This is a genomic window from Streptomyces sp. NRRL F-5755 (genome assembly GCF_001279365.1).
GTDB lineage: Bacteria > Actinomycetota > Actinomycetes > Streptomycetales > Streptomycetaceae > Streptomyces > Streptomyces rimosus.
In genome coordinates, this window is sequence record NZ_LGCW01000229.1 from 1 (window position 1) to 115,343 (window position 115,343).

At 72.6% G+C, this 115,343-nt stretch carries 88 protein-coding genes and 1 riboswitch (1 of these 89 running past the window's edge); of the genes, 53 read left to right on the top strand and 35 right to left on the bottom strand.

The genetic code is table 11. The features are described 5' to 3' along the window. Positions 1 to 385: 385 nt before the first annotated feature. From ADK86_RS18295 to ADK86_RS18310, 4 genes are all read right to left on the bottom strand, one after another. Positions 386 to 1,951: a maltokinase N-terminal cap-like domain-containing protein gene (locus ADK86_RS18295; RefSeq protein WP_053697538.1), complete on the bottom strand. Its 1,566-nt coding sequence runs from the start codon at positions 1,949 to 1,951 to the stop codon at positions 386 to 388. A gap of 258 nt (positions 1,952 to 2,209) precedes the next feature. Then, the gene (gene treS / locus ADK86_RS18300; RefSeq protein WP_003982225.1) at positions 2,210 to 3,910 is read right to left on the bottom strand and encodes a maltose alpha-D-glucosyltransferase; all 1,701 of its coding nucleotides are present in this window, start codon (positions 3,908 to 3,910) and stop codon (positions 2,210 to 2,212) included. Then, complete coding sequence (locus ADK86_RS18305; protein WP_053697539.1) at positions 3,907 to 5,910, bottom strand: alpha-1,4-glucan--maltose-1-phosphate maltosyltransferase; 2,004 nt, start codon at positions 5,908 to 5,910, stop codon at positions 3,907 to 3,909. Before ADK86_RS18305 ends, treS begins: the two co-directional genes overlap by 4 nt. A 340-nt stretch (positions 5,911 to 6,250) precedes the next feature. Then, positions 6,251 to 7,450 carry a S8 family peptidase gene (locus ADK86_RS18310; RefSeq protein ID WP_053697540.1) on the bottom strand — a complete coding sequence of 400 codons (1,200 nt, stop codon included), beginning with the start codon at positions 7,448 to 7,450 and terminating at the stop codon, positions 6,251 to 6,253. 355 nt (positions 7,451 to 7,805) lie between these two features. Between ADK86_RS18310 and glgP the strand changes: the two genes are divergently transcribed. Then, positions 7,806 to 10,523 (top strand): alpha-glucan family phosphorylase, encoded by a 2,718-nt coding sequence (gene glgP, locus ADK86_RS18315; protein WP_053697541.1) that lies wholly within the window; start codon positions 7,806 to 7,808, stop codon positions 10,521 to 10,523. A gap of 62 nt (positions 10,524 to 10,585) precedes the next feature. On the opposite strand, the gene ADK86_RS18320 is transcribed toward glgP, so the two are convergent. Beyond that, a complete protein-coding gene (locus ADK86_RS18320) occupies positions 10,586 to 10,873 on the bottom strand; it encodes an antibiotic biosynthesis monooxygenase family protein (protein WP_030596287.1) in 288 nt (95 codons plus the stop codon). A gap of 121 nt (positions 10,874 to 10,994) precedes the next feature. Then, positions 10,995 to 11,972, bottom strand: a complete 978-nt coding sequence (locus tag ADK86_RS18325; protein ID WP_053697542.1) for a GlxA family transcriptional regulator — start codon at positions 11,970 to 11,972, stop codon at positions 10,995 to 10,997. Positions 11,973 to 12,057: 85 nt separating this feature from the next. Between ADK86_RS18325 and ADK86_RS18330 the strand changes: the two genes are divergently transcribed. Next, positions 12,058 to 12,990 (top strand): NADP-dependent oxidoreductase, encoded by a 933-nt coding sequence (locus ADK86_RS18330; protein WP_053697543.1) that lies wholly within the window; start codon positions 12,058 to 12,060, stop codon positions 12,988 to 12,990. Positions 12,991 to 13,003: 13 nt separating this feature from the next. Here the strand turns inward: ADK86_RS18330 and ADK86_RS18335 are convergent, their stop codons facing one another. The 4 genes from ADK86_RS18335 to ADK86_RS18350 all read right to left on the bottom strand — a co-directional run bounded on the left by ADK86_RS18335 (position 13,004) and on the right by ADK86_RS18350 (position 19,733). Beyond that, positions 13,004 to 14,620, bottom strand: a complete 1,617-nt coding sequence (locus ADK86_RS18335) for a sensor histidine kinase (RefSeq protein WP_053697544.1) — start codon at positions 14,618 to 14,620, stop codon at positions 13,004 to 13,006. A 71-nt stretch (positions 14,621 to 14,691) separates the two neighbouring features. After that, a complete protein-coding gene (locus ADK86_RS18340) occupies positions 14,692 to 15,384 on the bottom strand; it encodes a response regulator (protein ID WP_053697545.1) in 693 nt (230 codons plus the stop codon). Positions 15,385 to 15,540: 156 nt separating this feature from the next. Continuing rightward, positions 15,541 to 17,187 carry a M4 family metallopeptidase gene (locus ADK86_RS18345; RefSeq protein WP_053697546.1) on the bottom strand — a complete coding sequence of 549 codons (1,647 nt, stop codon included), beginning with the start codon at positions 17,185 to 17,187 and terminating at the stop codon, positions 15,541 to 15,543. 281 nt (positions 17,188 to 17,468) lie between these two features. Then, positions 17,469 to 19,733: a M4 family metallopeptidase gene (locus tag ADK86_RS18350; RefSeq protein WP_053697547.1), complete on the bottom strand. Its 2,265-nt coding sequence runs from the start codon at positions 19,731 to 19,733 to the stop codon at positions 17,469 to 17,471. 623 nt (positions 19,734 to 20,356) lie between these two features. Between ADK86_RS18350 and ADK86_RS18360 the strand changes: the two genes are divergently transcribed. From ADK86_RS18360 to ADK86_RS18375, 4 genes are all read left to right on the top strand, one after another. Then, the gene (locus ADK86_RS18360; protein WP_053697549.1) at positions 20,357 to 20,863 is read left to right on the top strand and encodes a DinB family protein; all 507 of its coding nucleotides are present in this window, start codon (positions 20,357 to 20,359) and stop codon (positions 20,861 to 20,863) included. Between the two features lie 69 nt (positions 20,864 to 20,932). Continuing rightward, entirely contained in the window at positions 20,933 to 21,826 is an 894-nt protein-coding gene (locus ADK86_RS18365) for an RNA polymerase sigma-70 factor (RefSeq protein ID WP_053697550.1), read from the top strand. Positions 21,827 to 21,880: 54 nt separating this feature from the next. After that, a complete protein-coding gene (locus tag ADK86_RS18370) occupies positions 21,881 to 22,984 on the top strand; it encodes an NAD(P)/FAD-dependent oxidoreductase (protein ID WP_053697551.1) in 1,104 nt (367 codons plus the stop codon). A gap of 134 nt (positions 22,985 to 23,118) precedes the next feature. Next, the gene (locus ADK86_RS18375; RefSeq protein ID WP_053697552.1) at positions 23,119 to 24,642 is read left to right on the top strand and encodes a carboxylesterase/lipase family protein; all 1,524 of its coding nucleotides are present in this window, start codon (positions 23,119 to 23,121) and stop codon (positions 24,640 to 24,642) included. A 419-nt stretch (positions 24,643 to 25,061) separates the two neighbouring features. Here the strand turns inward: ADK86_RS18375 and rox are convergent, their stop codons facing one another. The 4 genes from rox to glgX form a co-directional block, all read right to left on the bottom strand. Then, complete coding sequence (gene rox / locus ADK86_RS18380) at positions 25,062 to 26,489, bottom strand: rifampin monooxygenase (RefSeq protein WP_053697615.1); 1,428 nt, start codon at positions 26,487 to 26,489, stop codon at positions 25,062 to 25,064. Positions 26,490 to 26,696: 207 nt separating this feature from the next. Further along, positions 26,697 to 28,727, bottom strand: a complete 2,031-nt coding sequence (locus ADK86_RS18385) for an ABC transporter ATP-binding protein (protein ID WP_053697553.1) — start codon at positions 28,725 to 28,727, stop codon at positions 26,697 to 26,699. Beyond that, on the bottom strand, positions 28,724 to 30,610 hold the full coding sequence (locus tag ADK86_RS18390; RefSeq protein WP_053697616.1) for an ABC transporter ATP-binding protein: 1,887 nt from the start codon (positions 30,608 to 30,610) through the stop codon (positions 28,724 to 28,726). Before ADK86_RS18390 ends, ADK86_RS18385 begins: the two co-directional genes overlap by 4 nt. An 81-nt stretch (positions 30,611 to 30,691) precedes the next feature. Continuing rightward, a complete protein-coding gene (glgX, locus tag ADK86_RS18395; protein ID WP_053697617.1) occupies positions 30,692 to 32,926 on the bottom strand; it encodes a glycogen debranching protein GlgX in 2,235 nt (744 codons plus the stop codon). A gap of 346 nt (positions 32,927 to 33,272) precedes the next feature. Between glgX and ADK86_RS18400 the strand changes: the two genes are divergently transcribed. The 9 genes from ADK86_RS18400 to ADK86_RS18435 all read left to right on the top strand — a co-directional run bounded on the left by ADK86_RS18400 (position 33,273) and on the right by ADK86_RS18435 (position 41,346). Then, complete coding sequence (locus tag ADK86_RS18400) at positions 33,273 to 34,592, top strand: L,D-transpeptidase (RefSeq protein ID WP_234345920.1); 1,320 nt, start codon at positions 33,273 to 33,275, stop codon at positions 34,590 to 34,592. Positions 34,593 to 34,814: 222 nt separating this feature from the next. After that, complete coding sequence (locus ADK86_RS18405) at positions 34,815 to 36,038, top strand: L,D-transpeptidase (RefSeq protein ID WP_234345924.1); 1,224 nt, start codon at positions 34,815 to 34,817, stop codon at positions 36,036 to 36,038. Between the two features lie 81 nt (positions 36,039 to 36,119). Continuing rightward, the gene (locus ADK86_RS18410; protein WP_053697554.1) at positions 36,120 to 36,887 is read left to right on the top strand and encodes an enoyl-CoA hydratase/isomerase family protein; all 768 of its coding nucleotides are present in this window, start codon (positions 36,120 to 36,122) and stop codon (positions 36,885 to 36,887) included. Between the two features lie 275 nt (positions 36,888 to 37,162). Further along, the gene (locus tag ADK86_RS18415) at positions 37,163 to 37,705 is read left to right on the top strand and encodes an ATP-binding protein (RefSeq protein WP_053697555.1); all 543 of its coding nucleotides are present in this window, start codon (positions 37,163 to 37,165) and stop codon (positions 37,703 to 37,705) included. A gap of 515 nt (positions 37,706 to 38,220) precedes the next feature. Further along, the gene (locus ADK86_RS18420; RefSeq protein WP_053697556.1) at positions 38,221 to 38,658 is read left to right on the top strand and encodes a hypothetical protein; all 438 of its coding nucleotides are present in this window, start codon (positions 38,221 to 38,223) and stop codon (positions 38,656 to 38,658) included. 58 nt (positions 38,659 to 38,716) lie between these two features. Continuing rightward, positions 38,717 to 39,520 carry a DsbA family protein gene (locus ADK86_RS18425; protein ID WP_053697557.1) on the top strand — a complete coding sequence of 268 codons (804 nt, stop codon included), beginning with the start codon at positions 38,717 to 38,719 and terminating at the stop codon, positions 39,518 to 39,520. Further along, positions 39,517 to 40,347: a cytochrome c biogenesis CcdA family protein gene (locus tag ADK86_RS18430; RefSeq protein WP_030373041.1), complete on the top strand. Its 831-nt coding sequence runs from the start codon at positions 39,517 to 39,519 to the stop codon at positions 40,345 to 40,347. Before ADK86_RS18425 ends, ADK86_RS18430 begins: the two co-directional genes overlap by 4 nt. A gap of 135 nt (positions 40,348 to 40,482) precedes the next feature. Next, on the top strand, positions 40,483 to 40,647 hold the full coding sequence (locus ADK86_RS43830) for a DUF5993 family protein (RefSeq protein ID WP_165417087.1): 165 nt from the start codon (positions 40,483 to 40,485) through the stop codon (positions 40,645 to 40,647). 57 nt (positions 40,648 to 40,704) lie between these two features. Next, the gene (locus tag ADK86_RS18435; protein WP_053697558.1) at positions 40,705 to 41,346 is read left to right on the top strand and encodes a disulfide bond formation protein B; all 642 of its coding nucleotides are present in this window, start codon (positions 40,705 to 40,707) and stop codon (positions 41,344 to 41,346) included. Positions 41,347 to 41,437: 91 nt separating this feature from the next. Here the strand turns inward: ADK86_RS18435 and ADK86_RS18440 are convergent, their stop codons facing one another. The 3 genes from ADK86_RS18440 to ADK86_RS18450 form a co-directional block, all read right to left on the bottom strand. Continuing rightward, a complete protein-coding gene (locus tag ADK86_RS18440) occupies positions 41,438 to 41,785 on the bottom strand; it encodes a hypothetical protein (RefSeq protein ID WP_032918449.1) in 348 nt (115 codons plus the stop codon). A 267-nt stretch (positions 41,786 to 42,052) separates the two neighbouring features. Continuing rightward, the gene (gene nadE, locus ADK86_RS18445) at positions 42,053 to 42,883 is read right to left on the bottom strand and encodes an ammonia-dependent NAD(+) synthetase (RefSeq protein WP_053697559.1); all 831 of its coding nucleotides are present in this window, start codon (positions 42,881 to 42,883) and stop codon (positions 42,053 to 42,055) included. Positions 42,884 to 42,940: 57 nt separating this feature from the next. Next, the gene (locus ADK86_RS18450) at positions 42,941 to 43,495 is read right to left on the bottom strand and encodes a GH25 family lysozyme (RefSeq protein ID WP_053697560.1); all 555 of its coding nucleotides are present in this window, start codon (positions 43,493 to 43,495) and stop codon (positions 42,941 to 42,943) included. A 369-nt stretch (positions 43,496 to 43,864) separates the two neighbouring features. On the opposite strand from ADK86_RS18450, the gene ADK86_RS18455 reads away from it, so the two are divergent. The 3 genes from ADK86_RS18455 (at position 43,865) to ADK86_RS18465 (ending at position 45,934) form a co-directional block, all read left to right on the top strand. Further along, entirely contained in the window at positions 43,865 to 44,614 is a 750-nt protein-coding gene (locus ADK86_RS18455; protein ID WP_053697561.1) for a phosphatase PAP2 family protein, read from the top strand. 136 nt (positions 44,615 to 44,750) lie between these two features. Next, positions 44,751 to 45,014 (top strand): hypothetical protein, encoded by a 264-nt coding sequence (locus ADK86_RS18460; RefSeq protein ID WP_053697562.1) that lies wholly within the window; start codon positions 44,751 to 44,753, stop codon positions 45,012 to 45,014. Positions 45,015 to 45,409: 395 nt separating this feature from the next. Then, a complete protein-coding gene (locus tag ADK86_RS18465) occupies positions 45,410 to 45,934 on the top strand; it encodes a class I SAM-dependent methyltransferase (RefSeq protein ID WP_078952101.1) in 525 nt (174 codons plus the stop codon). 917 nt (positions 45,935 to 46,851) lie between these two features. Here ADK86_RS18465 and ADK86_RS18470 read toward each other — a convergent pair. From ADK86_RS18470 to gcvT, 5 genes are all read right to left on the bottom strand, one after another. Next, the gene (locus tag ADK86_RS18470; protein WP_030592946.1) at positions 46,852 to 48,234 is read right to left on the bottom strand and encodes an L-serine ammonia-lyase; all 1,383 of its coding nucleotides are present in this window, start codon (positions 48,232 to 48,234) and stop codon (positions 46,852 to 46,854) included. A gap of 122 nt (positions 48,235 to 48,356) precedes the next feature. Then, entirely contained in the window at positions 48,357 to 50,051 is a 1,695-nt protein-coding gene (locus ADK86_RS18475; RefSeq protein WP_053697563.1) for an APC family permease, read from the bottom strand. Positions 50,052 to 50,409: 358 nt separating this feature from the next. Continuing rightward, positions 50,410 to 51,669 carry a serine hydroxymethyltransferase gene (gene glyA / locus ADK86_RS18480; protein ID WP_053697564.1) on the bottom strand — a complete coding sequence of 420 codons (1,260 nt, stop codon included), beginning with the start codon at positions 51,667 to 51,669 and terminating at the stop codon, positions 50,410 to 50,412. Between the two features lie 55 nt (positions 51,670 to 51,724). Continuing rightward, the gene (gene gcvH, locus ADK86_RS18485; RefSeq protein ID WP_003982867.1) at positions 51,725 to 52,099 is read right to left on the bottom strand and encodes a glycine cleavage system protein GcvH; all 375 of its coding nucleotides are present in this window, start codon (positions 52,097 to 52,099) and stop codon (positions 51,725 to 51,727) included. Positions 52,100 to 52,187: 88 nt separating this feature from the next. Continuing rightward, positions 52,188 to 53,315, bottom strand: coding sequence for a glycine cleavage system aminomethyltransferase GcvT (gcvT, locus tag ADK86_RS18490; protein WP_053697565.1), 1,128 nt, complete (start codon positions 53,313 to 53,315; stop codon positions 52,188 to 52,190). 141 nt (positions 53,316 to 53,456) lie between these two features. Continuing rightward, a riboswitch (glycine riboswitch) is annotated at positions 53,457 to 53,552 on the bottom strand. Positions 53,553 to 53,836: 284 nt separating this feature from the next. On the opposite strand from gcvT, the gene ADK86_RS18495 reads away from it, so the two are divergent. After that, complete coding sequence (locus tag ADK86_RS18495) at positions 53,837 to 54,577, top strand: AAA family ATPase (RefSeq protein WP_420718863.1); 741 nt, start codon at positions 53,837 to 53,839, stop codon at positions 54,575 to 54,577. A 163-nt stretch (positions 54,578 to 54,740) separates the two neighbouring features. Here ADK86_RS18495 and ADK86_RS18500 read toward each other — a convergent pair whose 3' ends face one another. Next, the gene (locus tag ADK86_RS18500; protein ID WP_053697567.1) at positions 54,741 to 55,589 is read right to left on the bottom strand and encodes a hypothetical protein; all 849 of its coding nucleotides are present in this window, start codon (positions 55,587 to 55,589) and stop codon (positions 54,741 to 54,743) included. Between the two features lie 194 nt (positions 55,590 to 55,783). On the opposite strand from ADK86_RS18500, the gene ADK86_RS18505 reads away from it, so the two are divergent. From ADK86_RS18505 to ADK86_RS18550, 10 genes are all read left to right on the top strand, one after another. Continuing rightward, positions 55,784 to 56,572, top strand: coding sequence for an enhanced serine sensitivity protein SseB (locus ADK86_RS18505; RefSeq protein WP_053697621.1), 789 nt, complete (start codon positions 55,784 to 55,786; stop codon positions 56,570 to 56,572). Positions 56,573 to 56,752: 180 nt separating this feature from the next. After that, positions 56,753 to 57,553 carry an enhanced serine sensitivity protein SseB C-terminal domain-containing protein gene (locus ADK86_RS18510; protein ID WP_053697568.1) on the top strand — a complete coding sequence of 267 codons (801 nt, stop codon included), beginning with the start codon at positions 56,753 to 56,755 and terminating at the stop codon, positions 57,551 to 57,553. 555 nt (positions 57,554 to 58,108) lie between these two features. Beyond that, positions 58,109 to 59,107: an ABC transporter permease gene (locus ADK86_RS18515; RefSeq protein ID WP_030592921.1), complete on the top strand. Its 999-nt coding sequence runs from the start codon at positions 58,109 to 58,111 to the stop codon at positions 59,105 to 59,107. Between the two features lie 69 nt (positions 59,108 to 59,176). Continuing rightward, positions 59,177 to 60,925 (top strand): ABC transporter substrate-binding protein, encoded by a 1,749-nt coding sequence (locus tag ADK86_RS18520; RefSeq protein ID WP_053697569.1) that lies wholly within the window; start codon positions 59,177 to 59,179, stop codon positions 60,923 to 60,925. Positions 60,926 to 61,002: 77 nt separating this feature from the next. Beyond that, positions 61,003 to 62,013 carry an ABC transporter permease gene (locus ADK86_RS18525; protein ID WP_053697570.1) on the top strand — a complete coding sequence of 337 codons (1,011 nt, stop codon included), beginning with the start codon at positions 61,003 to 61,005 and terminating at the stop codon, positions 62,011 to 62,013. A 92-nt stretch (positions 62,014 to 62,105) separates the two neighbouring features. Beyond that, the gene (locus ADK86_RS18530; protein WP_053697622.1) at positions 62,106 to 63,236 is read left to right on the top strand and encodes an ABC transporter ATP-binding protein; all 1,131 of its coding nucleotides are present in this window, start codon (positions 62,106 to 62,108) and stop codon (positions 63,234 to 63,236) included. Beyond that, positions 63,233 to 64,300: an ABC transporter ATP-binding protein gene (locus ADK86_RS18535; RefSeq protein WP_053697571.1), complete on the top strand. Its 1,068-nt coding sequence runs from the start codon at positions 63,233 to 63,235 to the stop codon at positions 64,298 to 64,300. Before ADK86_RS18530 ends, ADK86_RS18535 begins: the two co-directional genes overlap by 4 nt. A 171-nt stretch (positions 64,301 to 64,471) precedes the next feature. After that, complete coding sequence (locus tag ADK86_RS18540) at positions 64,472 to 65,272, top strand: class I SAM-dependent methyltransferase (protein WP_053697572.1); 801 nt, start codon at positions 64,472 to 64,474, stop codon at positions 65,270 to 65,272. A 121-nt stretch (positions 65,273 to 65,393) separates the two neighbouring features. Continuing rightward, on the top strand, positions 65,394 to 66,797 hold the full coding sequence (locus tag ADK86_RS18545; RefSeq protein ID WP_053697573.1) for a M1 family metallopeptidase: 1,404 nt from the start codon (positions 65,394 to 65,396) through the stop codon (positions 66,795 to 66,797). Between the two features lie 113 nt (positions 66,798 to 66,910). Further along, positions 66,911 to 67,972, top strand: a complete 1,062-nt coding sequence (locus tag ADK86_RS18550; RefSeq protein WP_053697574.1) for an alpha/beta hydrolase — start codon at positions 66,911 to 66,913, stop codon at positions 67,970 to 67,972. Between the two features lie 15 nt (positions 67,973 to 67,987). Here the strand turns inward: ADK86_RS18550 and ADK86_RS18555 are convergent, their stop codons facing one another. Next, positions 67,988 to 68,602, bottom strand: coding sequence for a trimeric intracellular cation channel family protein (locus ADK86_RS18555; RefSeq protein WP_053697575.1), 615 nt, complete (start codon positions 68,600 to 68,602; stop codon positions 67,988 to 67,990). Between the two features lie 140 nt (positions 68,603 to 68,742). Here ADK86_RS18555 and ADK86_RS18560 point away from each other — a divergent pair, with 140 nt between their 5' ends. The 5 genes from ADK86_RS18560 to ADK86_RS18580 all read left to right on the top strand — a co-directional run bounded on the left by ADK86_RS18560 (position 68,743) and on the right by ADK86_RS18580 (position 78,608). Then, on the top strand, positions 68,743 to 69,600 hold the full coding sequence (locus tag ADK86_RS18560; RefSeq protein WP_053697576.1) for a thioesterase family protein: 858 nt from the start codon (positions 68,743 to 68,745) through the stop codon (positions 69,598 to 69,600). A 75-nt stretch (positions 69,601 to 69,675) separates the two neighbouring features. Then, entirely contained in the window at positions 69,676 to 70,098 is a 423-nt protein-coding gene (locus ADK86_RS18565; RefSeq protein WP_053697577.1) for a CU044_2847 family protein, read from the top strand. A 19-nt stretch (positions 70,099 to 70,117) separates the two neighbouring features. Next, positions 70,118 to 72,355: a trypsin-like peptidase domain-containing protein gene (locus tag ADK86_RS18570; protein ID WP_234345921.1), complete on the top strand. Its 2,238-nt coding sequence runs from the start codon at positions 70,118 to 70,120 to the stop codon at positions 72,353 to 72,355. Positions 72,356 to 72,390: 35 nt separating this feature from the next. Continuing rightward, positions 72,391 to 73,410, top strand: coding sequence for an AAA family ATPase (locus tag ADK86_RS18575; RefSeq protein WP_053697579.1), 1,020 nt, complete (start codon positions 72,391 to 72,393; stop codon positions 73,408 to 73,410). Further along, positions 73,407 to 78,608 (top strand): SAV_2336 N-terminal domain-related protein, encoded by a 5,202-nt coding sequence (locus ADK86_RS18580; protein WP_053697580.1) that lies wholly within the window; start codon positions 73,407 to 73,409, stop codon positions 78,606 to 78,608. The genes ADK86_RS18575 and ADK86_RS18580 overlap by 4 nt, the downstream gene beginning before the upstream one ends. A 20-nt stretch (positions 78,609 to 78,628) precedes the next feature. On the opposite strand, the gene ADK86_RS18585 is transcribed toward ADK86_RS18580, so the two are convergent. Then, complete coding sequence (locus ADK86_RS18585; RefSeq protein WP_053697581.1) at positions 78,629 to 79,483, bottom strand: alpha/beta fold hydrolase; 855 nt, start codon at positions 79,481 to 79,483, stop codon at positions 78,629 to 78,631. 164 nt (positions 79,484 to 79,647) lie between these two features. Between ADK86_RS18585 and ADK86_RS18590 the strand changes: the two genes are divergently transcribed. Next, positions 79,648 to 80,817, top strand: a complete 1,170-nt coding sequence (locus tag ADK86_RS18590) for a cysteine desulfurase family protein (protein ID WP_053697582.1) — start codon at positions 79,648 to 79,650, stop codon at positions 80,815 to 80,817. A 13-nt stretch (positions 80,818 to 80,830) separates the two neighbouring features. Here the strand turns inward: ADK86_RS18590 and ADK86_RS43175 are convergent, their stop codons facing one another. Together ADK86_RS43175 and ADK86_RS18600 are read right to left on the bottom strand one after the other, a co-directional pair. After that, entirely contained in the window at positions 80,831 to 81,385 is a 555-nt protein-coding gene (locus ADK86_RS43175; protein ID WP_053697583.1) for a hypothetical protein, read from the bottom strand. Positions 81,386 to 81,433: 48 nt separating this feature from the next. Continuing rightward, complete coding sequence (locus ADK86_RS18600; RefSeq protein WP_053697584.1) at positions 81,434 to 82,132, bottom strand: N-acetylmuramoyl-L-alanine amidase; 699 nt, start codon at positions 82,130 to 82,132, stop codon at positions 81,434 to 81,436. A 54-nt stretch (positions 82,133 to 82,186) separates the two neighbouring features. Here ADK86_RS18600 and mnmA point away from each other — a divergent pair, with 54 nt between their 5' ends. After that, positions 82,187 to 83,308, top strand: coding sequence for a tRNA 2-thiouridine(34) synthase MnmA (gene mnmA / locus ADK86_RS18605; protein ID WP_003984976.1), 1,122 nt, complete (start codon positions 82,187 to 82,189; stop codon positions 83,306 to 83,308). A 22-nt stretch (positions 83,309 to 83,330) separates the two neighbouring features. Here the strand turns inward: mnmA and ADK86_RS18610 are convergent, their stop codons facing one another. Continuing rightward, on the bottom strand, positions 83,331 to 84,389 hold the full coding sequence (locus ADK86_RS18610) for an aldo/keto reductase (protein WP_053697623.1): 1,059 nt from the start codon (positions 84,387 to 84,389) through the stop codon (positions 83,331 to 83,333). Between the two features lie 211 nt (positions 84,390 to 84,600). Here ADK86_RS18610 and ADK86_RS18615 point away from each other — a divergent pair, with 211 nt between their 5' ends. Next, positions 84,601 to 85,407, top strand: coding sequence for a VC0807 family protein (locus ADK86_RS18615; protein WP_053697585.1), 807 nt, complete (start codon positions 84,601 to 84,603; stop codon positions 85,405 to 85,407). Here ADK86_RS18615 and murJ read toward each other — a convergent pair. Next, positions 85,373 to 87,073, bottom strand: a complete 1,701-nt coding sequence (gene murJ, locus ADK86_RS18620; RefSeq protein WP_107088506.1) for a murein biosynthesis integral membrane protein MurJ — start codon at positions 87,071 to 87,073, stop codon at positions 85,373 to 85,375. The two genes, ADK86_RS18615 and murJ, sit on opposite strands and share 35 nt — an antisense overlap. Before the next feature lie 185 nt (positions 87,074 to 87,258). On the opposite strand from murJ, the gene gdhA reads away from it, so the two are divergent. The 10 genes from gdhA (at position 87,259) to gatB (ending at position 99,556) form a co-directional block, all read left to right on the top strand. Next, on the top strand, positions 87,259 to 88,641 hold the full coding sequence (gdhA, locus tag ADK86_RS18625; RefSeq protein WP_053697587.1) for an NADP-specific glutamate dehydrogenase: 1,383 nt from the start codon (positions 87,259 to 87,261) through the stop codon (positions 88,639 to 88,641). Between the two features lie 93 nt (positions 88,642 to 88,734). After that, entirely contained in the window at positions 88,735 to 89,277 is a 543-nt protein-coding gene (locus ADK86_RS18630) for a TIGR00730 family Rossman fold protein (RefSeq protein ID WP_053697588.1), read from the top strand. Positions 89,278 to 89,416: 139 nt separating this feature from the next. Continuing rightward, positions 89,417 to 90,106 (top strand): SDR family oxidoreductase, encoded by a 690-nt coding sequence (locus ADK86_RS18635; RefSeq protein WP_053697589.1) that lies wholly within the window; start codon positions 89,417 to 89,419, stop codon positions 90,104 to 90,106. 134 nt (positions 90,107 to 90,240) lie between these two features. Next, positions 90,241 to 91,269 carry a methionine synthase gene (locus ADK86_RS18640; RefSeq protein ID WP_053697624.1) on the top strand — a complete coding sequence of 343 codons (1,029 nt, stop codon included), beginning with the start codon at positions 90,241 to 90,243 and terminating at the stop codon, positions 91,267 to 91,269. A gap of 31 nt (positions 91,270 to 91,300) precedes the next feature. Beyond that, positions 91,301 to 93,517, top strand: a complete 2,217-nt coding sequence (ligA, locus tag ADK86_RS18645) for an NAD-dependent DNA ligase LigA (protein WP_030592864.1) — start codon at positions 91,301 to 91,303, stop codon at positions 93,515 to 93,517. A 156-nt stretch (positions 93,518 to 93,673) separates the two neighbouring features. Then, on the top strand, positions 93,674 to 95,791 hold the full coding sequence (locus ADK86_RS18650) for a putative bifunctional diguanylate cyclase/phosphodiesterase (RefSeq protein ID WP_033021692.1): 2,118 nt from the start codon (positions 93,674 to 93,676) through the stop codon (positions 95,789 to 95,791). A gap of 199 nt (positions 95,792 to 95,990) precedes the next feature. Then, positions 95,991 to 96,287, top strand: coding sequence for an Asp-tRNA(Asn)/Glu-tRNA(Gln) amidotransferase subunit GatC (gatC, locus tag ADK86_RS18655; protein ID WP_003984986.1), 297 nt, complete (start codon positions 95,991 to 95,993; stop codon positions 96,285 to 96,287). A gap of 5 nt (positions 96,288 to 96,292) precedes the next feature. After that, positions 96,293 to 97,786, top strand: a complete 1,494-nt coding sequence (gene gatA / locus ADK86_RS18660) for an Asp-tRNA(Asn)/Glu-tRNA(Gln) amidotransferase subunit GatA (protein ID WP_053697590.1) — start codon at positions 96,293 to 96,295, stop codon at positions 97,784 to 97,786. After that, entirely contained in the window at positions 97,783 to 98,025 is a 243-nt protein-coding gene (locus ADK86_RS18665; RefSeq protein ID WP_003984988.1) for a hypothetical protein, read from the top strand. The genes gatA and ADK86_RS18665 overlap by 4 nt, the downstream gene beginning before the upstream one ends. Positions 98,026 to 98,047: 22 nt before the next feature. Then, positions 98,048 to 99,556, top strand: a complete 1,509-nt coding sequence (gene gatB, locus ADK86_RS18670) for an Asp-tRNA(Asn)/Glu-tRNA(Gln) amidotransferase subunit GatB (RefSeq protein ID WP_030592855.1) — start codon at positions 98,048 to 98,050, stop codon at positions 99,554 to 99,556. A 57-nt stretch (positions 99,557 to 99,613) separates the two neighbouring features. Here gatB and ADK86_RS18675 read toward each other — a convergent pair whose 3' ends face one another. Then, positions 99,614 to 101,362, bottom strand: a complete 1,749-nt coding sequence (locus tag ADK86_RS18675; protein ID WP_420718862.1) for a chitinase — start codon at positions 101,360 to 101,362, stop codon at positions 99,614 to 99,616. A gap of 343 nt (positions 101,363 to 101,705) precedes the next feature. On the opposite strand from ADK86_RS18675, the gene ADK86_RS18680 reads away from it, so the two are divergent. After that, the gene (locus ADK86_RS18680) at positions 101,706 to 103,316 is read left to right on the top strand and encodes an FAD-binding oxidoreductase (RefSeq protein ID WP_053697591.1); all 1,611 of its coding nucleotides are present in this window, start codon (positions 101,706 to 101,708) and stop codon (positions 103,314 to 103,316) included. Between the two features lie 253 nt (positions 103,317 to 103,569). On the opposite strand, the gene ADK86_RS18685 is transcribed toward ADK86_RS18680, so the two are convergent. From ADK86_RS18685 to ADK86_RS18695, 3 genes are all read right to left on the bottom strand, one after another. Then, positions 103,570 to 103,818, bottom strand: a complete 249-nt coding sequence (locus tag ADK86_RS18685; RefSeq protein ID WP_159393884.1) for a hypothetical protein — start codon at positions 103,816 to 103,818, stop codon at positions 103,570 to 103,572. A gap of 23 nt (positions 103,819 to 103,841) precedes the next feature. Continuing rightward, entirely contained in the window at positions 103,842 to 104,321 is a 480-nt protein-coding gene (locus ADK86_RS18690; RefSeq protein ID WP_053697593.1) for a hypothetical protein, read from the bottom strand. Between the two features lie 106 nt (positions 104,322 to 104,427). After that, the gene (locus tag ADK86_RS18695) at positions 104,428 to 105,597 is read right to left on the bottom strand and encodes a helix-turn-helix domain-containing protein (protein ID WP_053697594.1); all 1,170 of its coding nucleotides are present in this window, start codon (positions 105,595 to 105,597) and stop codon (positions 104,428 to 104,430) included. Between the two features lie 238 nt (positions 105,598 to 105,835). Here ADK86_RS18695 and ADK86_RS18700 point away from each other — a divergent pair, with 238 nt between their 5' ends. The 5 genes from ADK86_RS18700 to ADK86_RS18720 all read left to right on the top strand — a co-directional run bounded on the left by ADK86_RS18700 (position 105,836) and on the right by ADK86_RS18720 (position 114,904). Continuing rightward, entirely contained in the window at positions 105,836 to 107,965 is a 2,130-nt protein-coding gene (locus tag ADK86_RS18700; protein WP_053697595.1) for a phosphocholine-specific phospholipase C, read from the top strand. Between the two features lie 300 nt (positions 107,966 to 108,265). After that, positions 108,266 to 110,548, top strand: coding sequence for an MMPL family transporter (locus ADK86_RS18705; protein ID WP_053697596.1), 2,283 nt, complete (start codon positions 108,266 to 108,268; stop codon positions 110,546 to 110,548). A gap of 131 nt (positions 110,549 to 110,679) precedes the next feature. Then, positions 110,680 to 111,297, top strand: a complete 618-nt coding sequence (locus ADK86_RS18710; protein WP_053697597.1) for a hypothetical protein — start codon at positions 110,680 to 110,682, stop codon at positions 111,295 to 111,297. A gap of 245 nt (positions 111,298 to 111,542) precedes the next feature. Continuing rightward, positions 111,543 to 111,722: a hypothetical protein gene (locus ADK86_RS18715; RefSeq protein WP_053697598.1), complete on the top strand. Its 180-nt coding sequence runs from the start codon at positions 111,543 to 111,545 to the stop codon at positions 111,720 to 111,722. A gap of 113 nt (positions 111,723 to 111,835) precedes the next feature. Next, positions 111,836 to 114,904, top strand: a complete 3,069-nt coding sequence (locus ADK86_RS18720; protein WP_053697599.1) for a helix-turn-helix transcriptional regulator — start codon at positions 111,836 to 111,838, stop codon at positions 114,902 to 114,904. A gap of 40 nt (positions 114,905 to 114,944) precedes the next feature. On the opposite strand, the gene ADK86_RS18725 is transcribed toward ADK86_RS18720, so the two are convergent. Then, the gene (locus ADK86_RS18725) at positions 114,945 to 115,127 is read right to left on the bottom strand and encodes a DUF6191 domain-containing protein (protein ID WP_030592831.1); all 183 of its coding nucleotides are present in this window, start codon (positions 115,125 to 115,127) and stop codon (positions 114,945 to 114,947) included. Positions 115,128 to 115,306: 179 nt separating this feature from the next. After that, on the bottom strand, positions 115,307 to 115,343 hold the final stretch of the coding sequence (locus ADK86_RS18730) for a PQQ-dependent sugar dehydrogenase (protein ID WP_053697600.1). 1,100 nt of this gene lie beyond the right edge of the window; 37 of the gene's 1,137 nt are visible here — the last part of the coding sequence; the start codon falls outside the window, past its right edge; the stop codon is at positions 115,307 to 115,309.

Below are 115,343 nucleotides of genomic sequence, written 5' to 3' on the forward strand. Positions count from 1 at the left end.
GCGGGGTGGTGGCGGGGGCGTGCGCGGCGGGGGAGGAGGCGGCTCCGCCGGACCCGGCAGGGTCGTCACGCACCGGCAGGAAGGTTGCCGGAACACCGGACCGGGCGGCGGTTGCCTCCGGGGCCCCGCCCCGGGCGGCCGGGCCCCGGGCGGGCGCGGTTTCTTGCGATGGGCGGCGGGACGACGAACGGGCGGTCACGAGAGGAGCCTCCTCGGCCAGATTCAGGTGTCGGGGTGTCTGGGATATCTGCGGTGTCCGGGGTGCGGGGGTCTGGCGCACACCGGGGCGCACACCGGGTATGCCGGGCCGGCGGGCGGGGCCGACGGTGCCGCGCCTGCCGGTATTGGTGCTCCGTAGAGCTGCGGGTGGCCCGCTCCCGCCGTTTCATGCGCGTCCATCGGCGCCGTCCAGGTCCGGTCCCGGATCGCCGCCGCCGGGCCCCCGGGACGCCGGCGCTCCGGCGAGCCGCCGCACCGCGGCCATCGGCACGGGCAGCCAGTTCGGCCGGTGGCGGGCCTCGTACAGCACTTCGTACACGGCCTTGTCGGTCTCGTACGCGCGCATCAGCTCGGGCGCCGAGCGCGGATCGAGCCCGCCGGCCTCGGCGTACCCGAGGCAGTAGGCGGCCCGGGTGCGCCGCGCCCACTCCAGCGACCAGGGATCGCCGCCGGAAGGACCGCTGCGCGCCGCGTAGTCGAACGAGCGCAGCATGGCCGCCACGTCGCGCACCGCGGGCTGCGGGCGCCGCCGCTCGGCCAGCGGCCGGGACGGCTCGCCCTCGAAGTCGATCAGCGACCAGCGGCCTTCGTCGGCGGTCCGCAGCGTCTGGCCCAGGTGCAGGTCGCCGTGGATGCGCTGGGCGGGCCAGGCGCGCCCGTCGTGCCCGAGCGCCGCCAGGTCGTCGAAGGCGGTGCGCAGCCGGGCGCAGTACGGCCGCAGCGCGGGCACCACCCGCGCGGTGGCCACCAGCCGTTCGTTCATCTGGGTGGCGATCGCGTCGAGTTGGGGGCGGTACAGCTCGGTGGTGGGCAGCGTCCCGGCGAGCGCGGTGTGCACCTCGGCGGTGGCGTGCCCGAGGGCCCGCGCCGAGCTGGTGAAGTCGGCCTGCACGGCGAGGGCGTTGAGGGCCAGCTGCCAGCCGTCGGCCGAGCCGGCCAGATAGGGCTGGAGCACGCCCAGCGTCACCGGCTCGCCCTCGCCGGGCCCCGGGTCGGTCTCGAACCACGCGGCGGGCGCCGGGACCCGCGCGCACTTGGCGCGCGCCAGCGCCAGCGGCAGTTCCAGGTCCGGGTTGAGGCCGGGCGCGGTGCGCCGGAAGACCTTGAGGATGTACGCGTCGCCGTACACCACCGAGGAGTTGGACTGCTCGACGGCGACCGGGCGGGCGGGCATCCCGGAGGAGATGGTGCTGTCGGGCACCCGGCGGAACCGCAGCCCGCCGAGCCGCCCCGGCACCCGCAGCCGCTCCAGCAGGAGCGCGCACAGCCGCGCGTCCAGCAGGGCGTCGTAGACCGTACGGCCGTGCAGCGGGCCGCTCGCGGGGCGGCCGATTACGGCGGGGGCGAGCTGCGGCGGCAGCGCGCTGTGCACGCCCAGCAGGAGTTGGTAGCAGTCCGCGGTGGCCGCCGGCCCGCCGGACGGCCCCGCGGCCGCCTCGGCGGGGCCCTCCTGCGGCACCGGCTGCGGGGCCCCGGGGGGTGCCGCCGACTGCTGGGCCCGTACGAGCAGGTGCAGCAGCCCCGGTGTGGCGCCACCCGCCGCGCACGGCAGCAGCTCGGTCGCCGACACCAGCTGGAACCCCGAGATCGGCCGTCCTTTGCCGGCGAACCAGCGCTGCCGCGGCAGCCATTCGGTCAGCAGGGGGGCGAGGGAGGTGAGCAGCGCGGGCGCGGTGATCGAGAGGCGGTCGTGCGGACTGCGGATGGCACGGGTCGAGGCGGTCTCCGACATGGCGTCGCGTCCTTTCCCCGGGCACACGACAGATAGGGCAGAGTGTCCCGGAATGCGGCCTTGACTGTGCGGCGGTGCGGGACGTGTCGGGTGAGGATCGTCCGTACGGCAGCGGCGTCCGTGGGGATTACCCCTGACGCCGGGGTTTCGGCGAGGTCTCACCCGGCCCGTGCGGTAGTAGGGAGACTGCCCGTGGGGGCGGCCGGAAAACAGTGCGCGGTGGTTTTCCGCCGCCCCGGCCGGACGCCGGTCGTGACCCTAGACCGCCCCCCTCCGCAGCCGGAACCAATAGAAGCCGTGGCCGGCCAGGGTCAGCAGATAGGGCCATTCCCCGATGGGCGGGAAACGGACGCCGCCGATCAGCTCGACCGGGTGGCGGCCGTTGAATGTCCGCAGGTCCAGTTCGGTGGGCTGCGCGAATCGCGAGAAATTGTGGACGCACAGCACCAGGTCGTCCTGGTATTCGCGCAGGAAGGCCAGCACCGCGGGGTTGGACGAGGGGAGTTCGGTGTAGGTGCCGAGGCCGAAGGCCGGGTTCTGCTTGCGGATCTCGATCATGCGGCGGGTCCAGTGGAGCAGCGACGACGGTGAGGACATCGACGCCTCGACGTTGGTGACCTGATAGCCGTAGACCGGGTCCATGATGGTCGGCAGGAAGAGCCGGCCGGGGTCGCAGGAGGAGAAGCCGGCGTTCCGGTCGGGCGTCCACTGCATCGGCGTGCGGACCGCGTCCCGGTCGCCGAGCCAGATGTTGTCGCCCATGCCGATCTCGTCGCCGTAATAGAGGATCGGCGAGCCGGGCAGCGACAGCAGCAGCGCGGTGAAGAGCTCGATCTGGTTGCGGTCGTTGTCGAGCAGCGGGGCCAGCCGGCGGCGGATGCCGATATTGGCCCGCATGCGCGGGTCCTTGGCATATTCCGCATACATATAGTCACGCTCTTCGTCCGTGACCATTTCCAGCGTCAGCTCGTCGTGGTTGCGCAGGAAGATGCCCCACTGGCAGTTGGCCGGAATCTCCGGGGTCTTCGCCAGGATTTCCGAGACCGGGTAGCGCGATTCCCGCCGGACCGCCATGAAGATGCGCGGCATGACCGGGAAATGGAACGCCATGTGGCATTCGTCCCCGCCCTTGGAGTAGTCACCGAAATAGTCGACGACGTCCTCCGGCCACTGGTTGGCCTCGGCCAGCAGCACCGTGTCGGGGTAGTGGGCGTCGATCTCCGCCCGTACGTGCTTGAGGAAGGCGTGCGAGGCGGGCAGGTTCTCGCAGTTGGTGCCCTCCTCGGCGTACAGGTACGGGACCGCGTCCAGCCGGAACCCGTCGATCCCCAGGTCCAGCCAGAAGCGCAGCGCGGAGAGCATCTCCTCCTGGACGGCCGGGTTCTCGTAGTTCAGGTCCGGCTGGTGGGAGAAGAAGCGGTGCCAGAAGTACTGCTTGCGCACCGGGTCGAAGGTCCAGTTCGACGCCTCGGTGTCGACGAAGATGATCCGCGCGTCCTGATACTGCTTGTCGTCGTCGGCCCAGACGTAGTAATCGCCGTACGGCCCGTCCGGGTCGGTGCGGGACTCCTGGAACCACGGGTGCTGGTCGCTGGTGTGGTTCATGACGAAGTCGATGATCACCCGCATCCCGCGCTGGTGCGCGGCGTCCACGAACTCCACGAAGTCCGCCAGGTCGCCGAATTCCGGCAGGACGGCGGTGTAGTCGGAGACGTCGTAACCGCCGTCGCGCAGCGGCGACTTGAAGAACGGCGGCAGCCACAGGCAGTCCACGCCCAGCCACTGGAGGTAGTCCAGTTTGGCCGTGATGCCCTTGAGGTCGCCGATGCCGTCACCGTTGCTGTCCTGGAAGGAGCGCACCAGGACCTCGTAGAAGACGGCCCGTTTGAACCAGTCGGGATCGCGGTCCTTGGCCGGGGTGTCCTCGAACTTGTCCGGGACGGGCTCGTTGACGATCAATTGGGTGACCCTCCGATCGGTGAGGACGGTCGCAGGGAGAACAGGTGGGCGGGAGCCGGCGAACGGCCCGGCTCCAGGCGCACATAGTTGTCCCTGCCCCAGTGGTAGGTCTCGCCGGTGAGCTCGTCGCGCACCGGGACGGAATCGTGCCAATCGAGGCCGAGTTCCGGCATGTCCAACGACACCGTCGCCTCGTGGGTGTGGTGCGGGTCGAGGTTGACGACCGTGAGCACCGTGTCGGCCCCGGCGCCGCTCCCGGCCCGTTTGGAATAGGCGAGGACGGCGTCGTTGTCGACGGTGTGGAAATGGAGGTCGCGCAGCTGTTGGAGCGCCGGGTGGCGGCGTCGCAAGCGGTTCAGCGTGGTGATGAGAGGAGCGATCGTACGGCCCTGGCGCCCCGCTGTCTCCCAGTCCCGGGGCCTGAGTTGGTACTTCTCGGAATTCAGGTACTCTTCGCTGCCACTTCGTACCGGCGTCGACTCGCACAGCTCGAATCCGGCGTAGACGCCCCACGTCGGGGAGAGGGTCGCGGCCAGCACGGCGCGTACCTCGAACGCGGGCCGCCCGCCGTGCTGGAGATAGGCGTGCAGGATGTCCGGCGTGTTGACGAAGAAATTAGGCCGCATGTACGACGCGGTCTCGCGCGACAGCTCGGTGAGGTACTCGGTGAGTTCGTGCTTGGAGTTGCGCCAGGTGAAGTAGGTGTACGACTGCTGGAAGCCGATCTGCGCCAGCGTGCGCATCATGGCCGGCCGGGTGAACGCCTCGGCCAGGAAGATGACGTCCGGATCGGTGCGGTTGATGTCCGCGATCACCTTCTCCCAGAAGAGGACCGGCTTGGTGTGCGGGTTGTCGACACGGAAGATCCGCACCCCGCGCTCCATCCAGAAGCGCAGCAGCCGCTCGGTCTCCCGCACCAGCCCGCCCAGGTCCGCCTCGAACGCCAGCGGGTAGATGTCCTGGTACTTCTTCGGCGGGTTCTCGGCGTACGCGATGGAGCCGTCCGCACGGTGGTGGAACCACTCGGGGTGCTCGGTGACCCAGGGGTGGTCCGGCGAGCACTGGAGGGCGAAGTCCAGCGCCACCTCCATGCGCAGGTCGCGCGCGGTGCGCACGAAGTGGTCGAAGTCCTCGAAGGTGCCGAGGTCCGGGTGGAGCGCGTCGTGCCCGCCCTCGGCGGAGCCGATCGCCCAGGGTGAGCCGACGTCGTGCGGCCCGGCGGACAGCGCGTTGTCGGGCCCCTTGCGGTAGGACGTGCCGATCGGGTGCACGGGCGGCAGGTACACGACGTCGAAGCCCATGGCGGCGACCGCGGGCAGCCGCTCGGCGGCCGTCCGGAACGTGCCGCTGACCGGCGGCGCGCCTACGCGCAGCACCGCGCCCTCCGACCGCGGGAACAGCTCGTACCACGATCCGAACAGCGCGCGCCGGCGCTCGACCAGCAGCGGCGCGGTGCGCGAGGCGGTGACCAGCTCGCGCAGCGGGTGGCGGTCGAGCGCGGCGGTGACCTCGGGGGTGAGCGCGGCGGCGAGCCGGGTGGCGGCGGGCAGGTGGGTGTCGCGCAGCGCGTCCGCCGCGGCCAGCACCGCTTCCCGGCCGTCTTTCTTGGGCACCCCCTCCGCGGCGCGCTCGTGGAGTATCGCGCCTTCGGCGAGGACCAGTTCGGTGTCGATACCGGCCGGGATCTTGATGCCGGCGTGGTGGCGCCAGGTGCCGACCGGGTCCGACCAGCCCTCGACGCCGTACGTCCACCGGCCCTCCACGTCCGGGGTGACCTCGGCGCCCCAGCGGTCGGTGCCGGGGGCCAGTTCGCGCATCGGGGTCCAGGGTCCTGGGCGGCCCAGCGGATCGCGCAGCACCACGTTGGCGGCGACCGCGTCGTGGCCCTCGCGGAAGACGGTGGCCGAGATCTCGAAGACCTCGCCGACCACCGCTTTCGCCGGGCGGCGGCCGCAGTCGATCAGCGGGTGGAGGTCGAGCACGGGAATGCGGCCGATCATGGGTACACCTGACGGTTGGGATGTACTACCGGATTCTGTCCTTTCTATCGTTTTCGCGACAGTTGGACGGGCTGCGGGCATGGGCTCTCCTGTCCGCTTTCACTCGGCTGGCGGATGGGGCGGTGCGGGGAAGCCATGGGGCGCGTACGCAAGACCGGTACGGCCAAAGCCTTCCCGTGGCGCGTGGTGGGGCAATCGGGCCGTCCGCGCACTACCGGCACGTAACCACGGAACGGAATATGACCCGGTCCTGTCCCGCGGCGGACGGGTGCGCACGTGCCGGCGTGCGCCCGGCCCCGTCCCGCGCACGCCGGGGCGGGGCCGGGGCGCACTGGCGCCGCTAGCGGGGCCTGACCTGCAACAACGCGGTCGGCGAGCCGGGGCCCGCCGCGGTGATCCGGTGCTGGGCCGCGGTGGCGGCCAGCGCGTTCCGCACCTCCTTCGGTCCGGCCCACCGGTGGGACGACAGATAGAGCGCGGCCGCGCCGGCTGCGTGCGGAGCGGCCATGGACGTGCCGGAGAGGGTTCGCTTCGCAGTGTCTCCCGAGTGCCACGCGGACGTGATGTCCACACCCGGTGCGAACAGGTCGAGTTTTGCGCCCCAGTTGGAGAACGCGGCACGCCGGTCCCGTGCGTCGCTCGCGCCCACCGTGATGGCCTCGCTCACCCGCCCGGGCGAGGACGCCTCGGCCCGCCGCCCGCCGTTGCCGGCCGCCACCGTGAAGGTGACACCGGCCGCCACGGCGTTGCGTACCGCCTGGTCGAGCTGCGGGCTGGGCACGCTGCCCAGGCTGAGGTTGGCCACCGCCGGGCGCCGCGCGTGCCGGGCCACCCAGTCGATGCCGGCGATGACCCGCGCGGTGGTGCCCCGGCCGGCACGGTCCAGGACGCGTACGGCCACCACGCGGGCCCGCTTGGCGACGCCGTACCGGGTGCCGGCGGCCGTGGCGGCGACATGGGTGCCGTGTCCGTTGGCGTCGTCCGCGTCCGCGTCGTCGTCCACGAAGTCCCAGCCGCTGCGGGCCCGGCCGCCGAAGTCCCGGTGCGTGGTGCGCACGCCGGTGTCGATCACGTACACCGTCACGCCCCGGCCGCCCGACGGCGGCGCCGCGTAGGACCGGTCGAGCGGCAGGCCCGCGCGGTCCAGCCGGTCCAGGCCCCAGGACGGCGGATTGCGCTGGGTGCGGTCCAGCAGGACCGTGCGGTCGCGGGTCACGGACGCCACGGCCGGGTCCGCGGCCAGCCGTCGTGCCTGGTCCCGGGTCGCGCGTACGGCGAAGCCGTTGACCGCCGTACGGTACGTGTGGCTGATCCGCACCCCGTACCGCGCCGCCAGCGCCCGGCCCGCCGCGGACGCCGCCCGCACCCTGCCGGGCCCGGAGGCCAGGGTGACGATGTAGCCGCCGCGTGCCGTGTCCGCGGTGGCCGGTGCCCTCGTTCCGGCCGGGGTGGCGTGCGCGGGCAGGGCGGTGGCGGTGAGCACGGCCGCGGCGGCGACGGCGGCCGCCGCGCCCCCGCGGCGTGTCCATATGGGTGTCATGCCTCCGGTTCCCCTCCTCAACTCGGCTGGACACCGCCGCAGTTGCGAACGGGGAGTCGGGTACCGTCGCCCGTGCCGGCGGTGCCGCACCGCAGCCTTCCGTCCGGCGCGAGCCCGGACAAGAGTGCACGAGGGTGTGGAACCGGCCATATCGGCCACAAGGGGTGGGTGGGAGTCGGGAGAGGGGGCGTGCGGGCCCGGTCCCGGGTGGCCGGAAAGCGCCTTCCGGGCGTCCGGCTCGGCCGAACGGGTGACGGCCCAAGCCCCGCCCCGATCATGGCAGTTGGCGGCCGGATCCGAGCGGATTACGGGGTACCGGGCGAATCGGGCGGCCCCGCGCCGCTACGGTCGTAGCGTGAAGGCCATTCGTCGGTTCACCGTGCGCCCCGTCCTCCCGGAGCCCCTGCGACCCCTCAGCGACCTGGCGCGCAATCTGCGCTGGTCCTGGCATCCCGAGACCCGCGAGCTCTTCCACGCCATAGCCCCCGCCGGCCGGCGCCGCGCGGGGCTGGACCCCGTACGGCTGCTGAGCACCGTCTCCGCCGAGCGGCTGGCGGAACTGGCCGGCGACCGCCGGTTCCTGCGCCGGCTCGGCGCCGCCGCCGACGACCTCCAGGACTACCTGACCGGGCAGCGCTGGTATCAGAGCGCGCAGCAGAGCGGCCGGGACGGCCGGCTGCCCGAGGCCGTCGCCTACTTCTCGCCCGAGTTCGGCATCACCGCCGCCCTGCCCCAGTACTCCGGCGGCCTCGGCATCCTCGCCGGCGACCACCTCAAGGCGGCCAGCGACCTCGGTGTGCCCCTGATCGGCGTCGGCCTGCTCTACCGGCACGGCTACTTCCGCCAGTCGCTCTCCCGCGAGGGCTGGCAGCAGGAGCACTACCCCGTGCTGGACCCCAACGAGCTGCCGCTCGATCTGCTGCGGGAGGCCGACGGCACGCCCGCGCAGGTGGCCCTCGCGCTGCCCGGCGGGCGGCAGCTGCGCTCGCTGGTCTGGGTGGCCAGAGTCGGGCGCGTACCGCTGCTGCTCCTGGACTCCGACGTCGAGGAGAACGCGCCGGGCGAGCGGGACGTCACCGACCGGCTCTACGGCGGGGGCAGCGAGCACCGACTGCTCCAGGAGATGCTGCTGGGGATCGGCGGGGTGCGGGCCGTACGGACGTACTGCCGGCTGACCGGCCACGCCGCGCCCGAGGTCTTCCACACGAACGAGGGACACGCCGGCTTCCTGGGCCTGGAGCGCATCCGCGAGCTGGCGGACGCCGGCCGCGAGGGCGGCCCGGGCACGGCCGGCGGGCCGGTCGGGCTGGACTTCGACGGTGCGCTGGAGACCGTACGCGCCGGTACGGTCTTCACCACCCACACCCCGGTCCCGGCGGGCATCGACCGCTTCGACCGCGAACTGGTCGCCCGCCACTTCGGCGAAGCCGCCGAGCTGCCCGGCATCGACGTCGAGCGGATTCTCGCGCTCGGCCTGGAGACCTATCCCGGCGGCGAGCCGAACTGTTTCAACATGGCGGTGATGGGCCTGCGGCTGGCCCAGCGCGCCAACGGCGTCTCCACCCTGCACGGCCGCGTCAGCCGGGAGATGTTCGCCGGGCTGTGGCCGGGCTTCGACCCGGAGGACGTGCCGATCGTCTCGGTGACCAACGGCGTGCACGCGCCCACCTGGGTGGCACCCGAGGTCTTCCGGCTCGGCGCGCGGCAGATCGGGCCCGGCCGCACCGAGGACGCGCTGTCGGTCGGCGACTCGCGGCGCTGGTCGGCGGTCGCGGACATCCCGGACGCGGACGTGTGGGACCTGCGGCGGGTGCTGCGCGAACAGCTCGTGGAGGAGGTGCGGCGCCGGCTGCACGTCTCCTGGCGGCAGCGCGGCGCGGGCGCCGCGGAGCTGGGCTGGATCGAGGGCGTCCTCGACCCGGACGTGCTGACCATCGGGTTCGCCCGCCGGGTGCCCTCCTACAAGCGCCTCACCCTGATGCTGCGCGACCGCGACCGCCTGATGGAGCTGCTGCTGCACCCCGAACGGCCCCTCCAGATCGTCGTGGCGGGCAAGGCCCACCCGGCCGACGACGGCGGCAAGCGCCTCGTACAGGAACTGGTCCGCTTCGCCGACGACCCGCGCGTACGGCAGCGGCTGGTCTTCCTGCCCGACTACGGCATGGCCATGGCGCAGAAGCTCTATCCGGGCTGCGACGTCTGGCTCAACAACCCGCTGCGCCCGCTGGAGGCGTGCGGCACCTCCGGCATGAAGGCGGCGCTCAACGGCTGCCTGAACCTGTCCGTGCTGGACGGCTGGTGGGACGAGTGGTACGAGCCGGACTTCGGCTGGTCCATCCCGACCGCCGACGGCCATGCCACCGACGAGAACCGGCGCGACGAGCTGGAGGCCAACGCCCTGTACGAGCTGCTGGAGCAGCGGGTCGCGCCGCGCTTCTACGACCGCGACACGAACGGCGTCCCGCGGCGCTGGGTCGAGATGGTCCGGCAGACGCTGGTCAACCTGGGGCCGAAGGTGCTGGCGGGCCGGATGGTGCGGGAGTACGTGGAGCGGCTGTACGCCCCCGCCGCCCGCGCCCAGCGCGCGCTGACACCGCAGGCCGCCACCGAGCTGGCCGCGTGGAAGGCCCGGGTGCGGGCCGCGTGGCCGCAGGTCGCGGTGGACCACGTGGAGACCGGGGCCCTGGTGGTGGACCGCGCCGAACCGGCCGGCGTGCCGGGCGGCCCGCCCAACGGCAGCGCCGAACTGGGCGCGACCCTGGCCCTGCGGGTCCGCGTCACCCTCGGCACGCTGGCCCCGGACGACGTGGAGGTACAGGTCGTCTCGGGCCGGGTGGACGAGTCGGACCGCATCACGGACGCCACGACCGTGCCGCTCAAGCCCACCGGCGGCCCCGACCTGGAGGGCCGCTGGCTCTACGAGGGCCCCCTCGCCCTCGACCGCACCGGCTCCTTCGGCTACACGGTCCGCGTACTGCCCGCCCACCGCCTGCTGGCGTCGGCGGCCGAGATGGGACTGCTGGCGGTGCCGTCGGAGGCGACGGGGGAGGAGGCCGGGGTGCTGATGCGCTAGGCCGCTGTCCGTAGGCGGCCGGGGCTTCGTACGTACGGCGTGCGGGGCCCCGGCCGGACCGGTCAGCGGGACAGCAGGAAGTGGACCTGGCGGGGCCGGACCTCCAGGTCGCTCAGGCCCTCGGGTGTCGCGCCCAGCTCGCGGGCGACCTCGGCCGCCGCGCGGAAGGTCTCCTCGGACTCGAAGGAACCGGTGGTGACGACGGCCTCGCCGTCCGGGGTGACCCAGACCCCCACGGACAGGAAGCCCGGCTGCGACCGCGCCGCTTCGGCGACCTGGTGGCACTGGCCGACGAACTCCTCGACGTGCTCGGGGGCCGGGTAGTGGAAGGCGACGAAACCGAATGCCATGGCGGTGTCCCTTCTCGGACATACGTTTCGGTACGAGCCGAAGCTAGACGGGCCGCACGGCTCCGTACAGAACGAGACCGGCCGCACCGCTGAAGCCGCCCGCGGCGCGCGACGGGCGGCTTCAGCCCGCGTGGGCCGCCGGCTGCTCCTCCGCCGCGCGGGGCGCCCGGAACGTCCGCCGGTACGCCTGCGGGGAGACGCCGATGGCGGCGTGCAGGTGCTGCCGCAGGGACGCGCCGCCCGCGAAGCCGACCTGTCCGGCGATCAGGTCCACCGGCAGGTCGCTGGTCTCCAGCAGCTGGCGGGCGCGCAGCAGCCGCTGCTGGATGAGCCACCGCCCGGGGCTGAGCCCGGTCTCGTCGCGGAAGCGGCGGTTGAAGGTGCGCAGGCTCATCCCGGCGTGCCGGGCCAGCCGGGTCAGGGTCAGCGGCTCGTCCAGGTGCTCCAGGGCCCACTGCTGGGTGGCCGCGGTGCCGGTCGCGGTCGGCGCGGGGACCGGCTGCTCGACGTACTGGGCCTGGCCGCCGTCGCGGAACGGCGGTACGACGCACTTGCGGGCCACGTGGTTGGCGAGCGCCCCGCCGTGGTCGGCGCGCACCACGTGCAGGCACACGTCGATGCCGGAGGCGGCGCCGGACGAGGTCAGCACGTCGCCGTCGTCGACGAAGAGCACGTCGGGGGTGAGCCGTACCTTCGGGAAGCGGCGGCGGAAGTCCTCGGTGAGCTGCCAGTGGGTGGTGGCCGGGCGGCCGTCCAGCAGTCCGGCGGCGGCCAGCACGTAGGCGCCGGTGCAGATCGACACCATGCGGGTGCCGGGCCGGATCATTGCCAGCGCGGCGCTCACCGCCTCGGGCAGCTCGCTGCGGACGTGGTCGGGGGCGATGGACGGGACCACCACGGTGTCGGCGGTGCGCAGCACCTCGGGCCCGTGCTCGACGGTGATCGAGAAGTCGGCGCCGCAGCGCACCGGGCGCCCGTCGGCCGAGCAGGTCAGCACCTCGTAATGGCCGTCGGCGGCGCCGAAGACCCGCCCCGGTATGCCGAGCTCGAACGGATAGACGCCTTCCAGGGCCAGGACCACCACACGATGCGTACGCATGGCACGATCCTATCGGGAGATGGCCATCGTGCCATTGTCGCGATCAGGGCCGTCGATCAAGCTGGACGGCATGAGTGAACACACCATGCGTGCCATCAGCCAGGACGTCACCGGCGGACCCGAGGTCCTGAAGGAAACCGAACTTCCCCGGCCCGAGCCGGGCGTCGGCCAGATACAGATCGCGGTCCGCGCCGCCGGGGTCAACCCCACCGACTGGAAGCACCGCGCGGACGGCTTCTTCATCAGGACGCTGCCCCGCGTCCTGGGCTGGGACGTCTCCGGCGTCGTGACGGCGGTCGGCATCGGCGTCACGCTGTTCGCACCGGGCGACGAGGTCTTCGGCATGGTCCCGTACCCGTACGGCGTCGGCACCCACGCCGAGTACGTCACCGGCCCCGCGCGCGCCTTCGTGCACAAGCCCGCCGCCCTCGACCACGTCCAGGCGGGCGCCCTGCCGCTGGCCGCGCTCACCGCCCACCAGGCCCTGGTGGACACCGCGGACATCCGGCCGGGACAGCGCGTGCTGATCCACGCGGCGGCGGGCGGCGTCGGCCACCTCGCCGTACAGATCGCCAAGGCCAGGGGCGCCCATGTGATCGGCACGGCGAGCGCCGCCAAGCACGACTTCCTGCGCTCCCTCGGCGCCGACGAGGTGATCGACTACCGGGAGACCGACTTCACCGAGGCCGCAGGTCCGGTCGACGTGGTCCTGGACACCATCGGCGGTGACACCCTCGCCCGTTCGCTGGACGTGGTGCGCGGGGGCGGCACCATCGTCTCGATCCTTCCCCCGGTCGACCCGGCGACCGTCGCGGCGGCCGCGGAGCGCGGAATCCGCCTGGCGGTGATGATCGTCGAGGCGGACCACGCGGGCATGCGCGAGATCGCCGCCCTCGCCGAAGCCGGCACACTGCGCGCGCACATCGCCGCGGCCTTCCCGCTCGAACAGGCCGCGAAGGCGCACGAGATGGGCGAGACCGGGCGTACCCAGGGGAAGATCGTCCTTGAGGTGAAGTGACGGGCCGGCGCGTCTACTTGAGCGCCGGCCGGTCCCGGCGGTGGACGACGCCCTTCGTCACCAGCCGCCCGTCCGCGAAGCACAGTTCATAGGCCGTGTCGTCGGTGTACGCGCGGTAGCCGTAGTAGCGGCAGGTGCGGCCGGGCGGCGGCGCCGGCGTGCCGTCCGGCGGTACGTCCAGGGAGAAGAACGGCAGCCGTGCCTCCACCGCCGTCCGGTCGTCGCCGACGCGCAGTTGCTCGTACGTCCCGCGGTCCAGCACCGACCACGACGGGCTGATCAGCGCGAAGACGCCCATGAGCAGCAGCAGTCCGGTGAACAGCGCGGCCGGCACGGCCACGGTCTGCACCAGCCGCCGCCGCACCTGGCGCCGGGCGGACGCCAGTTCCCGCTGCGACACGCTCCACCGGGAGCTGTCGCCGGGGCCGCGCACCGGCGCCCGGCCGGTCGTCGGCAGCCGCGCCGCGACCTCGAACCCGCCCTCGGGCGTGGGCCCGGCGCGCAGTTCACCGCCCGCGAGCCGGACCCGTTCGTCCAGTCCCACCAGCCCGTTGCCGCCGGAGACCAGGGCCGCGGACGGCGCCGTACCGGGCGGGGGCGGGGCGTTGGTCACCGTCACGTCCAGCCGCCGCCCCTCGCCGGTCAGCCGTACCTCCACGGGCGCGCCGGGCGCGTGCTTCGTGGCGTTGGTCAGCCCCTCCTGGACCACCCGGTACACGGCGCGCACGCCCATGACCGGCATGGCCTCCCCGCCCGCCCCCGGCGCCCCGGCACGCCGCAGCGAGACATCGAGGCCGGAGGCCCGGGCGCGTTCGACCAGGGCCTCGACACTGTCGTCGGCGGGCAGCCGGGACGGCTCGGCCCGGTCGTCGGTGCGCAGTACGCCGATGATGTCCCGCAGATGCTCGGTGGCCGCGCCGGCCGCGGCGCGCAGTTCGCCGACCGCGGCCCGCTGGTCCGGCGCCAGCCGCGGATCGACCTCCAGGGCCCCGGCCCGCAGGGCGAGCAGCGCCAGTTCGTGGCCGAGCGAGTCGTGCATGTCCCCGGCGATCCGGGCCCGTTCGCGCAGCCGGGTGCGGTCGGCGACGGCCTGCTGCTCGTGCTCCATCCGCTCGGCGAGCTGCCAGCCCGTACGGACCAGGGCCGCGTACTGGCGGCGGTAGCGGCCCAGCAGCCATGGCAGGACGATGTTGAACAGCAGCGTGAGCACCGCGGTGAACCACGGCCACATGTTGTGGACGAGGACGACGCACAGCGGCAGGACGACGGCCGCGACGCCCGCGAAGAACCAGAGGGAGGCACGGGCCCGTTCGACCCGTACCCCGGCGAGGTACGCCAGGACGGCGAGGGCGGCGGTGTACTCGAACGTGAACAGGTTGCGGCTCGTGGCGAGCGCCAGCGCGACCGGTACGGCGAGGGCCACGAGCGGCCACCTCCGGCGCATCGCCACCGCCGCCGCCAGCAGCGGGATGCCGATCGCCGCGGTCCGCACCCGGTCCTCGGGCGCCCCGTCGAAGGCGGCGGTGAGCGGTACGGACAGGGCCGCCCAGAGGCAGACGTCCAGCAGCCGGGCGGCCCACCGGGGGCGTTCGGCGGCGGGCGGCGCCGGGCGCCGGAGACGAGTGAGCATGCCGTCAGCTTCGCCGACCGGACCCGTCCGGCGCCCCTGACGAAAGTAAGGAAAGCGCCGCCGGGCGCGGCTCAGGCGTCCTGGACCAGCCCCGCCTCGTACGCGAGGATCGCCGCCTGCACCCGGTTCCTCAGGCCCAGCCGGGCCAGGATGGCGCTGACGTACGCCTTGACCGTGCCCTCGACGAGGTGCAGCCGCGCGGCGATCTCCGCGTTCGACAGCCCGGCGCCGACCAGCGCGAGCACCTCGCGTTCGCGGGCGGTCAGCTCCTCGGTACGGGACCGCGCCGCGGCCGCCTTCCCCAGCGCCGCGCCGCCGCCGAACTGGCTGATGACGCGCCGGGCCACGGACGGCGAGAGGTACGCACCGCCCTCGGCGGCGGCCTGGACCCCGGTGATCAGTTCGCGCGGGTCGCCGGTCTTGAGCAGGAAGCCGCTGGCACCGGTGCCGAGGGCGCCGGCCACGTACTCGTCCTCGGAGAAGGTCGTCAGCATCACCACGGCGGTCTCCGGCAGTGCCTGGCGCAGTTCGGCCGCGGCGCCCAGGCCGTCCAGCCGCGGCATCCGGATGTCCAGCAGGCAGACGTCGGGCCGGTGCCGCAGCGCCAGTTCCACCGCCGCCCGCCCGTCGGCCGCCTCCGCGACCACCTCGATGCCGGGCGCGGCACCGAGGATGGCGCGTACTCCGGCCCGGATCATCGGCTCGTCGTCCGCCAGCAGCACCCGAACGGACCCGCCGGGCCGCTCACCCCCGAGTTCAGTCATGCGGTCACCCTAATCACCGGCCCGGTCGCGGCCGCCCCGGGGCATATGGAAGGGCGGTGTCCGAAGGGAGGTTGGGAGCCTCCGGACACCGCCCGGTCGTGGGGGCGCGCTGCCCCGGGTGGACCGGCCGCCCGTCAGGTCCGGCCGGTGCCGTGCTTACTTCACCGCGACGCCCGTCCAGGCCGCCTCGACGCCCTTGACCTCGGCGCTGTCCTTGCCGAACAGGTCGGTGGCCGCCTTCACGGTCGCCTCACGGGCGCCCTTGTAGTCGGTGTTCGAGGTCATGTACGTGGTGAGGGCCTTGAACCAGATCTTCTCGGCCTTGTCCCGGCCGATGCCCTCGACCTTCTTGCCGTCCGCGGTCGGGCTGTCGTACTTGACGCCGCCGATCTCCTTGGCGCCGCTGCCCTCGGACAGGAGGTAGAAGAAGTGGTTGGCGATGCCGGAGGAGTAGTGCACGTCGACGTTGCCGGCTTCCGGGGTCCAGCTGTCCAGGGACTGGCCGTCCTTGGAGGGCTTGTCCATGTAGCGCAGCGGCTTGCCGTCACCGGCGATGTCGATCTTCTCGCCGATCAGGTAGTCGCCGGCGTCCTCCTTGTTCTTGGCGAAGAACTCCACGGAGGTGCCGAAGATGTCGGAGGTGGCCTCGTTCAGGCCGCCGGACTCGCCGCTGTAGGTGAGGTTGGCGGTGGCCGAGGTGACGCCGTGGCTCATCTCGTGTGCCGCGACGTCGATCGAGGTGAGCGGCTTCTTGTTGCCCTCGCCGTCGCCGTACGTCATGCAGAAGCAGCTGTCGTCCCAGAACGCGTTGGCGTAGTTCTGGCCGTAGTGGACGCGCGAGGTGGCGCCCTTGCCGTCGCCCTTGATGCCCGCGCGGCCGTGCACGGTCTTGTAGTAGTCCCAGGTCAGCTGGGCACCGTAGGCGGCGTCGACGGCGGCGGTCTCGGGGTCGTCGGCCTTGCCGTTGCCCCACTTGTCGTCCTTGTTGGTGAACAGCTTGCCCTCGCCGCTCTGGCTGCCGTTCAGGTTGAACGTCGAGTGGCCGCCGCGCGAGTCGTCGGTCAGCTCGTAGCCGTCGCCGCCCTTCTTCGTACCGATCTCGACCGAGCCGCTGTAGGCGCTGGTGCCCGCGCCGTTCTCGATGCCCTGGTACTGGAAGAGCTTCTTGCCGGTGTTGGCGTCGGTGATGACGTGCAGCTGGTTGGGCGTGCCGTCCTTCTGGAAGCCGCCGACCACGGTGTCGTACGCGAGGACCGGCGTGCCGGAGGCGGCCCAGACGACCTTCTTCGGCGTCACGGCGGCGGCCTGCTTGGCGCCGAAGGACTTGGCGGTGCCCTGCGCGGCCTGCGCGGCAGCCTTCGGGGCGACCTTCGGGGTGGTGGAGGCGACGGCGATCTTCGCGCTGTTGGCCTTGGTGGTGCTCTTGACCGCACCGCCCTTGGCGCGGTGCACGATCAGGTCGCCGCCGAGGACCGGGAGTCCGGCGAAGGTGCGGTCGTAACGGGTGTGGGTGGTGCCGTCGGCGTCCTTGACGACGTCCTTGACGACGAGCTTCTCCTGGGCGCCCAGGCCCAGTTCCTGCGCGGTCCGCGCCTTGGTGGCGCTCGCGTCGCGCAGCAGCTCCGCGCGGTGCGAGGCGGTCATCTTGACGGGCGAGGCCGCCGCGGCGCCGGTGGTGGTTCCGGAGGGCGCCGTGGGGGAGGCGCCCGCGGTACCGGCCGTGACGGCCGCGGCTATCAGGGCGCCGGCCGCCGCCAGGGAAGCGCCGGTGATACGTGCTCTACGGGAAATGTGGGGGGACACGCGTACTCCTTCGACTTTGCCAGGGTGGGGGTGCAAAGCGATGCGGGCTGTGACTTGAGGGGGAAGACTGCCATTCGAACGCGTGCATGTCAGGACGCGGTCGCGAAGTTGGCTGGAATTCGTCCGTAGAGCGAACATCACTGTTCGTATAGCGGAGTTGCACCCAACGGAACGGGCGCCGCCCCCTGGGAGGGAGCGACGCCCGGTGAACTGCTCGGTGGTGGCCGGCGGTTGGCCGCATGCGGCCCGCCCTCAGGTCGGCACGCTGCCGTCCGGTTGGCTCAGAACGTCAGCTTCCAGCTGTTGATGTAGCCGCTGTCCTGCTGGTAGACGTCCCGCACCCGCAGGTTCCAGGTGCCCTCCGCCTTCTCGGAGGAGGCGTTGACGGTGTACGTGGCCTTCACGTTCTCCGCCGAGTCGGCCGCGTTGGAGTTCTTCAGCCGGTAGGCGGTGCCGTCCGGGGCCACCAGGTCGATCACCAGGTCGCCGCGGTAGGTGTGGACGATGTCCACGTCCACCTTCAGGGCGCTCGGCGCGTTGCCCGCCCGGGTGACCTTGATCGGCGAGTTGACCGCGCTGCCCGCGTCCGGGATCTGCACGTCGTCGGTGTTCTCGAAGACGTCACCGCCGCTGGCCGGGTTCACGGTCCAGGTGAAGCTGGTGGTGCCGGTCTTGTTGGCGGAGTCGGTGACGGTGACCGTCACATTGCTCGTGCCCGCCGTGGTCGGGGTGCCCGAGATCAGCCCGGAGTCCTGGTTGATGCTCAGTCCGGCCGGCAGCCCGGTGGCCGCGTACTTCAGCGCGCCCGCGTTGCTGCTGGTGGCCTTGATCTGCAGGCTGGCGGGCTGGCCGACGGTGCTGGTCTGGTTGCCCGGGTTGGTGACGCTGACACCGGAGTCCGGGACGCGCTGGCCGACGTTGACCGCCGCCCAGGTGTTGGCGACCGTGTTGTACGTGGCGCTGCCCTGGCCGAACAGCTCGGCCGCGGCGGACAGGGTCGCGGTGCGCGCCGCGGCGTAGTTGGTGTTCGCGCTCATGTACTTGGTCAGCGCCGAGAACCAGATCTTCTCGGCGTTGGACCGGCCGATGCCCGGCACCGGCAGATTGTCGTAGGTCGGGCTGTCGTAGTGGACGCCGTTGATGTCCTTGGGCCCGCTGCCCTCGGCCAGCAGGTAGAAGAAGTGGTTGGCCACGCCGGAGGAGTAGTGGACGTCGATGCCGCCGATGCCGGAGTACCAGTAGTCCTTGGAGCGGCCGTCCTTGCTGGGCTTGTCCATGTAGCGCAGCGGCGTGCCGTTGCCGTTGATGTCGATGGCCTCGCCGATGAGGTAGTCACCGACGTCCTTGGGGTTGTTGGCGTTGAACTCGACGGCGGCGGCGAAGATGTCCGAGGTGCCCTCGTTCAGTCCGCCAGGCTCGCCGCTGTAGGTGAGGTTGGCGGTGGCCGCGGTGACGCCGTGGGTCATCTCGTGGGCCGCGACGTCGATGGAGGTCAGCGGCTTGACGTTGCCGCTGCCGTCGCCGTACGTCATGCAGAAGCAGCTGTCCTGCCAGAACGCGTTGACGTAGTTGTTGCCGTAGTGCACCCGGCTGTACGCGCCGACGCCGTCGCCCCTGATGCCGCTGCGGCCGTGCACGTTCTTGTAGTAGTCCCAGGTCAGCGCCGCGCCGTAGTGGGCGTCCACACCGGCGGTCTGGGCGTTCTGCGGGGTGCCGTCGCCCCATACGTCGTCCGGGTCGGTGAACAGCGTGCCGGTGCCGGAGGTGCCGCGGTTGAGGTTGTAGGTCTTGTGGTTGCCGCGGGTGGTGTCGGTCAGCGTGTACGAGGGCGCGGTGCCCAGGGTGACCTGGCCGCTGTACATGCTGTTGCCGGTGCCCTCCTGGACGCCCTGCCACTCGGCCAGCTTCTCACCGGTGGTGGCGTCGGTGACGACGTGCAGCTCGTTGGGTGTGGTGCCGTCCTCCTGGACGCCGCCGACGACCGTCTCGTACGCGAGGAGCGGCTTGCCGTCGGCGACCCAGACGACCTTGCGCGGCTCCCGGGCGTCGGACTTCTTGGCGCCCTGCGCCTGCGACGCCTTGAGGGCCTTCTGCTCCGCCGTGGCGGGCTCGACCTTCGCGGTGGTGGTCGGCACGTCGAGCTGCGAGCGCACCGCCTTGGTGACGCCGCGCACCTTCCCGTCCGCCTTGTGGACGACCAGGCCGCCGCCGAGCACCGGCAGGCCCGCGTACGTGCGCTCGTAACGGGTGTGCAGACTGCCGCTGACGTCCTTGACGACGTCCCTGACGACCAGCTTCTCCTTCGGGCCGAGCTTGAGCTGCCGGGCCGTCTCCGCGGCGCCGGCCGTGGCCGCCCGCAGCAGTTCCGCACGCTGCGCCGGGGTCAGTTTCGCGGGCAGCGCGCCCGGGTCGGGCTGCGCGTGTACCTGGCCGGGCCGGGGTGTGGCGGCCGTGCCGGCGCCTGCTTGCACGCTGACGGTCAGCATCGCGGCCATGGCGACCACGGCGCCGGTCGCGACGGCGCGCCGATGGGGGGTGCGTCTCACACTGACTCCTTCTGCGGTGGCCGCGACCGAGGGGGTGCGACCGAGGGGGACCGGGCGGCCCAGTGGCCGTCCGGGCAGAGCGAGGCAGAACACGTGGAACGTGTGGGGGGGGGGCACCAGGTGCGGGTGGGCCGGGCGCTTCGAGCGACGAGCGGGCCGCGGTCGCGGAGTGGTGCGTTGTGGGGCTCCGCGCAACGGATGCGGGGAAGCGTGCCACCCGGGTGGCCTGATTGTCAGGAGCCGGTCAAGACTTTGGCCGGAAACCGTCCGTAGAGCGGGGGGCCGGGTCCGTATACAGGACGTGACCGTACGTCCAGCCCCACCGGCCCCGCACGCCCGTCCCGGCCCCGCCGGAGTCCGCCGCCCCGCCCGGGAAGCGGCCGATCAGCAGGTAGCCGCCGCCCCCGCCCACCCGCCCGGCCCCCGCGCCCCGGGGCATATACACGTTCCGTACGCCGCCCGACTCCCGGCACGGGGGCCAGGCACTGACTTCGGCCACCCGCGGAACCCCCTCGCGCGTACGGAAAGCGGATGCGGCGGCACGGCACGGCGGGCAGGATCAACGCGGCCGGAAGGACCTTACGAATGCCCCGGCGCCCCCGGAAGAAAGGGCCTGACACCACATGACCACCGAACGACCCCGCCCGCCGATGCGCGCGGACGAGCGCGAAACCCTGCGCGCCTACCTCGACTTCCACCGCGCCACGCTCGCCATGAAGTGCGACGGCCTCTCCGACGAGGAACTGCGCAGCCGGTCCATGCCGCCGTCCACACTGTCCCTGCTCGGCCTCGTCCGGCACCTGGCGGAGGTGGAGCGCACCTGGTTCCGGCGGGTGATCAACCAGGAGGACATCCCGCTCGTCTGGTCCCCGGAGGGCGACTACCAGGCGGCGTACGACCCCGGCCGGGCCACCCGCGCCGACGCGTTCGACGCCTGGCGCACCGAGGTCGAGCACGCCCGCCGCATCGAACGCGCGGCCCCCTCCCTGGATGTGACCGGCCACCAGCCCCGCTGGAACGCCGATGTGTCCCTGCGTGTCGTCATGCTCCACGTCACCCTCGAATACGCCCGCCACAACGGCCATGCCGACCTCCTGCGCGAGGGGATCGACGGGGTGGTGGGGGCCTGAGGGGAGCCCGGCGCCGGCGCGCGCCGACCCGGCCGTACCGCCCCCGGCCCGGCCTGGCATCCTGCCGACGTGACCACCGAAGCCACCGCGGAGTTCGAGGCGCACCGGCCCCGGCTGTTCGCGCTCGCGTACCGGATGCTCGGTTCGGCGAGCGAGGCCGAGGACGCCGTGCAGGACGCCTACCTGCGCTGGAGCGCGGCCGACGCCTCCGCCGTCCGCACCCCGGCCGCCTGGCTCACCAAGGTCGTCACGAATCTCTGTATCAACCGGCTCACCTCCGCCCGCGCCCGGCGGGAGCGGTACGTCGGCCCCTGGCTCCCCGAGCCGGTCCTCACCCACACCGCGGACCGGCGGCTCGGCCCGCTGGAGACCGCGGAACAGCGCGAGTCGGTGTCGTTCGCGCTGCTCACCCTGATGGAACGGCTCACCCCGGCCGAACGCGCGGTCTTCGTCCTGCGCGAGGCATTCGGCCACAGCCACCGGGACATCGCAGAGGTCATCGGCGTCGGGGAGGCGTACTCGCGGCAGTTGCACCGTCGCACCCGGGAACGGCTCGGCGGCTCCCCGCGCCGGCACTTCGCCGTGGACGCCGCCCAGCGCGCGAAGCTCGTCGAGCGGTTCTTCGCCGCCACGCTGGACGGCGATGTGGCCGGCCTCGAACGGCTGCTCGCCGACGACGTGGTGGCCTGGGCCGACGGCGGCGGCCGGGCGACCGCGGCACGCCGGCCGGTCACCGGGCGTGCCAAGGTGCTCCGCTACCTGCTGGGCCTGGGCACCCGGCCCGAAGCGGCGTCCGTCAGGGCCGAGTTCGTCGAGGTGAACGGCGAACCGGCGGCGCTCTTCCTCGTGGGCGAGGACCTGCTCGCCGTCGTCGTACCGGAGACCCACGAAGGACACATCGTCGCGGTCCGTACCGTCCTCAACCCCGACAAGCTCGCCTTCGCCGCAGGTCAGCTCATGTGACTCGCTTCACCGCCCGGATTGTCACGCCTCCGCCCGCCCGCCGGTTCAGGAGGCATGACACATCACATCGTGGTCCTGGGAGCCGGGTACGCCGGACTGTCCGCCGCCAAGGGCATGGCCCGCAGGCTGCGCCGCCACGGCGTACGCATCACCCTGGTCAACGCCGTCGGCCACTTCGTCGAGCGGGTCCGGCTGCACCAGCTCGCCGCGGGGCAGCGGCTGGCCGACCGGCCGCTCGGCGCCCTTCTCGCCGGTACGGACATCGACCTGGTCGTCGCCCGGGTGACCGCCGTCGACGCCGCCGCCCGTACGGTCCAGGTCGACTCCGCCCCGTACACCCTCGCTTACGACACCCTCGTCTACGCGCTGGGCAGCGGCGCCGACACCACCGCCGTCCCCGGAGCCGCCAAGCACGCCCATGCGGTGGCCACCTACCAGGACGCGGTACGGCTGCGTGCGCGCCTGGCGGGCGGGCGGGGGCCGGTGGCCGTGGCCGGGGCCGGGCTGACCGGCATCGAGGCGGCAACGGAACTCGCCGAGGCGCACCCGGGGCGCGCGATCCACCTGATCACGGACGGCGAGCTGGGGGCCGAATTCTCGGAGCGCGGCCGGCGCCACCTGCGCGGCGCCCTGCACCGGCGCGGCATCGCCCTCCGCGAACACACCCGCGTCCGCGAGGTCGCCGCACACGGGCTGGTGCTCGCCGACGGCGGCGAGGTCCCGGCCGAGACGGTCGTCTGGGCAGCCGGGTTCCGCGTCCCGGACCTGGCGCGCGAGGCGGGGCTCGCCGTCGACGCGCGCGGCCTGATCACGGTGGACCCGACACTGCGCTCGCTCTCCCACCCGGAGGTCTTCGCGGCGGGGGACGCGGTGGCGGCATACGGACCGGACGGCACCGCCTCCCGCATGTCGTGCCAGACCGGACTGCCGATGGGCGGATACGTCGCGAAGAGCGTCGCCGCCGCACTCACCGGCACCACCGTCAAGCCGCTCCGGCTGCGCTACGTCTGGCAGAACATCAGCCTCGGCCGTCACGACGGCCTCACCCAGTTCACCCGGGCCGACGACAGCCCGGTCGCCGCGGTGCTCACCGGCCGCGCCTCGGCCCGCTTCAAGGAGGCCGTCACCAGGGGGACGGTGCTGGCGCTGCGCCGCTGAGCCGGGCCGGGGCGGGTCATCCGGCCTCCCGTAAATCGCTGGCGCGGCGCCGGGAGGCGGCGGGACCATGCGGAGCGTCGGGGCCGTCGCACACCTCTGCGCCCGCGCTCCGTCCGGCCGGAGGGGGAGTCGTGATGACCGGTGCAGTGGCGGAGCCGTCCGGGCCCGAAGTGCGTACGCAGGCCGGAACCGTGCGCGGCAGCCGGGAAGCAGACGTGGCCGTCTTCCGCGGCATTCCCTTCGCCGAACCGCCGGTCGGGGAGCTGCGGTTCGCCGCGCCGCGGGCGGCTCGCGGCTGGGACGGCGTACGACCGGCCCTCTCCTACGGGCCACCGCCCCCGCAGGGCGGCCACTTCGGCATGGAGGCACTGTCGCAGGACGCTGCCGACGACTGGCTGACGCTCAACGTCTGGACGCCCGAACCGGGGCCGGGCGCGGGGCTGCCGGTGATGGTGTGGATCCAGGGCGGCGCCTACACGATCGGCACGTCGGCCCTGCCCGAGTACGACGGAGGGCGCCTGGCCCGGGCCGGTGCCGTCGTGGTGACGTTCAACTACCGCGTCGGCCCGGAGGGCTTCGGGCAGTTCGCCGGGGCGCCCGCCAACCGGGGCCTGCTCGACCAGATCGCCGCCCTGGAGTGGGTGCGGGACAACATCCGGGCCTTCGGCGGCGCCCCGGACCGGGTCACGGTCTTCGGTCAGTCGGCGGGCGCCGGGTCGGTCGCCGCGCTGCTGGCCATGCCGCGTGCGGCCGGACTCTTCGGCCGGGCCGTCGCGCAGAGCGTGCAGGGCACGTTCTTCTCACCGGAGCTGGCCGCCGACATCGCCGCCGCCTGCGCCGCCGAGCTGGGGCGCAAGCCCACGGTGGGCGACCTGCGCACGGTGGCACCGGCCCGGCTGTCCGCCGCGTGTGACGCGGTCGGCGCGACGATGGACCGGCACGCGTCGCGCTGGGGCGCCGTCGCCCACCGCACCATCCCGGTCGCCCCGGTCGTCGAGGGCGACACACTGCCGGTCACCCCATGGCAGGCCGTGGCCGACGGCGCCGCCCGGGGCATTCCGCTCCTCGTCGGCCACACCCGCGACGAGCAGCGGCTGTTCACCGTGATCGACGGCCTGCTCGGCCAGGTGTCGCCCGAGCAGGCCGCGACCGCGCTGCGCCGGTTCGCCCCCGGCCCGGACGGCGCACGCCGTTACCGCGACGGCTTCCCGTCCGCGAGCCCCGACGAGCTCTACGAACGCGTCCAGTCCGACTGGCTGTTCCGCATGCCGAGCCTCCACCTCGCCGAGGCCCAGGCCGCCGCCGGGGGCCGTGCCCATGTCTACGAGCTGACCTGGCCGGCGCCCGGCATGGACGGCGTCTTCGGCGCCTGCCACGGCCTGGACGTACCACTCGTCTTCGGCAACCTGGAGCGCGGCCAGCCAGCCGTAATGATCGGCGACGGTCCCTCCCCGGAGGCGGAAATACTGTCGGCCCGGATGCGCGCCGCGTGGACGGCGTTCGCCGCCGACGGCGACCCGGGCTGGCCCGCGTACGACGGCGACCGGCGCCTGGTCCAGCTCTTCGACACCCGCCCGGCCGTCACCGCGTACCCGGAGGAGACCTCCCGTCTCATCTGGGAGGACCACACGTTTTCCCCGATCGCGCTGCGGCACTGACGTACGGCCCGGCCACGGGACACCGGCCCGACCGGGGCGGTCGAGGGGAGCGGCCAGGTGCCGGTGGAAGTCCGCGCGGAGGGGGGGCGGGTCGCGGCCGGTCCGTGCGGCCGCCTGCCGCAGGCCAGCTTACGGGGCGCCGATGGGCTGTGGGCAGCGGGCGGCATGGCCGAGGAGCACGTCGATGCCGCGGGGCCCTCCGGTGACGACTGCGCGTGCGCCGTGCAGCGCGAGATCCGCGCCCGGATCGGGGAGCGAGGCGGGGACATGGGGCCTCGTCGGACGGCAGGCGGTGCCCGGCGTCCCTCGACAGAAAGGCGCCGAGCGCCTGCACCGGAAGGGCGTCAACGGGCAGTGGGCCGCAGCCGCGCGGGCGCACCGGTCCGGGGAGGACCGCCCGCGCGGCGACGGCCCCGCGCTCAGCTGCCGGCCGCGCCGAACCACTTCGGCAGCGCGGCTTCCAGCTCCCGCTGATCCTCACCGGCCCACGCCACGTGCCCGTCCGGCCGCAGCAGCACCGCGGGCACGTCCAGCTCCTCGCTGACGTCCACGACGTGGTCGACCCGGTCCGCCCAGCCCGCCACCGAGAGGCGGCCGGTCTGGTCGAGCAGCAGGCCGCGGCCGCGGTGCATCAGCTCGTAGAGCCGGCCGCGCTTCAGGGCCACGTCCCGCAGCCGCCGGCCGAGCAGTTCATGGCCCTCGCCGAAGTCGTAGTGGACCGACACCGCGGTGATCTTCTCGATCAGGTACCGGTTCACCTCCTCGAACTCCATCAGCTCCGCCAGCAGCCGGCGCATCGACCGAGGACCGGGCTCGGTGGACATCAGCAGCACCTGCGCGCGGGTGTTGTCCAGGACGGCGGCGGCCACCGGGTGCCGCTCGGCCTCGTAGCTGTCCAGCAGCCCTTCCGGCGCCCAGCCGCCGATCTCGGCGGCCAGCTTCCAGCCGAGGTTGAACGCGTCCTGGATGCCCAGGTTGAGGCCCTGACCGCCGGTCGGCGGGTGGATGTGCGCCGCGTCCCCGGCCAGCAGCACCCGGCCGTCCCGGTAGCGCTCGGCCTGCCGGGTGGCGTCGCCGAAACGGGAGAGCCAGCGCGGCGAGTGCACACCGAAGTCGGTACCCGCGGTCGCCCACAGCTGTTGCTTGAACTCCTCGAACGTCGGCGGGACCGTGCGGTCCTCCGCCACCCCCGCGGCGGGCACGATCACGCGGTACACCCCCTCTTCGAGGGGCATGGCACCGAACCACAGCTGCGTCTTGCGCACCTCTGTCATCACGGCCGTCAGCTCGTCCTGCGACGCGGTCAGCGCCATCTCGCCCAGCAGCGTGTCGCGCCGGCTCGGTTCGCCGGGAAAGCCGATGCCGAGCAGCTTGCGCACCGTGCTGCGCCCGCCGTCACAGCCCACGACGTAGCGCGAGCGCACCTCGCCCCCACCGGCCAGCTCCACGGTCACCCCGTCCGCGTCCTGGCGCAGCCCGGTCACCTCGCAGCCGCGCCGGATCTCGGCGCCCAGCTCGGTGGCGCGCTCGGTCAGCAGGCGCTCGGTGGCGGTCTGCACGATGCCGAGGACGTACCCGTGCGCGGTGTCCATCCGCTCGGGCCACGCCTTGCTGATACCGGCGAAGAAACCGCCGACCTCGTACCGCTTGCCGAGCGCGAGGAAGCGCTCCAGCAGACCGCGCTGCTCCATCACCTCGATGCTGCGCACGTGCAGGCCGAGCGCGCGGACCACCTTGGTCGGCGCCGACTCCTTGTCCAGTACGAGCACGTCCACGCCGTGCAGCCGCAGTTCGGCGGCCAGCATCAGACCGGTCGGCCCGGCACCGGCCACGATCACGTCCCTCACGGAAACCCCCATGCCACACGCCGGCAAAAGCGTGCGTATTTCGCGAACCCGCTTTTTCCGCGGGTTCTGCCCTAGGGCGACGATTCTGCGGCAGCACCGGGGTCTTGCCGCAAGCCCCCTGGTGTGCTATAGGTTAGTAGTGGCAGGGAGAGGTGGTTCTCCTTGCCTTTTTTCGTGCCCGGGTGGCGTCGGGCCACCACCCGCTAGTCACACCACGCTCTCCCGCCACGCCTCGTGCAACTCCGCGAACCGGCCCTGGTTCGCGATCAGTTCGGCGGGGGTGCCGTCCTCCACGATGCGGCCCTCGGACATCACCAGGACCCGGTCGGCCGTCTCGACCGTGGACAGGCGGTGGGCGATGACCACGGCCGTACGGCCGTGCAGGACCGTGTCCATGGCGCGCTGGACCGCGCGCTCGCCGGGGATGTCGAGCGAACTGGTCGCCTCGTCGAGGATCAGTACGGCCGGGTCGGCGAGCAGGGCGCGGGCGAAGGCGACCAGCTGCCGCTGGCCGGCGGAGATCCGGCCGCCGCGCTTGCGTACGTCGGTGTCGTACCCGTCCGGCAGGGCCATGATGAAGTCGTGGGCGCCGATGGCGCGGGCGGCCCGCTCGATCTCCTCGCGGGTGGCGTCCGGGCGGCCGATGGCGATGTTCTCAACGACCGTGCCGGAGAAGAGGAACGCCTCCTGGGTGACCATCACCACCGCGCGCCGCAGGTCGGCGGCGGACAGGTCGCGGAGGTCCACGCCGTCCACGCGGACGAGACCATCCGTGGGGTCGTAGAACCGCGCCAGCAGCTTGGCCAGCGTGGACTTGCCGGCGCCGGTGGAGCCGACGACGGCGACCGTACGGCCCGCGGCGAGCGTCAGGTCGAAGCGCGGCAGCACCTCACCGCCGGTGCGGTAGGCGAAGCGGACGCCTTCGAAGGTGACCTCGCGGCCCGGCCGCGACCCGGGCCGCTCCGGCAGCGGCAGCGGATCGGCGGGCTCCGGGACGCTCGGGCGCTGGGCGAGCAGTCCGGCGATCTTCTCCAGTGAAGCGGCGGCCGACTGGTAGGAGTTGAGGAACATGCCCAGGCGGTCGATCGGATCGTACAGGCGGCGCAGATACAGCGCGGCGGCCGCCAGGACGCCCAGCGCCAGGCCGCCGGAGGCCACGCGGTACGCGCCCCACAGGACGAGCGCGGCCACCGCGATGTTGGCCACCAGGCGCGAGGAGACCACATACCGGGCCATTTCCAGTATCGCGTCGCCGTTGACGCGCTCGTGGCGGCCGTTCAGCCGGGCGAAGGCGGCGTCGTTGGGGCGCTCGCGCCGGAACGTCTGCACCGGCCGGATGCCGTTGATCGTCTCGGTGAACTTCACGATCACCGCGGCCATCGCCGACGACTTCTCGCCGTAGACCCGGCCCGACCGGCGCCGGAAGGAGCGTACGAGCAGGTAGAGCGGCCCGGCGGTGGCCACGGCCGCGGCGCCCAGGCCCCAGTCGAGGTAGAGCAGCGTCGCCGTGATGTAGACCGTGGCCAGGACGATGGAGACGAGCTCCTGGAGACCTTCGTTCAGCAGCTCGCGCAGCGCCTCCACGTCGGTGGTCGCGCGGGAGATCAGCCGGCCGGAGGTGTAGCGCTCGTGGAAGTCCAGGCTCAGCGCCTGGCCGTGCCGGAAGATCCGGCCCCGCAGGTCGAGCAGGACGTCCTGGCTGATCCGCGCGGCGAGCCGGATGAAGACGTACTGGAGGCCGCCGGAGGCCGTGGCGCACAGCAGATAGGCCGCGGCCACGATGATCAGCGGGCCGTGCCGGCCCTCGCGCAGGGCGGGCACGGCGTGGTCGATGGCGAAGGCGACCAGCAGCGGTCCGGCCTGCACGGCGGCCTGCTGGAGCAGGAGGAGGACGCTCGCCACCCAGACACGGCGGGTGTGCGGGCGCAGCAGCGACCCCAGGAGGGAGCGGGAGGCACCCTTGGCGGTGGGCAGGACGTCCTGTTCGAAGGGGTCGGGACCGGCGGCGGCCGGGGGCGGGGCGGACGGCCGGGGCGCGGCGTCGTCCTTCGGCGCCGGGCCCGTGGTCGTATGGCGGTCGTTGTCTGTTGCGTTGTCCGTGGTTGTACGCCTGTCGTTGTCTGTTGGGCTGTCCGTGGTCGTACGGCTGTCGCTGCCCGATGTGCCGCCCGTGGCCGTACGGCCGTCGTCGTCCGATGCGCCGCCCGTGGCCGTACCGGCGTCCGTGCTCGTCGTCATCGCACGCTCTCCCCTTCGCGCCGGACGGCGCTCCCGTCGTCGGCGGCACCGGACATCAGCGCCGCGTACTCGGCGTTCTCCCGCAGCAGTTCGTGGTGGGTGCCGAGGGCGGCGATCCGCCCGCCGGACAGCAGCGCCACCCGGTCGGCGAGCAGGACCGTGGACGGGCGGTGCGCCACGACCAGGGCGGTGGTGGTCGCCAGCACCTGCCGCAGTGCGGCCTCGACCAGCGCTTCCGTGTGGACGTCCAGCGCCGACAGCGGATCGTCCAGGACCAGGAAGCGCGGCCGGCCGACCACCGCGCGGGCCAGCGCGAGCCGCTGCCGCTGCCCGCCGGACAGGCTCAGCCCCTGTTCGCCGACCTCGGTGTCACGGCCGTCGGGCAGCGCGTCCACGAACCCGTCGGCCTGGGCGACGCGCAGCGCCCGTACGAGGTCGTCCGGACCGGCGTCCGCCCCGCCCATCAGGACGTTCTCCGCCACGGTCGCGGAGAACAGCGTCGGCTCCTCGAACGCCACCGCCACCCGGCCGCGCAGCTCGTCGCGGGTCAGCGTCGTGATGTCCGTGCCGTCCAGGGTGATCCGGCCGCCGGTGGCGTCGTACAGCCGGGGGACGAGCGCGGTGAGCGTGGTCTTGCCGCTGCCGGTCGCACCGACCAGGGCCAGCGTCTCGCCGGGCCGGATGTGCAGGTCGATGCCCTGGAGGGTGGGCGGGGCCCCGGCGGGCGCGTCCGGATAGCGGAAGGTGACGTCGTGGAAGGCGAGGCCCGCCGTTTCGGGGCCGGGGGCGGCCGGCACCGGTCTTCCGCCGGGCGCCGCGCGTACGTCGTCCCGGTCGGCCACCGGCGCGTCCAGCACCTCGAAGTACCGGTCCGTGGCCGCCGCCGCGTCGTTGCTCATCGCCAGCAGGAAGCCGATCGACTCCACCGGCCACATCAGGGCCAGCGCCGTCGACAGGAACGCGACGAGGGTGCCCGCGGACAGGTCGCCGTCGGCCACCTGGACCGTGCCGAGCACCAGGGCCGCCCCGATGGCCAGCTCCGGCAGCGCGTTGATGAAGGCCCACAGGGTGGCCAGCAGCCGGGCCTTGCGCAGCTCGGTCGTGCGCAGCCGGGCCGTCAGCGCCCGGAACGCGCGAGCCTGGCTGCGGTGCCGCCCGAAGCCCTTGATGATCCGGATGCCGAGGACCGACTCCTCCACGACCGTGGTCACGTCGCCGACCTGGTCCTGGGCCCGGCGCGCGGCGATCGCGTACCTCGCCTCGAAGACCGAGCAGAGCGCTATCAGCGGCACGATCGGCGCCAGCAGCACCAGCCCCAGCGACCAGCGCTGGACCAGCAGGATCACACAGCCCACCACGATCGTGGTGGCGTTGACGAGCAGGAACGTCAGCGGGAACGCCAGGAACAGGCGCAGCAGTTGCAGGTCCGTGGTGCCCCGGGAGAGCAGCTGGCCGGAGGCCCAGCGGTCGTGGAAGGCGACCGGCAGGCGCTGGATGTGCCGGTACAGGCTGTCGCGCATCGCGGCCTCGACGCTCGCCAGCGGGCGCGCCACCAGCCACCGCCGCAGCCCGAACAGGCCCGCCTCCGCGAGGCCGAGCAGGAGCAGATACCCGCCGCCCAGCCACGCCCCGGCCGGGTCCCGCTCCGCGATCGGCCCGTCCACCAGCCACTTGAGGACGAGCGGGATGACCAGTCCGATACACGACGCGAGGATCGCCACGAACGCCGCCGTGAACAGCCGCGCCCGCACCGGCCGGACGAACGGCCACAGCCGTAGCAGGGAGCGCACCGCGGAGCGCCGGGGCTCCGGGTGCCGCGCCGTCACGGGGTCGCGGGCGGGATCGTCGGTTCGGGGACTCGTCGCCTTCGCTGTCTCGGCCATCAGCACCGAGAGTACGGCTCGCCACTGACATCGCTCACCGGGTTTTCGCCGGTACGCGTGGGGGAGTTGGGGCGTGAGGTGTCAGTCCGCCACCACGCGCAGCAGCAGCACCGACCGCTCGGGGACGGCGAGCCGCATGCCGGCGGGCAGCGTGGTCCCGGGCGGCCCGTCCTGGTCCTCGCGGGAGGTGTCGACGACCAGTTCGTACCCGTCGGCCCAGGGCGGCCCGGGGAGCGTGAAACCGGCCGGGCGGTGGCCGGTGTGCAGCACGGCGAGGAAGCTGTCGTCGATGATCGGACGGCCCTCGGGGTCGCGCTGCGGGATGTCCGTGCCGGAGAGGTACATGCCGAGCGACGGGGTGGGCGCGTACCAGTCCGCCTCGGTCATCTCCGTGCCGCGCGGGGTGAACCAGGCCAGGTCGCGCAGGCCGTCGGGGCGCTGCGGGCGGCCGGAGAAGAACGCGCGGCGGCGCAGTACGGGGTGGTCGCGGCGCAGTGCGATCAGCCGGGACGCGAGCGTGGCCAGCGCGCGCCAGCCCGGGTCCTCCAGGAGCGACCAGTCCACCCAACTGATGTCGTTGTCCTGGCAGTACGCGTTGTTGTTGCCGCCTTGCGTACGGCCCATCTCGTCGCCGGCCACGAGCATCGGCACGCCGGTGGACAGCAGCAGCGTGGTGATCATGTTGCGCAACTGGCGGCGGCGCAGTGCCCGGATTCCTTCGTCGTCGGTCTCGCCCTCCGCGCCGCAGTTCCAGGAGCGGTTGCCGTCCGTGCCGTCGCGGTTGCCCTCGCCGTTGGCCGCGTTGTGCTTGTGCCCGTACGAAACCAGGTCGCGCAGGGTGAAGCCGTCGTGCGAGGTGATGAAGTTGACCGAGGCGTACGGGCGGCGGCCGCCCCACGCGTACAGGTCGCTGGACCCGGAGAGCCGGTAGCCGAGGTCGCGCACGTCCGGGAGGGCGCCGCGCCAGAAGTCGCGCACGGTGTCGCGGTAGCGGTCGTTCCACTCCGTCCACAGCGGCGGGAAGGCGCCGACCTGATAGCCGCCGGAGCCGACGTCCCAGGGCTCGGCGATCAGTTTGACGCGGCGCAGCACCGGGTCCTGGGCGATCACCGCGAGGAACGGCGAGAGCATGTCCACGTCGTGCATGGAGCGGGCCAGGGCCGCCGCCAGGTCGAAGCGGAAGCCGTCCACGCCCATCTCGGTGACCCAGTAGCGCAGCGAATCGGTGATCAGTCGCAGCACGTTGGGCTGGACGACGTGCAGGGTGTTGCCGCAGCCCGAGTAGTCGGCGTAGCGCCGCCCGCCGTCCGCGAGCCGGTAGTAACCCCGGTTGTCGATGCCCCGGAAGGACAGCGTGGGGCCCAGTTCGCTCGCCTCGGCCGTGTGGTTGTAGACCACGTCCAGGACGACCTCGATACCGGCGTCGTGCAGGGCCCGTACCATCCGCTTGAACTCGCCGACCTGCTGGCCGCGGGTGCCGGTGGCGGCATAGGCGGCGTGCGGCGCGAAGTACCCGATGGAGTTGTAGCCCCAGTAGTTGCGCAGGCCGCGCCGCAGCAGATGGTCCTCGTGGGCGAACTGGTGCACCGGCAGCAGCTCGACGGCGGTCACGCCGAGGCGGGTGAGGTGGGATATCGCGGCCGGGTGCGCCAGGCCCGCGTATGTGCCGCGCAGCTCCTCCGGGATGCCCGGGTGGCGCATGGTGAACCCGCGTACGTGCAGCTCGTACAGGACCGTGTCGGACCACGGCGTTTTCGGCCGCCGGTCGTCCATCCACTCGTCCCCGCCGTCCTCCGGGTCCGCGTCGCCGACGACGACGCCCTTGGGGACGTACGGGGCCGAGTCGCGGTCGTCGCGCACGGTGTCGGCGACGTGCTGCTGCGGCCAGTCGCGGACGTGCCCGTACACCTGGGCGGGCAGCGTGAACTCGCCGTCCACCGCGCGCGCGTAGGGGTCCAGGAGCAGCTTGGCCGGATTCCAGCGCGCGCCGGTCCACGGGTCCCAGCGGCCGTGCACGCGGTAGCCGTAACGCGTGCCCGGCCGGACGCCGGGCAGGAAGCCGTGCCAGATCTCGTGCGTCAGCTCGGTGAGCGCGTGCGGCGTTTCGCGGCCCTCGTCGTCGAAGAGGCACACCTCCACGGACTCCGCGCCGCCCGCCCACAGGGCGAAGTTGGTGCCCGCCACGCCGTCGGGGCCCGTCCGGAAGCGGGCCCCGAGAGGCTGCGGGCTGCCGGGCCGGACCGGTACGGGCGGTGGCGCGGCGCGGATGTCCGCGTCCGGCGCGGCGGACGGGCCGGCCTCCCGGGCGGGAGGCACGCGGACCCGGTGGCCGTTGACGGGCGCGGCGCCGTGCCCGGTCTCCGTGCCGTTGGCGGCGTCCGGGCCCTCGGTGCCCACGGGCCGTGCCGTACTCCCGGGGCCGCCGCGGCCGTGCTGTGCGCCGCGCCCGCCGTCCTCGCCCCGCACGTCCGATACCGACTCCTGCTCGGGTGCGCTCGACACAGGGCAGCCTCCCGCGGCTCGGGCTCGGTCGGACGGGCCCGCGCGGCGTCCCGGCCGCACACCCGGCCCGTCCTCCCCTGGGTTCTTCCCGCAACGGGCCGCCGCCTCACGTTTCCTCCGCGCCGGGGGCCTCGTTGATCTGTCCGTGACCTATCGCGGCGTGACATATCGGGACATGGGGCGGCGGATTCTCGTACGGCGGCCTTCCGGCCGTACCCCCACCGTGCCGGCGCCTTCGGTACGGCGTACGGCAGGGGCCCGGCCGACCCGCGGCGGCCGGGCGCCGTCCCCGGTGACGGCCGCGGCCCTGACCCTCGCCGTCCTGACGGCAGCGGCGGCGCTGGCCGGCTGCGGCCTCACCGACGTGGTGGCCGGGGGGAAACCGCGCTCTCCCGAGGAGGCGATCCGGGTGTCGCCGGACGACGGCACGAAGGACGTACGGCCCACCGACCGCGTCGTGGTGCGGGTGCCGGACGGGCGCCTGGAGCGGGTCGCGGTCAGCCGTATCGAGGACGACGGGAGCAGCCCCGTGCCGGGCCGGATCGCCCCGGACGGTCTGAGCTGGCGCCCGTCCGGGCACGCCCGCCTGGTACCGGCCGCCCGGTACACGGTGGACGCGGTGGCGCTGGACGGGCACGGCCGCCGGTCCGCCCGCCACACCACCTTCACCACGTACGTGCCCCCGCACCGCCTCGTGGGCTTCTTCACGCCCGAGCACGGCGCCACCGTCGGCACCGGCATGATCGTCTCGCTGGAGTTCAACCGGCCGGTCGCCGACCGCGCGGCCGTCGAGCGCGCCGTCTCGGTCACCGCCCGGCCCGCCGCCGGGGTCACCGGGCACTGGTTCGGCGCCCGCCGCCTCGACTTCCGGCCGCGTACCCGCTGGCGGCCCGGCACGCAGGTCACGATGGACCTGCGGCTGCGCGGCGTACGGGCGGCGCCCGGCGTGCTCGGTACGCAGCGCAAGACGGTCCGCTTCAGGATCGGCCGGGATCAGACCAGCAGGGTTGACGCGGCGGCGCACACGATGACGGTGTGGCGCGGCCGACGGCGGCTGGCGACGCTCCCGGTGACCGCAGGAGGCCCCGGCAGCCCCACGTACAACGGGAAGATGGTGATCCTGGAACGGCACCCGGTGACCCGCATGGACGGGGACACGGTCGGCTTCGGCGCCGAGTACGACATCCCGGACGTGCCGCACGCCCTGCGCCTGACCACCTCGGGAACGTTCCTGCACGGCAACTACTGGGCGCCCCCGCGCACCTTCGGCGGGACCAACACCAGCCACGGCTGCGTCGGGCTGCGGGACATCCAGGGCGGCGGCCCCGACACCCCGGCCGGCTGGTTCTACGAACGGTCGCTGGTCGGCGACGTGGTGGAGGTCGTGAACTCCCGGGACCGCGAGGTCGCGCCCGACAACGGGCTCGGTGGCTGGAACATGCCGTGGCAGGAGTGGCGCGCGGGCTCCGCGCTGCCGTAGAGGCACAGAAGAACGGGGAGCGATCCGGCCGACTTCGGGGCGAACCGGACCCCCTTTCGTGCCATCCCGCCTCACGCCTACCACTTGAGGCCGAACGGTGACATCGCCGGGTGAAGCCACTGTCGGTGCGGTGTGGTTACCTATCGGCTGAGCGTGCGTGGGTAGATAGACGCGTACGGGGGATTGCGGGCCGGGCGAGGGAAAAAGGGGCCAGTCGTGAACGTGCAGCAGGGTCAGCCGGTGACGGGGGCGCGACGGGCGGGGCCGCGCCGGAGCGGCGGGGTGCTCGCGCTGCTGCTGGCGGCGCTGCTGATACTGGTCACCGCCTGCGGAGGCGGGGACGAGGGCAAGGGCGGCGGGACCGACCCGGAGAAGCAGCCCTCCCAGGCCAACGTGACGATCACGCCCAAGGACGGCGCCAAGGACGTGGCCACCGACGGCGGCCTGAAGGTCAGCGCCTCGCGGGGCCGGCTGACCTCGGTCAAGGTCGTGGACGACAAGGGCGCCCCGGTCGCGGGCAAGCTGAGCGGCGGCTCGGTCTGGCAGCCCACCGGCAAGCTGCGCGCTGCCACGACGTACAAGGTCGACGCCGTCGCGGTCGACGACCAGCTGCGCGAGTCGGCCCGGCACGCGACGTTCACCACCCTGGTGCCCAAGAACACCTTCGTCGGCCGGTACGTCCCGGAGGACGGCCAGACCGTCGGCGTCGGCATGCCGGTCTCCGTCAACTTCACCCGGGGGATAACCGACCCGGAGCGGATCGAGCAGGCGATCAAGGTCACGGCCGAGCCCGCGGTGCCGATCGCGAGCCACTGGTTCGGCAACGACCGCCTCGACTTCCGCCCGGAGAAGTACTGGAAGCCCGGCACCAAGGTCACGCTCAGCATGGACCTCAAGGGCGTCGAGGGCCGGCCCGGCGTCTACGGCACCCAGACCAAGCGCATATCCTTCACGATCGGCCGCAGCCAGATCAGCACGGTCGACGTCAAGGCGAAGGAGATGTCCGTCGTCCGCGACGGCAAGAAGATCAAGACGATCCCCGTCACCGCGGGCGGGCCGGGCACCGAGACGTACAACGGCCAGATGGTGATCAGCGAGAAGCACGAGGTCACCCGCATGAACGGGGAGACCGTCGGCTTCGGCGGCGAATACGACATCGCCGATGTGCCGCACGCGATGCGCCTGTCCACCTCCGGCACGTTCATCCACGGCAACTACTGGTCGGGACGCTCGACGTTCGGCTCCCGCAACGCCAGCCACGGCTGCGTCGGCCTCTTCGACCAGCGCGGCGGCGGCGACAGCTCGACCCCGGCCGCCTGGTTCTATGCCAACTCCCTCATCGGCGACGTGGTCACGGTCGAGAACTCCCACGACGAGACGATCGCCCCGGACAACGGCCTGAACGTATGGAACATGTCCTGGGACAAGTGGCGGTCCGGCCGGTAGGGCCGGGTGCGGGGCGGGCGGCCGGTGCCTTGACCGAAGGGCGCCGGTCCGCGCCGCGTTAACGCGGACTAACCTGCCCCCATGACTGTGAACTTCGAGGTCGCCGAGGGCGTCGGCACCATCCGCCTGGACCGCCCGCCGATGAACGCACTGGACGTCGCCACCCAGGACCGGCTGCGCGAGCTGGCCGAGGAGGCCACCCGGCGCGACGATGTGCGCGCCGTCGTCGTCTGGGGCGGCGAGAAGGTGTTCGCCGCCGGTGCGGACATCAAGGAAATGCAGAACATGGACCACGCGGCCATGGTCCAGCGCTCCAAGGCCCTGCAGGACTCCTTCACCGCCATCGCGCGCATCCCCAAGCCGGTGGTCGCCGCCGTCACCGGGTACGCGCTCGGCGGCGGCTGCGAGCTGGCGCTGTGCGCCGACTTCCGGATCGCCGCCGACAACGCCAAGCTGGGCCAGCCGGAGATCCTGCTCGGCCTGATCCCGGGCGCGGGCGGCACCCAGCGGCTGGCCCGGCTCATCGGCCCGTCCAAGGCCAAGGACCTGATCTTCACCGGCCGCCAGGTGCGCGCCGACGAGGCGCTGGCCATCGGTCTGGTGGACCGTGTCGTGCCCGCCGCCGAGGTCTACGAGCAGGCGCACGCCTGGGCGGCCCGGCTCGCGGCCGGTCCCGCCATCGCGCTGCGGGCCGCCAAGGAGGCCGTCGACGCGGGCCTGGAGACCGATATCGACAACGGTCTGACGATCGAACGCACCTGGTTCGCCGGCCTCTTCGCCACCGAGGACCGGGAGACCGGCATGCGCAGCTTCGTGGAGGAGGGGCCGGGCAAGGCCAAGTTCCGCTGACACTGCCGTTGTTGACGGGGCCCCTGAGGTTCGGCGCCGATGGCCGGTGCCTCGTGCGGGCGAATCGCGGGATGTGCCGCGACGCCCCGGAGGGGCCCCGTCCGCTGCCCGTTGATCGGGTAGGCACATCAGAACACCGCAGGTCAGCCGGGTTTCGGCCGCACCATCACTGCCGTAGGCATATGCCTGAGCAGCGTGCCGGATGCAGTGATTCCGGGCAGGGTATTCCATCGGTTCCGCCCCCGTGACGCGGCGGTAACAGCCATGATGGGGGCATGGCGGGCCTCGAAGGAACGGAGCAGCCGCGGCCGCGGAGCGGCACGGCCGCCGCACGCTGGGGACTTTCCGGAGGTCTCCCGGGTGTGGGCGCGCAGGGTGGCCCGCCCGACGAGGAGGGCCTCGCCGCCAAGGCACTGGAGTTGGTGGGCGACCCCACACTGGAAGAGGTACGGATGCCCTCCCGCCCCGAATCCGCCCTCACCGCGCGCCGGCTGACCCATTCCGTGCTCCTCGGACGGTGGTCCCTGTCGCCCCAACTGACCGAGCACGCGGTCCTGTTGGTCTCCGAACTGGTCGGCAACGCCGTACGGCACACCGGCGCGCGCACCTTCGGGCTGCGGATCCTGCGCCGCCGTGGCTGGATCCGTATAGAGGTGCGCGACCCCTCCCGCGGCCTGCCCTGCCTGATGCCCGTCCACGAGATGGACATCAGCGGCCGGGGCCTCTTCCTCGTGGACAAGCTCTCCGACCGGTGGGGCGTGGATCTGCTGCCGCGCGGCAAGACGACCTGGTTCGAGATGCGCGTCCTCGACCGCTGAGCTTTCGATGGTGCGCGTCCTCGACCGCTGACCCGCCGTGCCGGCCCGTTCCGGGGCGCGCGGTACGCCCAAACGCGACTGGGGCCCGCCCGCGGCGTACGCGGGGAAGGCCCCAGTGTCGACCGCCGCCGGGCGAAAGGGGTGTACCCGCGGGGTCTGGACGACCTGGCCCGGGTCAATGGGGGGTCGCTGCACCGACTATGGCAGGCCGGTCGCGACCTTGCCAAAGGTGCATTACGGACAGAGTGCGCCGAAACAACATCAATTGTGGGGCGATCCAAGGTGAGCTACGACACCAGCCTTGCATTTAGCGGTTAGGTAATCGATTCCCTCGATGGTTATGCGGCCAAGATCGTGGACTATGCAACCAGTTCCCGGACGGGGCGGACGGTCGGTCGCGGACGGGCGGCCCGGCGATCCGTAGGATGGGCGGCTCACGCCGAGGACACCGCCGGAACGCCGGACGGGCGTCCTCCGATGGCGTCCGGACGAGGAAGCGAAAGGAGACCAGGGCCATGGAACGCGTACGCCGCTCGGCCGTCGCGACCCTGCTCCTTCTGCTCGCCGTCACCTTCGGACCGCTGCTGTGCCGGGTGGGCGGCGTCGAGGCCGTACCGACGGCGCGCGCCGCCGTGCCGCAGGCCGCAGTGGCGCAGGCGGAGACGGCGCAGACCGAGGCCGCGGAGACCCAGGAGGCGCACGCCGCCGACCGGACCGCGACCCACTACGCCATGGCCCAGGCGCCCAAGAAGTGCTCCGGGCAGCACGCCCCCAGCCAGAACGAGTCGGCCCCGGTGCCCACCCCCAATCGTGGTGAGCCGCTGACACCCGCTGCCACCGGCCCGGCGCCGCTCACGGCCCACGCGCCCGCCTGCTTCGCGCTCGCCCGCCCGCCCACCGGAACGGCACCCGCCACCGATCACACCGCGCTCCTGCCCGTACTGCGGATGTAGGCCGCTGCCGCACGCACCGGCCCGACCCTTCCCACCCCAGTACGTCTGGAGCACCAGCATGCCCACTTCCGCCTCACCCACCCGCAAGATCGCCGCCATCGGCGCCGTGGTCGCCCTGGTGGTGGCGCTCGTCGCCATCGGCATCGCCGTCGGCAAGGCCGTCGAAGGCGGCTCGGACCGCACCGCGGACACCCCCGGGGCCGCCGCCTCCGTCTCCCCCCAGCAGGACGACGACCAGCAGAAGCTGTACGACCAGCTCGCGCGGCAGACCAGCCGGCGCACGGACGGCGACCCGCTCGCCGTCGGAAAGAAGGACGCCCCGGTCGTCCTGGTCGAGTACGCCGACTACCAGTGCTCCTTCTGCGGGCGCTTCACCCGCGAGACCCAGCCCGAGCTGATCAAGAAGTTCGTGGACGACGGCACCCTGCGCATCGAGTTCCGCAACTTCACCATCTACGGAGCCGACTCGGAGCGGGCCGCCCGCGCCTCCTGGGCCGCCGGGCAGCAGGGCAAGTTCTGGCAGATGCACGACGAGCTGTACGCCAAGACCAACAAGGGCAGCGCGCTCGCCGAGGACAAGCTCGTCGAGATGGCCCGCAAGAGCGGGGTGGCCGACCTCGACACGTTCCGCGCCGACCTCGACAGCCCGGCCGCCGCTGCCGCCCTGAAGAAGGACCAGGAGGAGGGCTACCAGCTCGGCGTCCAGTCCACGCCGTCCTTCCTCGTCAACGGCCGCCCCGTCGCGGGGGCTCAGCCCACCGCCGTGTTCGAGCAGGCGATCAGCCAGGCGGCCGAGCAGGCCAGGAAGTCCGGCGGCGCGGGCAAGCAGGGGGCCGGCAAGGCGGAGGAGCCGGCGAAGTGACGGACATCGGCTACCTCGCCGCCTTCCTGGGCGGCGCCCTCGCCCTGCTCAGCCCGTGCAGCGCCCTGCTGCTGCCCGCGTTCTTCGCGTACTCCCTGTCCAATCCCGGCCGACTGCTGGCCCGTACCGGCGTGTTCTACCTGGGCCTGGCCACCACGCTGGTCCCGCTCGGCGCGGCCAGCACGGCCGCCAGCCGGCTCTTCAACGGCCACCGGGACCTGCTCGTCGCCATCGGCGGCTGGGTGGTGATCGCGATGGGCGTCGCCCAGATCCTCGGCCTCGGCTTCGCCTTCAAACGCGCCCAGCAGGCGGCCGCCCGGATCACCCCGCGCTCGGCCGTGTCCACGTTCCTGCTGGGCTGCGTCTACGGCCTCGCGGGCTTCTGCGCCGGGCCGATCCTGGGCGCGGTGCTGACGGTCACCGCGGTCAGCGGCTCGCCGGTCTACGGCGCCTCCATGCTCGCCGTGTACGCGCTGGGCATGGCGCTTCCGTTGTTCGTGCTCGCGCTGCTCTGGGACCGTTTCTCGCTGGGCAGCCGGGGCTGGCTGCGCGGCCGCGAATTCAGCGTCGGAAAGCTGCGGCTGCACACCACCTCTTTGCTCTCCGGCCTCTTCTTCATCGGAATCGGCGTCCTGTTCCTCACCTTCAACGGAACCAGCGCGCTGCCCGGAATCCTCGACCCGGACTCGGAGGTCCGTGTCGAGCAATGGGCCACCCGGATCGGGAATTCGGTACCGGATTTCGTCCTCGTCGCCCTGGTCGCGCTCGTCGTCGCGGCGGTGCTGGGCCGTATCGCGCTGCGCCCGGAGAAGAAGCGGGAGGACTGAGGCGTACGGTCCCGACGCGGCCGGGTGACCGGCGGCGCGTACGGGGCCATCCGGCGCAGAGGCGGTCCGGCATCCCACGCACCCCGCGGGATGTCGGACCGCCCGAACGCTTTCCGGGCGCTATTTTCACCGCCCATGGACACCCTCGTCTTCGCCGGCCTGCTGGTCGCGCTCCTGGCGGTCGTCGGCAACAAGGGCCGGGCCGTGGTGCTCGGATGGTGGTGGCTGATACTGGCCGCGACCCTCGCCCTGCTGGCCCATCACATCACCAGCAGTCTTGCGCTGACTCTGCATTACTGAGCCGGGGAATTCCGCCCCGCTTCTCGCCGCTTCCGACGCCCGGAGTTGCCGGTTTCCATGAACGCACCCACCTACGCCGAACTGGAACCGGGGCCGCCCGCCGTCGTGGCCCGCGGGCAGTACTGGTTCGCCTGCCTTTTCGTCATCGGCTGGACCGGCGTCGTCTGCGGCGGCCTCTTCTACCAGTTCGTACGGTGGGAATACCCCTGCCCGCTCTGCGTGATCCAGCGGATGTTCATGATGCTGGCCTTCCTGGGGCCCGCGTACATCGTCCGGCAGGGCCTGAACGGCACGGTCGCGCGCCGCGACTGCCTGATGGGCTGGGGCCTGGCCCTGGTCGGCTGCATCGCCGGGTCCTTCGCGGCATGGCGGCAGACCATGCTGCACATCCTGCCCGGCGACAAGGGCTACGGCAGCGAACTGCTCGGCCTGCACCTCTACGTCTGGGCGTGGGTGCTCTTCCAGGCGTCCGTGGTCGCCATCGGCGTCGTCATGGCCTTCGCGCACAGCACGGCGGCCGACCGCCAGGTGCCGGCGTCCGGTCCGTACCGGGCCGTCGGGCGGTTCGCCCTGGCCTTCGCGGCCCTGGTCGTCGCCGTGAACGTCGTCGCGGTCTTCCTCGAAGAGGGCTTCCACTGGTTCCTGCCGGACAACCCGATCCGCTACGAGTTCTTCTACGACCTCGACTTCCTGGGCTAGGGCGGGATCGGGGCAGGTCCAGGGCTGGTTCAGGGCGTGCGGGGGCGGCGCCGGGCACCGCCCCCGCATCGGCCGTACCGGCACGCCTCCGCTATGCGCTGCGCCGCAGGGCGTGCTCCTGCCGGTCCCAGTGGTAGGGCTGGTGCGGCTTGGCGTCCGCGCGGCGACGGCGGTCGTTGCACAGCAGGCACTTGCCGTACCCCGGAGGCAGCGGGTCCTCCGGGTCGCCGTACAGCGGGTCGACGGCGCCGTGCGGATGTATGGCGCAGCCGGTCGGGCCGGTCAGCGTGCTGAGCGAGCTGGCGGCGGTCAGCGCCTGCCGTAGGACGTCGACAAGCTGGTCGGCGTCCCGCCGGGTGGGCGCCGCCTGGAGGGAGGAGGCGATGTCGGATGCGGTCGTCAGCGCGGTCTGGAGTTCGCGCAGGTCTGCGTAACCCATGCTCCGGAGCGTAGGGGTACCCACTGACAGTCGATCTTCCGATCGCATTTCACGGCTTCGCATGCCCCATCCATGCCCGCCTCCGGCCACGAATGCGCACACCTTTGGCGACCATCCCCTTGCCGGAGCATGACAGACGTCACATCCGGACCGGACGTCACGCCTGGACCGGACGACACACCCGGACCGGACACAAAGACGGTGTGGGCCGCTCGGCGGAGCGGCCCACACCGTACGGGAGATGGCCGGGGTCGCGGCCGGAGCCGCTCAGGGAGCGATCGGCAGCTCGCGCTTGTGCGCCGTGGCGTGGTAGCGGCGGACGATCGCCTCGTACGTCTTCTCGCCGACCGGCTTGCCCTCCAGGAAGTCGTCGATCTGGTCGTACGTGACGCCGAGGGCCTCCTCGTCCGGCTTGCCCGGGTCCAGCGTCTCCAGGTCGGCGGTCGGCACCTTCCAGACCAGCGCGGCCGGGGCGCCCAGCGCCTCCGCGACGGCCCGGACCCGGCGCTTGGTCAGGCCGGTGAGCGGCACCACGTCCGCCGCGCCGTCGCCGTACTTGGTGAAGAAGCCGGAGACCGCCTCGGCCGCGTGGTCGGTGCCGACGACCAGGCCGTCCTGCGCGCCCGCGACCGCGTACTGCGCGATCATCCGCTGCCGCGCCTTGATGTTGCCCTGAACGAAGTCCTGGTGACGCTCGTCACGGAAGGTGATCCCGCCGGCCAGCGCCGCCTCCAGCGCGGCGTCGCTGGCCGGGCGGATGTCGACGGTCAGCAGCCGGTCGGCCTTGATGAACTCCAGCGCGAGCTGCGCGTCGTGCTCGTCGGCCTGGACGCCGTACGGCAGCCGCATCGCGTAGAACGTCGCCTCGTGCCCGGCGGCACGGGCCCGCTCCACCGCCAGCTGGCACAGCCGGCCGGCGGTGGTGGAGTCCACGCCGCCGCTGATGCCCAGGACCAGCGCGCGCAGGCCCGTGGTCGTCAGCCGCTCCGCGAGGAACGCCACCCGGCGTTCGATCTCCGCCTGGACGTCGAACGACGCGGACACCTGGAGGTCGCGGGCGATCTCCTGCTGCTGGGAGGTGGACGCCGGGTCGGTCACGGCTGCTCCTTCGGGCGAGGCGCGGTGCGCGCGGTGCTGGTGCGGACACCCAAGACTCTATGACGGAGCGGCCCACGTCTTCAGGGCGGCCCGGTCCTGGAAGTCGGCGACGTCCTTGTCCAGCGGCCGGCTCGTGTACTGGTGGAAGAGCCAGTCCGCCTTGATGCGCGGGTGCCCGGCCGAGACGTAGTCGGCGATCCACAGGCCGTCGCCGGCGTAGGACGTCGTGTCGTGGTTGAGCCAGAAGTCGCGGTTGCAGTAGAGGAGCACCCGGTGCGTGGGCCGCAGCCGCTTGACCTCTTTGAGGAACTGGTCCTTCTGCGCGTTGCTCGCGTAGGTGCCGCCGCCGGTGCGCTCCCAGTCCGCCGCCAGCAGGTCCCCTTCCACGGACGCGCACTTCTCGACGAAGTACTTGGCCTGGTCCGCGATGTTGCCCGGCCACAGGAAGTGGTAGAAGCCCACCACGCAGCCCGCCTTGCGGGCCTTGGCCGCCTGCGCCTCCTGGTGCGGGTTGATGTACGACCGGCCCTCCGTCGCCTTGATGATGACGAAGTCCAGACCGGTCGCCGAATACGAGGGGTTGTGCGAGCTGACGTCGACGCCGTGCAGCATGAGCGGCCTCCTGCCCGACCGAAAACGATCGATTACGATGCGTCACCTGGTGTTATCAGCAGTTCAGCATGTCCACGGCATTCCGCGCCAGGGGTTTGAAGCGAATTTCCGCTGATCAACGCGTTGTTGGTGCCGCCAAGGCCGCCCGTGACATTCTTCGATCAATGGTGACCGACTGTCATAACGGTAGTGATACATAGGTGTAGAAGCGCCGAATACGGGGGAGGGGCGACGCGGTCCGGCCAAGCGGGCGAAAGGGACCGGCCAGAGAACCGCCCGGGTTCGGCCAGACCGCCCACCGGCATGTTTCAGCCGCCCGCGCCCCGTCACCGGAAGCGCGCCCTCCCCGGTCCTTGACAGACTCATCGGATGAAGCACGTCGCACGCCCCGCCGAGGACGACCCCGCCGGCCCGCGCCCCCTGCCGACCGCCTCGGAACGGCCCGGCGTCTCCCGCCCCCTCCTCGTCTCCGCCGCCTGCGTCCTGCTCCTGGCCGCCACCGCCGCACTCCTCGCGGTGCACGACTGGGCCCCGCTCGGCCCGGAGCGGGCCGCCCACGCCTGGTCGGTGGCCCACCGCCCGGACGTGGCGGGCACGGCCGCTGCCGCGGTGACGGCCACCGGCTCCGGGCCCGTCCCGTACGCACTGGCTCTGCTCGCGGGCGTACTGGCCGGCCGGGACGCGCGCGAGCGGCTGCGCGCCGCCGCCACGGCCCTCGCCGTCCTCCTCCTGGGCCAAGCGGTCCGCTACGCCCTGATGGAACTCATCGCCCGCCCGCGCCCGTACGAGGCGGACTGGGCCGCCCGGGCCACCGGCCACTCCTTCCCCTCCGGCCACTCCACGACGTCCGTCCTGGTGGCCGGCCTCCTCGCCTGGGCCATGCTGGCCCGCCTCCACGGCGCCGCCGCCCGCCGCCTGGCCTGCGCCCTGCTCGCGGTCTGGGCCGTCACGGTCGGCGCCACCCGCGTCTACCTGGGCGTGCACTGGCCCGGCGACGTCCTCGCGGGCTGGCTCCTGGCCACGGCCTGGCTCTCCTGCACCCTGCACCTCGTGAGGCGAGGCACCCTGCCATTCCCACCCGCCTCCCCTCCCTCGGCCGCCCCCGAAGCCACACATTGACCCTTGAACGACCCACGGCCTCCCCACGTCTTCACCAAGCCGGGCATGGACCGGTGCGGGCGCGAGCAACACCCCCGTGAACTCCGGTCATCCGGTGGTGCCGGCGTGTGCACCGCCCGCACGAGGGAGGCCCTCCATGGAACGCCGGCACGACCACACCCCGCCCCGCTGCCCCGCCGCACCGCCCGCCGACCCGACCCCGTGCCAGGGCCCGCACGACGCGGTGACGATCGTCGACCGGCACGGCCACGAAGCCGCGGGCTGCGTCCACCACTGCGCCCGCCTGCTGGCCGGCCTGGAGGGCGCCCGCGTCCACCCGTTCGCCCCCGCGATCAGCGCCATGGACGTCTACCTGCGCGCCCGCGAACTCCCGCCGTTCGCCTGGGAGATAGGCAAGTAAACGATCTTGTCAGTGGCGGGCCCTAGGCTACGCCCATGACCAATCCGAACGGGGGCCCGAAAGCCGGAACCGCCCCACCCGGCGGGGGGCCGGGAGCTGAACCTGCCGCACATGGCGGGGCACCGGGAGCTGCGCGCTCCCTGCCCAGCAGGGGGCCGGAAGTCGAAGCCACCCCACCCGGCGGGGGACCGGGAGTCGAGCTCACCCCACCCGGCGAAGGACCGAAATCCGGAACTGCCCCACCCGGCGGGGGACCGGCAGCCGGAACCACCCCACCCAACACGGGCCCGAAAGCCGAACTCGCGTCACCCCCACCCCCACCAGCCGCCCAGCCGTACTACGCCCAGCACGCGACCGACCTGGCCGACCGGTACGAAAGCCTCGCCTTCGAAACCGTGCACCGGGGCTTCCTCCCCCTGCTGCCCCCATCCCCGGCCCGCATCGCCGACATCGGCGCGGGCACCGGCCGCGACGCCGCAGCGCTGGCCGCCCGGGGCCACACCGTCCTGGCCGTCGAGCCCGTCCCCGAACTACGCGCCCTGGCCCGCAGCCTGCACCCGTCCCCCTCGATCCACTGGCTGTCGGACGCCCTCCCCGACCTGCCCCGCCTCGACGGCGAAGCGGGCCGCCTCGACGCGATCCTCCTCTCCGCCGTCTGGATGCACCTGCCGGAACCGTCTCGCCCACCGGCCATGCGCCGCCTTCACGACCTCCTGGCCCCCGGCGGCCGCCTCTTCCTCACCTTGCGCCACGGCCCACCTCCCGAGGACCGGCAGATGTACGACATCCCCGCCCACGAAACGGTCGCCCTCGCCGCACAACATGGCCTCCGCCCCCTCCAGCACGCGAAGGACATCGACCACCTGGCCCGCGACCACGTGCACTGGAGCACCCTCACCTTCGAGAAGGACCACCCGTGACCACCGACGACTTCTACGCCACCGATCCGTCGGCCCGCGCTTCCTGGCAAAGAACTGACCCGCCTCGCCCGCCGCAACGAGGCGATCATGCGCTCGCCGGTGCCCCTCCGTACGACCCTGCGCCTGACACTGAAGAACGCGATGCCCGGCCGGCGAATATCCGACTGGCGCTCGTTCCTGCGGGAGGTGGGGAAGGTCTGCGCGTAAGGGCTGGGCGCGGCACGATGCATGTCTCGTTGGAGAGCAAGGGGCGGGCCTCCGTGCTCTCCCGGCCGAGGTGAAGGGGCCGGAACCGATCGTGGTCCGCCGGGTGGAGGTCGCCGACTCGGGTGTGGTCCCGGCCGACTGCCACACGTTGGGGACCGGTGTGCGGGGGATTGGGATGGTCCGAGGGTGCCTTCGGCCGTGAGGCGCGGACAGGAGGTGGCAGCATGCGCCCGGTCCGTGCTGTGGGAGCGCGGTGCATCGGCGAGGACGGTGACCGCGTCGTAGCCCTTGGGGCTACGAGGGAGACTGTCGCGCGGTGCAGACCTGCTGGCCGTGGCGCATTCCGTCGGCTATGTGGTGGGCGCGTCGAAGACCGCCGACGAGCAGAGGCCGGCAGGTCGAAGCTCGGCCCCTGCCGGTGACGGCGAGAGCGGGACCGCTGTTGTACTGCAGGCCGGGGCAGTCACGCCCCGAGCCGCCAACGCGTCCGCACGCCACGGCCTCCCGTGGATCCGGGGCCTCCCGGACCCCGCAGACCTCCGTACACGCTGCCGTCCGACGGCCTGGACACCATCGTTACCGGACCGCTCATCCGCCCGAGCACCGCCACCAAGGAGGCAGGCCGGCCGCGCGATACGCGTACCCCCGTGGGCGCCGCTCGCCCACGACCGGTCGGCGCCCCTCCCCGGAACTCCGAGCCCGCAGGGCTCTCAGCACTCGATGATGTTCACAGCCAGCCCGCCCCGAGCCGTCTCCTTGTACTTCACGCTCATGTCCGCGCCCGTGTCCTTCATCGTCTTGATGACCTTGTCGAGGGAGACGTGGTGGCGGCCGTCGCCGCGCAGGGACATGCGGGCGGCGGTGACGGCCTTGACGGCGGCCATGCCGTTGCGTTCGATGCAGGGGATCTGGACGAGGCCGCCCACCGGGTCGCAGGTCAGGCCGAGGTTGTGCTCCATGCCGATCTCGGCGGCGTTCTCGACCTGCTCGGGGGTGCCGCCGAGGACCTCGGCGAGGCCGCCGGCGGCCATGGAGCAGGCCGAGCCGACCTCGCCCTGGCAGCCGACCTCGGCGCCGGAGATGGAGGCGTTCTCCTTGAAGAGCATGCCGATGGCGGAGGCGGCCAGCAGGAAGCGGATCACGCCTTCCTCGTCGGCGCCGGGGACGAAGTTGATGTAGTAGTGCAGGACGGCGGGGATGATGCCGGCGGCGCCGTTGGTGGGGGCGGTGACGACCCGGCCGCCGGCCGCGTTCTCCTCGTTGACGGCCATGGCGTAGAGGGTGGTCCACTCCATCGCGTGGGCCTCGGGGCTGCCCTCGGCGCGCAGCGCGCGGGCGCCGTTGGCGGCGCGGCGGCGGACCTTCAGGCCGCCGGGCAGGATGCCCTCGCGGGACATGCCGCGGGACACGCACGACTGCATGACCTGCCAGATCTCCAGGAGACCGGCGCGGATCTCGTCCTCCGTGCGCCATGCCTTCTCGTTCTCCAGCATGAGGGAGGAGATGGACAGGCCGGTCTCGCGGGAGAGGCGCAGCAGTTCGTCGCCGGTGCGGAAGGGGTACTTCAGGACCGTGTCGTCGAGCTTGATGCGGTCCTCGCCGACGGCGTCCTCGTCCACCACGAAGCCGCCGCCGACGGAGTAGTAAGTCTTTTCCAGCAGGGGCGCGCCGGCCGCGTCGTACGCGAACAGGGTCATGCCGTTGGCGTGGTACGGCAGGGAGCGGCGGCGGTGCAGGATCAGCTCGGTCGACTCGTCGAAGTCGATCTCGTGGTCGCTGCCTATCTCCGCGCCGAGCAGCCGCAGCCGGCCGCTCTTGCGGATCCGCTCGACCTCGTCGTCGGCCGTCTCCACATCGACGGTGCGCGGGGAGTGCCCCTCCAGGCCGAGCAGGACGGCCTTGGGGGTGCCGTGGCCGTGGCCGGTGGCGCCGAGCGAGCCGAAGAGCTCGGCCCGTACCGCCGTCGTCTGCGCGAGCAGGCCGTCCTTCTTGAGGCGCCCGACGAACATGCGGGCGGCGCGCATCGGGCCGACCGTGTGGGAGCTGGACGGGCCGATGCCGATGGAGAAGAGGTCGAAGACGGAGATGGCCACGGTGGCGGACTCCCTTGTCTGCTCGTGGTGGACGGTGGAGCAAGTAGAGATAAGGGGCGGACGAAACGGAAGGTACGTTTCTGCGCCGACTGTCGAGCCTAACCCGGACGGCGGACAGACTCTCAGACGGAGGCCGTCGGACGGCTGTCCTCCGGGGCAACTACGGAAGACGCAGGGGAGGCGGTCCGGCCGTCGAGCACCGGTCCGGAACCGGCCGGGCCGTCGGGTTCCGGCCCGGAACTCGTCAGGCCCACCCGGTGGGCGTGCACCCCGGCCCGTACGGCCCAGAAGTAGAAGGCGACGGCGGAGAGCGCCACCAGCGCGATGTCCACGCCGCCGGGCAGCACGCCGTGGCCGCCGAAGTCCCGGCTGCCCAGCGCGGACAGTACGGACATCCAGGCCAGGAAGCCGACGAGCCACCACGCGGGCGCGAACTGCCGGCGCAGCCCGGTCACGCCGCGGCGCCGCAGCACCACCGCCGCCACCGGCGCGGCCACCACGGTCAGCAGCGCGACCTTGCCGGTGTCCGGCCACTTCGACCAGTACAGCGCGCAGGCCGCGAAGGCGAAGGTCAGCGGGGCGAGAACGCCCGCCGCCGGCAGCCGGAACGGGCGCGGCAGGTCCGGCCGGGTGCGGCGGAAGACGCCCACCGCGATCGGGCCGATGAGATACGAGATGACCATGGCGGCCGAGATCACACTGGCCAGCGCGTGCCAGCTGTGGCCGACGGTGACCAGCAGCAGCACCGAGAAGCCGAGGTTCAGCCACATCGCGGGGCGGGCGGTCCCGTACCGGGGGTGCACGGTGGCCAGCTTCCGGGGGAAGAAGCCGGTCTCGGCGAGGTTCTGGACCATGTACGCGGCCGACGCGACGTTGGCGATGTTGGAGCCGGCCGGCGAGATGAAGGCGCCGAACTGGAGCAGCGTGACGACCCAGTGCAGCATCAGGACCTTGGCCAGGTCGGCGAAGGGCGAGCTGAAGTCCACGCCGTGCCAGCCGCCGCCCTGCGCCAGCTGCTCCGGCGGTACGGCGCCGAGGAACGCGGTCTGGAGGGCGAGGTAGATCACCAGGCCCAGCGTGAGCGCGCCGACCAGCGCGACGGGGATCGCCCGGCCGGGGTTCTTGGCGGCCCCGCCGAGGTTGATCACGGCCTGGAAGCCGTTGAAGGCGAAGACCACGCCGCAGGTGGTCACGGCGGTCAGCACGGCCGGCCAGCCGTACGGGGCGAAGCCGCCGTGCGCGGTGAAGTTCGAGGTGTGGAAGCCGGAGGCGATCAGCGCGGCGACCGCGATGACCGGGATGGCGAACTTCACCAGGGTCAGCACGGTGTTCGCGCGGGCCAGCAGCTGGACCGACCAGTAGCAGGTCAGCCACAGCGCGAAGGTCAGCAGCAGCGCCACGCCCATGCCCGTGGCCGTCAGGTGTCCGTTGGCCGGGTCGACCAGGTCACGGGCCCACGCGTAGCTCCAGGACGCCATGTACTGGGTGGCGGCGATGGACTCGATGGGGATCAGCGAGGCGGTCGCGATCCACACCGCCCAGCCGGTGAGGAAGCCGAGCACGGGCCCGTGCGAGAGGTGGCCGTAGCGGGCCATGCCGCCGGGAATCGGGTACGCGGAGCCGACCTCCGCGTAGCACATCGCGATCATGCCGATGAAGACCGCGCCGATGACCCAGGCCACCAGCGCCGCGGGCCCGGCCACCTGGGCGGCCGCGCCGGCCCCGAAGAGCCACCCGGAGCCGAAGATCGAGCCGATGCCGATCATGATGAGGGCGAAGAGGCCCATCCCCGTGCGGTTGCCCGCGGTCATGTCCATTGCCGTGCGTGTTCCGTCCTGCTGTGGCGCAAAGGGCCCGGCTGCCGATGTGCGAAGGGCCCGGCCCTGCTGTGGTGCGAAGGGCCCCGCGCCATTGAGGGGCCGGTCTCAGCCTATGTGGCGCGAAATCACCGTAAGGGGGACGGAAAAGCCGTACGCCCGGGATCAACGCCCCAGGACGTACGGCCTGTTCACCCCGTGGACACCGGCTCGGCGGCTCCCCGCGGGGTGTACTTCATGAAACACGTCACACAGCCGCGTACCGCAGCCGCATCACACAGCTACGTACCGCAGCCGTGCCACACGGCCGCGGCGGACGCGCCACGGAGGCGCCCCGCCGCGCACCGCATGACGTGTGTCACAGCGACGGGTACAGCGGGTGCTTCGCCGCCAGCGTGGTCACCCGGGCCTTGAGCGCCTCGGCGTCGTACGACGGCTTCAGCGCCTCGGCGATGATGTCGGCGACCTCGCGGAAGTCCTCCGCCTGGAAGCCGCGGGTGGCCAGCGCCGGGGTGCCGATCCGCAGGCCCGAGGTGACCATCGGGGGGCGCGGGTCGTTCGGCACGGCGTTGCGGTTGACCGTGATGCCGACCTCGTGGAGGCGGTCCTCGGCCTGCTGGCCGTCCAGCTCGCTGTCGCGCAGGTCCACCAGGACCAGGTGCACATCGGTGCCGCCGGACAGCACCGAGACGCCCGCCTCGGTCACGTCGGACTGCGTCAGGCGCTCGGCGAGAATGCGGGCGCCGTCCAGCGTGCGCTGCTGGCGCTCCTTGAACTCCTCGCTCGCCGCGACCTTGAAGGACACCGCCTTCGCCGCGATCACGTGCTCCAGCGGGCCGCCCTGCTGACCCGGGAAGACCGCCGAGTTGATCTTCTTGGCGAGCTCCTGGGTGGACAGGATCACACCGCCGCGCGGACCGCCGAGGGTCTTGTGCGTGGTGGTGGTCACGACGTGGGCGTGCGGCACGGGGTTCGGGTGCAGCCCGGCCGCGACCAGGCCGGCGAAGTGCGCCATGTCGACCATCAGGTACGCGCCGACCTCGTCGGCGATCCGGCGGAACGCCGCGAAGTCCAGCCGGCGCGGGTACGCCGACCAGCCGGCCACGATCAGCTGCGGACGGGTCTCCTTGGCCAGCCGCTCGACCTCGGCCATGTCGACCTGGCCGCTCTCGGCGTCCACGTGGTAGGGCACCACGTTGTAGAGCTTGCCGGAGAAGTTGATCTTCATGCCGTGGGTCAGGTGCCCGCCGTGCGCGAGGTTCAGACCCATGATCGTGTCGCCCGGCTTGAGCAGCGCGAACATCGCGGCGGCGTTGGCCTGCGCGCCGGAGTGCGGCTGCACGTTGGCGGCCTCGGCGCCGAAGAGCGCCTTGATGCGGTCGATGGCGATCCGCTCGACGACGTCGACGTGCTCGCAGCCGCCGTAGTAGCGGCGGCCCGGGTAGCCCTCGGCGTACTTGTTGGTGAGGACCGAGCCCTGGGCCTCCATGACGGCGGCCGGGGCGAAGTTCTCCGACGCGATCATTTCGAGGGTGGACTGCTGACGGTGGAGCTCGGCGTCGACGGCGGCGGCGATGTCCGGGTCGAGCTCGTGGAGGGAGCTGTTCAGAAGCGACATGACTCTTCCTGGGGTTCGCGGGGCGCACGGCCCCGCCAGGCGGCGGGTGGGCGGGTCAGCCGGTGAAGGCGGTGTACTCGTCGGCCGAGAGCAGGTCGTCCGGCTCGCCGCTGACCTTCACCTTGAACAGCCAGCCGCCCTCGAAGGGGGCGGTGTTCACCAGCGAGGGGTCGGTGACGACGTCCTCGTTGATCTCCGTGACCTCGCCGTCGACGGGGGAGTAGAGATCGCTGACGGACTTGGTCGACTCCAGCTCACCGCAGGTCTCGCCCGCCGTGACCGTGGCACCGACCTCAGGGAGCTGCACGAAGACGACGTCGCCGAGCGCGTTGGCGGCGTGCTCGGTGATGCCGATCGTCGAGACGCCCTCCTCGGCGGCCGACAGCCACTCGTGCTCCTTGCTGTAGCGCAGCTGCTGGGGGTTGTTCATGTCTTGATTCTCCTGGATGCGGTGGCGTGCTCGGTGCAGGGGTCTTGACAGATGAGACGGAGGCCCGACTGAGACGGGGGTACGCCCGTCACTTCTGGCGCTTGTAGAAGGGCAGCGCCACGACCTCGTACGGCTCATGGGTGCCACGGATGTCCACCGCCACACCGGCGGTGCCGGGCGCGGCGTGCGCGGCGTCCACGTACGCCATGGCGACGGGCTTGCCCAGGGTGGGGGAGGGCGCGCCGGAGGTGACCGCGCCGATCACGGAGCCGTCCGGGCCCACGACCGGGTACCCGGCGCGCGGCACGCGGCGGCCCTCGGCGATCAGCCCGACCAGCTTGCGCGGCGGGCTGGCCTCGGCCCGGTCCCGGGCCGCCTCCAGCGCGGCGCGGCCCACGAAGTCGCCGCCGTTCGTCGTCTTCTCGAACTTCACGACCCGGCCCAGGCCCGCGTCGAACGGGGTGGTGTCCGTGGTCAGCTCGTGCCCGTACAGCGGCATGCCCGCCTCCAGGCGCAGGGTGTCCCGGCAGGACAGGCCGCAGGGCACCAGGCCCGCGTCCTTGCCGGCGGTGGTCAGCGCCTCCCAGAGGGCGGGCGCGTCGGCCGGGCGGACGAACAGCTCGAAGCCGTCCTCGCCGGTGTAGCCCGTACGGGCGATCAGCGCCTGCACGCCCGCGACGGTGCCGGGCAGCCCGGCGTAGTACTTCAGGCCGTCCAGGTCGGCGTCGGTCAACGACTTCAGGATGCCGGGGGACTCCGGGCCCTGGACGGCGAGCAGCGCGTACGCGTCCCGGTCGTCGCGCACCTCGGCGTCGAAGCCGTCCGCCCGCTCGGTGAGGGCGTCCAGGACGACCTGGGCGTTGGCGGCGTTGGCGACGACCATGTACTCCGTCTCGGCCAGGCGGTAGACGATCAGGTCGTCCAGGATGCCGCCCTCGGCATTGCAGATCATGGTGTAGCGGGCGCGGCCGACGGCCACCCCGCCGATGTTGCCGACCAGCGCGAAGTCCAGCAGGTCGGCGGCGCGCGGTCCGGAGACGGTGATCTCGCCCATGTGGGAGAGGTCGAAGAGACCGGCGCGGGTCCGCACGGCGACGTGCTCGTCACGCTCGCTGCCGTAGCGCAGCGGCATGTCCCAGCCGGCGAAGTCGGTCATGGTCGCGCCGAGGGCGCGATGGATGGCGTCCAGCGCGGTCCGGCGGGGGGCTTGCGTCATGGTGATGGCTCCCGGGCATGGGTGACAGGACGGTCTCCCCATCTGTCATCGGAACCTGAGAGGTTCACCGGAAGGCCCTCGCCGGCCCCGGTTTGCACCTTGGGTGGAGCCACACCACGGCGGCCCGCTTTTCAGATCTGCCTCGCCCGCGCGGTATCGGGGCCTGAGAGATTCAAGGGAGGACTTGCTCCTTCGGCGCCCCGCCGTGGCGGCCGGGGACTCTCCCGCGCGGATTCAAGCGGCCGGTATGCAGTTGGCTGAGCGTGGCACCCGTACGGCGACGCGCGCGCCGAGGCGCGGTCCCGCACTGGGCGCGCACATCATCGCACGGGATCGCCGGATACAGGAGCCCTGGTCGCACCGGTGTTCGCGGGGGCGTCACGGCAGTGTCCCGGGACCGTACTGATCGTGGGATTCTCTTGAAGCGCATTACCTTTTCTTGACACTCTGCGGGTAAGGGGCTGCGTCCCGGCCGGGGACGAACCACAGTCCCTCGGGGGACGACACCGGACCAGGAGGGGATCACGGTGCACAGGCAGGCCGCACTCGCGACAAGTACGGGAGGCGTGCCCCCGGGCTGTGTGCCGGAAGCGACGGGAGTGGTCCCGGGGTCCCGGCGGCTGCCGCTCGGGGTGGTACGGCCCGGCCGGGCGCGGGGCGCGGCGGTGGAGGTCGTCGACCTCAGGGACGGGCACGCTCCGTGCGAGGTGGCCGAGCTGCACTTCGCGGCGGGCGACGTCGTGGTGGTCTCCGGCCTGCCGGGCAGCGGCAAGAGCACGCTCATGCTCCGGGTGGTGCCCGCCGCCGACGAGCAGGGCGCCGCCGTGCACCGCGTCGACTCCCAGGACGTACGGGAGCGCTGGGAAAGCGGCAGGCTGCGCCGGCTGCCGTACGCGCTCTACCGGCCGCTGGTCCGCGCCTCCCACTACCTCGGGCTGCGGCGGGCCCTGCGCTCCGGCGGCAGCGTGGTGGTGCACGACTGCGGCACGCTCGCGTGGGTACGCCGCTGGCTCGCGCGCGAGGCCCGGCGGGGCGGGCGCGGGCTGCACCTGATGCTGCTGGATGTGCCGCCCGAGGTCGCGCTCTCCGGGCAGCGCTCGCGCGGGCGCGGTGTCTCCGGCTACGCCTTCGCCCGGCACCGGCGCGCAGTGCGCCGCCTGGCCGCCCGCGCCCGCGCGGCCCGGCTCCCCGCGGGCTTCACCTCGGCCGTCCTGCTGGACCGCCCGGCGGCGGGCGCCCTGCGCCGGATCGGCTTCGAGTGAGCGCCGTGCCGAATTTCTGACGGTGCGCCCGATTTCTGAAGGCGCGCACGGCCTACGCCTGACGGGCCGTACGGAACCTTCCGTACGGCCCGTCAGGACCGGTCCTAGCTGTGGCGTATCTCCCGCATCTGCGCCTCCTCCGGACGCTGGTTGCCGGGCCGATTCAGAGACCCAGGGCCTTGATGAGCACCGTAGGCAGCGTCAGCACCGAGTTGAGCAGCGAGCCGGCGCCCTGCTGCTGGGGGGCCTCCGCGGGCTGCTGCCGAGGCGCTTCCGCGGCGGGCTGCTGCGCGTCGGCCGGCTGCTGCTGCGTGTCGGCGGGACGCTGCTCCCCGTCGGCGGGCTGCTGCTTCGGTGCCTGGGCGGCGGGCGGCTGCGGGTCGCTGGTCGGCGCCTTCGGCTGGGCGGCGGGCTGCTCGTCCGTCTCGTACTCGTCGGCCGGCTGCCGGCCCGACGGCTGGGGGACCGGCCGGTTGGCGGGCTGCGCGGCGGGCCCGTCGGCCGGCTGCTGCCGCAGGTCGCCGACCACCTTGTCCACGCCCAGGATCTTGAAGATGTCCACGACCGACCTGGAGACCGACTCGGTCAGCTGCCCGGTCCTGCTCGCGGGGTCGGTGGGCTCCTCCGCCGACGGGGCCCGACGGCCGGTCAGCTCGTCGAGCTTCACCCGCAGATCCTGCGACACCAGCCCGAGCCGCACGGTGTCGGCGGACGTCGCACGGTCGGAGTCCTCGTTCAGGAGCTCCGCCAGCCGCTGGGCGTCGGCCAGGACCGAGTCCAGCCGGGTCCGCGCGGCCCTGACCTGCACGGAGTGGCCGCGGGCCTCGGCGGACTTCTCGGCCAGCTCGGTCGAGGCGTCCGCCAGCCGGCCGATGTCGTCGACGATGACGCTCTGGTTGCGCTCGTGGGACTTGGGGCCGTCCGACGCGCTCGCTGGGGCCGTGGCGCCGAGCGCGAGGGCGCCGGCGGCGGCCGCGCTGACGAGGGCGGGGACGGTCCGGTGCGTTGCCATCAGGAGACATGCCTTTCTGTAGGAACGGCAGGGCAAGATCACCCTGGAGCCACCTTCGGAGCGGTGTGCACGGTCCGCAACCGCTCGCGCGCGTTCGGTGGTCATCCGGACGCATCAGGCCGCCGCCCGCCTGGTGGCGTTAGGGTCTTCGACCGAGTAAGGCGCGGTGCGCGGTACGAAGCGGGTGGGTGGACATGGACTTTCCGGAGCAGGGCATACCGCAGCTGGGGTGGCCCGCCAACGAACTGGAGGAGGTGCTCGCCGCCTCGGTGGGCGCGCCCGGCGCGGGCGCCCGCATCGTCGAGGTGCTGGGGCGCAGCCGGATATGGGTGCCGCTGCCCAAGGGCGGCGGCCCGGAGAGCGCCGGGATGGGCCGGGCGGGCCTGGACCTGCCCACCGTCGAGATCGGCTCGGCCGCCTATGTACCGGTCTTCAGCTCCGAGCAGGAGTTCATGAGGGTGGCCGGGCCGAACCTGTCCTACACCGTCGCGCCGGCCGCCGAGTTCGCGCGCGGGCTGCCCCCGCTGATGGGCATCGCGGTCAACCCGGAGGGCACCGTCGGCGTGCCGCTGCCGCCGGACGCGGTGGCCGAACTGTGCCGCACCGACCGCCTCGAACACCCCGGCGCGCCCAGCGGCGCCCGGGTCCGGCTGTTCGAGCCGGACTGGCAGGAGGAGCCGGTGGACTTCCTGGCCGCGGCCGGGCTGGAGTTCTCGGCTGCGGGCTTCGTCGTCACCGCCCGCCGCGCGCTGGCCAGCGTCGAGGGGGACGCGCCCGCGCTGTTCGTCGGCGTCCAGGTGGACGCCGCGGCCGTCGCGCCGCACGATCCGGCCGTACGGGACGCCGTGACCGGGGCGCTCGGCCGGGCCCTCGGCGGGACACCGCTGACGTGGCCCGTGCAACTGGTCATGCTGGACCTCGCGCAGGGCGATCCGGTCGCCGACTGGATGCTGGAGCGGGTCCGCCCCTTCTACTCGCGATAGCACGCGTAGCGGCCGTGTCCGCGCCGCGGGCGGCCCGTCCGCCGCCCGCCCCGGCCGGGCCGTGTCCGGCGGACGCAAGCGGCGTGTGCTGATCCGACCGGCGTCCGGACGCAGGCTCTAAGCTGTTGGTGCAACCGGCAGGCGTACCCCACGTGCCTGCCGACAGAAGGGACGGACCACGTGAGCGCGGGTGCGCATCAGGGAGCGGCTGCCGGGCAGGTCGAGCAGATGCTGCAGCAGGTCTCGCCCGGCCGGTACGACGCCTACGAGGCGCTGCTGCAGGCGCTCGCCGCCGGCCAGGTCTGGATGCTGCTCTGGCACGGCCAGCCGGGTTCGCCCGATGCGCAGTACGGCAACATGGAGGTCGACGGACTCGGCTACGCGCCGTGCGTGACCTCCGCCCCCGAGCTCGCCGCCAGCGGCTGGAACCGCGCCCACGAGGTCGTCTACGGCCGCGACATCGCGGCCACCCTCTTCCCGGACCGCTGGGGCCTGTGGCTGAACCCGCACGCCCCCGGCGGCGGTGTCGGCATCCCGTGGTTGGACCTGCGGCGTATCGCGGGCGGCCTGGACCGGCTGCCGGCCGGGCCGCTGCGGATCTCGGAACCGGCCATCGAGATCCCGCAGTTCTACGCCCTGCTGGGGCAGAACGCGCACCGCACGCCCGCCGTGCGCTCGCTGCGCCGGGCCTGGGTGCAGCCCGCCCTCGGCGCCCCGTACCTGGCCATCGGCCTCGACCTGTACGACACGGGCCAACCGGCCGTGGATTCGGTGCGGTTGATGATCCAGCAGTCCATCGGCGCGGTGCCGGAGGGACTGCCCGTCTCGACGGTCGCGATGAACGACGAGTACGACCCGGTCGGCATGTGGATGCGGGCCAACGCGCGGCCGTTCTTCGACCGGGACGCCTACGCGGCGGGCCCGGCACCCGCCCCGGCCCCGGCCCCCGCGTACGGCTACGGCTACCCGCGCCCGTACTGACCCCGGCGCACCGCCCCGGGCGTACCCCTCCCGCCGTACGCCCCGCTTCCCACCGGCCCCGCCCGTCCCGGTCCGGCCGGTTCCTCCTGCCTTCCGCCGGTGGCGTCCGGCTCCTGCCGGTTCCTCCCGGCCCGAAATGGCCTGCCCCGTCCGGTAGTTGGCCTCCGGTCCGGATCGCGCGCCCCGCTCAGTCGCGGCAGATGTCCGTATAACGGAAATCCGTGGTTCACATCACAGTTGCGCATCCATTCCCGGTCAGGGCTGGTGAGTGATCGCGAGTCGGATGAAGACTCCCGCAGCAGAGGGCTTCGGTCCCCGTCGTACGCGAGTTCCATCCGCTCGTCAGTCGCGTGACCTTCCGCGACGTTCGCACCATCGGCAACACCTGCAACACCTGTTCCTGCAACGCCCGCACTACCTGCACCAGTTGCTCCAGTTGTTCCAGAGTTCTCCCAGTTGCTTCAGATGCACCACTTGCACCAGTGATGTGAACCAGGCCGCGCAACCGCGGCGCGCATGGGCCGGCGGCGCCGGCCGAGAGGGGTCAAAGGCACCGTGACCGCACCGATCGAGACCACCGGGGCGGCTGCCGAGGCGCAGCCGGAAGCGGTGCTGCAAGGCGTCGAGGGCAAGAAGATCGAGGGCCGCTCGCTCGGGCAGATCGCCTGGCTGCGGTTCAAGCGCGACAAGGTCGCGGTAGCGGGTGCCATCGTTGTCATCCTGCTGGTCCTCGTGGCCGCCCTCTCCCGGCCGATCCAGGGCTGGCTGGGTCTGGACCCCAACAGCCCCAACCGGGACCTCATCGACCCCAACACCACCCTGCCCAAGGGCGACTTCGGCGGCATGAGCTGGGACCACCCGTTTGGCGTCGACCCCAAGTTCGGCCGCGACCTGTTCGCGCGGGTGCTGGAGGGCTCCTGGGTCTCGCTGATCGTGGCGTTCGGCGCCACGCTGCTGTCGGTGGCCATCGGCACCGTGCTCGGCGTGGTGGCCGGCTTCTACCGGGGCCGGGTGGACGCGCTGATCAGCCGGCTGATGGACGTCTTCCTGGCCTTTCCGCTACTGCTGTTCGCCATCGCCATCTCCGCCTCGCTCCAGGGCGGCGCCTTCGGGCTCGAAGGGCTGCCGCTGCACATCTCGGTCCTGATCTTCGTGATCGGTTTCTTCAACTGGCCCTACATGGGCCGGATCGTGCGGGCCCAGACGCTGTCGCTGCGCGAGCGGGAGTTCGTGGACGCCGCCCGCGGCATGGGCGCCCGCGGCCCGTTCATCCTCTTCCGGGAGCTGCTGCCGAACCTGGTGGGTCCGATCATCGTCTACTCGACGCTGCTGATCCCCTCCAACATCCTCTTCGAGGCGGCGCTGAGCTTCCTGGGCGTCGGCATCCAGCCGCCCCAGGCGTCCTGGGGCGGCATGCTCAACCAGGCGGTCAAGTACTACGAGGTCGACCCCCAGTACATGATCGTCCCCGGTCTCGCGATCTTCATCACCGTGCTGGCGTTCAACCTCCTCGGTGACGGCCTCAGGGACGCGCTCGACCCGCGCAGCCGCTGACCCGGCCGGGCGCGTCCGCCCGGCAGGCCCCACCCAAGTTTCCGACCAACGAAGGGGAAACCGACCATTATGCGAAGGTCAGTCCCGGTCGCGGCGATCGCGGCCCTCACCAGTGCGGGCCTCCTGCTGTCCGGCTGCAGCGGCAAGAGCTCGGGCGGTGGCTCCTCGGAGGCGAACGCCGCCACCAAGGGCATCGTCAACGCCTCGGACGAGAAGGGCGGCACGCTCACCTACGCGATGAGCGACGCACCCGAGTCCTACGACCCGGGCAACACGTACTACGCGTACGTCTGGAACTTCAGCCGCCTGTACGCGCGCCCGCTCACCACCTTCAAGCCGGGCCCGGGGCCCAAGGGCAACACGCTGACGCCCGACCTGGCGGAGTCGCTGGGCAAGGCCAGCGACGACAACAAGACCTGGACGTACAAGATCCGCAAGGGGCTCAAGTACTCCGACGGCAACCCGATCACGTCCAAGGACGTGAAGTACGCGGTGGAGCGCAGCAACTTCGCGCGCGACATCCTCTCGCTCGGCCCGAACTACTTCCAGACCTACCTCAAGGACAACGAGGGCGGCTACAAGGGCCCGTACAAGGACAAGAGCGAGGAGGGTCTGAAGTCCATCGAGACACCGGACGACCAGACCATCGTCTTCCACCTCAAGCAGCCGTTCGCCGAGTTCGACTACCTGGTCAGCGCCCCGCAGACGGCGCCGGTGCCGCGGGCCAAGGACAAGGGCGCGGACTACACCAAGAACATCGTCTCCTCCGGCAGTTACAAGTTCGACACCTACGAGGAGGGCAAGCAGGTCGTCCTCACCCGCAACCCGCACTGGTCGGCCGCGACCGACCCGCTGCGCAAGCAGCTGCCGGACAAGATCGTGCTGAAGATGAAGGTCGCCCAGTCCACGATCGACAAGGACCTGAAGGCGGGCAACACCCACATCGACATGGCGGGGCGCGGGGTGGACGCGCAGACCCAGGCCCAGCTGCTGACCGACTCGAAGGAGAAGGCCAACACCGACAACGCGCTCGGCCAGCGCCTGTCCTACGTGGCGATCAACTCCAAGGTCGCGCCGTTCGACAAGATCGAGTGCCGCAAGGCCGTGCAGTACGCGATCGACAAGAAGGCCGTGCAGACCGCGCTCGGCGGCCCGATCCGCGGTGAGATCGCCTCGACCGTGCTGCCCAGCGACCTCGCCGGGTACCAGAAGTTCGACCAGTACCCGCAGAAGTACAACGGTGAGAACCTCGACCTGACCGAGGCCAAGAAGCAGTGGCAGGCGTGCGGCGCCGGCAATGTGAGCACCGCCATCACCGCCCGCAGCGACCGCCAGGACGAGGTGGACGCGGCCACCGCGGTCGTCAACTCGCTGAAGAAGATCGGCATCAACGCCAAGATCCAGACCTACCCGAGCGGCAAGTACTTCTCGGACTACGCGGGCGTGCCGGAGTTCACCAAGAAGAACAACGTCGGTCTGATGATGATGCAGTGGGGCTCGGACTACCCGACCGGCTTCGGCTACCTGAACCAGATCGTCAACGGCAAGGCGATCCAGAAGTCCGGCAACTCCAACCTCTCCGAGCTGGACGACCCGACGATCAACAAGCTGCTCGACGAGGCCATCGCGACCAGCGACAAGGCGCAGCGGGAGAAGGACTACGCGGAGGTCGACAAGAAGACGATGGAGCAGTCCGTCATCGTCCCGCTGACCTACTTCAAGATCCTGCTGTACCGCTCGCCGAAGGCCACCAACCTGGTGTCCACCTCCGCCTACAGCGGTGAGTACGACTACCTCAACGTCGGCGTCAAGAAGTAGCAAGCCCGAAAGGCAGGTGAAGGCAAGGGCTTCCGCGGGCCGGCCGGGCCGGCCCGCGGTGCCGACGCCGCAGTCCCGTGTTCGCGTACATCATCCGCAGGTTGATCAGCGCCGTGATTCTGCTGCTGATCGTCAGCGCGGTCACCTTCGGCATCTTCTTCGTGCTGCCGAAGCTGGCCGGACAGACCGGCGACCAGCTGGCCGCGCAGTACATCGGAAAGGCCCCGTCGGCCGCGGACATCGCCGCGGTGAAGAAGAACCTCGGCTTGGACAAGCCGGTCTTCGTACAGTACTGGGACTTCCTCAAGGGCATCTTCGTCGGGATCGACTACAAGTTCGGTCCGGACGCCGCCACATGCAACGTGCCGTGCTTCGGCTACTCCTTCAAGACCCACCTGGAGGTCTGGCCGGAGATCCAGTCCCGGCTCCCGGTGACCATCTCGCTGGCCGCCGGCGCGGCCGTGGTGTGGCTGGTCTCCGGTGTCGCCACCGGTGTGCTCTCCGCGCTGCGCCCCGGGTCGGTCTTCGACCGGATGGCGATGGGCGTCGCGCTGGCCGGCGTCTCGCTGCCCATGTTCTTCACCGGCGCCCTGGCGCTGGCCCTGTTCACCTACCAGTGGCCGATCTTCGAGCGCAGCGACTACGTGCCGCTCTTCGAGGACCCGTTCCTGTGGGCGCAGACGCTGGTGCTGCCCTGGGTCACGCTGGCCTTCCTCTACTCCGCCCTCTATGCCCGCCTGACCAGAGCGAGCATGCTGGAGACGCTGAGCGAGGACTACATCCGTACCGCGCGCGCCAAGGGGCTGGGCGAGCGCAAGGTCGTGGTGCGCCACGGTCTGCGCGCGGCCCTCACCCCGATCGTCACGGTCTTCGGCATGGACGTCGGCCTGCTGCTCGGCGGCGCGCTGATCACCGAACAGGTCTTCTCCCTCAAGGGCGTCGGCGCGTTCGCCGTCGAGGCGATCAACGCCAACGACCTGCCGAACATCCTCGGCGTCACCTTGCTCGCCGCGTTCTTCATCGTCATTTGCAACCTGGTGGTGGACGTTCTGTACGCCGCCGTCGACCCGCGGGTGAGGCTGTCGTGACCGACTCCCCTGATTCCACCGCCGGCCACCGCGCCGGACCCTCCGCACCGGACACCACCACCGAGGGGCCGCCGTCCGCCGCCCCGTCCGACCTGACCAAGACCGGCGCCGCGGTCGGCGAACCGGCCCCGGCGGGAGCTAAGGCGCCCACGGCCTTCCTCGAAGTGCGCGACCTGAAGGTGCACTTCCCCACCGACGACGGCATCGTGAAGTCCGTGGACGGCCTGTCCTTCACCCTGGAGAAGGGCCGCACCCTCGGCATCGTCGGCGAGTCCGGTTCCGGCAAGTCCGTCACCTCGCTGGCGATCATGGGTCTGCACCGGGCCTCCCGGCAGCAGCGCAGCAAGGTGGACATGTCCGGCGAGATCTGGCTGGACGGCAAGGAGCTGGTCGGCGCCGACCCGGACGAGGTGCGCAGGCTGCGCGGCCGCGAGATGGCGATGATCTTCCAGGACCCGCTGTCCGCGCTGCACCCGTACTACACGGTCGGCAGCCAGATCGTGGAGGCGTACCGGGTCCACCACGCCGTGGACAAGAAGACCGCGCGCAAGCGGGCGGTCGAGATGCTGGACCGGGTCGGCATCCCGCAGCCCGACAAGCGGGTCGACGACCACCCGCACCAGTTCTCCGGCGGCATGCGCCAGCGCGCGATGATCGCCATGGCGCTGGTCAACAACCCCGAGCTGCTGATCGCGGACGAGCCGACCACCGCCCTGGACGTGACCGTGCAGGCGCAGATCCTGGACCTGATCCGGGACCTCCAGAAGGAGTTCGGCTCCGCGGTCATCATCATCACCCACGACCTGGGCGTGGTCGCCGAGCTGGCGGACCAGCTGCTGGTGATGTACGGCGGCCGGTGCATCGAGCGCGGCCCGGCGGAGAAGATCTTCTCCGCGCCGCAGCACCCGTACACCTGGGGCCTGCTGGGGTCGATGCCGCGCATCGACCGGGAGCAGACCGACCGCCTGATCCCGGTCAAGGGATCGCCGCCCAGCCTGATCAACGTCCCGTCCGGCTGCGCCTTCAACCCCCGCTGCCCGTACGCGGACGTCCCCGAGGACGACCTGACCCGCACGGTCCGCCCCGAACTGCGCCTGGTCGACGACGGGGGCACCCCCGCCCATGAGGGCGTAGCCGGCGGGGGAGGCCACTTCGCCGCGTGCCACATGGCGCCCGAGGAGCGGGCACGGATCTGGACCGAAGAGATTGCGCCGAAGCTGTGACCGAGACTGAAGAGACCGGCGTCGCGGCCGGCACGACGGACGAGAGCGCCGCGCCGCTGCTGCGGGTGCGCGGCCTGGTACGGCACTTCCCGATCACCAAGGGCCTGCTCAAGCGGCAGGTCGGCGCGGTGCAGGCGGTCGACGGCATCGACTTCGAGGTGCGGCCGGGGGAGACCCTGGGCGTGGTCGGCGAGTCCGGCTGCGGCAAGTCGACGATGGGCCGGCTGATCACCCGGCTGGACGAGCCGACCGGCGGCACCATCGAGTTCGAGGGGAAGGACATCACCCATCTGCCGCCGGGCAAGCTGCGCCCGATGCGCCGCGACGTGCAGATGATCTTCCAGGACCCGTACGGGTCGCTGAACCCGCGGCACACCATCGGCGGCATCGTCGGCACCCCCTTCCGCCTCCAGGGCGTCGAGCCCGAGGGCGGCCTGAAGAAGGAGGTGCAGCGGCTGCTGGAGCTGGTGGGGCTGAGCCCGGAGCACTACAACCGCTATCCGCACGAGTTCTCCGGCGGCCAGCGGCAGCGCATCGGCATCGCGCGGGCGCTGGCCCTCAAGCCCAAGCTGGTCGTCGCCGACGAGCCGGTCTCCGCGCTGGACGTCTCCATCCAGGCGCAGGTCGTCAACCTGATGGACGACCTCCAGGACGAACTGGGCCTGACCTACGTCATCATCGCCCACGACCTGTCCGTCATCCGGCACGTCTCGGACCGGATCGCGGTGATGTACCTCGGCAAGATCGTGGAGCTGGCGGACCGCAAGTCGCTGTACGAGGCGCCGATGCACCCGTACACCAAGGCGCTGCTGTCCGCCGTGCCGGTGCCCGACCCGAAGCGGCGCACCCAGCGCGACCGCATCCTGCTCAAGGGCGACGTGCCCTCGCCGATCGACCCGCCCTCCGGCTGCCGGTTCCGTACCCGCTGCTGGAAGGCGACCGAGGTGTGCGTGACCACCGAGCCGCCGCTGGTGGCGCTGCGCACGGGGCACGAGGTGGCCTGCCACCACCCGGAGAACGCGCCGGACGGCGTACGGGACGGCGAGCCCGTGAAGACCGCCTGAGGCGGCGCGGCCGGGCCGGGAGGCCGGTGCGGGGCGGTGGCAACCGCTGCCCCGCACCGGCCTCCCGGCGTTCCCGTACCGGCCTTGACCGGCGGGTTTGCCGACCATAGATTCGAGCGCGCCCCGGCGGCACACGGCCACCCGCCGGCCGCCCCCACGAGAGGTGGAATCTTGTCCGCGCAGCCCGAAGGCCCGGCCCCCGACCCCGCGCTGACCGCTTACGAGGCGGTCGCGGCGGACTACGACACCATCGTCGAGGACCCGTATCTGCTGCGCTGGATCACCTTTTACCGCAAGCTCGTCGAGCGGTACGGCCCGGCCGGTACCCGGCTGCTGGACGCGGGGTGCGGCACCGGGCGCGGGACCCTGGCCCTGCGCGACCGCTTCGGGTACACGGTCACCGGCTGCGACCTCTCACCGCAGATGATCGAGGCGGCACGCGCCAAGCCGGAGGCGAAGGGGGTGCCCTTCCACGTCGCCGACCTGCGGGACATGCCGGACCTCGGCCCCTTCGACATCGTCACGTGCATGGGTGAGCCGCTGGCCTACCTGTCCGGCGAGGAGCTGGCCACCGCCTTCGCGGGGCTGGGACGGCAGCTGGCGGACGACGGTGTGCTGGTCTTCGACATGACCACGCTGGGCAGCTTCCGGCGTGACTACGCGGTGACGAAGGTGGCGGACCGGGACGGCCGGTTCGACGTGTGGCGCGGCGGGCCCGTACCGGTGGAGCCGGACACCGTCGTGGACGTCACCCACGACTACTTCGCGCGCACCGGCGAGGACACCTGGCGCCGGATCTCCTCCCGGCACCTCTACCACCACCACTCCGACGCCACGGTGCGCCGGCAACTGGCCGCTGCCGGTCTGCGGCTGATCGCGGCGCACGGTGTCGAGGGCCGCAAGCTCACCGACGTACCGGACGAGGACGCCTGCCGGAAGATCCTCTACGTGGCCGGAAAACAGTCTGAGTGAAGCGTCAACTGTTCAGCTGGGCATGACGAGTTGGCAAAGTCCGGAGTGAAAAACGACAGAAGAGTGCAGAGTCGGCGCGGTTGTGCATCGGACGACATCCGTGTGTTCGAAGGGACGGCTCATGGCACTCTCCCGTTCAGCACGTCGCTCCGCCCGTCTGCTCCCCCTCGCCACCGCGGTGGCCGCGGCCTTCACCCTGGCCGCGGCCCCCGCCGCCTCGCCCGGCGCCCCGGGCGTCGGCGACCCGTACTTCCCGAACCTCGGCAACGGCGGCTTCGACGCCCTGCACTACGACCTCGGCGTCAGCTACGAACCCGCCACCGGCCGCCTCGACGGCCGCACCGAACTGACCGCCCGCGCCACCCAGGACCTCACCTCCTTCGACCTCGACCTCCAGAAGCTGGAGGTCACCTCGATCGAGGTGGACGGCAGACGCGCGAAGTTCACCCGCTCCGGCGACGAGATCGTCATCACGCCGGAGCACCCCCTCGAAGAGGGCGAGCGCTTCACCGTCGAGGTCGTCTACGGCGGCGTGCCGCTGCCGCTCGGCGGGCCCATCGTCTTCGGCTCCGACTACGGCTGGATGAAGACCGCCGACGGGGTCTTCGTCGCCTGCGAGCCCAACGCCGCCTCCACCTGGTTCCCCTCCAGCGACCACCCGGGCGACAAGGCCACCTACGACATCCGCATCGACGCGCCCGAGGGCCTGACCGGCGTCTCCAACGGGCGGCTGGTGGACGCGTGGGACGAGGACGGGCGCTCGTACTTCCACTGGCGCGAGCGCAAGCCGATGGCCACATATCTGGCGACCGCCACCATCGGCAAGTTCGATGTCCGTACCGGCACCACCCCCGGCGGCATCCCGATCTACGTCGCCACCGACCCGAAGCTGCCCACCGGCACCGTCGACGTCTACGGCATCACCGCCGCGGTGACCGACCACTGGTCCAAGGTCTTCGGCCCGTACCCCTTCGAGGAGACCGGCGCGATCGTCGACGACATGCCGCAGGCGGGCTTCTCCCTGGAGACCCAGAGCAAGCCGATCTACTCGGCCGTCCGCAGCGAGTCGACCATCGCCCACGAGATCGCCCACCAGTGGTTCGGCGACTCGGTGACCCCGCGCGACTGGCAGCACATCTGGCTCAACGAGGGCTTCGCCTCGTACGCGCAGTGGCTGTGGGACGAGCACAAGGGCACCCGCAGCGCGCACGACGCCTTCCGCGCGGCGTACGCGGCCCGGCCCGCCGAATCCGACTTCTGGAAGATCAGGATCAGCGACCCGCAGCGGGACACCATGTTCGCGCAGGCGGTCTACACGCGCGGTGCGATGACGCTCCAGGTGCTCCGCGAGCGCATCGGCGACCGGGCGTTCTTCCGGCTGCTGCCCGCCTGGACGAAGCTGCACCGCTACGGCAACGCGGAGACCCGGCAGTTCATCGCGCTGGCGGAGAAGATCTCCGGACAGCAGCTCGACGACCTCTTCCACACCTGGCTCGACACGACCGGCAAGCCGGCCCTGCCCTGACACGCGGGGCGCCCCAGGGCGGGAACGGCGCGGCACGCCGCCCCGCCCCCGGGGTACGGCGCGCCGTGTCCCGTACCGTTGATCGAGGTACGAGCGGTGGAAGGGGACGCCGAATGAGCCTGACCGGAACCCCGTTCTTCGTGGTGCTGCTGATCGCGACGGTCCTCGCGGTCCTCGCCACGCTGGTCCTGTGGGGCCGGGTCCGCGGGCCGCAGCCGGTGCGCTGGCTGGCCCGGATCATCCTGATCGGCCTGTGTCAGCTCACCGCCATCTGCGTCGTCGCGGTGGCCATCAACAACAGCTACGGCCTCTACGCCTCCTGGGACGACCTGCTGGGCACCGAGCAGGACGCGGTGGCGATGCCCGGGCCGCCGGTCGGACGCGCCAAGTTCAACGAGGGCCCCAACGGCATCAAGGACACGTACTTCCGCGGCGCCAAGTCGCAGCTGTCGGGGCAGGTGATGGTCTGGACGCCGCCGCAGTACGACGACCCGGCGTACCGGAAGACGAAGTTCCCGGTCGTGATGCTGCTGCACGGCGTGCCCGGCTCCCCGCAGTCCTGGCTCGAACAGGGCGGCATGCCCGGCGACCTCCAGCAGCTCGTCGAGGGCAACGCGGCGCACCCCTTCATCCTCGCCATGCCCGTCGTCAACCCGGGCAGCGTGGACACGGACTGCACCGACATGCCGAACCACAAGACCGCCACCTGGCTCGCGACCGATGTCACGGATCTGATCAGCCACCACTTCCGTACCGCGTCCGGTCCGAAGAACTGGGGCCTGCTGGGCTTCTCCACCGGCGGGTTCTGCGCGGCCAAGCTGCCGTTGCAGTACCCGAAGAAGTTCGGCGCCGGCGTGGCCTTCGACCCCGATCCGCTGACCGGCGACCCGGACGTGCTCACCGACCCGGCGCTGCGGCAGCGCAACAGCCCGCAGTGGCTGGTCCGCCACGCCAAGGCCGATGTCGGCCTGTTCCTGGCCACCTCGGCCCAGGACCCGATCAGCCCGCCCGCCAACATCGAACGCCTCAAGAAGGCCGCCGAGGGCACGCCCACCCGGGTCAGGACGCTGGTCCTGCCGACCGGCGGCCACAACTACGGGACGTGGACGCGGATGTATCCGGCGGCGTTCGGGTGGCTGAGCGAGGAGCTGGACGTGCCCCGGCCGTCGGCGTAGCGGGGCCGGGACCGATCACCGCGGTTTCAGCTGCTGCGGCCGCGGCAGGTGGAAGCCGAAGTAGACGGCCGCCATCCGCAGCGCGAAGACCAGGCCGGCGGAGACCACGGCGGCCACGTCCGCGCGGACGTGGAGGTGGTGGAGGCCCAGGTAGGAGGCGGCGCCCGCGAGGGCGGCGATGGCGTAGACGTCCTCGCGCAGGAGCAGGGGCGGGAATTCGCCGCACAGCACGTCGCGGATGACCTCGCCGACCACGCCGCTCATCACCGCGAGGATGAGCACCGCCAGCGGGGTCGCGCCCGCGGCGATGGCGGCGCGGGCGGCGATGACCGTGACGACGGAGAGTCCGATCGCGTCGACGACGAGCAGGGATTTGCGGGGGAGCTGCCAGTAGCGCAGATAGACGATGGTGCCCACGCTGACGCAGATGATCAGGGTGAGCAGGACCCAGTCGTGGGTCCAGTAGAGCGGGTGGTCGTCGAGGATCAGGCCGCGCAGGGTGCCGCCGGCGGTGGCGGCGGCGAACGCCAGCACCAGACCGCCGAACGGGTCCATGTTGGCGCGGTACGCGGCCAGCACCCCGCTCGCGGCGAAGGCCGCGATGCCGACCAGGTAGAGCACGTGAAGCATGGGGGCATGATCTCAGGCCACCGGGCCGGGCCGCGCGTCCGCGGCGGTGAGGGCGGGCCGGTGGGTCCGGTCGCGCGGCGCCGGAGGTTGAAGAAGAAAGGGTCTACCGACCGGTAACAAATCCGTGTAGCGTGCCACGCATGGCACAGGTGACCATAGGCAACAGCGAATTCGACCGCGACACGGCGGTCGTCCGCCGGGCCCCCGGGCACTACGAGGCCGACCTCTCGGCCGGCTGGACGATCATCCACGCGGTCAACGGCGGCTACCTGCTCGCCCTCATGGGCCGGGCCCTGGGCGACGCCCTGCCGCACCCCCACCCCTTCTCGGTCACCGCGCACTACCTGACCGCCTCCGTCCCCGGCCCGGCCGTCATCCGCACCGAGACCGTGCGCACCGGCCGCACCCTGTCCACCGGCACCGCCACCCTCGTCCAGTTCGAGGAGGACGGCACCGAGGTGGAGCGGCTGCGGGTGCTCGCCGCGTACGGCGACCTCGACGCGCTCGACGACGACGTACGCACCACCGCCAAACCGCCCGCCATCCCGCCGTACGAACACTGCCTCGGTACCGACAGCGCCCCCGAAGGCCAGTCGCCCATCCCCGGCAGCACCGCCATCACCGACCGGCTCACCATCCGGCTGGACCCGGCGACCTGCGGCTGGGCCGTCGGCGCACCCTCCGGGAACGGCGAGATGCGCGGCTGGTTCGGGCTCGCCGACGGCCGCGACCCCGACCCGCTCTCGCTGCTCCTGACGGTCGACGCGCTGCCGCCCACCGCCTTCGAGATCGGCCTGACCGGCTGGGTCCCCACCGTCGAGCTGACCACCCACATCCGCTGCCGCCCGGCCCCGGGACCGCTGCGCGTCGCCATCACCACCCGCAACCTGGCGGGCGGCTTCCTGGAGGAGGACGCGGAGGTCTGGGACAGCGCGGACCGCCTCGTCGCCCAGTCCCGCCAGCTCGCCCGCGCGCCGAAGCCCGCCGCGGCGGCGTGACCGCCGGAGGCGCCCGCGGGAACCGCCTGTTCCAAAGGGGGCGCGCAGGCCAGGGCGACGTGCCAGACTGATCACATGGGGGACATGCCACTGCCACTGAGCATCGACGAAGACACGGTTGTCTGGCTGCACTTGACACCGACCGGCGCGGGCGGCCAGGCGCTGCCCGACGGGGCGCCGGCCGGGAAGCCCGACGACGCGGAGCTGGAACTGCCCGACGGCTACGGCAGCGCCCGGCCGGTCAGCGTGGACGGACGGGTCGCCCGGGCGCTGACCCGGGGCGGCGAGGCGCTGGAGGGCGCGCTGCGCCCGCTCGGCTCCGTCCTGGGCAGCATCCACCGCTCGCTGGCCAACGGGGATCACCGGCCGGACGAGGTCACGGTGGAGTTCGGGGTCACCCTCGGCTCGGACCTGAGCCTGGGGGTCTTCTCCGGCAACGGCGAGGCCAGCTTCAAGGTCTCCGCCACCTGGAACACCGGCAGCGGCAGTACGACCTGAGGACGGCGTGGTGTCCGGCGTGGATCAGCCGCTGTACCGCTCCTTCGTATCGGTCCGCGGCGACGGACGGGCCGTCGGCGCGGGTGTGCTGGTCAGCGACGATCTCGTACTGACCTGCGCGCATGTCGTCAACAGCGCGCTGGGCCGGGACCGTTACGAGCAGGCGATGCCGGGGCCGGGCCACACCGTCCGCGTCCGGCTGCCGCACGTCGCGCCCGACCGCGAGCTGACCGCCCACGTAGAGCCTGCCCTGTGGAGCCCGCCGCGCGCGCCGGGCGGCAGCGGGCCCGTGCCGCCCGGCGCGCTGCTCTACCACGGCGACCTGGCCGTGCTCCGGCTTCCGGGCCCCGCGCCCGCCGGAGCCGAACCGGCCCCCTTCCTCCCGCACGCCTACGGCAACGAGGTCATCGCCCTGTGGGCCAGCGGCCACCCGCTGCCCACCGTGCGCGCGGTGCCCCGGGTCTCCGCGCCGCCCTGGGTGGCGCTGGACGTGGTCGGCGGCACGGAGGTCAAGGAGGGGTTCAGCGGCGGGCCGCTGTGGGACCGCGAGCGGCAGGCCGTCGTCGGCATCGTGGTGGCCGACCTCCAGACCGCGGCCGGCGCCCGCACGGCGAACCGGCCCCCGGCCGCCGCCACGCTGTACGCGATCAGCGTCCCCGCCATCGAGGCCGAACTGGCCGAGCTGCCGCCGCCCGTGGTGCCCACCGCCCGGCGCGGCGTCCAGCAGCTGCTGGCCGTGCTGGAGACCGTACTGACCACCCCGGACCTGGTCATGCGCTGCGAGGAACTGCTCGCCTCCCGGCTGGGGCGCCCGTCCCGCGGCCTCGGCGCCGACCTCGACCGGCTGGTCGGCCTGGCCGTGGGCGTCCGGCGCGGCGTGCCCGAACTCCTCCAGGCCGTACGCGAAGTGGCGCCGGACGGCAGCGGCCCGCAGTGGGAGCGGCTGCGCAAGGTGGCCCGCACGGTCAGCCCCGGCGAGTGCCTGACCCACGGCCAGCGGCGCGGCCTGACCGGCCTGCTGGCGCAGTGCGTCCGCACGGACCCCCGCGCGTTACTGGACACCGTCCTGCCGCACGCCATCGAACTGCCCGCGGTGACCGGCCTGGCCGACGCCCTCGATGTCCTGGAGGGCTACGAGGCGCCGGGCGACCAGCTGATGCCGCCGCTGCTCCAGGGCGTGGTGCGCATCGGTGTGGAGGAGGGCGAGGCGGCCCCGGACCTGGCGGAGGACCTGGCGGCCTGGGCGCAGCGCGCCGCCGCCCGGCTCGGGGTGGACATGGCCGCCGTACGGCAGTACACGGCCGATGTGCGGGACCACCACGCCGAGCGCGCGCGGGCCGTCGCGACGGAGCACCGGGCCGCCGCCCGCGGTCACCACGAGCAGCGGGCGGGCACCTGGGCGGGGATCGGCAGCGCCGCCGTGACCATGACGCCCCGGCCGAACGGCACGGCCCCGGCCGCGCACCGCAACGGCACAGGGCTGTCGAAGGTGCCCCGCGTCCAGGTGGAGCTGCTGCCCGCCGCCACCGGGCGGCACTACACGTACCAGGTGTGGGCCTGGAGCGGCGGCGACGCCCCGCACGTCCTCGTCCTCGCCCAGGACGCGGAGGTGACCAGCGAACAGGTCGTGGACGACATCCACCGCGTCCTGGTCAACGAGATCCGTGAGGACCCCGAGCCCGCGCTCGTCGAGTTCTTCCTGCCCGCCGCCTGGCTCGGCCTGCCGGTGGACCGCTGGGAGTCCTTCGACAGCGACGAGGACGGCCCCTTCGAACTGGGCTTCACCCGCCGGGTGGTGATCCGCACCGCCCGGCGCTCCCGCGAGAGCTACGCCGGGTGGAAGCGGCGCACCGCCGCCCTGGACGGCGCCCGCAGCCTGGTCCTGGACCACGGCGCCACCGACCGCAAGGTGGCCCGCGCCCGGCTGGAGATGCAGCCCGAGGTGGGCACGGTCATCGTGTGCTGCGAGCCGCGCCACCACGGGACGCTGCTGCGCCAGTGCGTCCAGGCGGGCGTGCACACCGTCCTGTGGCACCGCGAGGAGCACGGCGAGAACGTCGCCGCGGGCCTGCTCGAACTGGTCGAGGGCGGGCACCACACCCAGCTGCCCGAGACGGTGCGCCTGGAGCGGGCCAAAGCGGTCGCCGAGGCCGCCTCGACGCACCACCGGGGACGGCAGCTGTCCCTGATGTACGACGCGCCCGACCACCGGCCACCGCAACTGGCCCCGGACGCCTGGGTCCTGACCCAGCCGTGACGCAGCAAGCGAGCGAGGACGAAGGAGAACGACCCGTGGCCCGAGAGAGCACACCCGACCACGGCCCGGGAGCCGGGCCGGAGCCCGAGGGCTGGTGGGTGTTCCGCGGTCCCGCACCGCTGCCCGCGGCGCCCCCGTGGCGCTACTTCGCCGCCGCGCGCAGAAGGCCCGAGGCGCCCGCGCCGTATCTGATGGACCGCAACGAGGTGTCCGTCGTCAACGCCGCCCTCCACCTGCACCGCCCGCTGCTGGTCACCGGCCGCCCCGGCACCGGCAAGAGCTCGCTGGCCCGCGCCATCGCCGCCGAGCTGGGTCTCGGCGACGTGCTGCGCTGGTCCGTCAACAGCCGCTCCACCCTCGCCGACGCGCTCTACCGCTACGACGCGGTGGGCCGGCTGCGCGAGGCGTCGCTGCGCCGCGAGCGGGAGGCCGCCCGTACGGCACCGCGCCGCCTCAAGGACCACCGCGGCGCCTTCACCACCGACATCGGCCACTATCTGCGCCTGGGCCCGCTGGGGACGGCGCTGGCCGCCACCGACCGGCCGCGGGTGCTGCTCGTCGACGAGCTGGACAAGTCCGACATCGACCTGCCCAACGATCTGCTGGTGGTCCTGGAGGAGGGCGAGTTCGAGATCCCGGAGCTGGCCCGGCTGTCCGAGCAGCACCAGGACGTGCACGTACTGACCGACGGCAGCCGGGAGCGGGTGCGCGTGCACCGCGGCGTCGTCTCCTGCGCGCACTTCCCGGTCGTGGTGATGACCAGCAACGGCGAGCGGGAGTTCCCGCCCGCCTTCCTGCGCCGCTGTGTCCGCCTGGACCTGCCCGACCCGACGCCCGAGCGGCTGCGCGACATCATCGCCCACAACCTGGGCCCGGCCGCGCTCGCCGAGGCCGAGGACCTGATCGACGGCTTCCTCCAGCGCTCCAAGACCGAGACGCTGGCGACCGACCAGCTGCTGGCCGCGGTCCATCTGCGGATCACCGGTGCCGACCTGACCAAGGACGAGCTGCTCTCCGCGGTCATGCACCGCCTGGACGAACCCATGTCGCCATGATCGACCGGCTGCGGCAGGTTCTCGCCGGGCAGGGCTACGACCTGGGGGCGCACGAGCTGCTGGACGTCCTGTGGCTGGCCCGCGCGGTGCGCGAGGGGGAGCGGCGGCAGGCCGCGGCCGAGGAGGAGTCCCGGGCGGACGCGGGCCCGTCCGGGGGCGACGACGATGGCACGGGGCCGGCGGCGGAGGACGCGGCGGAGACGGGCGCGGAGGACGGAGGAACTGACGGCCCGGATACGGCGCGGAGCGAGCCGGAGACCGACGGGGCCGAAATGGCGCCGGGCGGCGACCGCGCCACCGTCCTGCCGGCGCAGCGCTCCCTGTACGCGATGGGCAGCGAGGGCGGCAGCGCGCGCAGCCGCCGCGCACGCCCCGCGCGGGCGCCCGGCCGCCGCGCCCTCGCCCGGCCCCAGCACCTGTCCCGCGCGCTGCGCCCGCTGCGCCGGTTCCAGCCGCACCCGCACCGGCGCGTCACCGACGTGGAGGCGACCGTACGGCTCGCCGCGGAGACCGCGCTGTTCGACGTGGTGTCCCGGCCGGACCTCGAACACCGCTGGTCCGCCGTCCTGTTGGTGGACGACGCGCCCTCGATGCAGGTGTGGAGCCAGCTGGCCGGCGAACTGCGCGCGGTGCTGGACCGCAGCGGCATCTTCCGGAGCGTCCGCGTGTGCGCCCTCGATCCCCGGAAGATGGCCGTCCTGGGGCGCCTGCCGTGGGCCGCGGGCCCCACCCTGACGTTCGTCCTCACCGACGGCACGAGCCCCGGATGGCGGACCCCCGACGCGGCGCGCGCGGTGCGCGGCTGGGGGCGGTACGGGCCGGTGGCGGTGCTCCACCCGCTGCCGCGGCGGCTGTGGCGCGGCACCGCGCTGGACGCCCAGCCCCGGCTGCTGACCTCGCCCGTCGAGTTCGGCGGGCCGGACCGGACCACCGTCCTGGACCCGCTGACCGGCGAGCCGGACCCGGAGGCCGAGGAGCCGGGGACGGTGGCGCTGCCGGTGGTCCCGCTGACGCCCGGCGGGCTCGGCCAGTGGACCGCGCTGCTCACCCGCCCCGGCGTCCCGCACCTGGTGGACACGGTGCTGCTGGGCGAGGACCCGGAGCAGGACCCGCCGCGGCCCGCCGGGTCGGCCGAGGAGCTGGTCGCCCACTTCCGCGGCGCGTTCTCGCCCGAGTCCTACCGGCTGGCCGTACGCCTCTCCGCGATCAACCCGCTCACCGTCCCGTTGATGCAGCTGGTGCGGGCCGCCACGATGACCGACGCCGGGCCCACCCAGGTCGCCGAGATCCTCCTCGGCGGACTGCTGGAAAGCGTCACCGACCCGCGCCGGGCGCCCGCCCTCGGCCCGCTCGACGGCCTGCTGGGCGCCGGTGCCGGGCAGCCGGTCTACGACTTCCGCCCCGGCGTGCGCGAACTCCTCTTCAGCGGCCTGGGCACCCAGCAGTCCCTGGCCGTCGTCGAGGCGGTCGGCCGTGCCCTGGAGCCGCACATGGGCCGGCTGCCCGACTTCCCCGCGCTGGTCGCCGACGAGACCGGGGAGCTGCGGCTCCAGGAGTCGGCGCAGGCGTTCGCCGTACTGGCCAGCCCGGTGCTGGAGCGGCTGGGCGGCGGGGCGGCGGCCGGGGCGCCCGGGGCCGGTGTGGTGGCCGGGCCGTACGCCACGGCCACCGCGGAGGCGGCCGATACGGACACGGAACCGCAGCCGCCGGGCGAGGCAGCCGCCGGGCCCGCCGCCCGCTCCCGCCCGCCCGTACCGGTCCTGCCCGCCGACGAACCGCGCGAGCCGCTGCGCGCCACCCTCCTCGGACCGGTGGCGCTGTGGCGGGGGAACCAGCGGATCGAGGTGCCGGCCCGGCTGGACCGCACGCTGCTCGCGGCCCTCCTGCTGCACCACGAAGACGTGGCCTCCGACGCCGAACTGCTCGGTGTCCTCTGGGGCGGTGACCCGCCGCGCGGCGCCCGCGCGTCGCTGGACCACAGCGTCGCCCGGCTGCGCAAGGCGCTCGGCGAGGACGAACACATACTGGCCCGTGAGCGCGTCGGCTACGCCCTGCGCGGCGACGCCGGCACCGAACTCGACGTGGACCTGGAGCGCGCCGAGGAGTACCAGCGCGCCGCCCGCGCCGCCGGCGAGGAGGGCGACTGGGCCCGCGCCCGTACGCTGCTCGACGCGGCCATCGGCCTCTGGCAGGGGGAGCCCCTGGGCGGTCTGACCGGCCCGTACGCGCAGTCCGAACGGCTCCGGCTGACCGAGTGGCGGCACACCCTGGTCGAGGACCGCATCGAGATCGATCTGCGGCTGGGCCACTACGCCCGCGCCCAGGCGGAGCTGGCCGAACTGGTCGCCCGGTACCCGTCCCGCGCCCGCCTGACCGAACTGCTGGCGCGCGCGTGGGGCTGGGGCGGGACGGAGCGGGCGGACGCGTCCGCCCGGGACGGGGCACCGGCCCGGCCGGAGCGCGAACCGCTGCGCATCACCGTGCTCGGGCGGGTGCGGATGCACCGCGGGGACACGGCTCTGGCGGTCGGCTCCCCGCAGCAGCGGGCGCTGCTGGCCGTGCTCGCGCTGCGCGGTGGCCGCGCCGCCTCCGTGGACGACCTGACCGAGGCCGTGTGGGGCGACGAGCCGCCGCGCGCGGCGCACGCGGCCCTGCGCACCTACGCGTCCCGGCTGCGCAAGGCCCTCGGCCCGGACTCGGGCGTCCTGGTGAGCGAGGGCGGGGGATACGCACTGCGGCCGTACGGCGGTACGGACATAGTCGTGGACCTGCGCCACGCCGAGGAACTGGCCGCGACGGCCGCCGAGGCGCGCGCCGCCCACGACTGGGAACGCGCCTGGGAAGCGCTGGACTCGGCCGTCGCCCTGTGGCGGGACGGCGAGCCCCTGGCGGGTCTGTCCGGCCCGTACCTGGCCGCCGAGTCCCGGCGGCTGACCGACTGGCGGCGCACGCTGATCGAGGACCGTACGGAAGTGGAACTCCGGCTCGGCCGCCACGCCGCCGCCGAAGAGGCGCTGACCTGGCTGCTCTACCTGGACCCCGCCCGCAAGCGGACCCGCGAACTGCTCGCCCGCGCCCTGGCCCACGACGAGCCGGTCTCCCTGGGCCTGCGCAGCATGCTGCGGGCCGGCCGGTACGGGCCCCGGCAGGAGCGGGCGGGCGGCCGGCGCGCCGAGGCACGGCAGCTGACGGAGCACCTGTCCCGGGAGGACGACACGGCGCGGACCGCCTGCGTCGTCTCCGGTGGCGCGGGCGTCGGGAAGACGAGCCTGGCGGCCCAGGTGACCGACGCGTTGCAGGAACGCTTCCCGGACGGACGGCTGTACGCGATCATGCCGGCGGCCGGCGACCCGGAAGCGGCGGTCGCCCACCTGGCCGGTGCGCTGCTGCGGCAACTGGGCCTGCGGGCCGCCGAGATCCCCGAGGACCCCGCCGAACGCCTCGCGTTCTACGGGACGGTGGTCCATGGCCGTCGCCTGATCGTCGTCCTGGACGAGGTGCGCGACGTGGAGCCGGTCCTTCCGCTGCTCCCGGAGTCGCCGGGGGCCGCGCTGGTCATCGGCCGCAACCGGCCGCCGGCCGGCCTGCCCGGGGTGCTGTCCCTGCATCTGGAGGCCATGAGCACGGCCGACGCGCTGGAACTCCTCGCGCTGCGGGTGGGGGAGGAGCGGGTGGCCGCCCGCCGGGCGGTGGCGCGCGCGGCGCTCGAAGCGTGCGGCTGCTCGGAGGCCGCGGTCGACGCGGTGGCGGCGGAACTGATGCTGGAGGGCGGGACGGACCGCACGGCGGCCGAGGCCCTGATCACCGCCACCGCGCTGCGGCTGACCCACGACCTCGCCCCGCCCGCGCTCGCCGCCTTCCGGCTGCTGGCGCTGCCGGACTGCCCCGACCTGTCCGCGAGCGCCGTGGCCGCCCTCACCGGCACCGACCTCGCCGACGCCCAGGCCCACCTGACCACCCTGGCGCGGACCGGCCTGGTCAAGGTCCCGGCGCCGGGCCGCTACCGGCACCGCGAAGCGCTCGCCTCCTTCGCGTACGAGAACCTGACCGCCCACACCTCACCGGCGGAGCGCCGAACCGCGCTGTCCCGGCTGCTGGACTGGTACCTGGTCACGGCCCTGCGGGCGTACGCCCTCGACGCGCCCTACGCGCCCCTGCTGCAACAGGTCGCCGCCACCGGAACCTCCGTCACCTCCCTGCCTCTCGCCGACCGCCGGGCCGCGGCGGACTGGTGGGCGGCGGAGGGCACCGGGGCGCTGTCCGTGGTGCGGCAGACCGCGGAGCTGCTGTCCGACGGGCACGCCGCCCGCGGCGCCGATGTGCTGCTCCTGCTCGCGCCGCTGCTGGGCACGGGGCGGCACACGGAGCCGTACGAGGCCGCGGCGCGGGCGGCGGCCGACCGGGCCGCCGCCGACCACGACCGGCGTGCGGAGGGGCGCGCCCGGCTGGCGTGCGCCCGCGCCTGTCTGACGGCCGAGCGGTTCGACCGGGCGGACGACGAGGCCCGCCGCGCGTACCGGCTCGGGCTCGACGCGGGCGACCCGGTGACCAGCAGCCGCGCCCCGCTGGTGCGCGGCGCGGCGGCGTTCGCGCTCGGCAGGAGCGATGTCGAGCAGCACTTCACCCTGGCCATGAGCCACTGTCAGGTGCAGGGCGACCGGCTCGGCGAGGCCGCGGTGCTGGTGGAGCGGTCCCGGCTGCACGGAGGCGGCCGTGCGGCGGACCGCGACATCGAACTCGCCGAGCGGGCCGTGCGGATCTTCCGGTCGGCCGGGCAGGGCCACCGCCTCGGCACGGCCCTGTACTTCCTCGCCGTCGCCCGGGCGAGCACGGGCAGCCACGAGAAGGCGCTGGAGGCCCTGGAAGAGGCGCTGCCCGTCTTCGAGGCGGCCGGGCAGCGGCTCTGGGCGGGCCTGGCGCAGCTCCGGACCGCCGAGTCGCTGCTCGCCGTCGCTCCCGCCAAGGACGCGGTCCAGGCGGCGGGGGCCGCGGTGCGGCTCCTCGGGGAGCTGGGCGACAACCGGCGGTGGGCCGACGGACTCACTTTGCTGGGGCATGCGTACGACGCTTCCGGGGATGCCGAGCAGGCGCATGCATGCTGGGACCGGGCGGCCGGACTGTACGAGACGACGAACGAGACGGTCCCGCGCGCCCGGCAGCGCACCTCTCCGCTGGAACCGGGCGCGGCGGGGGCGTAGCGCGGCCCCTACGAGGCGCGTTACGCCGGTCCGCTCCCGTCCGCCCCCGCGAACGCGGCGAGCACCGCCGCCAGTTCGGCCGGCGCGTCCTCCTGCACGAGGTGCCCGGCCCCCTCGAACAGGTGCAGGCGGGCGCCCGGGACGGCCGCCGCCAGCTTGTGCGCCCAGGCGACGGGCAGCCAGGTGTCCTCCGCTCCCCAGCACACCAGCGTCGGTACGGCGAGTTCGCCCAGCCGTCCGTCGAGGTCCTCGGTGAGGTCGAGCGGGTTCTGCTCGATCTGCCGGTAGAAGGCGGCCTGCCCTTCCTCGGTGCACCACGGCGCGACGATCCGTTCCAGGGCGGCCGGGTGCAGTCCGGGGTGGCTGCCCGAGCCGATGTACTCGGTCACCAGCGCCCGGTGCAGGCCCGCCGGCAGCCGGCCGAACACGTCCGGGTGGCTGCCGAGCAGCCGGTACGTGGGGGAGCCCCAGCCGGTCAGGACGACCGCGTCGAGCAGGGCGAGGCGCCGGTAGCGCAACCCGTGTACGAGGTGGGCGCGCAGTGCCACGTAGCCGCCGAAGTCGTGGGCGGCCACGGTGGGTTCGCGGGTGTCCAGGCCCCAGTGCGCGAACAGTTCGGTGAGGACCTCGGCCTGTTTGGCGAGGGAGACGTCCTGTCCGGTGGCCATCTCGGAGTCGCCGTAGCCCGGCATGTCCCAGACGTACACCTGGAACCGTCCGGCGAGCGCCCGGGCGACGTCCCGCCAGATGTAGGAGGAGAACGGCGTCCCGTGCAGCAGGACCAGGGGCGGCGCGCCGTCCTCCCCGAAGGTGGTCCAGCGCACGGCGCCGGCGGTGCTGCGGTACGTACGGTCCAGTCGCCAGTGCTGTGTCATGACCGTAAGGCTAGACACTCCTTACAGAGGTGTCGAGGGGTTTCACGGAACCCGTACCGGTCCGCCCGGCGGCCCCGGATGCGCGGGTGTGGCCCGGGGCGTGCGGGCAAGCCCCCACGCGCTCGGCACGCGCCCCCGCGCCTGCTCGTAGAATCGTGCGCACCATGGTTTACCTCGACCACGCCGCCACCACCCCGATGCTCCCGGAGGCGGTGCAGGCGATGACCGCCCAGCTGACCGTCACCGGCAACGCGTCCTCGCTGCACGCCGCGGGCCGGCGGGCCCGGCGCACCGTCGAGGAGGCGCGGGAATCCCTCGCCTCCGCGCTCGGCGCGCGCCCCAGTGAGGTGGTCTTCACCGCGGGCGGCACCGAAGCCGACAACCTCGCGGTCAAGGGCCTGTACTGGGCCCGCAGGGACGCCGACCCGGCCCGCACCCGCGTCCTCGCCAGCCCCGTCGAACACCACGCCGTCCTGGACGCGGTGGAATGGCTCGCCGAGCACGAGGGCGCGCGCGTCGAATGGCTGCCCGTCGACGCGTACGGACGGGTGCACGCCGACGCGCTGCGCGAGGCGATCGCCCGCGACCCCGACGATGTCGCGCTCGCCACCGTGATGTGGGCCAACAACGAGATCGGCACCATCATGCCGGTCCGGGAACTGGCCGGGGCGGCGGCGGAGTTCGGCATTCCGCTGCACGCCGACGCGGTCCAGGCGTTCGGGCAGGTGGAGGTGGACTTCGCCGCCTCCGGACTGGCCGCGATGACCGTCTCCGCGCACAAGATCGGCGGACCGTACGGCGTCGGCGCGCTGCTGCTGCGCCGGGAGTACGCGCCCGTACCCGTCCTGCACGGCGGCGGTCAGGAGCGGCAGGTGCGCTCCGGCACGCTGGACACCCCCGGCATCGCCGCGTTCGCCGCCGCCGCGCGGCACGCCGTCGCGCACCGCGAGGAGTTCGCCCGCGACATCGGCGCGCTGCGCGACGACCTCGTCAAGGCCGTACGGGCCGCAGCCCCCGACGCCGTCCTCGGCGGCGACCCCGACCCGGCGGGCCGGCTCCCCGCCAACGCGCACTTCTCCTTCCCCGGCTGCGAGGGCGACTCCCTGCTGCTCCTCCTGGACGCGCAGGGCATCGCCTGCTCCACCGGCTCCGCCTGCACGGCGGGCGTCGCCCAGCCCAGCCACGTCCTGCTCGCCGCGGGCATGGACGCGGACCTGGCCCGCGGCACGCTGCGCTTCTCGCTCGGCCACACCTCCACCGAGGCGGACGTGGCGGCGGTGGCGGAGGCGATCGGCCCGGTGGTGGAACGGGCGCGGAGCGCGGGCCTGAGCTGAGGCGCGCCCCCGCTCACCGGGCCAGGCCGGCCACGGCCCGCACGAGCAGCCGCCAGGACGGCTCGGCGCCGGTGCCGAAGGCCGTGGCGAGGGCGTACCCGACCGCGGCGTCCTCGCGCAGCGGCGGCGCCACGTCCTGGTGCCAGTCGGCCCACACGTGCCCGGCGCCGTCCGAGGAGAAGTCCGCGATCCGGCGGCCGTCCTTGACCAGGCGGCTGCCGCTGGGCGAGTCCGGCAGCAGCCGGTAGAGGATGCCACCGTAGATCACGTCCACCCGGTGGGAGCGCCGGGTCGACCGCCCCTGGCCGGGGGAGATGTGTCCGGGGCGGCCGTCGACGGTCAGCCGGAGAGCGGCGGCGTCGCGGGTGCCGATCGGTACGGACCCGTCCGGGACGGCCTCCGGGGCCCGGCGCAGCTCGGCCGTCGGCACCCGCTCGCCGCGCACCGTCAGCAGGCCCGCCGCCGCGTCCAGGTCCAGGGCGACCCGGCCGAAGACGCGGTCCTCGGCGAGGCCGGGCCCCGGGCCGTGGCCCGTGCGCCCGGCGGCCGGGGCTCTGTCGTACGCCATGAGGGGTCCGTTCCACGTGGGGCGCGGCGGCGCCCGGGCGCGCCCTTGTCACGCCCCCGACGCCGGGGACGGGCGGCGCAGCTCGGCGCGCACCAGGTCCAGGTACAGCCGCCAGTTCCAGTGTGGCCCGGGATCGGTGTGGTCGGTGCCCGGTACCTCCACATGGCCCACGATGTGCTGCCGGTCGGCGGGGAAGCCGTAGCGGCGGCAGATCCCGGCGGTCAGCCGCGCCGATGATGCGTACATGGCAGGGGTGAAGGAGGCCGGGCGGTCCACGAAGCCCTCGTGCTCGATGCCGATGCTGCGCTCGTTGTACGCGCGGTTGCCCGCGTGGTACGCCACGTCCAGCTCCCGGACCGTCTGCGCCACCACCCCGTCCTTGCGCACCACGTAATGCGCGGCGGCGCCGTGCGTCGGGCTCTGGAAGACGCGCAGGGCGTCCGTGTAGCCGCCCTGGACGACGTGGATGACGACCCGGTCGATCGGGTAGTCGTCGGGGCGCTCGGCCTGGCGCCAGTTCGCCGGGGCGGCCGGGACCCAGCGCGCGGAGGTGTAGTCCACCGCACCGTCCGTCCGCGGCTTCTTGCGGCCCGGCAGCTGCCACCACCAGCGCGCCACCTCGCCGTGCAGTGCGTACACAGCGCCGCCGGCCGCGACCGTGCCGACGCTGCCGAGCAGCAGGGCGCGTCTGCTGAACCCCTGGCCGCTGCCGCCGCCGGCCCGGCCGGCTCCCCCCGCGTCTCCCATGCGCTGCACAACGCTTGGGGGCCCGTCACTGGTTCCGTCTACCCTGGAGTGGTTATGACGACTGACGCTCCCCGCCGCCTCCGCGTGCTCGCCGCCATGTCCGGCGGTGTCGACTCCGCCGTCGCCGCCGCCCGCGCCGCCGAGGCGGGCCACGACGTGACCGGTGTGCACCTCGCGCTCTCCGAGAACCCGAAATCCTTCCGCACCGGCGCCCGCGGCTGCTGCACGATCGAGGACTCGCACGACGCGCGCCGCGCCGCCGACGTCATCGGCATCCCGTTCTACGTCTGGGACCTCGCCGAACGCTTCCGCGAGGACGTCGTCGAGGACTTCTTCGCGGAGTACGAGGCGGGCCGCACGCCCAACCCCTGCCTGCGCTGCAACGAGAAGATCAAGTTCGCCGCGCTGCTGGACAAGGCGCTCGCCCTCGGCTTCGACGCGGTCTGCACCGGCCACTACGCCACGATCGTGGAGCGCCCGGACGGCGGCCGCGAGCTGCACCGCGCCTCCGACATGGCCAAGGACCAGTCCTATGTCCTCGGCGTGCTGGACGACCGGCAGCTCGCGCACGCCATGTTCCCGCTCGGCGACACCCTCACCACCAAGGCGGAGATCCGCGAGGAGGCCGCCCGGCGCGGCCTGTTCGTCGCCAAGAAGCCGGACAGCCACGACATCTGCTTCATCGCCGACGGCGACACCCAGGGCTTCCTCGCCAAGCGGCTGGGCCGGGCCGAGGGCGACATCGTCGACGAGTCCGGCGCCAAGGTCGGCACCCACGAGGGCGCGTACGGCTTCACCATCGGCCAGCGCAAGGGCCTGCGCATCGGCACCCCGGCCCCGGACGGCAAGCCGCGCTACGTCCTGGACATCTCCCCGGTCGACAACACCGTCACGGTGGGCCCGGCCGAGTCCCTGGACGTGACCGCGCTGACCGCCGTACGCCCGCGCTGGTGCGGCGCCGCGCCGACCGGCCCCGGCACGTACACCGCCCAGCTGCGCGCCCACGGCGGCGAGACGGAGGTCACCGCGGAGCCCGTCGACGGCGGGCTGCGCGTCACCTTCGCCGAGCCGGTCCGCGGCGTCGCCCCCGGCCAGGCCATCGTGCTGTACGACGGCACGCGCGTGGTGGGCTCGGCGACGATCGCGACGACGGACCGCGCCCGCGCGGTGGCCTGACCGGCGGGCGCGGGCCGGTCTCTCAGAGCACGCCGTGCACCGACCGGCGGTAGGTGGTCCGCCGGTCCTGCACGGCCTCCCAGCGGTCGCCGTAGACGTTCTGCGTGATCGCGGGCTCCGCCAGGAAGTCGTGCGGGAAGCCCAGCGGCACGGCGCTCACCTCGTCGAGCCGCCGCAGCGCGTCGGCGTCCAGCTCCACGTCCACGCTCGCGAGGTTGTCGGCGAGCTGGCTCTCCTTGGTGGCGGCGATGATCGGAATGACGTTCCCGGGGCGCTGCCGCAGCCAGGCCAGCGCCACCTGCGCCGGGCTCCAGCCGCCCTGCTCCGCGACCTCCAGCACTGCCGTGACCGTCGCCTCCTCCTGCTCCGACGCGTGGCCGCCCTCGCCGGTCACGTCCAGCCGGCCGCGCTCGCCGCGCCGGTACTTGCCGGTGAGCTTGCCGGCCGCCAGCGGGGCCCAGGCCAGTACGGCCAGGTCGAAGGCGCGCGCCTGGGGGAGCAGCTCCCGTTCCGGCGTGCGCTCCAGCAGGCTGTAGCGCAGCTGGGAGCCCGCGAACGCGGTCCAGCCGCGCAGCTCGGCGAGGGTGTTGGCCTGCGCGATCTCCCAGGCCGGCCAGTCGGACACGCCGACGTAGTGCACCTTGCCGGACCGTACGACGTCGTCCAGCGCGCGCATCACCTCCTCGACCGGGGTGAAGTTGTCCCGCGCGTGCACCCACAGGACGTCGAGGTGGTCGGTGCGCAGCCGGGCCAGGCTCTGTTCGACCGACTGCACCAGGTTCTTGCGGTGGCTGCCCGCCGCGTTCGGGTCGCCCTGGCGGGTGGCGCAGGTGTACTTGCTGGCCAGCACGAAGCGGTCCCGGCGGCCTTCGAGCAGCTCGCCGAGGATCGTCTCGGCGCTGCCGTCGGTGTAGTTGTTGGCGGTGTCGATGAAGTTGCCGCCCGCGTCCTCGTAGGCGTCGACGATCCGCGCACTGGTGTCCTTCGAGGCGCCCCAGCCCCAGTCGGAGCCGATGGTCATGGCGCCGAGGCTCAGCTCGCTCACCCGCAGACCGGTCCTGCCGAACAGTGTGTAACGCACGAAGAGTTCCCTCTCGCTCGGGTCGTGGATCACTCGGGTCCTGGATCAGACGCTAGGAGCTGGAGTGCCCTCCAGGGCAAGCCGCCCGGCCGGGTGCTGACAAATGTCACGGCGAAGCCGGTACACGCGGTACTGCCGCGGCACGGGGTGCCCGGGCGAAGCTGAGGGCGTCGTCACGGACGGACGGCGCGGACAGCGACTCGGAGGACCCATGAACAGCCAGGCCCCGCACGGCACGGAAGCGGCCACCGGCACCGGTACGGCCACCGCCCCCGCGCCCGGCTCGAAGCTGGAGGGCCCGCGGGCGCTGCTGCTGGACGCCGGCATCCCGATCGCGTCGTACTACCTCCTCACCGGCGCCTTCGGCATGAGCACCCTCGCCGCGCTGGCCTGGAGCGGCGCGCTGCCGGCCGCCCGCTCGCTGTGGAGCCTGGTCGGGGAGCGCCGTTGGAACGCCGTGGCCACGCTGATGACGGCAACCAACGTCGTCGGTCTGCTGCTGAGCCTGGTGGCGGGCGACGAGCGGCTGATGATGGCCAAGGACAGCGCCGTGAGCAGCACCTTCGGCCTGGCGGTACTGATATCCGCGCTGATCGGGCGGCCGATGATGGCGCCCATGCTCAAGCCGTGGATCACCAAGGGGGACGCGGCCAAGAGCGCCGTGTGGGACCGGCTGACGGCGGAGTCGGCGTGGTTCCGGCGGGTGCAGCGGCGGCACTCGGCGGTGTGGGGCGCGGCCCTGCTGGGGGAGTGCGTGGCCCGGGTGATCGGCGCGTTCACCCTGCCCGTGGACACGATGGTGTGGCTGGGCACGGTGATGCTGATAGCGGCGATCGTGCTCGCCATCGTGGCCAGCGGGGTGATCGGCATCGACAAGATGGAGAAGCTGGTACGGGCCGCAGCGGAGATGGAGACGGCAGCCGGGGCCGGGACGGCGGCCGGAGCGGCGGCTCCCGCCCCGGCCGGTGCCCCGGTCCCCGAGGTCAGCGCAACCCCGGCAGGGACCGCAGCTCGGTGATCCGCAGCACGCGGGCCAGCAGCAGGAAGAGCAGGGCCATGGTCGCGGCCCCGGCGGCGAGGGCGAGCGCCGTGGACCAGAAGGCGTCCCCGGTGGCACCGGCACAGGCATGGGCCGCCGCCCAGCCCACCGCCCCGGCCGCCAGCGCGGCACCGGTCAGCTTGCCGTACGTACGGCTCAGCCGGCGCCCGTCGAGCCGCCCCTCCAGCCGGCGGCGCAGCAGGAACGCGCTGGCCAGCAGCCCGACGGCGTACGCCACGGCGTACGCGGCGGCCATCCCGGTGACCGCCCACCGGGCCGGCAGCAGCAGGTGGCAGGCGGTGGCGAGCGCGATGTTGACGGCGGAGATGCACACGGCCAGCAGGAACGGCGTACGGGTGTCCTCGAAGGCGTAGAAGCCGCGCAGCAGCAGCGACTGGGCGGAGAACGGGATCAGGCCGAGCCCCAGGGCCTGGAGCATCTGTCCCAGCGGCACGGCGGACTCGGCGCTGGCGGCGCCGTGCGCGTACAGCAACTGCGCCATCTCCGGGCCGAAGGCCACGAAGAAGACAGCAGCCGGCACGATGACCGCGCCACTGACGCGCAGCGCGCGGGAGAGGTCGCCGCGCAGGTCGTCCAAGCGCTGCTCGGCGACCGCCCGGGTCATCCGGGGCAGCAGTGCGGTGATCAGCGAGATGGTGACGATGGACTGCGGCAGCCCCCAGATGTTCTGGGCGTAGCTGTACGAGGAGAAGCCGACGCCGGCCTTGGGCAGTTCCTGGTCGGCGGCGGTCGCGTAGTGCGCGACGATCGTCATGGAGACCAGGTTGGCCAGCACGAACAGCAGCGTCCAGCGCGCCGCGTTGGCGCTCTTGCGCAGCCCGGTGCCGCGCCAGTCGAAGCGCGGCCGGAAGCGGAACCCCGCCTCGCGCGCGTAGGGGATCAGCGCGAGCGCCTGGAGGGCGATGCCGATCGTGGTGCCGACGCCGAGCAGCCGCACCTGCGCGTCGGTGATCTCCGCCACCGTCTCCGGAACGGTCAGCAGGCCCACGTACGCGCCGAACATGGCGATCAGGACGACGTTGTTGAGCACCGGCGTCCACATCATCGCGCCGAACTTCCCGCGCGCGTTGAGCACTTGCCCGAAGATGCCGTACACCCCGTAGAAGAAGATCTGCGGCAGCAGGAACCGGGCGAAGACCACGGTCAGTTCGTAGGCGGCGTGGTTGTCCGGCGTGTCCGTCGTGTACAGGCTCACGATCCCGGGCGCCGCCCACACCGCGAGCAGCGTGCCGATGCCGAGGATCGTCAGTACGAGGGTGACCAGCCGCTGTTCGTGCGCCCGCCCCCCGTCCGGGTGCTCCGCCCGGGCCCGGACGAGCTGCGGCACGAGCACGGCGTTGAGCGCGCCGCCGATCAGCAGCGTGTACAGGCTCATCGGGACCAGGTTCGCCGTGTTGTACGTGGTGGCCAGCAGCCCCGTACCGAGGGCGGCGGCCTGGAGGACGCCCCGGAACAGGCCCGTCGCCCGGGAGACGACCGTGCCCGCGGCCATCAGGAGCGAGGAGCGGCGCAGGCTGCCAGAGGGCGGGCCGGATTCATCGCTTGACGCGGCATTCACGCCCCCGCCCCCGGTGTTGTCCGCCGTGTTCTTCCTGTGCGTATGCGTACGCATTCCCTCCACCATGACGGCAACCTAAACCCAGGACTTCACCGAACGCGACTTCCGCCCCGGTGGCCCCCGGCGGCCCGCGTGCCCATAGGCTCGGCGGCAGCGACGGGACGCCCGAGGGCCGCCCGGCCGGATCGTGGCGCCTTCGCGCGGGTCCGGGCCGCCGGAGGTCCTTCGCCGGCCACGAAGGGAAGAAAGACATGTCGACAGTTCACGCCGGAACCGGTGCGGCCGGCCGCGGAACAGCGGTGTCACTGGAGCGGCTGCACAGGGAACTGGTGCGCCGCAACCCCGGGGAACCCGAGTTCCACCAGGCCGCCCTCGAAGTGCTGGGGACCCTCGCCCCGGCGCTGGCGGCCCGTCCCGAATACGCCGAGGCCAAGATCGTGGAACGGCTCTGCGAGCCGGAGCGCCAGATCGTCTTCCGCGTGCCCTGGCAGGACGACGCGGGCACCGTCCACATCAACCGCGGCTTCCGGGTGGAGTTCAACAGCGCGCTCGGGCCCTACAAGGGCGGGCTGCGCTTCCACCCCTCCGTCAACCTCGGCATCGTCAAGTTCCTCGGCTTCGAGCAGATCTTCAAGAACGCGCTCACCGGCCTGAACATCGGCGGCGGCAAGGGCGGCAGCGACTTCGACCCGCACGGCCGCTCCGACGCCGAGGTGATGCGCTTCTGCCAGTCCTTCATGACCGAGCTGCACCGGCACCTGGGCGAGCACACCGACGTACCGGCGGGCGACATCGGCGTCGGCGGCCGGGAGATCGGCTACCTCTTCGGCCAGTACCGGCGGATCACCAACCGCTGGGAGGCCGGGGTGCTGACCGGCAAGGGCCTCGGCTGGGGCGGCTCCACGGCCCGCACGGAGGCCACCGGCTACGGCAACGTGCTGTTCACCGCCGAGATGCTGCGGCGGCGCGACGAGGACCTGGACGGGCAGCAGGTCGTGGTCTCCGGCTCCGGCAATGTCGCGATCTACACCATCGAGAAGGCCCAGGCGCTCGGCGCGAACGTGCTGACCTGCTCGGACTCCGGCGGCTATGTGGTCGACGAGAAGGGCATCGACCTCGTCCTGCTCAAGCAGGTCAAGGAGGTCGAGCGGGGCCGTATCGAGGAGTACGCCGACCGGCGCGGCGCGTCGGCCCGGTACGTGCCGGGCGGGCGGGTGTGGGACGTGGCATGCGATGTGGCGCTGCCGTCCGCCACCCAGAACGAACTGGACGCGGACGCCGCGCGCATCCTGGTGCGCAACGGCGTCAAGGCCGTCTCCGAGGGTGCCAACATGCCCACCACGCCCGAGGCGGTGGCCCTCCTCCAGGAGGCCGGGGTGGCCTTCGGGCCGGGCAAGGCCGCCAACGCGGGCGGCGTGGCCACCAGCGCGCTGGAGATGCGCCAGAACTCCGGCCGCGAGTCCTGGTCCTTCGAGCGCACCGAGGGCGAACTCGCGACGATCATGCGCACCATCCACGACACGTGCGCCGAGACCGCGGAGCGCTACGGGGCGCCCGGGGACTACGTCACGGGCGCGAACATCGCGGGCTTCGAGCGGGTAGCGGAGGCGATGGTGGCGCAGGGGCTGATCTGACGGGAGAGGCGGTGGGGCGACGGACAGCGCTTCTGTCGGCCCCGACCGGCCGGTGCCGGTCCGCTGTCGGTGGCGGCTCATAGAGTGACCGGTATGAACATCTGTGTCTTCTGCTCCGCCGCCGACCTCGACGCCCGCTACACCACCCCCGCACGGGAGTTCGCCGAGCTGATCGGCAAGGGCGGCCACGCGCTGGTGTGGGGCGGCTCGGACACCGGCCTGATGAAGGTCATGGCCGACGGCGTGGAGACGGCCGGCGGCCGGCTCGTCGGCGTCTCGGTGGACTTCCTCGCGCACAAGGTGCGGCCCGGGGTCGACGACATGGTGATCACGAAGGACCTCGCCGAGCGCAAGGCCGAGCTGCTGGCGCGCGCCGACGCGATCGTCGTCATGGTCGGCGGCACCGGCACGCTCGACGAGGCCACCGAGATCCTGGAGCTCAAGAAGCACGGCCTGCACACCAAGCCCGTGGTGCTCCTGAACACCGCCGGTTTCTACGACGGCCTCAAGGAGCAGTTCCAGCGCATGGAGGACGAGGGCTTCCTCCCGCTGCCGCTCACGGAGCTGGTCTTCTTCGCGGAGGACGGGGCCGGCGCGCTGGCGTACCTGGAGGAGCGGGCGGGCATCCAGGGCTGACGGGGACGGGGGTACGGAGCGAGGCGTACGGAGCTGGACGTACGGAGCGGCGGGGCCGCCCGGCTCGTCTCGGAACCGGTGATTCCGCTCCGCGCGGACGCACCCGCCCCGGCCCGCCGCCCGTCGTTAGGATCGCCCCATGGGTACGCACTTGATCACGGGCGCAGGATCGGGCATCGGAGCGGCGGTCGCGCGGCGGCTCGCGGACCGCGGCGAGGAGCTGTGGCTGCTGGCACGCGACGCGGGCCGCGCCAAGGAACTGGCCGAGCGGTTCCCCGGCGCCCGTACGGTGGTCGGCGACCTCGCCGCCCCCGAGAAGCTGGACTGGGCCTTCGGCAAGCAGTCGCTGCCGGACCGGCTGGACTCCCTGATGCACATCGCGGGCGTCGTCGAACTGGGCGCGATCGGCGACCTCGGCCCCAAGGCGTGGCAGCGCACGCTCGCCGCCAACCTCCTCTCGCCCGCCGAGCTGACCCGCCAGTTCCTCCCGCAGCTGCGGATCGCCAAGGGCCACGTGATCTTCGTCAACTCGGGCGCCGGCCTGAACGCGAACGCCCAGTGGGGCGCCTACGCCGCCAGCAAGCACGGCCTGAAGGCGCTGGCCGACTCGCTGCGCGCCGAGGAACACGGCAACGGCGTACGGGTGACCTCCGTCTACCCGGGCCGCACCGCCACCCCCATGCAGGAGAGCGTCTTCCGCCAGGAGGGCCGGGAGTACGACGCCTCGCAGTGGATCGACCCGGAGTCGGTCGCCACGACCATGCTCACCGCGCTGGACCTGCCGCGGGACGCGGAGATCAACGATCTGACGGTGCGTCCGGGGCGGTGAAAGACCGCGTCTTCAGCTGACCAGGGTCGGCAAGAACCAGCCCGTCCGGCGTTTGAGGACAAGCGAGCCGTAGGCGATGCGGTAACGGCCCCCGGCCCACGCGGCCCATGGACCACACCGCATACCCTCAGGTCGTGACCGAGAACAACACCCCCGCCCGCCTCGCCGGCAACGCCGGCACCGGCACCGCCACCGGCATCGGCTCGATGCCGGGCGGCGACGCCCGCGAGGCCGCCAGGACCGTGACCGGCTCGCTGGAGACGCTGCCGTACTTGCCGGAGCTGCCCGCCCGAGGGCCCGGCGCCGACATGATCGGCCGGACCGCCGGCCTCCTCGTCGAGGTGTACGCCCATGTGGAGCCGAGCGGCTGGCGGATCAGCGACCGGCCCGGCCGGGACACCCGGCGCGCCCGGTCCTGGATGGGTGAGGACCTCGACGCGCTGGAGGAGTTCACCCAGGGCTACGAGGGCGACCTCAAGGTCTCGGTGGTCGGCCCCTGGACCCTGGCCGCCGCCCTGGAGCTGCGCAACGGCGAGGCCGCCCTCGGCGACCCCGGCGCCTGCCGGGACCTGACGGCGTCGCTGGCCGAGGGCGTGCGCGCGCACCTCGCCGACCTGCGGCGCCGGGTGCCCGGCGCGCGCCCGGTGCTCCAGCTGGACGAGCCGTCCCTGACCGCCGTCCTGCGGGGCAGTGTGAAGACGGCGAGCGGCTACCGCACGCACCGCGCGGTGGACCGCGCCGTCGTGGAGGGCGCCCTGCGCGATCTGATCACCGCCGCCGGCGGCGTACCGGTGATCGTCCACTCCTGCGCCCCGGACGTGCCCTTCGCCCTGCTGCGCCGCGCCGGCGTCTCCGGCATTTCATTCGATTTCGGGCTGCTCACCGAGCGTGAGGAGGAGGCGATCGGCGAGGCGGTCGAGGGCGGCACGACACTGCTGGCGGGCGTGGTGCCGGGCGTGGACGGCCCATTGTCAGACCCTGCCGGTAGCGTCATGGGTGTCAGGACGCTGTGGCGCAGGCTGGGGCTGTCGCCGGGGACTCTCGCCGAGTCCGTGGTGGTCACCCCGTCGTGCGGACTGGCGGGCGCTTCGCCCGCATATGCCCGTACGGCCCTCGCCCACTGCGTCCGGGCCGCGAGATCGCTCGCAGACAACCCTGAGTGACGGCACTCAAGGACCACGGGAGGACGTAACGGTGGCCGGCGAAGAGCAGCAGGCGGGGCACGCGGTGCCCGCGAAGGCGCGGGAAGAGCACGCCCATCTGGCCGAGCAGATCGAGGAGCACCGCTTCCGCTATTACGTCAGGGACGCCCCCGTCATCAGCGACGCGGAGTTCGACAAGCTGCTGCGCTCGCTGGAGGCGCTGGAGGAGAAGCACCCGGAGCTGCGCACCCCCGACTCACCGACCCAGAAGGTCGCCGGGCAGTACGAAACCGAGTTCACCGAGGTCGCCCACCGCGAGCGGATGCTCTCGCTGGACAACGCCTTCGACGACGAGGAACTGGCCGCCTGGGCCGAGCGGATCGCGACGGAGCTGGGCGGCGACCCCAAGAGCGCCGGCTACCACTTCCTGTGCGAGCTGAAGGTCGACGGCCTCGCGGTCAACCTGACGTACGAGAACGGCCGGCTCACCCGCGCCGCCACCCGCGGCGACGGCCGTACGGGTGAGGACATCACGCCCAACGTCCGCACCATCACCGAGATCCCCGACCGCCTCAAGGGCGACCGCGTCCCGGAGCTGGTGGAGATCCGCGGCGAGGTCTACTTCCCCATGGAGAAGTTCCTCGAACTGAACGAGCGGCTGGTCGCCGACGGCAAGCCCCCGTTCGCCAACCCGCGGAACGCCGCCGCCGGCTCGCTGCGCCAGAAGGACCCCAAGGTCACCGCCACCCGCCCGCTCCACATGGTGGTCCACGGCATCGGCGCCCGCGAGGGCTTCGACATCGACTGCCAGTCGCACGCGTACGGCCTGCTGCGCGAATGGGGCCTGCCCACCTCCGACCACAACGAGGTCGTGGACTCCCTGGAGGCCGTGCGCGACTTCATCAAGCGCTACGGCGACCCGGAGACCCGGCGCACGGCCGTCGCCCACGAGATCGACGGCACGGTCGTCAAGCTGGACGAGATCGCCCTCCAGGGCCGCCTCGGCTCCACCTCGCGCGCCCCGCGCTGGGCGATCGCGTGGAAGTACCCGCCGGAGGAGGTCAACACCAAGCTGGTGGACATCCGCGTCGGCGTCGGCCGCACCGGCCGCGTCACGCCGTACGCCGTGGTCGAGCCGGTCACCGTCGCCGGCTCCGAGGTCGAGTTCGCCACGCTCCACAACCAGGACGTGGTCAAGGCCAAGGGCGTCTACATCGGCGACACGGTCGTGCTGCGCAAGGCGGGCGATGTGATCCCGGAGATTCTGGGGCCGGTGGTGGACCTGCGGGACGGCAGCGAGCGGGAGTTCGTGATGCCCGCCGAGTGCCCCGAGTGCGGTACGGCGCTCCAGCCCGCCAAGGAGGGCGACGTCGACCTGCGCTGCCCCAACGCCCGCTCCTGCCCCGCCCAGATCCGCGAGCGGCTGTTCTACCTGGCCGGCCGCAAGTCCCTGGACATCGAGAACTTCGGCTATGTGGCCGCCACGGCGCTGAGCCAGCCCCTGGAGCCCGCCGAGCCGCCGCTGAAGGACGAGGGCGATCTCTTCAGCCTGTCCATCGAGCAGCTGCTGCCCATCAAGTCCTATGTGCTGGACCCGGACAGCGGGCTGCCCAAGCGGGACCCCAAGACGGGTGAGGAGAAGGTCGTCACCTTCTTCGCCAACCAGAAGGGCGAGCCGAAGAAGAACGCCCTGGCGATGCTGGAGAACATCCAGGCGGCCAAGGAGCGCCCGCTGGCGCGCATCCTGACCGGACTGTCGATCCGTCATGTCGGCCCGGTGGCGGCCCAGGCGCTGGCCATGGAGTTCCGTTCGCTGGACCGGATCAGGGACGCGAGCGAGGAGGAGCTGGCCGCCGTCGAGGGGGTCGGCGCGACCATCGCGGCCTCGCTCAAGCAGTGGTTCGCCGAGGACTGGCACCGCGAGATCGTGGAGAAGTGGCGGGCCGCCGGTGTCCGGATGGAGGAGCAATCTGCCGAAGATGAAGGCCCGCGGCCTCTGGAAGGCGTCACCGTCGTTGTAACGGGCACACTTCAGTCACACACCAGAGATGGCGCGAAAGAAGCCCTGCAGCGGCTCGGAGCGAAGGTGACCGGTTCCGTTTCGAAGAAGACCGGTTTCGTGGTGGTGGGAGACAATCCTGGTTCGAAGTACGACAAGGCCATGCAGTTGAAGGTGCCTGTGCTGGACGATGACGGCTTCGCGGTGCTGCTGGAGCAGGGTCCCGATGAAGCACGAGCGGTAGCTGTCACTCCGCCTGAGGGCGAGTGAGGAGTCACCTCATCGGCGCATAGCAGATGGTTCCGGATGGCCGGGTCGCATTCGGGCAACCGCTGCCGATCGCTGCCCGTGGCGGCCTTCTGCGGCCTACTGTTGAGGTGTGCGCCTGCCGTGGCGCGGGCACAGCCGGCTGTGAGAGGTATCGGAATGAAACCGACCGACAGCGCCGCTCCGGCGTCGCGGCTTGGCCGGCTCGTCGTGCCCGCGCTGCCCGCGGCCGTCGTGCTGGCGGCGGGCGGCGCGCTCGCGGCGGGAGTGGTCCGGACGCTCGGCGCCGGCCGGGCGCTCTTCCCGGAAGGCGCCGTCGGCTGGGCCCTGGCCATCCTCACCGGCGTGATCGTGGGCCATCTGGTCGCACTCGGCCGCGACCGCTGGTGGGGCGGCACCGGCTCGGGCGCGGCCCTGGCCCTCGCCGTCCTGCTGCTGTACGGCTGGGTGCCCGCCGTCCTGGTGAGCGTGGCCGTCGTCGTCCTGGTCGGCGCGGCCCGCCGGCACCGCTGGCGACAGGCCCTGCTGCACGGCGCGGTGGACGTCCTCGGGATCGGCGCCGCGGCGCTGGGCCTCGCCGCCTTCCATGTCGTACCGACCATCGAGCACCCGTGGCAGCCCGCGGCCTGGGACCTGTCCGTCCTGCCGGACATCCTGGTCGCGGCGCTCGCCTATCTCCTGGTCACCCGCTCCCTGCTGTGGTTCACGATGGCGCCGCGCAGCGGCGGCCTGCCGAGCATCGCCCGGACGGCGCTGGCCCGGCAGGCCCTGGTCGGCGTGGCGCTGCTGGGCATCTCGCCGCTGATCGTGGTCGCCGCCGTGCACGCGCCGTTCCTGCTGCCGATGTTCGCGGTCCCGCTGATCGCCCTGGACTCCACCCTGTGGATCGCCCGCGCCCGCGCCGAGGAGCAGCTGCGCGACCCGCTGACCGGCCTGCCCAACCGGCAGTGGCTGCTGGAGCGCACCTGGACCGCGCTGGACGACGCCGAGCGTATCGGCGCCCGTTCCGCCCTGGTCCTGATCGACCTCGACCGCTTCCGTTCGGTGAACGACACCCTCGGCCACCTGGCCGGCGACCGGCTGCTGCTCCAGATAGCCGACCGGCTGCGGCACGCACTGCCACGCGGCGCGGAGGCCGCCCGCCTCGGCGGCGACGAGTTCGCGGTCCTGCTGCCCACCGCCGACTCCCTGACCAGCGCCCAGCGGGTGGCCCGCAACCTGGTCGCCGCGCTCGGCTCGCCGCTCGACCTGGACGGACTCACCCTCGTGCTGGAGGCCAGCGCCGGGGTCGCCGTCTTCCCCGACCACGCGCTGGACGCCGAGGGCCTGCTGCGCCGGGCGGACGTGGCCATGTACCAGGCCAAGCGGGACCGCAGCGGCGTCGAGGTCTACGAGGCCAAGCGCGACGGCAACACCCCGGACCGCCTGGGCCTGTTGGGCGACCTGCGCCGCGCGCTCGACGCCGGTGACGTGGAGCTGCACTACCAGCCCAAGGTGGGCTTCGACGGGCATGTGGCCGGGCTGGAGGCGCTGGTCCGGTGGGTCCATCCGGAGCGCGGCAGGGTTCCGCCGGACGAGTTCATCGCCATCGCCGAGTCCTCCGGGCTGATGCCGCGCCTGACCGAGTACGTCCTGGAGACCGCGCTCGCCCAGGTGGCCCGGTGGCGCGCCTCCGGCCTGGAGGTGCCGGTCGCGGTCAACGTCTCACCCCGTGACGTGCACACCCCCGGCTTCGCCGGAGCGGTGGCCGCCCGGCTGGCCCGCCATCAAGTGCCGCCCGGGTCGCTCCAGTTGGAGATAACGGAACACGTGCTGCTGGAGGACCCGCAGCGGGCCGCCGACACCCTGGCCGGGCTGACCGGGCACGGCGTCAAGATGTCCCTGGACGACTTCGGCACCGGCTATTCGTCCCTCGTCCACCTGCGCCGCCTCCCGGTCAGCGAGCTGAAGATCGACCGCAGCTTCGTCGCCCGGCTGGCGGTGGACAACGAGGACGCCGAGATCGTCCGCTGCACCCTGGACCTGGCCCACTCGCTGGGCCTGCTGGTGGTCGCCGAGGGCGTCGAGGACGACGAGACCTGGGAGCGGCTGCGCGATCTGGGCTGCGACGCGGTGCAGGGCTGGCTGGTCGCCGCCGCGATGCCGCCGGACGAGACCACCGCCTGGCTGCGGGCCCGCGGCGAGCGCGGCTGGCAACGCGAGACGGAGCGGTCCGTCACGGAGCCCCAGCACGAGCGCGCCGCGGCGGTCGAGGAAGCCGACCAGCGCGTCACCTGAGCTCCGGCACCCCCGCGGGCCGCCCGCCCGCGCAGGGCCGGCTCCTTTCCGTACGGCCGCCCGCCCCGCCCCGTACGCCCCGGGAGCAGTGCCCGGCGAGCCGCACCGGGAATGCGTTTCGAACCTCTATTGCGTACGCCATAGGATTGGGCCGGACATCTGGAAGAACAGCCAAGACACTCACCCTGAGGATCGCTGCATGCCTGGCATCACGCGCGAGGAGGTCGCCCACCTCGCCCGGCTGGCGCGCTTGGAGCTGAAGGACGAAGAGCTCGATCACTTCGCCGGACAGCTCGACGACATCATTGGCGCGGTCGCCCGCGTCTCCGAGGTCGCCGACCAAGACGTACCGCCGACCTCCCACCCGCTGCCCCTGACCAACGTCATGCGCCCGGACGTGGTCCGTCCCTCGCTGACGCCCGAGCAGGCGCTGTCCGGCGCCCCGGCCCAGGAACAGCAGCGTTTCAAGGTGCCGCAGATCCTGGGGGAGGAGTGACCGACATGGCAGATCTGATCAAGCTCACGGCCGCCGAGATCGCGGCGAAGATCGCCGCCGGTGAGGTCACCGCCGTCGAGGTCACCGAGGCGCACCTGGCCCGTATCGAGGCCGTCGACGAGAAGGTGCACGCCTTCCTGCACGTGGACCGCGAGGGCGCGCTCGCCCAGGCCCGCGCCGTGGACGCCAAGCGCGAGCGCGGCGAGAAGCTCGGCCCGCTGGCCGGTGTGCCGCTCGCGCTGAAGGACATCTTCACCACCGAGGGCGTCCCCACCACCGTCGGCTCCAAGATCCTCGAAGGCTGGATCCCGCCGTACGACGCGACGCTGACCAAGAAGCTCAAGGCAGCCGACGTCGTCATCCTCGGCAAGACCAACATGGACGAGTTCGCCATGGGGTCCTCCACCGAGAACAGCGCCTACGGCCCGACCGGCAACCCGTGGGACCTCACCCGTATCCCCGGCGGCTCCGGCGGCGGCTCCTCCGCGGCCCTCGCCGCCTACGAGGCCCCCCTCGCCATCGGCACGGACACCGGCGGCTCGATCCGCCAGCCCGCCGCCGTCACCGGCACCGTCGGCGTCAAGCCCACCTACGGCGCGGTCTCCCGCTACGGCATGGTGGCGTTCTCCTCGTCCCTCGACCAGGGCGGTCCCTGCGCCCGTACGGTCCTGGACGCGGCCCTGCTGCACGAGGTCATCGCCGGCCACGACGAGCTGGACTCGACCTCCATCGACGCGCCGGTCCCGCCGGTCGTCGAGGCGGCCCGCAACGGCGACGTCAAGGGCATGCGCATCGGCGTCGTCAAGGAGTTCTCCGGCGAGCACTACCAGGCCGGCGTCATGCAGCGCTTCAACGAGTCCGTCGAGCTGCTGCGCGAGCTGGGCGCGGAGGTCGTGGAGATCTCCTGCCCGTCCTTCGACCTCGGCCTGTCGGCGTACTACCTCATCGCGCCCTCCGAGTGCTCCTCGAACCTGGCCCGCTTCGACGCCATGCGCTACGGCCTGCGGGTCGGCGACGACGGCACCCGGTCGGCCGAGGACGTCACGGCCCTGACCCGCGAGGCCGGCTTCGGCCCCGAGGTCAAGCGCCGCGTGATGCTCGGCACGTACGCGCTCAGCTCCGGCTACTACGACGCGTACTACGGCTCCGCCCAGAAGGTGCGCACGCTCATCACCCGGGACTTCGAGAAGGCGTTCGAGCAGGTCGACGTGCTGGTCTCGCCGACCACGCCCACCACCGCCTTCCCGATCGGCGAGCGCGCCGACGACCCGATGGCGATGTACCTCGCCGACCTGTGCACGATCCCGACGAACCTGGCAGGCAACGCGGCCATGTCGCTGCCCTGCGGCCTGGCCCCCGAGGACGGGCTGCCGGTGGGTCTGCAGATCATCGCTCCTGCCATGGCCGACGACCGGCTCTACAAGGTCGGTGCCGCGGTCGAGGCCGCGTTCACCGCCCGTTGGGGGCACCCGCTGCTTGAGGAGGCACCGTCCCTGTGAGTGGAAAGCTCGCGAAGGCCAAGGGCTTCAAGAAGTCCAAGGCCGGTACGTATCTGTCCATCGGCACCACGCTGTTCGGTGCGGTGAGCGTCATCAAGCAGGCGAAGGCGGCCAAGGGCGAGCAGGACAAGCTCCAGCTCCTCGATGCCGTCGTCTCCGCCGCCGCCATCGCCACCGGAGTCGCGCTGCTGGTCCGCGATCTGCGCCGTCTCAACAGCGACGACGTGCTCGCGGGCTGAGCGGGACTGAAAGGTTAGTTTCGTGACCGTCACTGAACTGGTGTCGTACGAGGACGCGCTGGCCACCTACGACCCCGTGATGGGTCTTGAGGTGCACGTCGAACTCGGCACCAAGACCAAGATGTTCTGCGGGTGCTCGACCGCCCTGGGCGCCGACGCCAACTCGCAGACCTGCCCCACCTGCCTCGGCATGCCCGGCTCGCTGCCGGTCGTCAACGCGGTCGGCGTCGAGTCCGCGATCAAGATCGGCCTGGCGCTGAACTGCTCCATCGCCGAATGGTGCCGCTTCGCCCGGAAGAACTACTTCTATCCGGACATGCCGAAGAACTTCCAGACGTCGCAGTACGACGAGCCCATCGCCTTCGACGGGTACCTGGACGTCCAGCTGGAGGACGGCGAGATCTTCCGCGTGGAGATCGAGCGCGCCCACATGGAGGAGGACACCGGCAAGTCGACGCACGTCGGCGGCGCCACCGGCCGTATCCACGGCGCGTCCCACTCCCTGCTGGACTACAACCGCGCCGGCATCCCGCTCATCGAGATCGTCACCAAGCCCATCCAGGGCGCGGGCGAGCGGGCCCCCGAGGTCGCCAAGGCGTATGTCGCCGAGCTGCGCGAGCTGATCAAGGCGCTGGGCGTGTCCGAGGCCCGCATGGAGATGGGCCAGATGCGCTGCGACGTGAACCTGTCGCTGCGCCCCAAGGGCACCGAGAAGTTCGGCACCCGCTCGGAGACGAAGAACGTCAACTCGCTGCGGTCGGTCGAGCGCGCCGCGCGCTTCGAGATCCAGCGGCACGCGGCCGTGCTCTCCTCGGGCGGCACGATCATCCAGGAGACCCGCCACTTCCACGAGGAGGACGGCTCCACCACCCCCGGCCGGGTCAAGGAGGAGGCGGAGGACTACCGCTACTTCCCCGAGCCCGACCTGGTCCCGGTGGCCCCGTCCCGCGAGTGGGTCGAGGAACTGCGCCAGGGCCTGCCCGAGCTGCCGCGCGTACGCCGCAACCGGCTGCGCGAGGAGTGGGGCATCTCCGAGCACGACATGCAGTCGATCCTGAACGCGGGCGCCGTGGACCTGATCGTCGCCACCACCGAGGCCGGCGCGGACTCCGCCGCCGCCCGCAAGTGGTGGATGGGCGAGCTGGCCCGCCGCGCCAACGAGGACGGCGTCGAGCTCGCCGCCCTGCCGATCACCCCGCAGCAGGTCGCGCGGGTGGCGGCGCTGGTCGCCGAGGGCTCCCTCAACGACAAGCTGGCCCGCCAGACCATCGAGGGCGTCCTCGCGGGCGAGGGCGACCCGGACACCGTCGTCGAGAAGCGTGGCCTGAAGGTCGTCTCCGACGAGGGTGCGCTGGGCAAGGCCGTGGACGAGGCCATCGAGTCCAACGCCGCCATCGCCGACAAGATCCGCGGCGGCAAGGTCGCGGCGGCCGGCGCCCTGGTCGGTGCGGTCATGAAGGCCACCCGCGGCCAGGCCGACGCGGCCCGCGTCCGCGAGCTGATCTTGGAGAAGCTGGGCGTCGAGGGCTGACGTCCGGTAACGCGGCAAGGGGCGGCACACCGGTGGTGTGCCGCCCCTTTCGCTGCCCTACGGCAGGTTGTGCACGTGCGGTCCCACCGCGTTCGACCAGGCGTTGCCGGTCGCCGCGTCCCAGTTGGTGGACCAGGTCATGGCGCCGCGCAGGGACGGGTAGGTCTTGGCGGGCTTGAAGGAGCCGCAGCCGGTGCCCTTGGTGAGGCAGTCCAGCGCGTTGTTGACGACGCCGGGCGATACGTAGCCGCCGCCGGCGGCGCGGGTGGAGGCCGGGACGCCGATGCCCACCTGGGACGGGTCGAGGCCGCCTTCGAGCTGGATGCAGGCCAGGGCGGTGAGGAAGTCCACCGTGCCCTGCGAGTAGACCTTGCCGTCGCAGCCGAGCATCGAACCGCTGTTGTAGTACTGCATGTTGACGACGGTGAGGATGTCCTTGATGTTCAGCGCGGTCTTGAAGTAACCGCCCTGGGGGGACTGCATGTCGATGGTCTGCGGGGCCATGGTGATGACCAGCTTGCTGCCCGCCTTCTGCGACAGCGAGCGCAGGGCCTGCGACATGTAGGTCGGGTTGATGCCGTTTTCGAGGTCGATGTCGACGCCGTTGAAGCCGTACTCCTGCATCAGCGCGTAAGCACTGTTGGCGAAGTTGTTCGCGGAGGCGGAGTCGTTGACGGAGATGGTGCCCTTCTCACCGCCGACGGACAGGATGACGTTCTTGCCGGCCGCCTGCTTCGCCCTGATGTCGGCCTTGAACTGCGCGACCGTGTAGCCGCCCAGGCCCGCCGAGTCGAGGTTGAAGGTGATCGCGCCGGGCGTGGTGGTGGCGTCCGCGAAGGAGACCGCGATGATGTCGTACTGGTCGGACACATCGCTGATCTTCTGTACGGTCGCGCCGTTGTTGAAGTTCTGCCAGTAGCCGGTGACCGCGTGCTTCGGCACGGAGGGGCCGGGGTTGCCGCCGCCCGGGGACGTGGTGGCGGTGACCTCGGCGGACTTGGCGGACTCGCCCGCCGCGTTGGTCGCGGCGACCTGGAAGCGGTACGCGGTGGCGGGGCTCAGGCCGGTCACGGTGGCCGACGTGCCGGTGACCGCCTGCACCTTGGCGCCGTCGCGGTAGACGTGGTAGCCGGTGGCGTACTTGGCCGGGTTCCAGGACAGCGCCACGGAGGACGAGGTGACCGCCCCCGCGGTCAGCCCGGTGGGCGCGTCGGGGACCGGGTCGCCCGGGTCGCCGTTGCCTCCGCCGTCCGGTCCGAAGACGCTGATGTCGTCGGCGAAGTAGGCGGCCTGCCCGTACCACCCGTGGGTGTAGACGGTGACGGAGGTGGTGGAGGGGCCGGTGGTGAAGGTGGTCTTCAGCTGCTGCCAGGTGGTGGCGCCCGGGGCCCAGGTGGACACGTCGGTGGTACCGGTGCCGCTCGCGCCGAGGTAGACGTACGAGCCCTGGACGTACGCGCTGAGCGTGTACGTGGAGTTGGGCTTGACCGCCACGGTCTGCGAGCACCTGGCCTGGTCCGTGCCGGAGGGCGTGGCCTTCAGGGCCGAAGTGCCGCCGTGCACGGGGGACGACACGGTGGAACCGGCGCCCGCCGAACACGTCCATCCGGAGAGCCCGGACTCGAACCCGGGATTCTTCGCGTTGTTGACGTCGGCGGCGGCACCGGCGGCGGCGTGGGGGGCCGCCGAGGCGCCGGCCGCGGTGCCGGTGACGGCGAGGGCGGCGGCCGCCAGTCCGGTGACGGCGGTGCCGAGCCACCGTCTGTGCCGGGAGCGGGGGGTGCGGGACATGAGGGGGTGCGGCATGGCTGTCTCCAAGTGATGAGCCCGGAAGAGCCGCCCGCCGGGTCCGGAGAGCGGGGCGGGCGCTGCGCACAAAATGGTCCAGACCAATGCGGTTGTCAAGAGTTTGTGGAGTGTTCATGGATGGCCGTCCGTTGGCGGGGCACCCGGGAGAACCGTTCTTTCGGATGACGCGGGCCGGTGGCGCGCCCTCCTGAGGGAGGGCGGGCAGTCGCGTTCGTACACCGTTCTCCCTAGGGGCGAGTTGGTCTCGGTGGACGATGTTCCGGGGCCGTGCGGGCCCGATGGTGGAGAGGTGAATCACGAGCAACCACCGTCAACCCCACCACAGTTACGGGAGCGGACCATGGCCGAAGTGAAGCGCCGGACCCTGCTCGCGGGCGCGGCGGCGCTCGGCGGCACGGCCGCGGCCGTGGCGGCGCCGGGCATCGCGGCAGCGTCCACCACCGCCCCCGGGGCCGCCGCCTCCCCGGCTCCCGTCACCCTCGGCCCGGACGACCCGCGCTACTCCTCGCTCACCCGCCGCGGCAGCAACGGCCGCTTCGTCGGCAAGCCCGAGCGCGTCCACGTCGTGAGCACCACCGAACAGGTCGTCGCCGCCGTACAGCGGGCCGTACGCGACGGCAAGCGCATCGCCGTACGCAGCGGCGGCCACTGCTTCGAGAACTTCGTCGACGACCCGTCCGTCCGCGTACTGATCGACACCTCGCCCATGCGCGCGGTGCGTTACGACGCCGCCCGCCGCGCGTTCGCGGTCGAACCCGGCGCCCTGCTCGGCGAGGTCTACCGCGCCCTGTTCCTCGGCTGGGGCGTGTCCATCCCGGCCGGCGCCACCGCGGAGGTCGGGGTCGGCGGGCATGTCCTCGGCGGCGGGTACGGCACGCTCTCGCGGCGGTACGGGCTGTCCGTGGACCACCTGTACGCCGTCGAGGTCGTCGTGGTCGACCGGTCGGGCCGGGCCCGCAGCGTGGTGGCCACCCGCGACCCCAAAGATCCCCACCACGACCTGTGGTGGGCGCACACCGGCGGCGGGGGCGGCAACTTCGGCATCGTCACCTGCTACTGGTTCCGCGACCCGGCCGCCAAGGGCGACGACCCCGCCCGGCTGCTGCCCAAGGCCCCGGCCTCCATCCTCAGCTTCTCCGCGACCTGGAACTGGAAGGACATCGACGAACGCGCCTTCACCCGCCTGGTGCGCAACCACGGCACCTGGCACGAGCACAACAGCGCCCCGGACTCCCCGTACGCCGACCTGTTCAGCGTACTCATGCTCAGCACCCGCAACACCGGTACCAACCTCCTGGTAGGCCACCTGGACGCCACCACCCCGGACGCCGAGCGGCGGATGCGCGCCTACGTGGACGCCGTCGCCGGCGGGACGGGCGCCAAGCCGACCGTCCAGCACACGGTCAGGCCCTGGCTTGAGGCGGTCGCCCTCGTCCAGGAAACCGAACCGGCCCCGTTCAAGGTCAAGTGCGGCTACCTGCGCAAGGGCTACACGGAGCGCCAGCTCACCGCCCTTCACCACCACCTGGCGGGCCCGGCGTCGGAGAACATCTCCGGGGCGCTGTGGCTGGTCTCGTACGGCGGAAAGGTCAACACCGTCGCACCGGACGCGACCGCCGTCGCCCAGCGCGACTCGATCCTCAAGGCGATCTACATGACCAGCTGGGAGGGCGAGGAGCCGGCCGGGGCGAAGCCGCTGGCCTGGCTCCGCGACTTCTACCGTGACGTGTACGCGGACACCGGCGGCGTGCCCGTACCGGGCGAGGTCAGCGACGGCTCCTTCATCAACTACCCGGATCGTGACCTGTCCGACCCAAAGCTCAACACCTCCGGCGTTCCGTGGCACACGCTCTACTACAAGGACAACTACCCGCGGCTGCAACGTGTGAAGGCTCGTTGGGATCCGCGGGATGAGTTCCGGCATGGGTTGTCGGTGCGGCTGCCTGGGTGATGTGGTCCGGGCCCGGGGCGGTTGCCGTGATGGTGGTGGTCAGCTCTCGCCGGGTGGGGTGACGAAACCTCGGGTGGGGCCGCTATCAGCGGGTCGGGTGGGTTTCGGGTCGGTTTCCCGAACCGGGCGACGACGGCCGCCAGCACGTCAGGGGTGGTGTCCTTCCGCACCGTGGGATCGGGGCTGTCGTACACGTTGCGGGTTGACCCGCTGCGGCCGCTCGCCCTCTCCAGGGTGGGCGACCGGAGGGGGCTCAACGGGGCGCCGGAAGCGGCGGAACATCCGGCTGCCCCTCGTTCAGTTCCAGGCGGCGTACGAGCGCCACGTCCTGGAACGTCCGGGCGAACGTCGGATGCCCCGTATGGCCCGTGTGGGCCATCGCCGCCAGGTCGGCCGCCTTCAGGTCGGCGGTCGGCGTCAGCGTCCATGGGCACCCGCCGGTCAGGCAGCACGCCGATACGGTGATCTCGCTTTGCGGGTGCGTGCCGATGGTGTGCCTCACGGCGCGGATCACGCTGCGGGGACTCACGGGCGTACCGCCGGAGTGTTGACCGGCAGTCCCAGTACGCGCGGCTCGTGCGGGTGGTTACGGATCTCCAGGGAGCAGTCCAGGGCCGCCGAATGGTTGGTGTAGCCGTCCGCCGTGCCCTTTCCCGTCCGGTACGCCCGCCGCCATGCCGCGGCGTGCGCGCATACCACGCAGTCCTGGACCGGTACCGGTTCGGGCGACGGGGCCCGCATGGGCAGGTTGACCGGCGGTTCCGGGTAGCCGCGGTGGGGCGTGGAGCGGGCCCGGCTCACGACCGGACGTGTCCAGGTCAGCGCCCGCGCGCGCTCCTCGACAGTGGGCTTGCGCAGCAGTTCGGGACGCACCGCCCACTCACGTCCGCCACCGGGCGGGGCGAGGTACGCGGCCCCTTCGTCCCGCCTGCGTACCTCGCCGATCCTGTCGCTCGTCGTGTCCACCGCGTACGTTCCCGTGGTGGGGGCCCAGTTGTAGCCCATGGTTCATCGCCGTCCCCTCGTGGTCCGATGACATCCACGGTAGAAACGGCAACTTCCCGCTGTCTGTGGCACTTTGTGAGGCCAATAGCGGGAAGTGCCACAAACGCTAGAGCGGCAGGCCCACCACGTCGGCCATCGTCCGCATATCCGCCGTCAACGTCCGTCGTCCCCGGACCACCCGGCCGAGAACGTCACGGGCATAACGCTGATTCGGCAGCCATTCGGGGCTGTCGGAACGGATCTGCTCCAGCCTGCCGAACGCCTCGGCGTATTCACCCGTTTTGGCGTACGCGTCGGCCACGTCCAGCAAGTGCCGGTTCCGGTTGTTCGACGTGGGCTTGAGGCTGAAGACGGGCACACGTTCGGCGATACGGAGCACCATGTCGGGCCGGTCGATCACGCCGGCGTTCTCGGCGGCCTTGAGCTTGACCGTGGTCGGCCCGAACGTGCGGAGGAAGTCGTTGTTCGGGGCGTGCTCGCGTCCGAGGGCGACGGCTGCCGCCGTGGCGAACCTCAAGGCGTCCTCGGCGTCGCCCGGCTGCGAGTTCCGGACGGCGGCAGCGGACACGCGCAGCAGCATCCAGCCCCAGGTGCTCAGCTCCGCCGGAGTCGCGCGGGACACCCGGGGCTCGGTCTCGTCGGCCCACTTCACGGCCAGGTCGTACGCCTTGCCCAACTCGCCCTGACGCAGCAGCAGCCAGCACAGCGTATTGACGGTGGCCGCACCTTCCATGCGGTCCGCCGAATCGTCCAGGGCGCGTTCAAGAGCTGTCTCGGCGGCCGAGAACTGCCGGGTCTGAACCATGAGCCACCCGGCGAGCTGCAAGAGCCGTACCCGTACTGCACGGCCCTCTGAGCCGAGCGCTTCGGCGTCCCGCAGCAGGGACGGCAGCAGTGCCGCCAGTGCCGTGTACTGGTCGTGGGCGAAAAGGGGAGCCGCTTCGCGGAGGGAGTCGCGTATTCCGCTGACGGTGGGCGGCTCATCGTCCAGCCCTGGGGCGACGGGGGGACGTACCAGTGCTTCCCGGACGGCCGCCCAGCGATCCACCGTGTCAGCCCCGGCATCCTCCGGGTTCGGTCCGCCGGCCAGGCGCATCGTTGGCACCCTCAGCGCGTGTGCGAGCTTGCGCAGTGTCTCCAGGCGGGCTGTTTCCCGCTCGCCTTGTTCGAGCTTCCGGATGGACGAGAGCGAGACTCCCGATGCATCGGCCAGTTCACGCTGTGACAGCCCGCGACGCTTGCGGACTTCTTTGACCCTCTGCCCCGCAGTGCTCATGCTTCGAGCGTACGACGCGGACCTCACCCATGGCATGGGAAAGGACCCGGACCCGCCCAGCGGGGAAGCGCGGACCACCGGTCGTCCCACCCCCATAAACCGGCCCCACCTGTTCTCAAACTTGTCACCCCGATACCTATCGGACGCCACGCAGCTCCACTACCGTCCCGCTCGCCCCCGCCAATGGGCCGGTGGTGAACCATTGCCCGACCGTGGGCAGTCGACTGGGAGGTCGAGCGTGGCATCCGAGGTATCTCGCAGACGGGTCGTGGGACTTGGCGCGGCGGCGGTCGGGGCGGCCGCCGCCGCTTCGCTGCTGCCGCCGTCGCTCCAGCAGGCGCTGGCCGCCGGACCGGCCGCCGCCGGGCACGGGCACGGGCGTGGGCGAGGCGGACTCGATGCCATCCGGCACGTCGTGGTGCTGATGCAGGAGAATCGTTCCTTCGACCACTACTTCGGCATGCTGCGCGGCGTACGCGGCTACGCCGACCGCAACGCGATCCGGCTCCCGAACGGCCGCAGCGTCTACGAGCAGCCGGGCGCGGCCGGCGCCGGGACCGTGCTGCCCTTCTCCGTACGCGAGGCCGCGGCGGCCCAGAAGAAGGACCTCCAGTACATCGGCGCGCTCAACCACGACTGGTCCGGCGGCGCCAAGGCATGGCGCGACGGGTGGATGGACAACTGGGTCACCGCCAAGACGGCCGCCACCATGGCCCACTACGACCGCCGGGACGTGCCGCTGCACTACGAGCTCGCCGACACCTTCACCGTCTGCGACGCCTACCACTCCTCGATCCACTCCTCCACCAGCCCCAACCGCAACCACCTGGTCAGCGGCTGGACCGGGCCCGAGCCGGGCTCCGGCAAGCGCGCGGTGGGCAACGACGCCTACGCGGAGGACACCCACTCCGGCTACGCCTGGCCCACGTACGCCGAGCGCCTGGAGAAGGCGGGGCACAGCTGGCGCGTCTACCAGGAGTGGGACAACTTCACCGACAACAACCTGGAGTTCTACGCCACCTTCAAGGCCGTCATGAAGAAGGCGCTCGCCAAGGTGGGCGGCGGCGTGCAGAACATGACCGCCTTCTACGGGAAGGTCGCCGCGGCCGGGGAAGCGGAGCGCAAGCGCTTGCAAGGGCTGCTGGACGAGGGCGTACGGGCGCTTGGCGCGGCCGATCGCAGCCTCTTCGAGCGCGCGCTGCGCCGGGGCGAGCCGGGTTCCACAGCCACCGCCTTCGCCGCCGACGTCGCCGCGGGCAAGCTGCCCGAGGTGTCCTACATCGTCCCCTCCGCCGCGGATTCCGAGCACCCCGGCTCGTCCTCGCCGGTCGCCAGCGCCACCATCGTCTACAAGGTCCTCGACGCGCTCGGCAAGAACCCGGACGTGTGGCGGCACACCGCGTTGTTCCTCACGTACGACGAGAACGACGGCTTCTTCGACCACGTGCCGCCGCCGGTACCGCCCCAGGGCACGGAGGGCGAGTTCTGGGACGGCAAGCCCACCGGGCTCGGGATCCGCGTGCCGATGCTGGTCATCTCGCCCTGGACGGTGGGCGGCTACGCCTGCTCGCAGGTCTTCGACCACACCTCCATCGTCCGCTTCCTGGAGCGCTGGACGGGCGTGCGCGAGCCCAACATCAGCGCCTGGCGGCGCACCGTATGCGGCGATCTGACCACCGCCTTCGACTTCTCGCGCGGGCGCAAGCAGCCCGCCGTGGAGCAGCCCGGCGCGATCCCGCCGTTCAGCGGGCGCTGGTCCCCGCGCCCGCCGCGCGAGCAGCAGCTGCCGCGCCAGGAGGAGGGCACCCGGCCCGCGCGCCCACTGCCGTACCAGCCCGACGCGGACGGCGCCTACGACGCACAGGGCAAGCGCTTCCGGCTCACGGTGCGCAACACCGGCCGGGCGAGCGCGCACTTCGCGCTGTACCCGTACGCGGGGGAGTACGGCACGCCGCAGCACCGCGACGTGCTGGGCCGGGCCGACTGGGAGGTGCCGGTCAAGGACGGTACGTACCGCTTCACCCTCACGGGCCCCAACGGTTTCCGGCGGGAGCACGCCGGTACGGCCGCGGGCGCCGCCGCGGCGGTCCGGATCGGCACCCGCCTGGACGCGCACCGGCGTGAGCTGCACCTCACCCTCGTCAACAAGGGGCGTACGGACCTCACCTTCACGCTGAAGCCGCTGGCGTACAGCGGCGCGAAGCCGCGCACGGTCACCGTACGGGCAGGCAGCACGCGTACCGTCGCGCACGCCGCGGCGGCCGCGCACGGCTGGTACGACCTGGACCTGTCCGTCGCGCAGGACGCTTCCTTCCACCGCCGTTTCATGGGCCACATCGAGAACGGGAAGGAATCGATCACCGGCTGACCGGGAGCGGGCGGGACCGGACACTTCCGGGGTGGGACCGGGCTCCTCTCGGCCGGAACCGGGCGTCTACCGGTCGTCCGGTGATTCCCGGCCGGGGTTCCGCTTCCGGGTCCCTTTGTGGGGAAGTCCACAAAAGGGTCAATGGATCTTTTCCTGCTGTCACTCTGCAAGAGGTACGGGCCCGTCGCTCCTTCGTCGGCAGGCGGCGGTCCCGTGCTTCCCCCTCCATTACGCGTTCGGCACCACGGGTACACCCCGGGAGACATCGGCGCCTGACCCGGGAAGCAGACGAAGAGCTTGATGACCGCACTGACCCGGTGGTGCCTGCGGCGCCGCATCGTCGTGATCGTGCTCTGGCTCGCCGCCTTCGCGGGAGCCGCCGCCGCGGCCGGAGCCGCCGGCTCCGCCTACTCCGACCGCTACGACGTCCCCGGGACCGAATCCGGGCAGGCCGGAGCCCTGCTGGCCAAGGCGTTCCCGGACCAGGCCAGGGGCGGTGACACCATCGTGTGGCACACCGCGTCCGGCACCGTCCGCGCGGGCGCCGTGCAGAAAGACCTCCAGCAGACCCTCGACAAGATCGCCCGGCTGCCCGGGGTCGCGTCCGTGCAGGGGCCGTACGGGCCCCAGGGGGCGGGCCGGATCAGCCACGACGGGCACACCGCCTACGCGGAACTGTCCTTCGACGCCCCCGCCAACGGCGCCGAGGACCTGGACAAGGCCCAGGTCCAGCGCGTGGTGGACACCGCCAAGGCCGCCGAGGGCGACGGACTCCAGGTGGAGCTGGGCGGCGCGGGCATCGCGGTCACCGAGTCCTCGGGGACCCACCTCGCCGAGGCGATCGGCCTCGCCGCCGCCGGAGTCGTCCTCTTCCTCGCCTTCGGATCGCTCGCCGCCACCCTCCTGCCGCTGGTCACGGCGGTGGTGAGCGTGGGCACCGCCTCGGCGGGCATCGCGCTGCTCGGCCACGCCATGACGGTGGCCGACTTCGCCCCGATGCTGGGCATGCTCGTCGGCCTCGGGGTCGGCATCGACTACGCGCTTTTCATCGTGACCCGGCACCGCAGAGGGCTGAAATCCGGCCTCACCGTGCGGGAGGCCGCCGAGCGCGCGGTCAGCGTCTCCGGGCGCGCGGTGGTCTTCGCGGGGGCCACCGTCTGCATCGCCCTGCTCGGCATGTTCGTGCTGCGGCTGGGCTTCCTCAACGGCGTCGCCATCGCCGCCTCGCTCACCGTCGTCCTGACCGTCGCCGCCTCGATCACCCTGCTTCCGGCGCTGCTCGGCGTGATCGGGGAGCGGGCGCTGAGCCGGCGCGAACGGCGGCGGCTGGCCGCCGACGGGCCCCTGCCCGAGCCGCCCGCGGGCTTCGCCGCGCGCTGGTCCGGCTTCGTCGAACGGCATCCAAAGCTGCTCGGGGCAGCCGCCGCGGCCCTCATGCTGCTGCTGGCACTGCCCACGCTCTCCCTGCACCTGGGCACCTCCGACCAGGGCAACAACCCCGCCACCAGCACCACCCGCCAGGCGTACGACCTGCTCGCCAAGGGCTTCGGGCCGGGCTCCAACGGGCCGCTGTCCCTGGTCGGCGACCTGGACGGGGCCAAGGACCGGCTGGCTTTCGACCGGCTGCCGGACCAGCTGCGCGGCACCCCGGGGGTGGCGCAGGTCCAGGGCCCGGAGTTCGACGGCAGCGGCAGCACGGGCGTGATCACCGTCGTACCGGACGGCTCCCCGCAGTCCCGGCAGACCTCCGACCTGGTGGAACGGCTGCGCGACGAGGTGCTGCCGAAGGCCGCCGAGGGCACCGGCATGAAGGTCCACGTGGGCGGGGTGACCGCGAGCTACGACGACTTCGCAGCCGTCATCGTGGGCAAACTGCCGCTCTTCGTGGGCACCGTCATCGGCCTGGGCTGCGTCCTGCTGCTCCTCGCCTTCCGCAGCATCGGCATACCGCTGAAGGCCGCCGCGATGAACGTCGCGGCCGTCGCGTCCTCGTTCGGGATCGTGGTGGCGATCTTCCAGTGGGGGTGGGGGAGCGAACCGCTCGGGCTGGGCAGCGCGGGCCCGATCGAGCCGTTCCTGCCCGTGATCATGGTGTCCGTGCTGTTCGGGCTCTCCATGGACTACCAGGTCTTCCTGGTCAGCCGGATGTACGAGGAGTGGCGGCGCACCGGCGACAACTGCCGCGCCGTACGGGTCGGACTGGCCGAGACCGGCCGGGTGATCAACTCGGCGGCGGTCATCATGATCGCGGTCTTCGCGGCGTTCGTGCTCAGCGGCGACCGCATCGTGGCCATGTTCGGCATCGGCCTGGCCGCCGCCGTCGCCCTGGACGCCTTCGTCCTGCGCACCCTGCTCGTACCCGCCCTGATGCACCTGCTCGGCGGCGCGAACTGGTGGCTGCCGGGGTGGCTGGAACGGCGGCTGCCGCGGATCAGCATCGAGCCGCCGGAAGCGGAAGCGGAAGAGGGCCCGGCATACGGAACGGCGCCGGGCTCCGGGGCGGACGGAGCCGGGGTTCCGGTTGTGGTTCCGCTTGCCGTCCCGGGGGCACGGCGGGGCGACGAGAAGCTCGTACGGCGGTGACGGGCGGGACCGGGGCGGGCGGGTCCTCTTAACGGTCCCGGACGGCCCGTACGTACACCGACGTGGCCGGTTTCCCTTGCGCCACGGGCGTTCTCATATGTCTCTCAGACGCGGCACCTACGGTCGCGCCCATGGACACGACGAAGACCGAAGCGCGCACCGACGACACGAAGGCGGCCGAGACCGCCGAGGCCCCCGGTACGACGGAGGCCACCGGGACGTCCGAGGCTCCCGAGGCCACGAAGGCGGACGCGGAGCCGCCCGCCGGCGCCGCGGTCGACGAGGACGCCGCCGACGAGGACCGGGAGGAGGCCGAGGACGAGGACGTGCCGCCGGCCGCCGCCACCGCGACCGCCTCGGTGGCGTCCGGCGCGGGCGCCGTCGCCGCCGCCGGGCTGGGCCTGGCCTCGCTCACCGGCACCTGGATGGGCACGGTCCTGGCCGAGCGCCAGACGCTGCTCGGCCAGATCAAGCTGCAAACGGGCAAGGCCACCGACCAGATCGGCACCGTCTACGGCGCCCCCTGGCACACCCACGCCCTCGTCAACGGCCTGTTCGCACTGCTCGCCGTGGTGGTCGCGGGCCTGGTCCTCACCCGTACCCGCCCGGCCTGGGTACGGGCCGTGGCCTGGGGCGGAATCGCCCTCGGCGTGCTGGGGATCATCGTCTCCGCCGGCATGTACTTCGACCTCTTCGCGAGCCTGCCCACGCTGCCCAAGACCGGCGGAGCCGGCACCCCCGGTTCCTAAGGAGTTCCGTTCTTCCTGAGGGCACGAGCCCCCGCTGGGCCCCGGAATCCGGCATTCCCTAAGGCCGTACGCGGCCGTCTAAGGAACCGCCGGTCCGGGGCCCCGCGCGGCTAAGGCCCCCGCACCCCGCGAGATCGGGAACCTGCCCGATGCGGGCCGCCCCCCTGGGCGAGCAGGCTGGAGCACGTCAACAGGACACCGCCACCAGGTGTCACCGTGCCAACGCCGGAACCAGGGAGCACACCATGTTCTACGGGGAACTCGAACTCCGCGCCCGCTACGAGGAACTGCGGCGCCAGGCCGACCGGGAGCGGCTGGCCAACGAGGCCCGCAAGGCGCGCCGCGCACGCCGGGCCGAGTCCAGGGCCAACGGCTCCGAAGGGCGGGTGAGCGGCCGGCCCGACCGGTTCACCAAGGCCGCCTGATCAGCCGGCCGGCCGTGCGCTGCTCCATCGCCACGGCTCCCGCGGCCCGACCGGGGCCACGGGAGCCGTCGCGCGTGACCATGACCACTCCCGCGTTGTCAGACCCCTGTGCGATGCTCAGCGACGTGGAAACCAGGTCCGTCAGTCCGGTGTTCGTCGGCCGTGGCAGCGAGTTGAACACGCTGCGCGGCGCTCTCGCCCGTATCAAGGAGACGGGCGAGCCCCGGGCGCTGCTCATCGGCGGCGAGGCGGGGGTCGGCAAGACCCGGCTCATCGAGGAGTTCGCGTCCGCCGCGCGGGCCGACGGCGTCCTGGCCGCCATCGGCGGCTGCATCGAGATCGGCTCCGAGGGCCTGCCGTTCGCCCCCTTCTCCGCGGTCCTGCGCCTGCTCAACGCCCAGCTGCCGGGCGAGCTGGCCGCCGCCGTCGCCGGCCAGGAGGGCGAACTGGCCCGCATCCTGCCCGAGCTCGGCGAGACCGCCGGTGACGGCCATGACGACGAGCAGGGCCGCGCCCGCCTCTTCGAGCTGACCGCCCGGCTCCTGGAGCGCCTCGCCGCCCACCGGCCGCTCGTCGTGGTCATCGAGGACCTGCACTGGGCCGACCGCTCCACCCGGGAGCTGTTCTCCTACCTGCTGCGCACCCTGAACGACGCCGGCATCCTGCTCGTCGCCACCTACCGCTCCGACGACATCCACCGCCGCCACCCGCTGCGCCCCTTCCTGGCCGAGATCGACCGGATGCGCACCATCAGCCGCGTCGAACTGGCCCGCTTCACCCGCGCCGAGGTCCGCACCCAGATCGCCGGCATCACCGGCCGCGACCCCGACGAGGCGCTGGTCGACCGGGTCTTCAAGCGCTCCGAGGGGAACGCCTTCTTCGTGGAGGAGCTGGCCCGCAGCATCGAGGACGGCTGTCTGACCGGGCTCAGCGACCCGCTGCGCGACCTACTGCTCGTCCGCGTCGAGGCGCTGCCCGAGGACGCCCAGCGGGTCGTGCGGGTGGCCGCCGAGGGCGGTTCCACCGTCGAACACGAACTCCTCGCCGCCGTCTGCGGCCTGCCCGAGGACGACCTCATCAAGGCGCTGCGCGCCGCCGTCGGCTCCAACACCCTGGTGCCCGACCGGGACGGCACGGGCTACCGCTTCCGCCACGCCCTGGTCCGCGAGGCCGTCGTCGACGACCTGCTGCCCGGCGAGCGCACCCGCCTCAACCGCCGGTACGGCGAAGCCCTGGAGGCCGACCCCTCGCTGGTCCGCGCCGAGACCTGCGCCGCACGCCTGGCCAGCTACTGGTACCACGCCCACGACCCGGCCAAGGCGCTGCCCGCCGTGCTCGCCGCCTCCGTCCAGGCCCGCCGCCGCCACGCCTACACGGAGCAGCTGCGCCTGCTGGACCGCGCCCTGGAGCTGTGGGACGACGCCCCCAAGGAGGTCCGCCGCGCCGTGCGCCCGGCGGACTACGCCGAGGCGTACCCGGCCTGCGGCTGCGACGACGACGCGCTGCACTTCATGGACCTGCTCGCCGAGATCGCGGTGGCCGCGCGCCTGTCCGGGGACACCGAGCGCGCCTTCACGATCACCAAGCGCGCCCTGCGCTCCCTCGACGCGGAGAAGGACCCGCTGCGCACGGCATGGTTCCTGCTCCAGCGCTCCCGTCTCGTGCAGGGCACCGGCCGCGGCGACGGCTGGACCGAACTGGCCCGCGCCCAGGAACTGGTGCGCGGCCTGCCGCCGTCCTCGGTGCACGCCGCGGTGCTCGCCCAGTCCGCGACCTGGGCGATGCTGCACACCCCCGGCTCCGAGAGTTTCGCCACGGCCGAGCGCGCCGTGGAGCTGGCCCGGCTCGTCGGCGACACGGAGCAGGAGCTGAATTCGCTGGTCACCCTGGCCGGTCTGCGGGTCGATTCGGGTGATGTGGAGGGCGGACTGGAGCAGCTGCGTGCGGTCCTGGAGCGGGCGGTGGCCCGCGGCTGCTCCTCGGTGGTCGCCCGCGGGCACATCAACCTCTCCTCGGCACTGGAAGGCGTGGGCCGCTCCGCGGAAGCCGTCGAGGTGGCGGACCGGGGCCTCGCGCTCACCGAGCACTACGGCCTCAAGGAGAGCACGAGCTGGGTCAGCGGGAACCGCGCCGAGTCCCTCCAATCACTGGGCCGCTGGGAGCAGGCGCGGGAAGCCGCTTTGGACGCCCGCCGCCGCTCGCTGAGCGCCCGTTCCCGGGCCCTGGCCACCAACCGCCTCGCGGACCTCGCCCTGAAGGAGGGCGACGTGGACCGCGCGGAACGGAACCTGGCCGTCGCCCACGAGCACTACGGCAACCACGACCTGCAGCCCCAGCACTCCATCCCCCTCATCCGGTACGCCCTGGAGATCGCCGCCGCCCGGGGCCGCGTCGCGGACGTACGCGACATCCTCCGGCAGGCCATGGAGACCGGTTTTCCGCCCGGCACCCAGCGATATGTCTGGCCGCTGCTGTGGGCGGCGGCCACCGCCGAGTCGGAGCTGCGCGGCCTGCCCGCCGCCGAGCCGGAGCGGCCCGCCGCCCTCGCGCGCATCCGGCAGGCCGTGAAGGGCACACCCGTCGTGTCACCCGTCTGGGCGGCGTACGGCCGCGCCGTCGAGGCCGAGCTGCTGCGCGCCGAGGACCGCGCGGCGCCGGACGCCTGGGCCGCCGCGGTAGCCGCCTTCAAGCAGGTGGAGCGCCCGTACGAACTCGCCGTGGCCTGCTACCGCTGGGCCGAGGCACTGCTCCACGACGCCCCCCGGGCAACGGCCGGGCTGGAGGGCCGCACACCGCGCGAGGCCGCCGCGCTGCTGCTCGTCCAGGCCCGCGAGGCGGCCGGCGAAATGGGTGCCGGGTCGCTCACCGACGGCATTGAACGGCTCGCTCAGCGAGCCCGAATACCGCTGACAGCGCGGCCGGAATGGGAGGCCGTGCCGCTCGCCGCCGTACCGCCCGTCGAGACGTTCGGCCTGACTCCACGGGAGCGGGACGTGCTGCGCCTGGTCGCGGCCGGGCGCAGCAACCGTCAGATAGCCGACGAACTGTTCATCTCGCCCAAGACGGCCAGCGTCCACGTCTCCAACATCCTGGCCAAGCTGGGCGTCTCCGGTCGCGGCGAGGCGGGCGCGATGGCTCACCGGCTGCGGTTGTTCGCCCCGGCGGAGCAGGCGGCGGGGTAGGCGGCGCGGCGTGGGCAGGCCGGGCGAGGGCGGCCGCCCGTCAGGAGTCCGGGGGCGGGCTCTGTTCCGGCAGGCGGATGGTGACCTTGCCCGAGGACAGATCTATCGGGCCCTTGCCCGGATCGTTGTCGCCGGTGTCGTCGACGACCAGGGTCAGCCGCCGCCGCTCCTCGTCGGTGTGCTTGCGCCCCGGCGCGAACAGCTCCTCCACCAGGTTGAACATCCCGCCCCCTGACGACGTGGCCGGTCCCGTACGACGAGTGTAGGCACAACGGAACGAAACGGGCGGGTGCGGACCGAGCAGCCCCCGTGCGCGGGCCGCCCGCCGCGCTCCGGTGGGTGCCCACCGAGAGGCGCCCGACCGGCCGGCCGTCAGCTCACCGTCAACTCACCAGCTCACCGTCAACTCACCTTCAGCCGCAGAATCCGGTCGTCGCCC

Excerpts from the sequence above, each read along its gene's own strand:
- ADK86_RS18295 (WP_053697538.1), bottom strand. The coding sequence starts at position 1,951 with ATGTCGGAGACCGCCTCGACCCGTGCCATCCGCAGTCCGCACGACCGC.
- ADK86_RS18305 (WP_053697539.1), bottom strand. The coding sequence starts at position 5,910 with ATGATCGGCCGCATTCCCGTGCTCGACCTCCACCCGCTGATCGACTGC.
- ADK86_RS18310 (WP_053697540.1), bottom strand. The coding sequence starts at position 7,450 with ATGACACCCATATGGACACGCCGCGGGGGCGCGGCGGCCGCCGTCGCC.
- ADK86_RS18320 (WP_030596287.1), bottom strand. The coding sequence starts at position 10,873 with ATGGCATTCGGTTTCGTCGCCTTCCACTACCCGGCCCCCGAGCACGTC.
- ADK86_RS18325 (WP_053697542.1), bottom strand. The coding sequence starts at position 11,972 with ATGCGTACGCATCGTGTGGTGGTCCTGGCCCTGGAAGGCGTCTATCCG.
- ADK86_RS18330 (WP_053697543.1), top strand. The coding sequence starts at position 12,058 with ATGCGTGCCATCAGCCAGGACGTCACCGGCGGACCCGAGGTCCTGAAG.
- ADK86_RS18335 (WP_053697544.1), bottom strand. The coding sequence starts at position 14,620 with ATGCTCACTCGTCTCCGGCGCCCGGCGCCGCCCGCCGCCGAACGCCCC.
- ADK86_RS18340 (WP_053697545.1), bottom strand. The coding sequence starts at position 15,384 with ATGACTGAACTCGGGGGTGAGCGGCCCGGCGGGTCCGTTCGGGTGCTG.
- ADK86_RS18360 (WP_053697549.1), top strand. The coding sequence starts at position 20,357 with ATGACCACCGAACGACCCCGCCCGCCGATGCGCGCGGACGAGCGCGAA.
- ADK86_RS18370 (WP_053697551.1), top strand. The coding sequence starts at position 21,881 with ATGACACATCACATCGTGGTCCTGGGAGCCGGGTACGCCGGACTGTCC.
- ADK86_RS18375 (WP_053697552.1), top strand. The coding sequence starts at position 23,119 with ATGACCGGTGCAGTGGCGGAGCCGTCCGGGCCCGAAGTGCGTACGCAG.
- ADK86_RS18385 (WP_053697553.1), bottom strand. The coding sequence starts at position 28,727 with ATGACGACGAGCACGGACGCCGGTACGGCCACGGGCGGCGCATCGGAC.
- ADK86_RS18390 (WP_053697616.1), bottom strand. The coding sequence starts at position 30,610 with ATGGCCGAGACAGCGAAGGCGACGAGTCCCCGAACCGACGATCCCGCC.
- ADK86_RS18410 (WP_053697554.1), top strand. The coding sequence starts at position 36,120 with ATGACTGTGAACTTCGAGGTCGCCGAGGGCGTCGGCACCATCCGCCTG.
- ADK86_RS18415 (WP_053697555.1), top strand. The coding sequence starts at position 37,163 with ATGGCGGGCCTCGAAGGAACGGAGCAGCCGCGGCCGCGGAGCGGCACG.
- ADK86_RS18420 (WP_053697556.1), top strand. The coding sequence starts at position 38,221 with ATGGAACGCGTACGCCGCTCGGCCGTCGCGACCCTGCTCCTTCTGCTC.
- ADK86_RS18425 (WP_053697557.1), top strand. The coding sequence starts at position 38,717 with ATGCCCACTTCCGCCTCACCCACCCGCAAGATCGCCGCCATCGGCGCC.
- ADK86_RS43830 (WP_165417087.1), top strand. The coding sequence starts at position 40,483 with ATGGACACCCTCGTCTTCGCCGGCCTGCTGGTCGCGCTCCTGGCGGTC.
- ADK86_RS18435 (WP_053697558.1), top strand. The coding sequence starts at position 40,705 with ATGAACGCACCCACCTACGCCGAACTGGAACCGGGGCCGCCCGCCGTC.
- ADK86_RS18440 (WP_032918449.1), bottom strand. The coding sequence starts at position 41,785 with ATGGGTTACGCAGACCTGCGCGAACTCCAGACCGCGCTGACGACCGCA.
- ADK86_RS18450 (WP_053697560.1), bottom strand. The coding sequence starts at position 43,495 with ATGCTGCACGGCGTCGACGTCAGCTCGCACAACCCCTCGTATTCGGCG.
- ADK86_RS18455 (WP_053697561.1), top strand. The coding sequence starts at position 43,865 with ATGAAGCACGTCGCACGCCCCGCCGAGGACGACCCCGCCGGCCCGCGC.
- ADK86_RS18460 (WP_053697562.1), top strand. The coding sequence starts at position 44,751 with ATGGAACGCCGGCACGACCACACCCCGCCCCGCTGCCCCGCCGCACCG.
- ADK86_RS18475 (WP_053697563.1), bottom strand. The coding sequence starts at position 50,051 with ATGGACATGACCGCGGGCAACCGCACGGGGATGGGCCTCTTCGCCCTC.
- glyA (WP_053697564.1), bottom strand. The coding sequence starts at position 51,669 with ATGTCGCTTCTGAACAGCTCCCTCCACGAGCTCGACCCGGACATCGCC.
- gcvH (WP_003982867.1), bottom strand. The coding sequence starts at position 52,099 with ATGAACAACCCCCAGCAGCTGCGCTACAGCAAGGAGCACGAGTGGCTG.
- gcvT (WP_053697565.1), bottom strand. The coding sequence starts at position 53,315 with ATGACGCAAGCCCCCCGCCGGACCGCGCTGGACGCCATCCATCGCGCC.
- ADK86_RS18500 (WP_053697567.1), bottom strand. The coding sequence starts at position 55,589 with ATGGCAACGCACCGGACCGTCCCCGCCCTCGTCAGCGCGGCCGCCGCC.
- ADK86_RS18505 (WP_053697621.1), top strand. The coding sequence starts at position 55,784 with ATGGACTTTCCGGAGCAGGGCATACCGCAGCTGGGGTGGCCCGCCAAC.
- ADK86_RS18520 (WP_053697569.1), top strand. The coding sequence starts at position 59,177 with ATGCGAAGGTCAGTCCCGGTCGCGGCGATCGCGGCCCTCACCAGTGCG.
- ADK86_RS18545 (WP_053697573.1), top strand. The coding sequence starts at position 65,394 with ATGGCACTCTCCCGTTCAGCACGTCGCTCCGCCCGTCTGCTCCCCCTC.
- ADK86_RS18550 (WP_053697574.1), top strand. The coding sequence starts at position 66,911 with ATGAGCCTGACCGGAACCCCGTTCTTCGTGGTGCTGCTGATCGCGACG.
- ADK86_RS18555 (WP_053697575.1), bottom strand. The coding sequence starts at position 68,602 with ATGCTTCACGTGCTCTACCTGGTCGGCATCGCGGCCTTCGCCGCGAGC.
- ADK86_RS18560 (WP_053697576.1), top strand. The coding sequence starts at position 68,743 with ATGGCACAGGTGACCATAGGCAACAGCGAATTCGACCGCGACACGGCG.
- ADK86_RS18565 (WP_053697577.1), top strand. The coding sequence starts at position 69,676 with ATGGGGGACATGCCACTGCCACTGAGCATCGACGAAGACACGGTTGTC.
- ADK86_RS18580 (WP_053697580.1), top strand. The coding sequence starts at position 73,407 with ATGATCGACCGGCTGCGGCAGGTTCTCGCCGGGCAGGGCTACGACCTG.
- ADK86_RS18585 (WP_053697581.1), bottom strand. The coding sequence starts at position 79,483 with ATGACACAGCACTGGCGACTGGACCGTACGTACCGCAGCACCGCCGGC.
- ADK86_RS18590 (WP_053697582.1), top strand. The coding sequence starts at position 79,648 with ATGGTTTACCTCGACCACGCCGCCACCACCCCGATGCTCCCGGAGGCG.
- ADK86_RS43175 (WP_053697583.1), bottom strand. The coding sequence starts at position 81,385 with ATGGCGTACGACAGAGCCCCGGCCGCCGGGCGCACGGGCCACGGCCCG.
- ADK86_RS18600 (WP_053697584.1), bottom strand. The coding sequence starts at position 82,132 with ATGGGAGACGCGGGGGGAGCCGGCCGGGCCGGCGGCGGCAGCGGCCAG.
- mnmA (WP_003984976.1), top strand. The coding sequence starts at position 82,187 with ATGACGACTGACGCTCCCCGCCGCCTCCGCGTGCTCGCCGCCATGTCC.
- ADK86_RS18615 (WP_053697585.1), top strand. The coding sequence starts at position 84,601 with ATGAACAGCCAGGCCCCGCACGGCACGGAAGCGGCCACCGGCACCGGT.
- murJ (WP_107088506.1), bottom strand. The coding sequence starts at position 87,073 with ATGGTGGAGGGAATGCGTACGCATACGCACAGGAAGAACACGGCGGAC.
- gdhA (WP_053697587.1), top strand. The coding sequence starts at position 87,259 with ATGTCGACAGTTCACGCCGGAACCGGTGCGGCCGGCCGCGGAACAGCG.
- ADK86_RS18630 (WP_053697588.1), top strand. The coding sequence starts at position 88,735 with ATGAACATCTGTGTCTTCTGCTCCGCCGCCGACCTCGACGCCCGCTAC.
- ADK86_RS18635 (WP_053697589.1), top strand. The coding sequence starts at position 89,417 with ATGGGTACGCACTTGATCACGGGCGCAGGATCGGGCATCGGAGCGGCG.
- ADK86_RS18650 (WP_033021692.1), top strand. The coding sequence starts at position 93,674 with ATGAAACCGACCGACAGCGCCGCTCCGGCGTCGCGGCTTGGCCGGCTC.
- gatC (WP_003984986.1), top strand. The coding sequence starts at position 95,991 with ATGCCTGGCATCACGCGCGAGGAGGTCGCCCACCTCGCCCGGCTGGCG.
- gatA (WP_053697590.1), top strand. The coding sequence starts at position 96,293 with ATGGCAGATCTGATCAAGCTCACGGCCGCCGAGATCGCGGCGAAGATC.
- ADK86_RS18675 (WP_420718862.1), bottom strand. The coding sequence starts at position 101,362 with ATGCCGCACCCCCTCATGTCCCGCACCCCCCGCTCCCGGCACAGACGG.
- ADK86_RS18680 (WP_053697591.1), top strand. The coding sequence starts at position 101,706 with ATGGCCGAAGTGAAGCGCCGGACCCTGCTCGCGGGCGCGGCGGCGCTC.
- ADK86_RS18690 (WP_053697593.1), bottom strand. The coding sequence starts at position 104,321 with ATGGGCTACAACTGGGCCCCCACCACGGGAACGTACGCGGTGGACACG.
- ADK86_RS18695 (WP_053697594.1), bottom strand. The coding sequence starts at position 105,597 with ATGAGCACTGCGGGGCAGAGGGTCAAAGAAGTCCGCAAGCGTCGCGGG.
- ADK86_RS18705 (WP_053697596.1), top strand. The coding sequence starts at position 108,266 with ATGACCGCACTGACCCGGTGGTGCCTGCGGCGCCGCATCGTCGTGATC.
- ADK86_RS18710 (WP_053697597.1), top strand. The coding sequence starts at position 110,680 with ATGGACACGACGAAGACCGAAGCGCGCACCGACGACACGAAGGCGGCC.
- ADK86_RS18715 (WP_053697598.1), top strand. The coding sequence starts at position 111,543 with ATGTTCTACGGGGAACTCGAACTCCGCGCCCGCTACGAGGAACTGCGG.
- ADK86_RS18720 (WP_053697599.1), top strand. The coding sequence starts at position 111,836 with ATGCTCAGCGACGTGGAAACCAGGTCCGTCAGTCCGGTGTTCGTCGGC.
- ADK86_RS18725 (WP_030592831.1), bottom strand. The coding sequence starts at position 115,127 with ATGTTCAACCTGGTGGAGGAGCTGTTCGCGCCGGGGCGCAAGCACACC.